Annotated in this window: 106 protein-coding genes and 1 pseudogene (2 of these 107 running past the window's edge); 20 read left to right on the top strand and 87 right to left on the bottom strand. The window is 38.3% G+C overall.

Annotated features, from left to right (window positions below; genetic code table 11):
- On the bottom strand, positions 1 to 162 hold the 5' portion of the coding sequence (locus QE450_RS21960) for a GNAT family N-acetyltransferase (protein ID WP_273614555.1). 120 nt of this gene lie to the left of the window's left edge; 162 of the gene's 282 nt are visible here — the first part of the coding sequence; the start codon lies at positions 160 to 162; its stop codon lies beyond the left edge, outside the window.
- A gap of 254 nt (positions 163 to 416) precedes the next feature.
- Here QE450_RS21960 and QE450_RS21955 point away from each other — a divergent pair, with 254 nt between their 5' ends.
- A complete protein-coding gene (locus tag QE450_RS21955) occupies positions 417 to 2,003 on the top strand; it encodes a methyl-accepting chemotaxis protein (RefSeq protein ID WP_307302130.1) in 1,587 nt (528 codons plus the stop codon).
- 105 nt (positions 2,004 to 2,108) lie between these two features.
- On the opposite strand, the gene QE450_RS21950 is transcribed toward QE450_RS21955, so the two are convergent.
- From QE450_RS21950 to QE450_RS21845, 22 genes are all read right to left on the bottom strand, one after another.
- Entirely contained in the window at positions 2,109 to 2,879 is a 771-nt protein-coding gene (locus QE450_RS21950) for an NAD-dependent epimerase/dehydratase family protein (protein ID WP_273614553.1), read from the bottom strand.
- 12 nt (positions 2,880 to 2,891) lie between these two features.
- A complete protein-coding gene (locus QE450_RS21945) occupies positions 2,892 to 6,356 on the bottom strand; it encodes a PAS domain S-box protein (protein WP_307302127.1) in 3,465 nt (1,154 codons plus the stop codon).
- A 205-nt stretch (positions 6,357 to 6,561) separates the two neighbouring features.
- Positions 6,562 to 6,987, bottom strand: coding sequence for an OsmC family protein (locus QE450_RS21940; protein WP_274171195.1), 426 nt, complete (start codon positions 6,985 to 6,987; stop codon positions 6,562 to 6,564).
- A 27-nt stretch (positions 6,988 to 7,014) separates the two neighbouring features.
- Entirely contained in the window at positions 7,015 to 7,761 is a 747-nt protein-coding gene (locus QE450_RS21935; RefSeq protein ID WP_273614551.1) for an amino acid ABC transporter ATP-binding protein, read from the bottom strand.
- A 21-nt stretch (positions 7,762 to 7,782) separates the two neighbouring features.
- Positions 7,783 to 8,427 carry an amino acid ABC transporter permease gene (locus QE450_RS21930; RefSeq protein ID WP_273614550.1) on the bottom strand — a complete coding sequence of 215 codons (645 nt, stop codon included), beginning with the start codon at positions 8,425 to 8,427 and terminating at the stop codon, positions 7,783 to 7,785.
- An 87-nt stretch (positions 8,428 to 8,514) separates the two neighbouring features.
- Positions 8,515 to 9,393 (bottom strand): substrate-binding periplasmic protein, encoded by an 879-nt coding sequence (locus QE450_RS21925; RefSeq protein WP_274171196.1) that lies wholly within the window; start codon positions 9,391 to 9,393, stop codon positions 8,515 to 8,517.
- A gap of 14 nt (positions 9,394 to 9,407) precedes the next feature.
- The gene (locus QE450_RS21920) at positions 9,408 to 10,001 is read right to left on the bottom strand and encodes a TetR/AcrR family transcriptional regulator (RefSeq protein ID WP_307302122.1); all 594 of its coding nucleotides are present in this window, start codon (positions 9,999 to 10,001) and stop codon (positions 9,408 to 9,410) included.
- 202 nt (positions 10,002 to 10,203) lie between these two features.
- On the bottom strand, positions 10,204 to 10,371 hold the full coding sequence (locus QE450_RS21915; RefSeq protein WP_273614547.1) for a hypothetical protein: 168 nt from the start codon (positions 10,369 to 10,371) through the stop codon (positions 10,204 to 10,206).
- A 138-nt stretch (positions 10,372 to 10,509) separates the two neighbouring features.
- Positions 10,510 to 12,516, bottom strand: a complete 2,007-nt coding sequence (locus QE450_RS21910; RefSeq protein WP_307302120.1) for a DUF2207 domain-containing protein — start codon at positions 12,514 to 12,516, stop codon at positions 10,510 to 10,512.
- 35 nt (positions 12,517 to 12,551) lie between these two features.
- The gene (locus tag QE450_RS21905; protein WP_273614545.1) at positions 12,552 to 13,013 is read right to left on the bottom strand and encodes an SRPBCC family protein; all 462 of its coding nucleotides are present in this window, start codon (positions 13,011 to 13,013) and stop codon (positions 12,552 to 12,554) included.
- A gap of 47 nt (positions 13,014 to 13,060) precedes the next feature.
- Positions 13,061 to 13,525 (bottom strand): SRPBCC family protein, encoded by a 465-nt coding sequence (locus QE450_RS21900; RefSeq protein ID WP_307302118.1) that lies wholly within the window; start codon positions 13,523 to 13,525, stop codon positions 13,061 to 13,063.
- Positions 13,526 to 13,559: 34 nt separating this feature from the next.
- Positions 13,560 to 14,417 (bottom strand): aldo/keto reductase, encoded by an 858-nt coding sequence (locus QE450_RS21895; RefSeq protein ID WP_307302117.1) that lies wholly within the window; start codon positions 14,415 to 14,417, stop codon positions 13,560 to 13,562.
- Between the two features lie 271 nt (positions 14,418 to 14,688).
- The gene (aguB, locus tag QE450_RS21890) at positions 14,689 to 15,564 is read right to left on the bottom strand and encodes an N-carbamoylputrescine amidase (RefSeq protein WP_273614542.1); all 876 of its coding nucleotides are present in this window, start codon (positions 15,562 to 15,564) and stop codon (positions 14,689 to 14,691) included.
- A 45-nt stretch (positions 15,565 to 15,609) separates the two neighbouring features.
- Positions 15,610 to 16,638: an agmatine deiminase family protein gene (locus tag QE450_RS21885; RefSeq protein WP_307302114.1), complete on the bottom strand. Its 1,029-nt coding sequence runs from the start codon at positions 16,636 to 16,638 to the stop codon at positions 15,610 to 15,612.
- A 218-nt stretch (positions 16,639 to 16,856) separates the two neighbouring features.
- Entirely contained in the window at positions 16,857 to 17,714 is an 858-nt protein-coding gene (locus tag QE450_RS21880; RefSeq protein WP_373462021.1) for a carbohydrate ABC transporter permease, read from the bottom strand.
- 13 nt (positions 17,715 to 17,727) lie between these two features.
- The gene (locus tag QE450_RS21875; protein ID WP_273614540.1) at positions 17,728 to 18,636 is read right to left on the bottom strand and encodes a carbohydrate ABC transporter permease; all 909 of its coding nucleotides are present in this window, start codon (positions 18,634 to 18,636) and stop codon (positions 17,728 to 17,730) included.
- Positions 18,637 to 18,748: 112 nt separating this feature from the next.
- On the bottom strand, positions 18,749 to 20,110 hold the full coding sequence (locus QE450_RS21870; protein WP_301262973.1) for an extracellular solute-binding protein: 1,362 nt from the start codon (positions 20,108 to 20,110) through the stop codon (positions 18,749 to 18,751).
- Between the two features lie 97 nt (positions 20,111 to 20,207).
- Positions 20,208 to 21,524, bottom strand: coding sequence for a glycoside hydrolase family 125 protein (locus tag QE450_RS21865; protein WP_307302110.1), 1,317 nt, complete (start codon positions 21,522 to 21,524; stop codon positions 20,208 to 20,210).
- Between the two features lie 178 nt (positions 21,525 to 21,702).
- Positions 21,703 to 22,884, bottom strand: coding sequence for a GntR family transcriptional regulator (locus QE450_RS21860; protein ID WP_274171206.1), 1,182 nt, complete (start codon positions 22,882 to 22,884; stop codon positions 21,703 to 21,705).
- A gap of 246 nt (positions 22,885 to 23,130) precedes the next feature.
- A complete protein-coding gene (locus QE450_RS21855) occupies positions 23,131 to 23,349 on the bottom strand; it encodes a cold-shock protein (RefSeq protein ID WP_204826365.1) in 219 nt (72 codons plus the stop codon).
- A 107-nt stretch (positions 23,350 to 23,456) separates the two neighbouring features.
- Positions 23,457 to 23,657, bottom strand: coding sequence for a cold-shock protein (locus QE450_RS21850; RefSeq protein WP_069329657.1), 201 nt, complete (start codon positions 23,655 to 23,657; stop codon positions 23,457 to 23,459).
- 367 nt (positions 23,658 to 24,024) lie between these two features.
- Positions 24,025 to 24,576 carry a DUF6985 domain-containing protein gene (locus QE450_RS21845; protein ID WP_274171207.1) on the bottom strand — a complete coding sequence of 184 codons (552 nt, stop codon included), beginning with the start codon at positions 24,574 to 24,576 and terminating at the stop codon, positions 24,025 to 24,027.
- Between the two features lie 141 nt (positions 24,577 to 24,717).
- Between QE450_RS21845 and QE450_RS21840 the strand changes: the two genes are divergently transcribed.
- Positions 24,718 to 25,794 (top strand): GGDEF domain-containing protein, encoded by a 1,077-nt coding sequence (locus QE450_RS21840; protein ID WP_273614536.1) that lies wholly within the window; start codon positions 24,718 to 24,720, stop codon positions 25,792 to 25,794.
- Positions 25,795 to 25,876: 82 nt separating this feature from the next.
- Here QE450_RS21840 and QE450_RS21835 read toward each other — a convergent pair whose 3' ends face one another.
- Both QE450_RS21835 and QE450_RS21830 read right to left on the bottom strand, forming a co-directional pair.
- Positions 25,877 to 26,854, bottom strand: coding sequence for an aldo/keto reductase (locus QE450_RS21835; protein WP_307302106.1), 978 nt, complete (start codon positions 26,852 to 26,854; stop codon positions 25,877 to 25,879).
- Between the two features lie 206 nt (positions 26,855 to 27,060).
- Positions 27,061 to 29,778 carry a copper amine oxidase N-terminal domain-containing protein gene (locus tag QE450_RS21830; protein WP_307302103.1) on the bottom strand — a complete coding sequence of 906 codons (2,718 nt, stop codon included), beginning with the start codon at positions 29,776 to 29,778 and terminating at the stop codon, positions 27,061 to 27,063.
- Positions 29,779 to 30,137: 359 nt separating this feature from the next.
- On the opposite strand from QE450_RS21830, the gene QE450_RS21825 reads away from it, so the two are divergent.
- The gene (locus tag QE450_RS21825; protein WP_307302101.1) at positions 30,138 to 30,695 is read left to right on the top strand and encodes a hypothetical protein; all 558 of its coding nucleotides are present in this window, start codon (positions 30,138 to 30,140) and stop codon (positions 30,693 to 30,695) included.
- A gap of 157 nt (positions 30,696 to 30,852) precedes the next feature.
- Here the strand turns inward: QE450_RS21825 and QE450_RS21820 are convergent, their stop codons facing one another.
- On the bottom strand, positions 30,853 to 31,272 hold the full coding sequence (locus QE450_RS21820; RefSeq protein WP_273614532.1) for a universal stress protein: 420 nt from the start codon (positions 31,270 to 31,272) through the stop codon (positions 30,853 to 30,855).
- A 41-nt stretch (positions 31,273 to 31,313) separates the two neighbouring features.
- Positions 31,314 to 32,294, bottom strand: a complete 981-nt coding sequence (locus tag QE450_RS21815; RefSeq protein WP_273614531.1) for a magnesium transporter CorA family protein — start codon at positions 32,292 to 32,294, stop codon at positions 31,314 to 31,316.
- Positions 32,295 to 32,500: 206 nt separating this feature from the next.
- On the opposite strand from QE450_RS21815, the gene QE450_RS21810 reads away from it, so the two are divergent.
- Positions 32,501 to 34,099: a peptide ABC transporter substrate-binding protein gene (locus tag QE450_RS21810; RefSeq protein ID WP_307302099.1), complete on the top strand. Its 1,599-nt coding sequence runs from the start codon at positions 32,501 to 32,503 to the stop codon at positions 34,097 to 34,099.
- Between the two features lie 62 nt (positions 34,100 to 34,161).
- On the opposite strand, the gene QE450_RS21805 is transcribed toward QE450_RS21810, so the two are convergent.
- Positions 34,162 to 34,884, bottom strand: a complete 723-nt coding sequence (locus tag QE450_RS21805) for a hypothetical protein (protein WP_307302096.1) — start codon at positions 34,882 to 34,884, stop codon at positions 34,162 to 34,164.
- Positions 34,885 to 35,038: 154 nt separating this feature from the next.
- Here QE450_RS21805 and QE450_RS21800 point away from each other — a divergent pair, with 154 nt between their 5' ends.
- Positions 35,039 to 36,832 (top strand): ABC transporter substrate-binding protein, encoded by a 1,794-nt coding sequence (locus QE450_RS21800; RefSeq protein WP_307302095.1) that lies wholly within the window; start codon positions 35,039 to 35,041, stop codon positions 36,830 to 36,832.
- 190 nt (positions 36,833 to 37,022) lie between these two features.
- Complete coding sequence (locus tag QE450_RS21795; protein WP_307302793.1) at positions 37,023 to 37,475, top strand: GNAT family N-acetyltransferase; 453 nt, start codon at positions 37,023 to 37,025, stop codon at positions 37,473 to 37,475.
- A 95-nt stretch (positions 37,476 to 37,570) separates the two neighbouring features.
- Here QE450_RS21795 and QE450_RS21790 read toward each other — a convergent pair whose 3' ends face one another.
- The 28 genes and pseudogenes from QE450_RS21790 to QE450_RS21655 form a co-directional block, all read right to left on the bottom strand.
- Positions 37,571 to 38,176, bottom strand: a complete 606-nt coding sequence (locus tag QE450_RS21790; RefSeq protein WP_307302093.1) for a hypothetical protein — start codon at positions 38,174 to 38,176, stop codon at positions 37,571 to 37,573.
- A gap of 78 nt (positions 38,177 to 38,254) precedes the next feature.
- Positions 38,255 to 38,761 carry a hypothetical protein gene (locus tag QE450_RS21785; RefSeq protein WP_307302091.1) on the bottom strand — a complete coding sequence of 169 codons (507 nt, stop codon included), beginning with the start codon at positions 38,759 to 38,761 and terminating at the stop codon, positions 38,255 to 38,257.
- Positions 38,762 to 38,836: 75 nt separating this feature from the next.
- Complete coding sequence (locus tag QE450_RS21780) at positions 38,837 to 39,094, bottom strand: Imm32 family immunity protein (RefSeq protein ID WP_307302089.1); 258 nt, start codon at positions 39,092 to 39,094, stop codon at positions 38,837 to 38,839.
- 70 nt (positions 39,095 to 39,164) lie between these two features.
- Complete coding sequence (locus QE450_RS21775; protein WP_307302087.1) at positions 39,165 to 39,560, bottom strand: barstar family protein; 396 nt, start codon at positions 39,558 to 39,560, stop codon at positions 39,165 to 39,167.
- Positions 39,561 to 39,572: 12 nt separating this feature from the next.
- Positions 39,573 to 39,905, bottom strand: a complete 333-nt coding sequence (locus QE450_RS21770; protein ID WP_307302083.1) for a hypothetical protein — start codon at positions 39,903 to 39,905, stop codon at positions 39,573 to 39,575.
- 17 nt (positions 39,906 to 39,922) lie between these two features.
- A complete protein-coding gene (locus QE450_RS21765) occupies positions 39,923 to 40,243 on the bottom strand; it encodes a hypothetical protein (protein WP_307302081.1) in 321 nt (106 codons plus the stop codon).
- Between the two features lie 59 nt (positions 40,244 to 40,302).
- On the bottom strand, positions 40,303 to 40,668 hold the full coding sequence (locus tag QE450_RS21760; protein ID WP_307302079.1) for a hypothetical protein: 366 nt from the start codon (positions 40,666 to 40,668) through the stop codon (positions 40,303 to 40,305).
- Between the two features lie 168 nt (positions 40,669 to 40,836).
- Entirely contained in the window at positions 40,837 to 41,082 is a 246-nt protein-coding gene (locus QE450_RS21755) for a DUF1871 domain-containing protein (RefSeq protein ID WP_307302076.1), read from the bottom strand.
- 251 nt (positions 41,083 to 41,333) lie between these two features.
- Entirely contained in the window at positions 41,334 to 41,690 is a 357-nt protein-coding gene (locus QE450_RS21750) for a hypothetical protein (protein WP_307302074.1), read from the bottom strand.
- Positions 41,691 to 41,760: 70 nt separating this feature from the next.
- Positions 41,761 to 42,174: pseudogene (locus QE450_RS21745) on the bottom strand (Imm7 family immunity protein).
- Positions 42,175 to 42,313: 139 nt separating this feature from the next.
- On the bottom strand, positions 42,314 to 42,610 hold the full coding sequence (locus QE450_RS21740) for a hypothetical protein (protein ID WP_307302072.1): 297 nt from the start codon (positions 42,608 to 42,610) through the stop codon (positions 42,314 to 42,316).
- Between the two features lie 50 nt (positions 42,611 to 42,660).
- A complete protein-coding gene (locus QE450_RS21735) occupies positions 42,661 to 42,963 on the bottom strand; it encodes a hypothetical protein (protein ID WP_307302070.1) in 303 nt (100 codons plus the stop codon).
- A 71-nt stretch (positions 42,964 to 43,034) separates the two neighbouring features.
- The gene (locus tag QE450_RS21730) at positions 43,035 to 43,358 is read right to left on the bottom strand and encodes a hypothetical protein (RefSeq protein WP_307302068.1); all 324 of its coding nucleotides are present in this window, start codon (positions 43,356 to 43,358) and stop codon (positions 43,035 to 43,037) included.
- Between the two features lie 189 nt (positions 43,359 to 43,547).
- Complete coding sequence (locus QE450_RS21725; RefSeq protein ID WP_307302066.1) at positions 43,548 to 43,724, bottom strand: hypothetical protein; 177 nt, start codon at positions 43,722 to 43,724, stop codon at positions 43,548 to 43,550.
- Positions 43,725 to 43,943: 219 nt separating this feature from the next.
- On the bottom strand, positions 43,944 to 44,261 hold the full coding sequence (locus tag QE450_RS21720; protein ID WP_307302064.1) for a hypothetical protein: 318 nt from the start codon (positions 44,259 to 44,261) through the stop codon (positions 43,944 to 43,946).
- A 58-nt stretch (positions 44,262 to 44,319) separates the two neighbouring features.
- Positions 44,320 to 44,622, bottom strand: a complete 303-nt coding sequence (locus QE450_RS21715) for a hypothetical protein (RefSeq protein WP_307302062.1) — start codon at positions 44,620 to 44,622, stop codon at positions 44,320 to 44,322.
- A 126-nt stretch (positions 44,623 to 44,748) separates the two neighbouring features.
- Entirely contained in the window at positions 44,749 to 45,357 is a 609-nt protein-coding gene (locus QE450_RS21710) for a hypothetical protein (RefSeq protein WP_273614513.1), read from the bottom strand.
- Between the two features lie 131 nt (positions 45,358 to 45,488).
- Positions 45,489 to 46,205 (bottom strand): hypothetical protein, encoded by a 717-nt coding sequence (locus tag QE450_RS21705; protein ID WP_307302058.1) that lies wholly within the window; start codon positions 46,203 to 46,205, stop codon positions 45,489 to 45,491.
- A gap of 113 nt (positions 46,206 to 46,318) precedes the next feature.
- Positions 46,319 to 46,762 (bottom strand): hypothetical protein, encoded by a 444-nt coding sequence (locus tag QE450_RS21700; protein WP_307302057.1) that lies wholly within the window; start codon positions 46,760 to 46,762, stop codon positions 46,319 to 46,321.
- A 139-nt stretch (positions 46,763 to 46,901) separates the two neighbouring features.
- Positions 46,902 to 47,618: a hypothetical protein gene (locus tag QE450_RS21695; protein WP_307302055.1), complete on the bottom strand. Its 717-nt coding sequence runs from the start codon at positions 47,616 to 47,618 to the stop codon at positions 46,902 to 46,904.
- A gap of 55 nt (positions 47,619 to 47,673) precedes the next feature.
- Positions 47,674 to 48,036, bottom strand: coding sequence for a hypothetical protein (locus QE450_RS21690; RefSeq protein WP_307302053.1), 363 nt, complete (start codon positions 48,034 to 48,036; stop codon positions 47,674 to 47,676).
- Positions 48,033 to 48,443, bottom strand: coding sequence for a hypothetical protein (locus QE450_RS21685; protein ID WP_307302051.1), 411 nt, complete (start codon positions 48,441 to 48,443; stop codon positions 48,033 to 48,035). Before QE450_RS21685 ends, QE450_RS21690 begins: the two co-directional genes overlap by 4 nt.
- Positions 48,444 to 48,891: 448 nt before the next feature.
- A complete protein-coding gene (locus QE450_RS21680) occupies positions 48,892 to 49,209 on the bottom strand; it encodes a hypothetical protein (RefSeq protein WP_307302049.1) in 318 nt (105 codons plus the stop codon).
- A 404-nt stretch (positions 49,210 to 49,613) separates the two neighbouring features.
- Entirely contained in the window at positions 49,614 to 49,934 is a 321-nt protein-coding gene (locus QE450_RS21675) for a hypothetical protein (protein ID WP_307302047.1), read from the bottom strand.
- 65 nt (positions 49,935 to 49,999) lie between these two features.
- On the bottom strand, positions 50,000 to 50,773 hold the full coding sequence (locus QE450_RS21670) for a hypothetical protein (RefSeq protein WP_307302044.1): 774 nt from the start codon (positions 50,771 to 50,773) through the stop codon (positions 50,000 to 50,002).
- 407 nt (positions 50,774 to 51,180) lie between these two features.
- Entirely contained in the window at positions 51,181 to 51,456 is a 276-nt protein-coding gene (locus QE450_RS21665; protein ID WP_307302043.1) for a hypothetical protein, read from the bottom strand.
- A 12-nt stretch (positions 51,457 to 51,468) separates the two neighbouring features.
- Positions 51,469 to 57,054, bottom strand: a complete 5,586-nt coding sequence (locus QE450_RS21660; RefSeq protein ID WP_307302040.1) for an RHS repeat domain-containing protein — start codon at positions 57,052 to 57,054, stop codon at positions 51,469 to 51,471.
- Between the two features lie 41 nt (positions 57,055 to 57,095).
- The gene (locus tag QE450_RS21655) at positions 57,096 to 57,878 is read right to left on the bottom strand and encodes a hypothetical protein (protein ID WP_307302038.1); all 783 of its coding nucleotides are present in this window, start codon (positions 57,876 to 57,878) and stop codon (positions 57,096 to 57,098) included.
- A 384-nt stretch (positions 57,879 to 58,262) separates the two neighbouring features.
- On the opposite strand from QE450_RS21655, the gene QE450_RS21650 reads away from it, so the two are divergent.
- Both QE450_RS21650 and QE450_RS21645 read left to right on the top strand, forming a co-directional pair.
- Positions 58,263 to 59,678 (top strand): family 43 glycosylhydrolase, encoded by a 1,416-nt coding sequence (locus QE450_RS21650; protein WP_307302036.1) that lies wholly within the window; start codon positions 58,263 to 58,265, stop codon positions 59,676 to 59,678.
- A gap of 227 nt (positions 59,679 to 59,905) precedes the next feature.
- Positions 59,906 to 61,642, top strand: coding sequence for a glycoside hydrolase family 13 protein (locus QE450_RS21645; protein WP_307302034.1), 1,737 nt, complete (start codon positions 59,906 to 59,908; stop codon positions 61,640 to 61,642).
- Between the two features lie 87 nt (positions 61,643 to 61,729).
- Here QE450_RS21645 and QE450_RS21640 read toward each other — a convergent pair whose 3' ends face one another.
- Both QE450_RS21640 and QE450_RS21635 read right to left on the bottom strand, forming a co-directional pair.
- Entirely contained in the window at positions 61,730 to 62,971 is a 1,242-nt protein-coding gene (locus QE450_RS21640; RefSeq protein ID WP_274171218.1) for a DUF445 domain-containing protein, read from the bottom strand.
- Positions 62,972 to 63,224: 253 nt separating this feature from the next.
- Positions 63,225 to 63,416, bottom strand: a complete 192-nt coding sequence (locus QE450_RS21635) for a PspC domain-containing protein (RefSeq protein WP_273614491.1) — start codon at positions 63,414 to 63,416, stop codon at positions 63,225 to 63,227.
- A 229-nt stretch (positions 63,417 to 63,645) separates the two neighbouring features.
- On the opposite strand from QE450_RS21635, the gene QE450_RS21630 reads away from it, so the two are divergent.
- The gene (locus QE450_RS21630; RefSeq protein WP_273614480.1) at positions 63,646 to 64,149 is read left to right on the top strand and encodes an antibiotic biosynthesis monooxygenase family protein; all 504 of its coding nucleotides are present in this window, start codon (positions 63,646 to 63,648) and stop codon (positions 64,147 to 64,149) included.
- Positions 64,150 to 64,207: 58 nt separating this feature from the next.
- On the opposite strand, the gene QE450_RS21625 is transcribed toward QE450_RS21630, so the two are convergent.
- Positions 64,208 to 66,115, bottom strand: a complete 1,908-nt coding sequence (locus QE450_RS21625; protein WP_307302030.1) for a TcaA NTF2-like domain-containing protein — start codon at positions 66,113 to 66,115, stop codon at positions 64,208 to 64,210.
- 59 nt (positions 66,116 to 66,174) lie between these two features.
- Positions 66,175 to 66,957, bottom strand: a complete 783-nt coding sequence (locus tag QE450_RS21620; RefSeq protein ID WP_307302028.1) for a hypothetical protein — start codon at positions 66,955 to 66,957, stop codon at positions 66,175 to 66,177.
- Positions 66,958 to 67,244: 287 nt separating this feature from the next.
- On the opposite strand from QE450_RS21620, the gene QE450_RS21615 reads away from it, so the two are divergent.
- On the top strand, positions 67,245 to 67,604 hold the full coding sequence (locus tag QE450_RS21615) for a TM2 domain-containing protein (RefSeq protein WP_273614477.1): 360 nt from the start codon (positions 67,245 to 67,247) through the stop codon (positions 67,602 to 67,604).
- A gap of 155 nt (positions 67,605 to 67,759) precedes the next feature.
- A complete protein-coding gene (locus QE450_RS21610; RefSeq protein ID WP_307302025.1) occupies positions 67,760 to 68,122 on the top strand; it encodes a DUF1304 domain-containing protein in 363 nt (120 codons plus the stop codon).
- 23 nt (positions 68,123 to 68,145) lie between these two features.
- Here QE450_RS21610 and QE450_RS21605 read toward each other — a convergent pair whose 3' ends face one another.
- Genes QE450_RS21605 through QE450_RS21595 form a run of 3 tightly spaced genes read right to left on the bottom strand, consistent with a single transcriptional unit; the run spans position 68,146 to position 72,510 of the window.
- Positions 68,146 to 69,966 carry an ABC transporter ATP-binding protein gene (locus QE450_RS21605; RefSeq protein WP_373462059.1) on the bottom strand — a complete coding sequence of 607 codons (1,821 nt, stop codon included), beginning with the start codon at positions 69,964 to 69,966 and terminating at the stop codon, positions 68,146 to 68,148.
- A gap of 28 nt (positions 69,967 to 69,994) precedes the next feature.
- Positions 69,995 to 71,776 (bottom strand): ABC transporter ATP-binding protein, encoded by a 1,782-nt coding sequence (locus tag QE450_RS21600; RefSeq protein ID WP_307302021.1) that lies wholly within the window; start codon positions 71,774 to 71,776, stop codon positions 69,995 to 69,997.
- 47 nt (positions 71,777 to 71,823) lie between these two features.
- Complete coding sequence (locus QE450_RS21595) at positions 71,824 to 72,510, bottom strand: FHA domain-containing protein (RefSeq protein ID WP_273614473.1); 687 nt, start codon at positions 72,508 to 72,510, stop codon at positions 71,824 to 71,826.
- 194 nt (positions 72,511 to 72,704) lie between these two features.
- On the opposite strand from QE450_RS21595, the gene pbp4 reads away from it, so the two are divergent.
- Both pbp4 and QE450_RS21585 read left to right on the top strand, forming a co-directional pair.
- Positions 72,705 to 74,756, top strand: coding sequence for a penicillin-binding protein PBP4(5) (gene pbp4, locus QE450_RS21590; protein WP_307302019.1), 2,052 nt, complete (start codon positions 72,705 to 72,707; stop codon positions 74,754 to 74,756).
- A 183-nt stretch (positions 74,757 to 74,939) separates the two neighbouring features.
- Positions 74,940 to 75,164 (top strand): hypothetical protein, encoded by a 225-nt coding sequence (locus QE450_RS21585; RefSeq protein ID WP_069329692.1) that lies wholly within the window; start codon positions 74,940 to 74,942, stop codon positions 75,162 to 75,164.
- A 145-nt stretch (positions 75,165 to 75,309) separates the two neighbouring features.
- Here QE450_RS21585 and QE450_RS21580 read toward each other — a convergent pair whose 3' ends face one another.
- From QE450_RS21580 to QE450_RS21570, 3 genes are all read right to left on the bottom strand, one after another.
- Positions 75,310 to 75,654, bottom strand: a complete 345-nt coding sequence (locus tag QE450_RS21580) for a hypothetical protein (protein WP_273614471.1) — start codon at positions 75,652 to 75,654, stop codon at positions 75,310 to 75,312.
- 198 nt (positions 75,655 to 75,852) lie between these two features.
- Positions 75,853 to 76,026 carry a hypothetical protein gene (locus QE450_RS21575; RefSeq protein ID WP_273614470.1) on the bottom strand — a complete coding sequence of 58 codons (174 nt, stop codon included), beginning with the start codon at positions 76,024 to 76,026 and terminating at the stop codon, positions 75,853 to 75,855.
- Between the two features lie 232 nt (positions 76,027 to 76,258).
- Positions 76,259 to 76,504, bottom strand: a complete 246-nt coding sequence (locus QE450_RS21570; protein WP_204826981.1) for a DUF6953 family protein — start codon at positions 76,502 to 76,504, stop codon at positions 76,259 to 76,261.
- A 138-nt stretch (positions 76,505 to 76,642) separates the two neighbouring features.
- On the opposite strand from QE450_RS21570, the gene QE450_RS21565 reads away from it, so the two are divergent.
- Complete coding sequence (locus QE450_RS21565) at positions 76,643 to 77,086, top strand: DUF6376 family protein (RefSeq protein ID WP_307302013.1); 444 nt, start codon at positions 76,643 to 76,645, stop codon at positions 77,084 to 77,086.
- Positions 77,087 to 77,322: 236 nt separating this feature from the next.
- On the opposite strand, the gene QE450_RS21560 is transcribed toward QE450_RS21565, so the two are convergent.
- The 6 genes from QE450_RS21560 to QE450_RS21535 form a co-directional block, all read right to left on the bottom strand.
- The gene (locus QE450_RS21560; protein WP_273614468.1) at positions 77,323 to 77,655 is read right to left on the bottom strand and encodes a magnetosome magnetite crystal formation protein family; all 333 of its coding nucleotides are present in this window, start codon (positions 77,653 to 77,655) and stop codon (positions 77,323 to 77,325) included.
- Positions 77,656 to 77,847: 192 nt separating this feature from the next.
- Positions 77,848 to 78,177, bottom strand: a complete 330-nt coding sequence (locus QE450_RS21555) for a type II toxin-antitoxin system PemK/MazF family toxin (protein ID WP_307302011.1) — start codon at positions 78,175 to 78,177, stop codon at positions 77,848 to 77,850.
- A gap of 57 nt (positions 78,178 to 78,234) precedes the next feature.
- Positions 78,235 to 78,477 (bottom strand): AbrB/MazE/SpoVT family DNA-binding domain-containing protein, encoded by a 243-nt coding sequence (locus QE450_RS21550; RefSeq protein ID WP_274171230.1) that lies wholly within the window; start codon positions 78,475 to 78,477, stop codon positions 78,235 to 78,237.
- A 140-nt stretch (positions 78,478 to 78,617) separates the two neighbouring features.
- The gene (locus QE450_RS21545; RefSeq protein ID WP_307302008.1) at positions 78,618 to 81,713 is read right to left on the bottom strand and encodes an efflux RND transporter permease subunit; all 3,096 of its coding nucleotides are present in this window, start codon (positions 81,711 to 81,713) and stop codon (positions 78,618 to 78,620) included.
- 1 nt (position 81,714) lies between these two features.
- Positions 81,715 to 83,190 carry an efflux RND transporter periplasmic adaptor subunit gene (locus QE450_RS21540; RefSeq protein ID WP_307302005.1) on the bottom strand — a complete coding sequence of 492 codons (1,476 nt, stop codon included), beginning with the start codon at positions 83,188 to 83,190 and terminating at the stop codon, positions 81,715 to 81,717.
- A 30-nt stretch (positions 83,191 to 83,220) separates the two neighbouring features.
- The gene (locus tag QE450_RS21535) at positions 83,221 to 83,889 is read right to left on the bottom strand and encodes a TetR/AcrR family transcriptional regulator (protein WP_307302003.1); all 669 of its coding nucleotides are present in this window, start codon (positions 83,887 to 83,889) and stop codon (positions 83,221 to 83,223) included.
- A 199-nt stretch (positions 83,890 to 84,088) separates the two neighbouring features.
- On the opposite strand from QE450_RS21535, the gene QE450_RS21530 reads away from it, so the two are divergent.
- Positions 84,089 to 85,717: a tetratricopeptide repeat protein gene (locus tag QE450_RS21530; RefSeq protein WP_307302001.1), complete on the top strand. Its 1,629-nt coding sequence runs from the start codon at positions 84,089 to 84,091 to the stop codon at positions 85,715 to 85,717.
- 188 nt (positions 85,718 to 85,905) lie between these two features.
- On the opposite strand, the gene abnB is transcribed toward QE450_RS21530, so the two are convergent.
- From abnB to melA, 3 genes are all read right to left on the bottom strand, one after another.
- Positions 85,906 to 88,311: an arabinan endo-1,5-alpha-L-arabinosidase AbnB gene (gene abnB, locus QE450_RS21525; RefSeq protein ID WP_307301999.1), complete on the bottom strand. Its 2,406-nt coding sequence runs from the start codon at positions 88,309 to 88,311 to the stop codon at positions 85,906 to 85,908.
- Between the two features lie 286 nt (positions 88,312 to 88,597).
- On the bottom strand, positions 88,598 to 89,638 hold the full coding sequence (locus tag QE450_RS21520; protein ID WP_307301997.1) for a C40 family peptidase: 1,041 nt from the start codon (positions 89,636 to 89,638) through the stop codon (positions 88,598 to 88,600).
- A 105-nt stretch (positions 89,639 to 89,743) separates the two neighbouring features.
- A complete protein-coding gene (gene melA, locus QE450_RS21515; protein WP_307301995.1) occupies positions 89,744 to 91,042 on the bottom strand; it encodes an alpha-glucosidase/alpha-galactosidase in 1,299 nt (432 codons plus the stop codon).
- Between the two features lie 200 nt (positions 91,043 to 91,242).
- Here melA and QE450_RS21510 point away from each other — a divergent pair, with 200 nt between their 5' ends.
- A complete protein-coding gene (locus tag QE450_RS21510) occupies positions 91,243 to 92,082 on the top strand; it encodes an AraC family transcriptional regulator (RefSeq protein ID WP_307301993.1) in 840 nt (279 codons plus the stop codon).
- Between the two features lie 15 nt (positions 92,083 to 92,097).
- Here the strand turns inward: QE450_RS21510 and QE450_RS21505 are convergent, their stop codons facing one another.
- Positions 92,098 to 92,880 (bottom strand): AraC family transcriptional regulator, encoded by a 783-nt coding sequence (locus QE450_RS21505; protein WP_274171238.1) that lies wholly within the window; start codon positions 92,878 to 92,880, stop codon positions 92,098 to 92,100.
- Between the two features lie 293 nt (positions 92,881 to 93,173).
- On the opposite strand from QE450_RS21505, the gene pyk reads away from it, so the two are divergent.
- Positions 93,174 to 94,589, top strand: coding sequence for a pyruvate kinase (gene pyk / locus QE450_RS21500; protein ID WP_273614457.1), 1,416 nt, complete (start codon positions 93,174 to 93,176; stop codon positions 94,587 to 94,589).
- 185 nt (positions 94,590 to 94,774) lie between these two features.
- Complete coding sequence (locus tag QE450_RS21495) at positions 94,775 to 95,293, top strand: hypothetical protein (RefSeq protein WP_307301989.1); 519 nt, start codon at positions 94,775 to 94,777, stop codon at positions 95,291 to 95,293.
- A gap of 100 nt (positions 95,294 to 95,393) precedes the next feature.
- Here the strand turns inward: QE450_RS21495 and QE450_RS21490 are convergent, their stop codons facing one another.
- Positions 95,394 to 96,905 carry a methyl-accepting chemotaxis protein gene (locus QE450_RS21490; protein WP_373462058.1) on the bottom strand — a complete coding sequence of 504 codons (1,512 nt, stop codon included), beginning with the start codon at positions 96,903 to 96,905 and terminating at the stop codon, positions 95,394 to 95,396.
- 296 nt (positions 96,906 to 97,201) lie between these two features.
- On the opposite strand from QE450_RS21490, the gene QE450_RS21485 reads away from it, so the two are divergent.
- Positions 97,202 to 97,534 carry an MGMT family protein gene (locus tag QE450_RS21485; RefSeq protein WP_307301985.1) on the top strand — a complete coding sequence of 111 codons (333 nt, stop codon included), beginning with the start codon at positions 97,202 to 97,204 and terminating at the stop codon, positions 97,532 to 97,534.
- Between the two features lie 2 nt (positions 97,535 to 97,536).
- Here the strand turns inward: QE450_RS21485 and QE450_RS21480 are convergent, their stop codons facing one another.
- A complete protein-coding gene (locus tag QE450_RS21480) occupies positions 97,537 to 98,325 on the bottom strand; it encodes an SDR family oxidoreductase (RefSeq protein ID WP_273614453.1) in 789 nt (262 codons plus the stop codon).
- A 486-nt stretch (positions 98,326 to 98,811) separates the two neighbouring features.
- Between QE450_RS21480 and QE450_RS21475 the strand changes: the two genes are divergently transcribed.
- Positions 98,812 to 99,876: an HD-GYP domain-containing protein gene (locus QE450_RS21475; protein WP_274171243.1), complete on the top strand. Its 1,065-nt coding sequence runs from the start codon at positions 98,812 to 98,814 to the stop codon at positions 99,874 to 99,876.
- Positions 99,877 to 99,926: 50 nt separating this feature from the next.
- On the opposite strand, the gene QE450_RS21470 is transcribed toward QE450_RS21475, so the two are convergent.
- The 9 genes from QE450_RS21470 to QE450_RS21430 all read right to left on the bottom strand — a co-directional run.
- Positions 99,927 to 103,403 carry a DEAD/DEAH box helicase gene (locus tag QE450_RS21470; RefSeq protein WP_307301981.1) on the bottom strand — a complete coding sequence of 1,159 codons (3,477 nt, stop codon included), beginning with the start codon at positions 103,401 to 103,403 and terminating at the stop codon, positions 99,927 to 99,929.
- 31 nt (positions 103,404 to 103,434) lie between these two features.
- On the bottom strand, positions 103,435 to 103,986 hold the full coding sequence (locus tag QE450_RS21465; RefSeq protein WP_307301979.1) for an MOSC domain-containing protein: 552 nt from the start codon (positions 103,984 to 103,986) through the stop codon (positions 103,435 to 103,437).
- A 122-nt stretch (positions 103,987 to 104,108) separates the two neighbouring features.
- Positions 104,109 to 104,726 (bottom strand): VC0807 family protein, encoded by a 618-nt coding sequence (locus tag QE450_RS21460; RefSeq protein WP_307301976.1) that lies wholly within the window; start codon positions 104,724 to 104,726, stop codon positions 104,109 to 104,111.
- A 362-nt stretch (positions 104,727 to 105,088) separates the two neighbouring features.
- Entirely contained in the window at positions 105,089 to 108,172 is a 3,084-nt protein-coding gene (lacZ, locus tag QE450_RS21455) for a beta-galactosidase, LacZ type (protein WP_307301974.1), read from the bottom strand.
- 801 nt (positions 108,173 to 108,973) lie between these two features.
- Complete coding sequence (locus QE450_RS21450; protein WP_273614447.1) at positions 108,974 to 109,798, bottom strand: carbohydrate ABC transporter permease; 825 nt, start codon at positions 109,796 to 109,798, stop codon at positions 108,974 to 108,976.
- The gene (locus QE450_RS21445) at positions 109,791 to 110,693 is read right to left on the bottom strand and encodes a carbohydrate ABC transporter permease (protein WP_273614446.1); all 903 of its coding nucleotides are present in this window, start codon (positions 110,691 to 110,693) and stop codon (positions 109,791 to 109,793) included. Before QE450_RS21445 ends, QE450_RS21450 begins: the two co-directional genes overlap by 8 nt.
- 171 nt (positions 110,694 to 110,864) lie before the next feature.
- A complete protein-coding gene (locus QE450_RS21440) occupies positions 110,865 to 112,148 on the bottom strand; it encodes an ABC transporter substrate-binding protein (protein ID WP_307301972.1) in 1,284 nt (427 codons plus the stop codon).
- A 762-nt stretch (positions 112,149 to 112,910) separates the two neighbouring features.
- On the bottom strand, positions 112,911 to 114,701 hold the full coding sequence (locus QE450_RS21435; RefSeq protein ID WP_307301970.1) for a cache domain-containing sensor histidine kinase: 1,791 nt from the start codon (positions 114,699 to 114,701) through the stop codon (positions 112,911 to 112,913).
- 108 nt (positions 114,702 to 114,809) lie between these two features.
- On the bottom strand, positions 114,810 to 115,343 hold the 3' end of the coding sequence (locus QE450_RS21430; protein ID WP_301262925.1) for a response regulator transcription factor. 1,044 nt of this gene lie beyond the right edge of the window; 534 of the gene's 1,578 nt are visible here — the last part of the coding sequence; its start codon lies off the right edge, out of view — the gene reads right to left on this strand; it ends in the stop codon at positions 114,810 to 114,812.

Raw genomic sequence — 115,343 nt, 5'->3', positions numbered from 1 at the left:
CACCAGATCTTGTCCTACTTTTTGCCCGCGTAATTCTTCGGATACAAAAGTATGATCGATACTTATCGATTGCTCATCATAATCACTAAATCCTATTTCAGCTTTCGTCTCACCATCTATTTGCAATGCTAAACCTTGTTCTGTCTCGATTACTTTTTCCATTCGTATAATCTCCTTTTTTTGCATGAACCTGCAAATATATTTTAAATGAATACTTCTTATAGTTTTATCCCCTTTATTCCTGATCCAGAAACAAGTCTGCTATCAACGCCATAATGTGGAAATATGAAGAAAATGTATTAAAAATATTTATTTTTTTTAATTTTTGGTACAAAAGTTTTAATTTCCTATTAAGAATTATCATATAGTGTCGAAATATATATCATGTTTACATTATGCATTTGGGAGGTTTGGGTATGCAGTGGTTTCGGAATTTGAGGACAGCAACAAAAATTATCTCTGCTTTTTTAATTATTACCTTAATCTTTGTTAGTTTCGGATTATACAGTTTGCAAAATTTAAAAGATCTGAACAACAAAGCTAAGAATATGTATAGCCATAATCTCGTAGCAGTAAAAGATTTATCGCAAATCGAAGTCTATTATCAGCGATTGCGTGTAGCTGTGCGGGATGTGAGTACAGCACAGACAACCGAGAAAAAATTAGCCTTACTGACCAAAATGAAAGATTTCCAGACGAATATGGAAAGCTTGGCTCAAACATATGGCAATTCAATCACTACTGAAAAAGAAAAAGCGAATCTGGATAAATTTAATCAAACATACAAAGATTACTTAGTTTTATACGAAGAAGCTACACGATTAGCACAGGCTAATAATCTAACTGTTTTTAACAACTATAAAGACAACACATTAAAACCTGTAGGCGATCAGGTGGCTGATGCCATCGCCGTAATGATCGATAACAATTCGAATCTTGCTCAACAAGCCAGTCAAGAGATTGAAGACAGCTATGTTGCTTGTGTCAAAATCACTATTATTTCTTTGATTCTGGTTACGTTATTTAGTATTTTGCTAGGTTCTATAATCTCGCGCAGTATTTCTTCTCCACTACGTAAGCTTACTGATTTAATCTCCAAGTATGCTAAAGGCGATCTTAGTGAAAGTTTGGAAAATAAAAATAAAGATGAAGTTGGACAGTTATCTACATCGGTTCACACGATGGCTACCAATCTACGCCAATTGATCGAACGGATTACTTTATCTTCAGAAAATGTAGCGGCTTCTTCACAAGAAATATCAGCAAGTACAGAGCAGATTGCGAACACCAGCAATACGCAAGCTGAATCTGCTTCAATGATTACCGAATTGTTCAAAGAGCTCTCTGCGGCTATTGATTCTGTCGCTGTAAGTGCAAGCGGTGCGGCTGAATTATCTAACCTTACAGTAGATATGGCTGAACAAGGCAAACAAATTGTCAGCGAGTCTAAAGTGTCGATGAATGAAGTCAGTAATTCTATGAATAAATTAGAAGATGATTCTCAGCGTATCGGTGAAATCATTAGTGTTATCGACGATATTGCGAATCAGACGAATCTACTTGCGCTAAATGCTGCTATTGAAGCTGCTCGTGCAGGTGATCAAGGGAAAGGATTCGCTGTTGTTGCAGACGAAGTGCGTAAATTAGCTGAACGTAGTATCGATGCTACCAAGCAAATTGCTACGATTATCAAAGTGATGCAAAAAAATACGCAGTCCAGTATCAAAGCAGTCACTCACAGTGTAACTCAATCTGCTCATACTGAAGAAGCATTCCAAAAAATTGTGAATGTAGTAAATGACTCTGCTATCAAAGTCAATGAAATTGCAGCGGCTTGCGAAGAAGAAGCTGCTCAAGCTAATGAAGTTATGTTTGCTGTAGAATCGATTGCCGCAGCTAGTCAGGAATCTGCTGCCGCTTCTGAAGAAACAGCCGCTACTTCTCACTCGTTAGCCCAATTAGCCGAAGAGCTTAATACCGCTGCTTCTGTGTTCAAAGTATAATCAATCATTAATAGCTACAATGCTATACAAAAGCCAGTTATCTTCAAGTCTGAATACATATCAGATATGAAGACAACTGGCTTTTGTTGTTGTTCTTTATGATGTTTATCCTTCTTGACCACCTTGAAATAATGTCTCATCTTGCGGAAGTTGTTCTTTCTTTTGATTCTCAGCAGCCAATACCTCGGTAGCATCATCTTGAGGACGATAACCAATCTCTTCTGCTAAATAATCAATATTATAATAATTATCTGTATTCGCTGATGTACCGTACAGATTCATATATTTGCGCTCTGCTGGTGCTTCTATACAACATTTCACCAACTGAAGTAGATCACGTTCAGAGATCCAGATATGAGTAGCACGTTCTGAATGAGGTCGATCATCACCAGGAAAATTCCCAATACGAATATTGAAAGAAGAAAGATGATTTTGATCGCTATACAAACGCCCTAACAATTCAATATAACATTTACTCAACCCATAAATACTATCAGGGCGATATGGATCATTTACATCTATCGTTTCTCCTACTTGATAGAAGCCTGTAGAATGATTCGAACTTGCGAAAATAATCCGTTTAACGCCATTTTGTTTGGCGGCTTCAAACAAATGATAAGCACCGGTTACATTGACAGGTAAAGCTACGCCCAAAAAGTCATCTTCATCTTTTTGCCAGGCTATATGCAATATCGTATCGATTCCTACCGTTTTTTGTTTAATTTGCTCTGCATCAGTAATATCTAATGGTTGTATCCCTTGTGCTGTATCGCCTTCAATATCTGTTGCCAGTACATCATATTCTTGTTGTAACCCTTGATAAAGACTCTTCCCAATCACACCACTTGCGCCTGTTATTAATAGTTTGCGCTTCATGTGACTCCTCCTTTATTCGGATTGCTGAATATATTTAGCATATTGTTGTAATGCACGATCAATATCAGGAAAGCGTAATGGTTTACTAATAAAGTCTTGCATACCTGCGTCCAAACACATTTGACGATCTTCCATTCGTGCAAAAGCAGTCACCGCAATAATCACTGGTTGCTCTTGCTCGGTTAGACGCTCCCGGATATTACATGTAGCTTCAATACCATCCATCTCAGGCATTTGTATATCCATAAATATAATATCGTAAGGATGAGCGATAGCCGCCGATAATGCTTCACGTCCATTATTCGCTACATCTGCTTGATAACCTATCTTTTTCAAAATCTCTACCATTAATTTCTGATTAACCGGATGATCTTCTGCCAGTAGAATCCGTAAAGGGCCATACTTAAATTCAGGCATCATATAACGGTTCTGTTGTTCACTATTTGTCCCTATGGCTTCAATAGCTTTCGGTTCTTCAAATGGTTTGAAAGGAACTACAAAACGGAATGTTGCTCCTTGCCCTTCTTCACTATCTACATCGATCGAACCACCCATCAGCTCGATCAGCTTTTTACAAATAGCTAGACCTAGACCTGTTCCTCCATACTTACGGTTGATGGCAGGATGAAGCTGAGAAAACGATTGGAACAGTTTATCCTGTTTGTCAGAAGATATACCGATTCCGGTATCTTTGATCTCAAACTCCAAAATACATTCTCCTGTCGAGCGCATATCTAATAGCGAAATCGACAATCGTACACTTCCTTGATCGGTAAATTTAATCGCATTACTAACCAAGTTAACCAACACTTGTCGCAAGCGAGACGCATCACCGACGACCGAAGCAGGAACACGGTTGTCCACATGATAAGTTAACTGAATATCTTTTTCAGCAGCGCGAGAAGTGAATAGATCCAGTACACTATCGACTAACATCACTAGATCAATCGGTTCATGATCCAGTACCATTTTACCGGCTTCTATTTTACTAAAGTCTAAAATCTCATTCAGAATATGCAGTAACGCATCACTGCTGTCTTTAATAATTTCGGTATAGCTCAATTGTTCTTCATCTAGTGGTGTATCTGCCAATAATCCTGTCATGCCGATAATGCCATTCATCGGTGTCCGAATCTCATGACTCATAATAGCCAAAAATTCAGACTTCGCACGATCGGCACGTTCCGCTAATTCTTTGGCACGAATAATCTGTTTTTCATTCGTAATATCATTAAATACAATAACAGCACCTTTGCGCTTACCTCGATCCCAGATCGGTGTAATACGGTACGATACGAGAAAGCTGGAACCATCTTTACGCCAGAAAATCGCTTCCTGTTCTTCATGAAAACAACCTTCTAATAGAGCAACATAGATCGGATTTTCTTTCGCTACATACGGCCCTCCATCTGGATGAGCTAGCTGGAACATATCCAGCAGATGTTTACCAATCAACTCACGTGCATGGAAGCCTAACATCCGCGTTGCCGCCGGATTAATAAAAGTAGCAACGCCTTCATTGTCCAGACCGAAGATACCTTCAGAGACTGAATTCAGAATCAGTGTATACTCATTGCTCAATTTCTCGATCTGTTCAATATACCTTCTCATTTCAGTAATATCTGTTGCTATACCATAGACACCTACAATTTGTTTATCTACTACAATCGGCACATTCACCAGACTGATGGCGCGCCGATCTCCATTTTTCAAAATAATCTGAGATTCATACGTCTGCGGTTTCCCTTTTAAAGCCAGTTCAAAATGTTCCGCTGTATCATAAATATTTTCAGGAGCGACCAGCGGTTCAAAAGGCATACCGATCAGTTCGGCTTCTGTACGTTCTAGTAATTTTTCCATATTAGAATTAACAGTGGTATAACGTCCATTCACATCAAATGAAAATACCCCTGCTGGATTATATTCAAATAACGATTTGTACCGTTGTTCGCTTTCTTCGATTAACAAAGCCGCCTGTCTGCGCTCATTAATATCACGCGCGATCGACACCATCTCTTGAATATTGCCATGTTCATCGTATACATACCGACCGGACAACTCCATCCATACGTAGCTACCTGATTTGTGGCGCTGACGATACGTAATCGGTTGAGGCTGTTCTCCTTGCAGATTCAGGGTCATATACTGTTTGATATCACTTACATCATCAGGATGAATATACTCTATTGCTGGTGTTCCTTCTAACTCATCTGGCTGATAACCCAGAATAGAATAACAAGCAGGTGAACAATACAGATACGTAGTATCTTCTACAGAATTACGTGATATAAAATCTAGCGATTGCTCTGAGATCAAGCGATAATTACGTTCACTATCTTTGAGACGTTCTTCCATACGTGTGCGCTCTGTAATATCCTGAGTCATCCCAATAATATGAATCGGTTGACCTCGATCATCAAGTGCTGCACTCCAGTGAGACTGCAAATATTTCATCGTACCATCGGCTAAAATAATCCGGTAAATATGTTCGCCGCCTTCACCAGTAAGCATCGTGTAACGAATCGCTTTACGGAAATCCGGTAGATCTTCAGGATGGATCATTTTCAAAATATCTTCGCTATAAGGCTCTTCCGCTCTAAATGCATATCCAAACAAACGTCTTGTTTCTTCTGCAAAACTAAAGGAGCCATTCGAAATATCCCAGTCCCATGCTCCAATATGCGCGATGCGCTGAGCTTCAACCAGTCGATCTTCATTCTTTTTGCGTTCATTCACATCACGTCCAACACCTAGAACTTTCTCGATCTCTCCTTGATCATTGCGTACTACTTGAAATAAAATCTCGAACCACAAATAATGACCTTTTTTATGTTTAAGACGACGGGTCATCGTACCCCATTCTAGATACGTATTCCCACTATTTTTCATTTGTAATGCATCATCAGGATGATAATATTGCATTCGATCTTGCCCGATCATTTCTTCAGGATGATAGCCTAGCACAGCATAAAATGAATCTGATACATAACGCAATATCCCATCCGGCGTACTATATGAAATTAAATCGCGCGCATTCTCGGTAATTAAAGTATATAAATCTTCATTCTCCGCAATAATCATTTCATGTTCTTTTTGCGAAGTAATATCCTGAAATTGAGCAATATAATATAACGGTTGATGCTGCATATCATAAATAATCGAAATATCGATAGAAGTCCAGATTAAATGACCTTTTTTGTGCAAATACCGATGTTCTGTATGATATTGTTCGGATTGGTTTTCTTTCATTTGTGCATATATACTTTGATATCCGATTTGGAATTGATCTTCCAAACAAGTAATATTTTCTTCTCGCATCCGGCACATTTCTTCTTCAGAGTAACCAAGCATTTTACAAAAAGCAGGGTTCACCTGTAACCAAGCTCCATCTTTAGGTGAAATCACAGCAATCCCAAAAGGAGACATACGATATATATGTTCATAAATCAATTGATTTTGTTCTGAATGGTTAATCACTGTATTCCCCTCCATGTTGCCGTACGCACTTTCGCAATTGAGACTCGGAAAGCTTTCATATGTATAAACTACCCTTTAATGCGTTTAACGAATAGTCGTTGACTATCTTTATTATGTATAATTTTTCACTTATTCCGATTCAAGATCACGCTTATGATATAAAAAAAGAGATATCTTGTATAAGCAACAAGATATCTCTTTACTATTAAGCAGGTTGTACTACTTCTTCACCATTCAAAATCAGACGATAATGAATATCTGCACTTAGTGAATCAGAGACAGCGCAATACTTTTCTTTGCCCATTTGAATCGCTTTCCACACACGATAATCTGGAATATCTCCATCTACTTTGAAAATAAGATCGATCGCAGTAAATCCTTTAGGCATAGCTTCTTTGCGCGTACCTTCCGTTTCGATCTCAATTTTATTAATATTATGCAAAAACGCATCCAAAATCATTGTAATATCAATACCGATACATCCTGCTAGACCCGCAAGCAATAATTCCATCGGTGTTGCGCCTTTACCATCGCCACCATACGCGGCTGTAGCATCCATACCGATTGGATAGCCGGAAGGACCTACTGCTTCAAATGCTCTTTTACCATTCCATACTGTAGTTACGTTCATGATCTCTACCTGCTTTCGTATATTATATTAATAATCCATCACTTTACTAAGGAAACGTTGCGCTCTTTCTGTTACAGGTCGTTCAAAAAAAGATTCAGGATCAGACTGCTCGATAATGCGTCCCTCATCCATAAAAATCACTTTATTCGCCACCTGACGGGCAAATTTCATCTCATGGGTAACAACAATCATCGTCATTCCTTCTTGTGCTAGAGATTTCATAACATCCAACACTTCTCCTACCAATTCTGGATCAAGTGCCGATGTTGGTTCATCAAATAAAATAATGTCTGGTTCCATTGCTAATGCACGAGCAATACCGACACGTTGTTGTTGCCCTCCTGAAAGCCTTGAAGGATATTGATCTTTCTTTTCCAATAAACCTACTCGATCCAATACCCGTTCGCCGACATGCCGAGCATGAGTCGCTTCTAGCTTTTTGACCATTCGGAGAGATTCGGTTACATTTCCGAGTGCTGTTTTGTGAGGATACAAATTAAATTGTTGAAATACCATACCTGTCTGTCTACGAATTTGGAGCATTTTGTGCTGACGTTCTTTCAGCTTCATCGTGCTAGTTACTTGAATACTGTTCACTTCTATCGAACCTGCGCTTAGATCTTCTAATCCGTTTAGACAGCGCAGTAATGTACTTTTTCCTGAACCGCTGGGGCCTAGCAGTACAACAATTTCGCCTGCTTGCACATCCAGATCTATCTCATGTAATACTTGATGTGTACCAAATGTTTTGGACAATCCACGAGTTTGGATCATAATACTTCCCTCACATTCGTTTTAGTATGCTTTAGCCAATCGTCGTTCAATACGTTCCAAAATCGTCGAGAATATCGTACTCATGATCCAGTACATGATCGCAATTCCAATATAAAAAGGCATATATACATAATATTGAGCAATCAACAAATCAGCAGATCGCAATAGATCGGTGACCGTAATAACCGATACCAATGACGTTTCTTTAAGCATACCGATAAATGTATTTCCCATCGGTGGAATCGCTGTACGTGCCGCTTGTGGTAAAATAATACGCCACATCGTCTGTGCTGATGTCATCCCTGTTGCATAAGCCGCTTCGGTCTGCCCTTTTGGAATCGAAAGAATCGCTCCGCGAAAAGTCTCTGATAAATACGCACCAATATTGATACTCAAAGCAATACAAGCGGCAGGAATCGCATCCAGTGTAATTCCATAATCAGTCAGCCCGTAATACACGATCACTAGCTGTACAAGCACCGGCGTCCCTCTAATAATAGATACATAAAACCGGGCAATCCAGCGAATCGGACGGTTGCCTTGCATACGTGCAATCGCTACGATCACCCCGATAATCAATCCGAAAAACATGGATATGATCGTAATCAACAATGTATAACCTGCACCCTTTAAAAGAAAAGGGAGGTTATCCCATACTAATTGCATATCTATAATCTCCTCTCTTGATCATGGTAAAACAGAAGACTGCGCACCGTAGTGAACGCAGTCCTGATCAAGCTTTGATAATTGTTATTATTCAGCAGCAGGCTTTTCACCGAACCATTTTACAAAAATAGTCTCGTACGTACCGTCTGCTTTCATATCTGTTAACGCTTTGTTCAGTGCTTTTAAAAGGTCAGGATTATCTTTACGAATCGCAATACCAGCTTGGTCGGACTTGATTGCATCACCGACAGCTTTGATTTTGAATCCATTTTCTTCAACGATAGGTTTGAGAGCATAGATATTGTTGATCGTGGCATCAATACGACCTACATTCAAATCTTGTAAAGAAGTAATTACATCGTTATACGTTTTGATATTAAAGTTACCGACTTGTGGCAATACTTCTGTACGTAGGTAGGTCTCATCATTGGTTCCCAGACCTACACCGATATTTTTATCTTTAAAATCAGCTAGCTTTGTAATATCTGTATTGTTGGCATTCACGATAATTTTGACCTGATTGGTAATATACGGATCAGAGAAATCCAATTGTTGTTTACGTTCGTCTGTAATTGTAACCTGACTGATAATCGCATCGAACTTGCCTGCTTGTAAACTTGGAATCAATCCTGAAAAAGCTTGTGTTGTAAATTCAGCTTTGACGCCTAGACGCTTGGCTACTTCTTTGGCGATATCTGCATCGAATCCGTCTACTTCTTTATTTGCATTCAAAAAATTATAAGGTGCATATGTGCCCATTAATCCGACTTTCAGTACACCAGCAGATTTGATCGCTTCCAGTGTATTACCTGAAGTAGCGGTAGCTGTAGTCTCTGCACTGGTATTGCTCGCTGGATCAGTAGCTGTAGAACGTGGAGCCGCATTACCGCAAGCACTCAATACCACTACCACCATAAGTAACATTGCCAAAACGATCGGTGTAGACGTACGACGTAATGATTTCATTATTGCATTCTCCTTTAATCGGTTCTGCCCAGCAGACCATAAAATTCAAAACGTGCTGTTTCTTTTGCCAATTGTTCAGCAGTATGATTCACCAGCCCTGAAGAAGATGTACTTGTACCTGAACTGAACAACCAGCGTACAATTACCCCTTCGATCAGACTCATTAGAAAAGCTGCTCGTACAGATGCTTCCGTATGTACAGGTAACATCTCTAACTCTATCGCCCGCTGAATATTTTGCACAAATCCTTGCTCCATCTGTGAACGGGTAAGCATAATCTGTTCCCGTACTGCTTCGCTAAATCCTGTGCCATCAAGCAACATTCGCATCAAATGAGTGTGTTGCTCGGCAAATTGAAATAATCGATATAACAACTTCTCCGAAGCTTGCACCATATCATCCGCAGTACCTGAATGGGTACGGTAACCTACGCCAATCACTTCCAGTAACTGCTGTCTACCTTGCTCTATAATTTGAAGTGCTATACTTTCTTTACTTTTGAAATACCAGTAAAACGTTCCTTGCGCTACCCCTGCTTCTGCAACAATATCAGACACTTTAGTTGCATGATAACCAGCATCAACAAATTGCTTGAGGGCAATCTGCATTAACTTTTCACGCTTCTCTATCGCATCCTGTTCACGAGAACTTAACGTTGTATGATCGATACGATCAACCCCTTGATTGACTCGTCAGTCGGTTTATTTTTAAATCCTATCTGATAACTTGGTATTTGTCAATAAAAAAACGCCCACCTCGTATAAAGCATACGTTGTAGACGTTTGATCTGTCTTTTTATGATCTAATCTATTAATAGTTATTGTTCGTTGTGTTGGATGAATTACCATTTTTCTTATCACGCATCGACGTTGCTACACGACGAACTTGAGAAATCACTTTATCACGTGCACTTTTGTTACGCATAAGGTACGCTGCACCCATTCCAATAGCACTCCATAACGCTTTTCTTCCAGTCATTTTCGTTTCCTCCTTCATCCTATTCAATATATACGTTCATTTCATTTGATTCCTGTGTGTATTGCTTATCTACAACTTACCCGATCTTTAATGAAGTAAACATAATGTTAAATATATATGAAAGCAAATCGTTATTTCTCAAAAAGTACCTGCTCCTCCTCCGCCACCTGAAGAATGATTAGAAGAAGAATCGGAATGGTTTTGATCTGAATCGTTACGATAATTAGGAGTATAGATTGTTGAAGAATCCGATGGAGAATATGTGGATCGCTTCATCGTCTGATAGGTGTATTGAATGGTATAAGTATTTATTTCTGCCCAAGACAATAATGGAACAGTCTGACTCATATGTTGATAACTAGTGAGCTGAGGATGTGTAGCTAAAAAAGATGTACCCTCTTTCAAAATAATACTGTATTGGAGTAATAGATCTAACTGTTCTGGATTATTCTCATGTGTATAACCACCTGTACGTAATTGCTCGCGAAATGACTTAATTCCATAACGATAAGGCAATCCTTGAGCTGTCCATACTTTATTAGGTAATACATAACGCCCTATTAATAATAAAATACTACACCATAGTAACAGACTGTATACCTCGGATATAGTCACACCAAGTGTCAGTATCAATACATATACGATCATATATAACGTAAATACGAATTTGGAACGATAATATACGATCGTAATTCCTGTCATGATGATTAGACTAGTTAATCCTATAGTAGTTGTGAACGACGGCAAAATATCTATCACGTATAAATAAGCCAGCATACCTGCATGTAGTAACGTTAGCATAATACATGTAGGAGACAACAGCATAGGCGCATGATAGTAGCTATTCCAATCTAGCCGTTTTTTGACTTGTTTGCTCCATTTTCGATAATGTTTATAAAATTTTTTATATGGAACACGATAATATTCCATCCGCTCTGGATCATGCTTTTCTTGCGAAGTCGGTCCTGCTAAAGTATCTAATGTAAAACTGCGTTGAGAGTCAGTGAAAAGCCATTCTAACAAATAACGTTCATCTTTTTGCAGAGGGATAGAAATCACATCTTTAATTGAGAAGCGTAATGTATAATCCGGTGCTGTACTATCATGAAGATAATTAAGTCGAATCGGAACAGTCTCTATAGTAATCACATTCCGACGATACAAAGAGAATAACGAAGCTATAATATCTTCAGGTATAATCTGACCTGGATGCCACAAATAAGCTAATAATAAAGGATCTGTATATTCTAACTCTCCGACAGCGAAGCGAGCATTTTTAGCACGACGATGATGATAGATTCGCCAGATTAACCCACCGATAATAAGAAGAATGAACCCAATCATAACAAGATTTAAAATGGATCCTAACTGTTCTAAGTTTGCAGTTCTTGATGCATATTTTATAGCCAATGTGTCTTCTTCACTAATTAATGAATCTTTGGCTAAAATCGGTTGTGCCTGCATATTAGACATCATTTGCGCTGGAAATAATATACGTATTTCTGATAATTGATGTGCAGGGAGTTCTTTATTTTTATAATAAACTGTTCGATTTTGATCAAAGAAAAGCGTTCCGCCATACTTGTCTTTGAGATAAGCATGTATATCTTGTATTGAGCCTTTTTGCGGTAATGTAATACTAATTTGGACATTGTGAAGTGTGCTACTATTCTGTTGATCAAAAAAAGACCAGTAAAGATCACTAATATCTGTATATTTATGTACAACCTGTTGAATTTCATAATGATAATAAAAAGATTGAGTCTCATGTACAGAAGACTTGAAAATTTGGTAGGTATCTAGCTTACTGTTACTATACTGCTGAACCGGTAACAATTCTAAACGTTCAGGATGTTCAATAATAGACTGTATACTGTCTCCTTTAGGAATAGCATAGGCTTGAAAATTAGAAATACCCCTATGACCTTGTTGACCTATAGAACGAGTAGTTCCATGAACAGCATCTAAAAAGGTATACGTATAAAACTCGTGCACATCCAAGTTCCCATTCGGCAAAATAAAAGCTCGAACATTTACATCATCGATTCGGTACGAATCTTCTTCATCACTTGCTTGGTGATTACATCCTGCAATCACCATAACTAGTATGATTAATAGTAGTCGTAGCACTGCTTTTTGGTACATATATTCACTTCCTGCATCTGATTAGTATCTATTGATTATACCAGACGCGCGCCCAATTGATTAGATATACCTCGCACTGCTTCCCCCATAACACGATTATGATTCCAGATAAAAAGAGGACGCAACAACGGTTCCCAGCGCTGCATCCATGGTTTGTTGGTGTGTACTTGCCAATCGTAATCCAGGCGAGTATACGCTCCACTTTCTTGCAATCGGAATATCCCTTGACCGCTAAGATCACCATAAGCTTCCAGACAAATCAGCGTCTGTTCTTGCTTTTCAGTAACTACAAAATCAAGAGAAATCGTATACCAGAGCTTGGTTCTCATATTCATTCTATATTTATCGCCTATTCCATTTTTGCTGGCACCTTCTTGCAACCGTTGAAATGACACGCCTTGCCAGCAATGCAATTTTTCAAAATCTTTAATCAAATCCCACACCTCATGCGTGCTTGCTTCCAGTAACCAGCTTTCGGTGAACTCATATTTCCCCATAATGATGCCCCCTGTGTAAAAATTGTTGCCTGATCATCAGCGATGTATTAACGATATATTTTGGTAATATGAGAAGCTTCAGATACGCGGGCTTGCAAATGTCGACCTACTCCTGCTACCCCTTCATCCATCACTTTATTATGACTCCATACATAGACAGGGCGCATAACTGGATTGCTCATTCGCAACATAGAGTGATCTAAACGGACTTCCCAGACACAACGAATCAGTGTCGCCTGTCCATCATCTAATTCTTCTAAAAAACAAGTTCCTTCGCCAGCTAGCGGGCCTTCTACCATTAATTTAAACTGATTGGGTTTGCTTTTATCAGCTACTTTTAGCAGAATTTTGAGTTTGAATAACATTTTGGTGCGAAATGTACATTCGTACTCATCGCCAACTCCGTTGGTATCTCCAGTTTGCTTCACTTTCGCAAAGCTTACCCCTTGCCAGAAATCGATATTTTCGAAATGATCTACAAGTTCCCACAATTGCTCTCTAGTCGTCTCCATCTTCCAGCTACTGATGAACCGATAGTGGTACATATCAAATAATATCCAACGATACCTTGTGATCTGGAGCAGGGAAAGCTTGATCCAATTGAGCGATTTCTGCTTCACTTAATACCAGTTCTGCGGCTTGAGCGTTACTTTCTACATGACTACGGCTGGATGCTTTGGGAATCGCCAGTACATTGCCATCACGAATACACCATGCCAGCAACACTTGGAAAGGATGCACGCCACGTTGCTCGGCAATCTGTTGTACGGTCGCATCTGTAGTGAGTTCGCTTCGTAACGATCCTGCTTGTGCTAGTGGAGAGTACGCCATAATCGGCATCCCTTGTTCTTTTTGCCATGGTAACAAATCCACTTCTATACCGCGTGATCCCAAATGATACAATACTTGATTGGTTGCGCAATGTTCGCTATTAGGTAATTTCATCATTTCTTGCATATCTTTTGTGTCCAAATTCGATACACCCCAGCGGCGAATCTTACCTTCTTGTACCAATTTTTCCATCCCTTTGATCGTTTCTTCCAAAGGAATACGTCCACGCCAATGAAGTAAATACAAGTCTAACACGTCGGTTCCCAATCGATTCAGACTATTTTCGCAGCTACGGATCAAGGAATCTCCACCTGCATTATGAGGATAGACTTTGGAGACCAGAAACACTTGATCTCTCATCCCTTGAATCGCTTCACCTACAAGCAATTCTGAACGTCCTTCTCCATACATTTCTGCGGTATCGATCACCGTCATGCCTAATTCTACTCCATATTTCAACGCATCGATCTCCTCTTGTCTACGAGAAGAATCGTCGCCCATATTCCATGTTCCTTGTCCAATTGCAGGTAAAACTGTTCCGTCTTTGAGTGTAATGTGGCGTTTAGTAGTCATCTGTCATCCTCCTTAGCAGTCTGTTAATGCTTTAATGTAGTATTAACCGTTATTGAACCATTAAGAACAATTCATACATATCACATGACTTAGCACATAGACTGAACAGAATAACGATATGTATGCTATCTCTCCAAAAACGTATGCAACCTCGGCAAAGATAGAACCTAAAAAAACACCTTATTATCTCGAAAGATAACAAAGTGTTTTTTGAGTTAAAAGCTTGAGTTGCTTTTCGATTATGCTGTATATCACTAGATCTATAGGTGAATCAAACTTTTTTCTCACCATCATACGTACCGATGATACCGTACAATTCAGGACGACGATCACGGAAAATGCCCCATTCTAGACGTTGCGTTTCCAATTGATCCAGATCAAATTCAGCGACTAATACCCCTTCACTGTTCCGATCAGCTTCTTGAATTTTGTTACCTTGAGCGCCTGCAATAAACGAAGAACCATAGAAGTTGATCGAAGAATCTTCGTCTTCTTCTTTGCCAATTCGGTTTGAAGCGATCACAGGAATCAAGTTCGCTCCAGCATGACCGAGCATACATGCTTGCCAGTGATCTTTGGAATCGATCGATGTATCTTGTGGCTCAGAACCGATAGCTGTCGGGTAAAATAACAATTCTGCACCCATCAATGCCATACAGCGTGCCGCTTCAGGGTACCATTGATCCCAGCAGATTCCGACGCCGATTTTGGCATATTTGGTATCCCATACTTTGAACCCTGTATCTCCTGGATTAAAGTAAAACTTCTCTTCATACCCCGGGCCGTCTGGAATATGACTTTTACGGTATTTACCAAGAATCTCACCGTCTGCATCGATCACAGCTAGTGAATTATAACGCGCATAATTTTTCTTTTCATAAAAGCTAATTGGCAACACCACATCTAATTCTTTCGCCACTAGACGGAAATGATTGATCGCTTTGTTTTGCTCCAATTCAGTTGCATATTGATAATATTCTGCTTTTTCTTTCTGACAGAAATATGGAGTCTCGAATAATTCTTGTAGCAAAATAATTTGCGCTCCTTGCGCCGCCGCTTCACGAACCAATTTGTCTGCTTTGCGGATGTTATCGTCGATATCCCACGTACAGCTCATTTGAGTAGCCGCTACTTTTACATTTCTCATGATGTTGTTATCATCCTTTCTATAGTAAGGTCATGTAGGTCTATATTAAGCTTGAGCAGGAATTTGTTGCGTTGTGCAGTGGACGTTACCACCTTCGCGAATCACAGCCATACCATTGATGGCACGAATCTTGCGATCAGGGAAAGTGTCTTGCAATACATTCATCGCATGTTGATCCGCTTCTTCTGCTGTACCGCCGAATACTGGTAAAATAATACCACCATTGACGAAGTAGAAATTCAAATAGCTTAGTGTCAAACGTTGCTCACCATGCATCACCATAGGTGGTTGCTGAATCTCGATAATTTCCAATTTGCGTCCTTTGGCATCTACAGCATTGTTTAAGATACCTAGGTTTTCTTGCGTGATCTCATAATTATCATCGGCAGGATCATGACACACTTGAATAATCACTTTACCAGGAGCTGCAAAACAAGCGACATTATCAACATGACCATCTGTTTCATCGCCAGCAAGACCACGATTGAGCCAGATTATTTGTTCTACATTGGTAAAGTCTTTGACATGCTGTTCAATCTCTGCGCGAGATAGATCAGGGTTACGGTTCGTATTAAGCAGACATTCTTCAGTTGTCAGCATAGTGCCTTCACCATCTACATGAATCGAACCGCCTTCAAGTACAAGTGGTGCATCGAATTGACGAATATTCAAGTGTTTGAGAATCGCTGGAGCTACTGCATCATCCAGATCCCACGGCTCGTATTTACCACCCCAAGCATTGAAGTGCCAGTTGATCCCTGCACGTTCACCTTTATCATTAACAACGATCGTCGGGCCATTGTCACGTAACCAAGCATCATTATGTGCAAGTGGCAAAAAGTCTACCGCTTGACCGACAAAACGTTTGCTGACATTGTCTACATCATCTGGATTCACAACCAGTGTAACTGGCTCAAATTCAGCAATCGCACTCACTAATTCTTCATATCCATCACATACAGTAGCATAATCATCAGGATAGACCATCGAATCCATAATCGGCCAAGATAATAATGTACGTTCATGTTGTTCCCATTCCGCAGGCATCTTATATTGCAAATCTATTGGTTTCATTATATTTATTCACCTTGTCCATTCATAAGTATTGGGATGATTTCACAACCTATATCATACAATACTCCTTCTATTGTACCAAGTGATTTCAGTAAATTTTATGTAAACTGACAACAATTTTCGATATAGAGCAACAAATCAAAAAAAAAGAGCAATGATCTACAAGCTATCATCACTCTTTTTAACACATGCTTTGAATACATTAGAGCATATGGAGATCAACCTTTATTCGCACCACCAAAGCTAAATCCTTGCGACATATAACGCTGTCCGATAATATATAATGCCACTGCTGGAATCGTATAAATAATTGAAAACGAAGCAAGTGTACCATATTGCACCAGACCATTTTGCCCAAAATATTGATAAATCGTTACTGCGGCAGGTAATTTATCCGGACTTTGTAACAAAATAAACGGTACCAAAAAGTTACCCCAACTGCCTGCAAAAGCAAAGATGCCTACAGTAAAAATACCCGGTAACATTAACGGTACAATAACCAATCGCAATGTCGTCCAGATCGAAGCACCATCTACCCATGCCGCTTCTTCCAATTCAAGCGGAACCGAATCCATAAAGTTCTTCATCATCCAGATCGAATAAGGAAGTGCCGATGCAGTCAAAAACAGTACGGTAAAAAAGAGCGAATCCTGCATACGGAAATAGATAAAAAATTGGTAAACAGGCACCATAACGGCTGTAATTGGCAAGCCTGTAGCAAATAAAATAATATACATAAAGGAACGTTTATACTTGAGTTGATAACGAGACAATGGATAAGAAGCAAGCCCTGCTACAACCACTACAAGCAGTGCCTGACCGACAGCCAATATCAATCCATTACCAAACGATTTCTGGTTATCGGTATTGGTAACAGTAGAGACGTAATTATCCAATGTAAATGCACTTGGAAGCTTGAGAGCTAATGTCGCATTTTGATCAAGCGATGCAAATAATAACCATAATAAAGGTAATAAAAATAACATACCGATTAGAGAGAGAATAATATAAGGCAACGTACGTGCAACGACAAAGCGATTCATGCGACGCCGTTTACCGAGATTTAGACTGCTCATGGTCTCTCCTCCTTTATAACTTCACTTTCAACATGCGCATATACAACAGACTGGCAACAATACCGATCACTAACAACATTAGTGAGATCGCTGTACCATAACCTAATTGATAATTTACAAAAGCTTGATGATACATATAGATAGGCAATGTCTCGGTCGCCATCCCAGGTCCACCACCGGTTAACGCATAGATTAATGTAAATGAACCGAGCGTCTGCAATGTCACCAATACCATATTTGTAGTGACTGAGCCCATAATCATCGGTAACGTAATTCGAATCATCCGTTGCCATGCTGAAGCACCATCAATCATCGCTGATTCTTCAACTTCTTTTGGCACATCTCCTAGTGCCGCCTGAAATACCATCATCGAAAAGGCTGTACCATGCCAGATATTAGCGATAATGACAGACACCATTGGAAAAGTATACAACCAGGCTATCGGCTTCATTCCAAGCGATTCAATAACAGTATTTACGGTTCCTGTATCGTTTAAAAAGGCAAACCATACAAACGCACATACCACTTCTGGAGCTACCCAACCTGCAATCACGATCGAACCAATGACACTGCGGAACCATTGTTTGCGACCGTTCATCATTACAGCGATAATAAAGCCCATCACTTGTTGCCCGATCACTGCTGAAAAGATTAAGAAAATTAATGTATTCCATACGGACGTACGAAAGTTAGCATCCTGAAACATGTATTTAAAGTTCTCAAACCCGATAAATTCTGTTTTGGCTGCTGTTGCACCGGTAAGTGCCATATTGGTAAAAGCAAAATAAAATGTCAAAATCGTTGGAACAAAAAAGAACAGTAACAATAGCAACCAGCTAGGGGATAAAAATAAAGCTGCCCGCCATTGCTCACCACTTCCATGGCGTTTGGGTTTGGACACACGCGGATGTGACACTTCCATCTGGAACCCTCCTTTACCGGACAATCCTGACGAGCAGATAAGGCTGATCGACGCTAGATCCCGCCTCTACTCAACCTTATCTACCAATCATAGATTGAACGATGCTCTTCCTTTACTTGGTCTCTGTTTTGTCTGCACCCACACTACGCTGTACACTTTGCGCATATTGGGTCATTGCGTCTTGAGGGCTCGCCCCTTTAGTGACTACTTTTTCAACCATTTCTTGAATAGCCGTAGAGACAACAGGATAATCGGCTGTACTTGGACGAACATGAGTGTAAGTGATAAAATCAGCCGCTTTGGCATACAATGTACCCGGTTGTTCGCTATATTCTTTGTCTTTCGCTACGTCAAGGCGAGGTGTTAATGCCCCATCTAACATCGCAAATTCTTTATTGTGTTTTTCATTGACAGCCAGTTGAATAAATTCCCAACCTAATTCTTTTTCTACAGATTTAGCACCTACAGCAAGTGTCCAGCCACCAGACATAGAAGTGAATCCAGGTGCTTGTCCATTTTCTGTTGGCATTTTGACAAAATCATAAACGTCTAACGCTTCTGGCCATGGTTTGCTACCTGAAGATGCCCATGTCCCTGTCAACCAGTTACCATTAAGTGCAATCGCAACTTTTTGATTCGGCATCAAGTCTGTTTCTAATACTTGACCTGCTTGTGCAGTCAACACTTGAGATAATGGTGGCCCGAAGCCATTAGAATAAATATTGTTGATAAAGTTAAGCGAGCTCAAGATTCCCGGACTTTGTGTAATCCATTTGCCATTTTCATATAGCGGATTTTCTGTGCCGTATAATAACATTTCAAACGTCTGCATCGTTGTCGCTTCTTGACCTGCTTTACCGGAGTTCATCCAGAATGGAATAATATCTGGTAATTTCTCATGAATCGTCTGGGAAGCGGTTAAAATATCTTGCCAGTTTTTAGGTTGCCATGGAACCGGTAAGCCCGCTTTTTTAAATAGCTCTTTGTTGTAATACAATCCACGTACATCTGTAGAGAAAGGGATGCCATACGTTTTGTCATCTTTTCCTTTTGCCGCGGCTTTGATAGCTTCGTTAAAATTACTCCAATCTGACCAGCTATCTACTTTAAGTGGTTCCAAATATCCTGCTTCACTATCTGCATTGATCATAAAAGAATCTTCAGCCAGTACTTCTGGAGCTGTACTTGGATCAGACATCAATAATGGAATTTTGGTCGCGTATTGTGCTCCTTGGATCGGTTGTAATTCAACAGTTACACCTGGATGCGCTTTCTCAAATTCTGTTTTGACACTGGTTAACCATTTTCCCCAGTTATCTGTTTCATTCCATTTTCCATAAGCCACTTTGACGATTTTGTTAGAAGAGTCTCCACCAGACGCACTCGTTCCTGCGCTGTTATTCGAACATGCTGCTGTTAATACAGTCAAACTAACCAATAACCCTGCTATCCATTTACGTTTGCCTTTTGCCATCGTTATCGCTCCCTTATCGTTAATTCTGGGTACAACATCATGTGACATCTAAGGTGTTATTTACCGGGTATGACGTAATAGCTATTACTGCACAAGCTTATGACGATTGAATTTTACCGCTGGGAACTGTATAACCGCAGTATGTCAAAATCAGTTCACTGAATAACGAATTAGCCCATGAAAACCATTCACGCGTATATTCTTCCGGTCGATCCATATGAAAGCCTTCATGAAGAAAATCAGTATCTGCATCGGTATTTTCCAAAGTGTGTAACAAAGATAGAATTTCTGATTGATGTTGGGATGTCAAAGCTTGCATAGCTAACGAAATATGCCATATATATTGAGGAGGAGTGTGAGGACTACCAATCCCTTGAGCTGCTGTACCGCTATAATAATAAGGATTGTGCTGACTGAGTATAAACTTTCTAGTATTTTGATACATTGGATCGTCTAGCGTGCAATAACCTAGATAAGGAAGCGAAAGTAGACTGGGTACGTTAGCATCATCCATCAGATTGTAATTGCCTAATCCATCGGTCTCGTAAGCATATACCCGTCCAAATTCAGGATGATCTACAATACCATATCCCTCAATACCTGCTTGAATTTGTGCTTTTAATAGAGAAGCTTGAGAGATCCATTCTTCATCTTGATACACTTCGCTTGCGATCTGCTCCATATAACCTAATACCACTACGGCAAACATATTCGAAGGAATCAAATATCCGTACTCACAAGCATCATCACTCGGTCGAAATCCTGACCATGTCATCCCTGTAAAGCCAACCGGAGTTCCTTTGCCTTCATAAGGGAGCGTATCGGATACCGGACAATCGGTTCGTTCAAACGTATACGGTGAATGTTCATTATGCTTCTGCTCAGTACGCCATAATGTCATAATAATATGACAGGCTTTGCGGAAATGTTCATCCAAATGATCGGTTCTTCCTGTAGTTCGCCATAATAGATAAGCTAACTGAATCGGATAACATAGCGAATCGATCTCATATTTGCGTTCCCAGATCCATTTGCTCATATCAGTCTTATCGTCCTGGTGTCCATTGCCATTCTCTGCTTCATTAAAAGCATTCGCGTAAGGATCAAGCTGAATATAATGTACTTGTCGTCTGACTACATTGGCTACTAGATCACTTAACTCTCCATCTTCATTAGCAAGGATAAGATAAGGTCTAACTTGCGCGGCTGAATCCCGTAACCACATTGCAGGAATATCTCCAGTGATTACAAATACAGTTCCATCTTCTAAAGGCTTAAGCGTAGTCGTTAGTGTATTACTGATACAGTTCTTGAACATACGTGCAAGCTTGGGACGTTCTGTAAGATGAGCTTGTACATCTGCTATCAATTGTTGAACAGAGAGTGGTAACACATCATTTCCGATATCATTCATTGCAATCCCCCTCTTATTAAGCGCTTACATTTATAGCTATATAATAAATCACACCTTATTAACATGTCAATACATTATATTATGTTATTAAAGAAAAATATTAAGTATGCAAAATGTATATCTATGCAAAAAAGATGTATCTTCTTAATAAGCAAGATACATCTTTGGATAAGATTACTTATGAATGAACAGACGCTTCTGCAACAGAATGTCCATGAATCAAGTTCGCTTGTAACGAAATTTTGCTAGGCAATGATGCACCTTCGATCAGCGCAAGTACATTTTCTATCGCTAATCTGCCTAATGATTGTTGATCTTGTTGCATATGTGTAAATGGATATAACGCTGCACTTGCCTGCGGACTATCAAAACAAATAATTGAAATGTCCTGTGGGATATGCAGTCCCATATGTTCGATCGCTTCTTTGGCGAATAATGCTAGTTCATACTGCATCGCAAATAATGCTGTGATCTGCGGATGTGCTTCGATCATCTGCTGGATCATATCTACATTATGTTGAACAAGCACTTGCTCATCTTCTTCTTGATTACTATTCCAGTACATATCGGTTAACCACGACGAGCGATCCAGTACCACACCACGTTCCGCATGGGCTTGTACGAATCCTTCGATTCGTTCTTCAATCGCTACATTATCGGTTACTTTGGACGTTAATAACGCGATATGACGATGTCCTTGATCCAACAAGTAATGTGTACCCAGGCTTGCTGCGGCTACATTATCCGTGCTAATCGACGTCGAATCAATCCCTTTGACATAGCGATCGACCAGTACATGTGGAAAGCGATCTATTACCAATTTTAAGATCTCTGAATTAAATATTTGCCCGCGTGTCGGATAAATAATCAATCCATCAACTCCATAATCTCTCAACATTCGTATCGCGTTTTCTTCGATATCGGTCTGTGAAAAAGAAAGCCGTAACATCAAATATACACCCATTTTTTGCGCAGTTCTTTCCATTTCGACCAGCATTTCTTTACCATAACTATCGCTAAAATCTTCCATAATCAGCCCAAGTACAATCTGATTACGATCGGTACGTGGTCTGCTTGGAGCATCATATTTGTCTCCATCTTCTGTTTCTATCACTTCAAGTTGATCTCCATTATAGATAACAAAAGAACCTCTACCGGGTTGCCGTACAATATATCCATCTTGCACTAACATATCTAACGCTTTCTTCGAAGTAATCCGGCTTACTTCGAATTGTTCCATCAATTCTTTCTCCGATGGAATCTTATCTCCTATTGTATATTCGCCTGAATGAAAACGATTACGTAACGTTAAATACATTTGCTCGTATCTCGGTTTAAGCGATATTGAACTATCTGCCATACAATCACCTTCAATTTAGATTTACTATTATCATTTAGTATACTATGTTATATCATTTATGCAAAGAGGTATACACCAAATATTTGGATTATAGTTATCATTTTCTATTGTTTATGTAAATGACTGTTATATTCAGTTAATCTCAAATGATATTAAATTAAAAAAAGCATCAGTCTATCTGTGGATCACAATCATCCATCAGTAAACTAATGCTTTTTAATATTGTTGATAAACTCTTCATCCGAATTAACGCTTTTTGTTGGGTCTACTATAGCTCGTATTATCCAACACCGGTAATTCTTTTTGAGCGCGGGTCATGGGCGACTTGCATTGTGAACAAACCGGTACATCTGCAAGTGCAAAGTTATCTCGCATCCATCCTTTGCAATCTGGATTTGTACATTCCCATATATCAGTCATTGCCATTGGAATCTCTTGCGATGGATTTTTCCGTGAATAGTACATGTGTAGTCCCCTCCCAGTAGTAATATCTATTTGTTTCTTGCACAAGTTACAAATATTTGAATAAAAAAACACCCTTAACTAACGTTAAGGGCGTCTTATAAACTGAATTACAGTTTTACAACGTTCTCAGCTTGTGGACCACGGTTTCCTTCAACAACGTTGAATTCTACGCGTTGACCTTCGTCCAAAGTTTTGAAACCGTCGCCAGTGATAGCAGAAAAGTGAACGAATACGTCGCTTCCGCCTTCAACTTCGATAAAACCAAATCCTTTTTCTGCGTTAAACCATTTTACTGTACCTGTTTGCATTGTAGTACCTCCAAAGAAATTAAATTTACATGACCTTCTTTATTCAGAAGATTAACATCCGATAAAATAGAATAATCACATATTGTACAAGGCTCTTCGCCTTCTAACATAACAACCCTCTACAATATGTGAGTACCAGTCACGTTTTCGTTACTCTTATTATAACCGATTACACGAATAAATACAATGTCTTTATCAGGTAATTTTTGTAATTTCGCTAAACCGCATCTTTCATCTTAGGTGGTGACATTTTTCGTCAGCAATCGCTAAGGTCATAAGGCTCACTTTATACTTATACCAGAGCATACAGAACTGAATCGCTTTCAAACAATAAATGTAAGCGTATACTTTATTAGTTAATTACCGTTTAATCGATATCGTATGCTGTATAAAAAGTACTCACATGAACCGGTTGATGATCAACTACTTTGACACCTAATCCATGTTCTGTATCCCATGTACAGTGAAAATTAAGATAGTACGTCGCTTCCGCTGAAGTTTCTTTGATCAGAAATCCTTGTAACGTTATATACGCTTTTAATTGCTCCGGTTGTGTAATATACGGAATTGATTGATCTCGTTCTTGAATCGTAGCAGGATCTTGCGGATCAATTTGCCATGCTTGACGATAACGCTCTTCAATCTTTTGATAATGTTCAAAAACGATCTGTAACACATGCTGCTGAATATATTCGCTATGCTCGATATAATGCTCCCAGATCTGTTGTTGTTCTATAGAAGGAGCCGTCAGATGTTCAATCTCTTCTTCATTATCAATCGCCTGAATAAACTCTACTTGCATCACAACCTGTTGCCCCATCAGTTGAAATGTATAGTCTCCTTCAAATGTTACTTCTTCAGTCACATCATAAGCATCATCTTCTAATGTTAATTGTGTGTACCAGCTTGGATCGATCATCGTATTCTACCTCCTGCTATACGTATATTTTTTGTTTTGGTAAAGCTTGTCTTTTCTTATGATCCTATAATGATTTATACTTGTCTTTACATGAATGTGTAAGATTACGCATTTTAAATCTTGAGGCTGTATGGTGATGTTATGAATAAGCAGTCCAAATGGATACATCAATTTTTCAGAGTATACTGGATTGTCATTAGTGTCCACTTTTTTGCTCAGTGGGGTTCTTTTGTATTTTTGGATTATGACGATAGTGCTTCTCATTTCTATATTTATATTCTAATTCTACCTACTCTTTGGATGAGCATCGTTACTTTGATCACAAAATGGATGTATGTCCGTTGGAATCATTTATCTTTTTACGTGTTATTTAGTGCAAGTACACTGATCACATGGACGATTATTTATCTAAATTATGATATTCGTATTATTACCGCACTATGTTTGTTGCCGATTCTTTCAGCTGTAGTATTTTTCAAACGTCGTTTATTATGGCTTCCTTCAGTCTTACAACTTATCGCATTTACTTCATTGTATCTGACAGATTCACACTTCCGCAATTATCTATCTTCCTTTGATGTGATTGCCGTGATTGCTTTTATTATTGTAAGTACCTGTATTGCTCATATTATCGTTGCTTGCGGTATAGAAATTTTAACCGATTTACAGGTCACGATGTTAGCGAAGCAAGATCTGATTGTCAAAAATGCTATCATGAGTAAACTGTCCAAAACAGATGGTCTGACGAATCTATATAATCAAATTTCTTTTCATGATTATTATGATACTGCTTTTGATTATGCTAGTAAGGGTGCCGAGCTTCATCTGGCTTTATTGGATATTGATGATTTCAAAGCTATTAATGATACGTATGGTCATCAAGCAGGAGATACTATTCTCGGGAAAGTGTCTCAAGTGATTCAACAACATATGTCTTCTAGCGATATTGCCGCCCGTTATGGTGGGGAAGAGTTCGCGTTGCTTTTATTTGATCAGACATTTGAAGAAGCTTATGCTCTGGTAGAAAGTATACGTAATGGCGTTGCTGAATTACAACATCCTGAAATGAATGGCAAGTCTGTTACAGTCAGTATCGGTCTGCAAAGCTATGGCTCTGAACAGACCAAAGAGCAGTTATTTGAACAGGTCGATCATTATCTTTATCAAGCCAAACGCACAGGTAAAAACAAAACAGTGACTGCTTGTAATGTAGGATAATTCTATTACGATAACGTATAGTACAATAACAAAAACTCCAATCCTATACATATTAAGGATTGGAGTTTTGCTTATATCCTATTTAGAATCCTGTTACAGGATGCGGAATATAGGGCTCTTCTAGACGTTTGATTTCATTTTCAGTTAGAACAAGATCTACAGCCGCAACTGCATCTTGCAAATGATGTAGCTTGGTTGCTCCTACGATTGGTGCTGTGACTGGTTCTTTTTGCAATACCCACGCCAGTGCAACCTGTGCACGTGGAATATTACGCTCAGAGGCAATCTCTGCTACCCGTTCTACCACTTTACGATCTGCTTCAGCGCTAGCTGCATATAGACTTTGACCAAAGCTATCACTTTCAGAACGTGACGTTTCTTCTTCCCAGTCACGAGTTAATCGACCGCGTGCTAATGGGCTCCATGGAATCACGCCAATCCCTTCTTCTTTACAAAGAGGAAGCATCTCACGTTCTTCTTCCCGATAAAGTAAATTAACATAGTTCTGCATAGATACAAAGCGTGTCCATCCATTTTGCTTACTGATATCTAAAGCTTTCATAAATTGCCAAGATGCCATCGAAGAAGCACCGATATATCTAGCTTTACCTGCTTTCACTACATCATGAAGAGCTTCTAATGTTTCTTCTATCGGTGTATGCCGGTCCCAGCGATGAATCTGGTATAAATCTACATAATCAGTTCCTAGACGCTGTAGGCTATGATCGATCTCTGCCATAATCGCTTTGCGTGAAAGCCCACCACCATTTGCACCTTGATGCATTTTGCCATGTACTTTGGTAGCGATAACGATCTCATCACGATTCGCATACTCTTTGAGCGCTTTTCCTACAATCTCTTCACTGGTTCCATCTGAATAGACATTGGCTGTATCAAAAAAGTTAATACCTGCTTCCAAAGCTTGCTTGATAAAAGGACGACTGCTCTGCTCATCTAATGTCCATGGATGTGCTCCACGATCAGGTATTCCATAACTCATACATCCCAAACAAATTCGCGATACATCGAGACCGGTACGACCTAATTTTACATATTGCATTAATGTCCCTCTTTTCCGCCCGGAGGCAAGTAGATATGATTCGTAAAAAAATCAATACTTCCTTCCTTATCATAACCAAAAATAGACATAATGAGTCAATAATCTAAATGTTCTTGCTCGAATCACCAGTAAACAAAAAGCAAGCTCTACCAGTAAAGACCGATAAGAGCTTGCTTGAGAAAAGAACTTATAGATACCGCTTAGCATTACTGAGCGATAATTTGAGCTTCTCTCGAAGCTACAGAGAGAGCATTAACGGTTGCTACACGTCCATCAGCAATAGATAATACAAATGCTTTATAGGCAACGCCTGAGCGGATAGCAGCGCCATTAATATCAACATCTGTTGTTGTAAATGTCCACTCGCTATATACGCCTTTGGTGACTGTCTCATAATTGCGTTCACTCACACGATTCGCATCTGCCAATGAGAAATTGCTTGAGCTTGCAGACGGTACCAACATCACAGCATAGCTTGCAATACCTGTTTCACCGGATGGTTTGGAGAAAGTTACTTTGATTCCCCCATTGGTTGCCGTCGCATTCAGGTTAGTAACCGGCGCTACCGTTGGTGTCTTGATCGTAAAGTCATTTGATGCTCCAGATAATGTATTTACTGAGCGAACCGAACCATCGGCTACACTTAACACATACACACGATAAGCTACATCTTTGACAATCGCATTACCGTTATAATCTTTGGTGCTCGTTGTTAAAGCTTGCGTTACTTTGGTTGCTGTTTTGGCAATGCGTGTATAATTTGCGCCAGCTACATTATTTGCTGTATTTACATTAAATGAACCTGCTTGATCGGCACGTACCACATAGACACGATATTCAGAAATACCGGTATCATTAGCCGGTACAAAACTAAACGTAATATCAGATGCTGTACTTGTTGAATTGCTATTCGTTGTTGCTACGGTATTAACAGCTGATGTCGCACCATTGGCAGCTAATGTAATAACAGACGAAGCGCCTGATAATGAATTGTTGCCCGAAGCATTTCCTGTACCTGTCGTTAAAACAAATACTTGATAATTAGTACCATTTTTGATCAGATCACCATTTACATCTTTGGAACCTGCACTGAACGTTACCGTACGATTGGAACCATTTTTGCTAATTTGTAAATAGTTCGAGCTGGATACACTATTGGCTGTAGAAAGATTGAACTTGCTCGCATTGATTGATTTGACAACCATAACACGATAGTTATTTACTAATCCTTCATCACTTGCTTTGTTAAATGTCACTTGGAGATCGCGTCCATCGCCGTAGTCGCTAATATCACTAACAGCTATTCCACTCACATTTCCTGTCGATTGCGTACCTGTCTGAAGTGTAAGTGTAGAAGAAGCAGAAGATAAGCTATTTGCATACGAACCTGAACCAAGCGCCATCACATAGATACGATAAGGCACATCATTAGCAATCGCTTCTCCGCCACTGTCTTTCAGTGATGTCGATAGCGTAACTGTGCGATCGCTACCTGTTTTGGATACATCGATATAACGGCTTGATGCTAATCCGTTAGCTGTTGCAATATCAAAGTCACCTGATGCTTTGCTACGCACTACGAATACACGATACCCGCTAATTTTGGATTCTTCAGAAGACTTGGTAAACGTCACTTGAATATCCCGTCCATCTGCGTAGTTACTCACATCTTCTACTTTAGTGATCGAAGGAGCTTCAACTGTACGTCCTAATGTTAATGAATTAGAACCAGCAGATATACCAATATTGTCGCCACTGCTTGTGATTGACACTACAAATACGGTATATGCTGTTCCTGTTGTAATCAATTCACCCGATGTATCACGCGTAGTATTCGTTAAGCGTGTTGTTGGATTGGAACCTGTTTTGTTAATCGTTGTATAGTTAGAACTGCTAACTTTTGCTGCTTCTGTTGAACTAAAGCTACCTGCACTTGTCGTTTTTACAACAAATACGCGGTAATTGCTTAATTTACTTTCATCGCTTGCTTTGGTAAATGTCACTGAGAAATCTCGTCCATCGCCATTGTCGGAGACATCACTTGCTTTGACATCGATTGCTATAGCAGAAGCTGTAGCGACTACACCTAGAGACACAATCGGTGAACTTACGGATAAAGCATTGTTATATCCAGTAGCCCCTACTGCCAGTACGTAGACACGGTAATTTACATTTTTCTGAATCAATTGTCCGTCTGTATCACGAGCTTGAGGCATTAATGTGATTGTATAATTGCTACTGCCTTGCGGAATAGCTGTATAATTCGCTGCTGGCACATTTTGTGCGGTATTGATATTAAATGTATTACTATTGGCTTTGACTACTAGAATACGGTACTGACTGATTCCTTTTGTGCTTGCAGAAGCTGGAAAGCTTATTTCTAGATCGTTACCATTTCCTTGTTGTCCGACTACTTTGGTATTCACATAAGGTACCGGTGAGATCGAAGTCGATGGAGTCGTTGGTGTGGTAGGCGTTGTTGGTGTAGAGTTAGTGGTTGTAATGCTAACTGTCTTGGTCGATGAGTTCCAACCTACTTTTTCACCTAAAGCTTCGCTGACAAAGCGTAAAGGGACAACTGTTCTTCCTTTAATCGACTTTGCAGGTACGTCTAATACAACAGATTTGCCATTGATTGTTGCTGTTCTAGAACCAAGTGGTAACACAATCGTTGTACCATCTTTGGTAGCTGTTACTGTTTTGGTGCTTTGTTTCCAGAGTACTTTTGCGTCTAGCGCTTCAAAAACACCTCTTAATGGAACCATCGTACGGTTAGCTGACATTACAGGTGCCTGGTCTGTTGTTAGCTGAACTCCATCGATCGTAATTTTAATCGGTGTTGCTGCGCTGACGGATGGTGTATGTAGACCTCCGCTTACCGTCAATGCTGTTACTAATACTGCTGAACAAATCTTCTTTTTCATTTGTATTCATCCTCGTTCCCCCGAAATAGTGCCAAACGCTATCTGCCAAGCTTGTCCTTTATTCCCTGTCTATTAGACGAACACCATAGCTGAAAAGTTTCCATACTTGTTTATTTATTTGGAATCTTTTGCTGATGATCTATTGATTCTCAGGCGCCCATCTATCGACTATATGTAAGTTAACATCGTTACCTCAAAGTAACAACCAAAGATTCGTCATAAATTAGCAACAGTTTTTTAATGATTGCTTCAGTAGCTGTGATTATTTACAAGTTGGATACAATTGGTATTTAAGTTAGATACATTTGATGTGTAATATAAAAAGCAAGACAACAACACACCAGAGGAGATGTACAATAATGAATATTCATAAATGGATCGCAACTTCGGTTATCGCAGGGGTACTTCTGACAGGAGCAACTACCACGCACGCTGCTACAACTCATTCAGATAACGTTGAAGCCAAAACAACTACTGCTAGCTCTACGACGACTAACAAGCAATATCCTGTAACTAATGTGGATTACTCTACCGCTCAATTGAAAAAAATCACTCAAGCTTTTGCCAGTTTTGATGGATTTGAGACTCCTTATGTACCTACTCGTATGATCAAAGGCGATGCTTTCCGAAAAGTCAGTGGTGTGGGTGATGGAGTAACTTTTTTGTTTAAATATATGACTGTTTCGGTATCCCCACGTGATTATTCTTATGATTACAAAGGTACTACAGTAATTCTTCCTAATTCTAATCAAGTCAAAGCCAAATGGTACAAACCGGATAAAGTAGATATGTTAACATTCAAACTAGATGATCGTTATGTAACGATTTCTTCACCTTATCATTTACTGGGTAAAGCGAAGCTGGAACAGGTTGCTGTAGATGTTGCTAAATATGTTCCTGTATCTGTTCCTAAGTGATAATAGGTAGTGTCATACGATAGAAATGACAATTCAGAGATATATGTAGGATGATAAGATGCAAAGCACTTCATATAACTTGAGAAACAACACAAAAACACGTATACAAAATGGGAGTATTTTGGATAGACTCCGCATGTATACGTGTTTTTGTATTTTATTTCACGATCAGGACAGGACATTTGACACCACGGGCTACTTTGTGGCTGACGCTCCCGAGTACCATTTCTTTTAAAGAGCCCAGACCTCTACTTCCCATTACGACCAGATCAAAAGAATGATCGTTAGCGTGCCTGATTAGGCTTTGTCCGGGTTCTCCATGCAATATTTTTATCGCATATGCGGCTTGTTGCTGTTGCAGAAGTTCTTCGATTGGAAATAATTTTTGTCGTCTGGACAGTTCTAATTCATCAATATCTCCATAGCGCAGTACTTCATCACGACTTTTGCCGAAATCTGCTACAAATACCACTTCAATCTCACCTGACTGTTGTAATGATACTAACTTGATCGCTTCTGTTGTTGCTCGTAACGAGTGTTCGGAGCCATCTACCGCCAACAATATTTTTGGATACATAAGCAACCTTCCCTTCTATATAAGAGATGTTATCTTGTGATCTATTTGCTGTGAGGAATATTCTTTTTACGCTTACTTTTGGATTGATGTTCTAAATTCATATCCAAAATATCTCCAGTCAGTCCTTTACGTTTGAGCCACCAGTACGTTAAGCCAGTCAGTCCGAAGATCAAAATCAATGAAGCTAAATAACCCCATTTCCATTCTAATTCCGGCATATTTTTAAAGTTCATCCCCCAGATCGCACCTAATGCGGTCATCGGTGTTAGTAATACCGTAAAGACTGTTAATGTTTTCATAATATTATTAGAACGGTAATTTGCTACGTTATCATCGATTTTGAGTAATGTATCTATTTCATGTTCATAGGCTGTTTGAAGCATTTGAATACGGGATAATCTTACTTTTAACGTATGGAATGTCTGTGCGTCTTTGACAAGATCAGGGAATACTTCTTCGATCGCAAAACGGATTTCTTTCAGTGCTACTGTCTGCACGTTCCAGCGTGTCATCTGATTACGCAAATCTACAATTTCCCGCAATAATTTCCCGCCGTTATTTTCTTTCATTTTAAATTCGATCTCTTTCAATTGCATCTCAATCTCATCCATTCGCCCGAAAAATGCACGAATAATCGCATTCACGACAAACATAAATCCATCGACTGGATAATCACAGCCCAAAATATATTGATCCCATTCTTCATTACTCATATCATGTAACAACCATGTATTATCGCCGATAGTGATCATTCGATTCGCATCAATATAGTAATGCAATATATTGATATCTTCCCAGTGATCTGGATTCATATTAATCGCCAATGTTCCACTGATATAATTTTGGTCTTTTTCTTTATAATAAATAGAAGCTATTCGATTGTGCGTACACATCAGGCTTTCCTGCGCCCATTTCTGCAAATGTTCATCAAAATCAGGATGCTCCATAAGAAGCTTCACATCTTTCATTCGATACCATGTCCATTCACTCTGTGCAGATTGTATGACTTCTACCTTATTCATAACTATTAGCCTCTCCTTACTCTTACTTCTTTACATTATTATATTACCCGACTTCAATAGTTCATGAATTACAATTTTTTTGAATATTTATAGATAAACATGTGTAAACGTATCGTTGGACATTATAGAATTGATATGCTATCTAACACAATAGTATGCTATAACTAGAAGGAACGTACTTATTGTTAAGGAGGATATATTTATTTATGAGAAGTACCTACATAACCCGTTTTTTGATTTTATTTACCAGTGTATTGTTATTTGTTACAAGTACATCCAGCATCACTCAAGCGGCTACTACTACAGCCAAAACGTTTCGTTTTAATCTGTATTTGGAACCGGTTACTCTTGATCCTGCATTGTCTAGCGATAGCACAACCAGTACGATTGTGGAAGCTATTTTCGAAGGGCTTGTACGTACCCAACCGAATGGAGCGATAGAACCAGGGGTTGCGGAATCGTGGACCATTTCACCGGATGGCAAAACATACACATTTACATTACGTGCCAATGCTCGCTGGAGTAACGGTGAGCCACTTGTCGCTTCTGAATTTGTCGACGCATGGCAACGAGTACTGTCACCTGCTACCCGTTCTCCATTAGCTTCTATGTTATTTCCGATTGCTCATGCTCAAGACTATTATAAAGGTACACTTACCGATGCTAGCCAATTAGGATTTCAAGCGTTAGACGATCATACATTGCAAATCGTTCTGCAACAACCGTTGCCTTACTTTCTCGAAACATTATCGTCTCCTGCCTTTTTCCCTGTACATGCTACAAGTATGACAGCCTCTACCCATTGGGGGAGCCAAGCATCATCTATTGTAAGTAACGGCCCTTTTGTCGTTAACAATTGGACCAAAGGACGCTCCATCACATTAGCTCGTAATCCTCAATATGCTCAAGCGGAAAAAGTTCATTTTGATCAAGTATTTATCCGTTTTATCAATGATCCTGATAAAGAAAATAATATGTACCGATCAGGAGCCATTGATTGGTCAGGCATCACAGAAAGCAATATTCCAACCTATAAAATGACTAACACCATGAGAAAAGAAACAGTCTATCCAAACACAGCATCGCTCTATTATTATACTTTTAATGTGACGAAAAAGCCGTTTAACAATATCAATATCCGTAAAGCGTTTGCGATGTCGATCGAACGTTCTTCGTTAATTAGTCCCAAATCTGCTTATGGATTTGTACCACCTGTAATCAAAGGAGCTACTTCTACATTCCGTAAAGAATATCCAGTAACGAACTTTGAGACTAGCGCTAAAATCGCCCGTCAATTATTGAAAAAAGGAATGAAAGAAGAACATATCACTTCTCTGCCATCGATCACGTTAATTACTAATGGTGAAGGCAATCAATATGTCGCTAATCAGATTACAGATATGTGGAAAAGAAATCTGGGTGTAACGATCAAAGTGAAAGTTGAGAATTTCTATACATTATTACAAGACAAGCAAAAGAAAAACTATCAGATTGCACGCAGTGGGTGGTCAGCCGATTATAACGATCCTGCTGCTTTTCTAGAATTATTTACTTCCTGGAACAGTGAAAATACATCAGGTTGGAAAAATGCTATCTATGATGCTCATATTACAAAAGCATACAACTTAACTGATGCCAAAGCTCGTATGAAAGAATATCGTGCCGCTGAAAAAATGCTTACCGATCAGATGGTTGCTATCCCTCTTTATTATTTTAATACGTATTTTCTGCAAAAGTCGAATGTACATGATGTATATGTAGATTACTCCGGTGCTATTCACTTTGTATACGGATATAAAAAGTAATGTCTTATTCAAAAAGCACAACTGCCATATGTAGCGCAGTTGTGCTTTTTGATCTATATCTATCAACCTTTCGGCTCAAAAGTAGACTGTTCACTTGTAGCTCGCCATGCAGCAGCGATCAATTTTACCGAATGTTCATCAGGTGTATGGCTTTGTTCTTCCTCTATACTATCTTCCCACTCCACGATTCGTCCTGTATCTCGAAAATCCAAATCTAACTGTATTTCTTCAGGAGTTAATCTACCTTCTTCCCAGAGAGGATCTTCTTTTGTACTTATGTATGCGTATGCACGAATTAAATGCCCATTGATTGCTTTGGCCCATGCGTAATAATGAACGGTCTGGTAATGAGCAAAATAATGAACTTCGCCAAATCTACTGCTTAGCAATTGTAATAGTTGTTCCAGTTGTTGCGATCCCTGATAATCTTCAGGAGAAGGCAGATCATAACTGCTTACCAGTATCCACTCTTCGACTGTCGTAAACACCCATTTTTCACTGACGGATTGCCGGGATGGAGCAAAGCGATCCATCTGTGCTAGAATACGGTCGATTTCCACTTGAACCGCGATCGAATCGTTACTTTTCACACGTAACCATGTGGCTTTATGATAAAAGTCGATCCCTTCCTGTTGCTTGGCTTCTTTGACAAAAAAGGTAGCAGGTGGCGGTGTATCCAATCCGATAATCACTTTTATCGGTGTATTCCATCGCTTGCTCTTCATACGCTGAACGAACCAGTAGCCTAGATAAACTATTCCTGTTACTAGCAATGCAATCCACATGTATGTATCTCCATTTCCAGTCAATATACACTATCTATTATATCTATTTTGTTTATGAGCGATCACTTTTCTTTACTTTTGCTTTTCTGCTACTATGTTTTACAGTAGAACTTATTCATGGTGTGCTTTGGATAGTGTAAAGGAGAGAGCGATTTTGCGAATAGCCGAAGATTATGTACAGCTCAGATTCGCTTTTCAACAGTATGCAGATCAACAATCTTTTCATATTACGATGGATCAATTAGCACAAGCTTTATTTTGCACACCTCGTAATGCCAAATTAATTATTACCAAAATGGAACAAGCGTGTTGGATCGAATTTCGCTCGGGTCGAGGTCGTGGAAATACGTCTAAGCTAACTTTTTTGCATCCGGTGACGACTGCATTATTAGATGAAGCCAAAGAGCGAGTTCTCCAAGGAGATGTGCATAGTGCTTTTGCTTGGCTTCAAGCCCATGAGACACTCGCTATTGTACGCCCGTTATTTCTAGAATGGCTTATGACTTATTTCGGATATAGTACCCAACAGGTTGGACAAGATCGGGTGATCGAGACATTGCGGTTGCCGATTTATCGACCGATTGTATCGCTAGAGCCAGCTAACGCTTTGTATGCTTTCGATACGCATCTAGTGCATCAAATCTACAGTCGATTAGTGCAATACAATCACTTGCAACAGACATTTACCAAAGACATCGCTCATCACTGGGAAGTTAACGAAGATGCTACTTGTTGGACATTTTATCTTCATAAAGGAATTACTTTTCACCATGGACAAGAGTTAACTGCGCAAGATGTATATGCTAGCTTTACCCGATTACAAGATCCGTCTGTTGTTCATCACTGGTTAGTTCAAGATATCGACTATATGCAAGTGATACATCCTTATCAAATACAGATAATACTACGCCGACCGAATGCGCTATTTCTTTTCTATCTTAGTCATAGTGCTGCTTCGATCTCTCCTGCATCCGAGCTTTCAACCCATCCACAACATACATTGCCGATCGGTTCAGGGCCTTATCAGGTAGTATCTCATCATACTGGAAAATGTACGCTGACATTATTTCCATCTTATTTTGGATATAGAGGTCATATCGATCAGATTGAGATTATTATTGTACCTGAGAACGAAGCAGAAGCTTGCTTTGGGACTAGCCCTGGTGTATTGACTGTAGTGACAGGAGAATTTCCTATTCCTGCCGATCTGGAAATGCCTTTAACACAAACGGTCACAGGGGTATCGACACTTACCTTTAATCTGCGAAAAGATACTATTTTGCAAGATCCCAGATTCCGTGAAGTGTTAGTACAGGGCATCGACCGTCTACGAATGGTACGCGAACTGGGATCAACATATCTGTGCCCTGCATCTGGATTACATATTCAAGCAGAATCGTTAGCAGAGCAAGCACCATATCATATCATGACAGAAGATATAGTAGCGCAGTTACAGCAAACTTCTTATGCTGGAGAAGCACTGCATTTGTATACGTTTGCCCGTCATGCTACAGATGCGTACTGGCTTCAACAACAATATCAGACATTTGGGATCGTTATACAGGTGCATATTGTAACATGGGCGGAGACGATACAACCGGACACGATGGAACAAGCAGACCTTATATTATTCGAAGCGATGGTTAGCGACAATCCAATTGCACTACTAGAACATGTCCAATCCGATCGTAACTTTATCAGACACTCCCTTCCTGCCCAGACGATCGATCAATTAGATCAACTCACTCAACATATGCTTGCTTCTTCTGCACAAGACGCTATTGTACAATGGTCTGTTGCTGTTAATCAGTTACTACAGGAATCCTGTACCAGTGCCTTTCTAGTGGTACGCACAGCCAGTACAATCTATCATCCATCATTGCGCGGAGTACACGTAAATCCTAAAGGATGGGTAGACTTTGCTACGCTGTGGTTTCAAGACACCTAATCGTCTAAAAAAAGAAAACCGATTCGATACGAAAAGTAGAAATATTTCGCTTCCACTTTACTATTTTTACAATAAAGGTGAGACGATACAATAAAACCTATAGTATTACTGACTTATATATGGAGGTGCTCCCTTGCTACAGACAGTTGTTATCGAACAAGTACAACATATCGAACCGTATCTGGATGAAATGTCGGATATGCTGGTACAGATTGTAGATGCAGGCGCATCTATCGGTTTTCTTCCCCCTATGGATCACGCAGAAGCTAAGGCTTACTGGGGACAGGTGCTACAACCAGGAACATTATTGTATGTTGCCAAAATCAACAACATTATTGCCGGTACAATTCAATTACATCTATGTACTAAGCCCAATGGAGATCACCGGGCTGAAGTGGCTAAGCTTATGGTGCACCTGAATTACCGCCGTCATGGTATTGCTCGCCACCTGATGGAACATATCGAACACAAAGCAACAGAAGAAAACCGTATTCTACTTGTACTGGATACCCGAGATGGAGATCCTTCCAATCTTCTTTATCAGTCACTAGGCTATATCCAAGCCGGACAAATTCCGAACTACGCTAAGTCTGACGATGGTGGATTAGATGCTACCAATTTGTATTATAAGCACTTGGTGTAAAGTAAAAGCAAAAAGAGATAGGTTCATATAAATGAATCTATCTCTTTTTGGTGTGGAGACTTTGATATCTTTTTGATTATGTTGTTTGTTTAGTATTATTTTATTTTTTGTAATTCAAAGTAGTATCCATTGCTAGTAATAATCAATCGTTTGGGGGCTAATGGATCGAGATAGATATAACCTAGACTCCATTGGTTTTCGTAATTTTTGTCTGTATATATTTCGATCATGTTAATCGAATTATGGGTAAATCCAAGTTCTTTAAATTGTGCCATATCGTTATCGGTCTCAAATTCTGCTTTACTGATCGAGGTTTGAGAATATGTAGGATTAGATAAGCGTGGTGTGGTTCCTTTATCTTCTTGGATCAACATAGGCTTTAAAGCCTTACTATCCGATTTAATCCATTGCGCACCAAATGTGAATTGGGTACCTACTAATTTCTTTGCTGCTGATTCAGAAATAGTCGTAATCCAAGCAGATTTCACAATTTTTTTAACTTTCCAATCACCAAACAAATATTTTTGCACAAAAGAAGGCGACTGATTTCCAACAGGTACGATTTGCTTATTTTCCTCGTTGGATTGTATAGCAGATTTATGTAATGTAGGCATTTGCTCCAATATTAACGGATTAGAATCCCCCCAGCCGCTTAGTAAAAGTGCAGGCAGTATAAAATACATCAAGCTACTTTTTCTCAATTCAATTCCTCCTAGTATTTTAGTTAAGATATTCAAATCATTGGTTAACAATATGATCTCTATTCGTTGTACTCTATTTTAAGTTACAAAATGAGGCTTCAGCCAGATAGCTTTCAAGGTATAGTTTTCTAAAATAGCTATAGTAGAAGAAGCAAATTCGATCGCTATTTCTGCAAGATGGTACTCAGGATGACCTATACAAATCCAACCAGACTGCTTATCGTAAAAAGTAGACCAGGTATCCACTTCAATAATTCTTTCAGCTTCTCCTGATTCTATCTTTATTGAAGCGTCTAATAATAGATCGCCTTTAAAAGACACGGGTTTTTGTAAAGTTTTATGTTGCCATGAGTCATAAGAATTCAATCCCCATATCTGACGTGCTGCTCTAGTATGAGAATCGAATGTAATATTTAAATATCCAATAAGTATAGTAAAATCGCTACTCCTCATTGGCTCAAAGTCAAACGAATGATCTTCTTTTCGGTAGATCAGTGTCCCTTCAATAATTTTATTTGTTCGTTTATATGTAAACGTAATATTCACCTCAATTAATCGAAATGTATTATTTTTAAAAAACTGCAATATAGTGAGATCGCACTTGTTTTGATATTTCTACACTGTAACAAAGCTTATTCTATAGTGTAAAATCAGTTGAAGTTATATTTTCTCTAAGATTATTTCTGCTGAGTCTGTTTCTAACGAATTCAATTCATCTAAGTGAATATGGCTTCCTGTTGGCACTTCTACTTGGGCTAAGATTAGTAAGTGTTTGGCAAGTGAAATCAGACCTGCTGAATTAGCTCTGATCGTAACGATATCGTTTTCTACGCTAGAAAAGATCTCAAAATCTTCCTCCCAATCTAATTGCAATCCATTGATAGATGAATAATCTGGAATCGTAACCTTTATTTCCACCTTATAATTCTCCTTTCACTGAGGTATGTCTTCAAAAATAATTTACAATTTTATATCTAAAGTCAATATATCAATTCACAAAATAGATCTTAAATGGTTTCGCTTTTCCACCTACCACTGTTGTTGTGATTTCATATCGCCAGAAAGGTAATATAGTATCTTGAAAATTATTGATGATTTGTTCTTTTATAAGTAGCTCTTGTTTTAACAAATCATCAAAATGATAAATAATTAATACATAACCTTCTTTATTAAGCCAATCTAAATCTCTCATCCAATCGTTGTATCCATCCAGACCGAGAGATGGAATAGGAAATTGAAATATATCGTACATTTGAGTCAAATAATCAGTTAAGCTCTGAATTTCTTTGCCATCGATCTCAGCAATATAAAGAGATTCATTCTTTGCAAATGTATTCTTTATCTTTTGCATATCAGTTAACTCTACATGATAAATATCTTCCATATTGTCCTCCCTTCAATTTTTCCAGAAATCTTTTCTCCATTCATCAATTTCGTCTAAAATATATAAAAACTCAGCTACACTTATATTAAATCTGAATAACTTTTCTTCTTCAACAAACCCTTCTGATCCAATATCAATGATTTCAACTTCTTGTGCATTTAATTTTCTCAAAAGATATTGATTTCCTTCATATTCTCCCGCCCGAAAATTCGCAACACTCAAAAAAGAATACATTACTTCAATAAAATCATCATCGATTTCAAGATTTAAAAAATCTGTCATTGCATCATAGGCAAGTTCACCTTTTTGCTTAATGAATTCTTCTTTAGTGATTTTCTTTTTCATATGTTTCTCCTTTTATTTTAGTTATCTGTACATAGCACGATCGAGTTTATTGGTTTTAAGTGTTCAAAAAAGTGACCTTGATATAAATGAGTTACTGTTTGTGTTATTTCTTCTATGGTTACTTCTTTTACAATAATTAAATTTGGATAGACCTCGTAATATCCATAATTCTCGTATTCTGATTGAACATCCTGCTGTAGTCTAATGATATCGTGAACAGCTAATTTATATCTAAGTTGTCCTATTTCTACATACACATCTGACCAAAAACCTTTATTTAACGCTTCAAAATTTGCTAACTCCGAATCATCTTCAACATAAATTTTTATTGATGACATATTGTGTTCACCTTTTTAGAATATTTTCAAAATCAGATCGATAACAATGTATAGATTTACTAATCATATGTAATCCAAATATACGTTTCTTCTTTTTTTGCTTGTAAAGCTAAGTTATACATATCACTTAAAATGTCTAAACATGTTTGATCTAAACGTGTTTTGTCTATACTTTGTAATTCATTAATAACGCCTGAAATATCCAGGAGCTTCCAAGGAGAATGATCGTACCAACCGGTATGCGTATCATAATAGTAAAATAATCCTTTTTCTCCATTAGCAATAGGCTGAATATAAGACATCATAGTATCAAAATAGCCTTCCCATATTCTAATTGAAAATCTAGTGTTATCTGAACTGGAGTACATCAAACGTATTTCAGGTTCTCCTTCAAATCCGAGATAGTAGTCTGTCACTTGTTCCATCCCATATCTTCTCCCTTGAGGCGCTGCTGATCTCGTCTCTTCAAATCGTTTATCTATTTTTTCTCCAATAATCTATATGATCCATAATGTATAAAAATTCATTATTTCTTTCAATAAGTTCTTCTTTTGAGATCAATTTTTTCATAGTATACTCCTTCACTTAAAAATTTATTTATGTTCTTCAAGAATTTTTTTCGCTATTTCTATGCAAGTAGCTATATTCTCTTCAAAAACACTTCCAAATCTTCTGCTAAATAAATGAAGTATCTCATTACCTAAGCTATCTCTAGTAATAGGATTAGTATTACACAGATAGCTCTCAATTAGTTCTACTTCTTTCTCATACTCATCGGCTGGAGTATAGGGAAGTAGTCCAATCGGATCCCATTCGTTGATTATTTTTTTTATGCTCAACTTCATATCTCCTTTATTTACTATATAATCTTTGTACTATAGCTATTAATTGCTTACTTTGAAACAAATAATAGACAATTTCAGAGACTAACTTCAGGTCAAAATAAATCGCAATTAATCTATTTTTTTATATATTTTCGAGTGAGCTACTTGGTTAATAGTAATCAAAATTTCGTTTTTGCATTTCTTAGAATCCTATTATAAGACCTATCTGCTCTAGAGTTATGGTTATAGATAAAATTCCAAAAAAATTATCTGCTATTTCTAGGTAATAAATCTTCAAAGTCGCAAGCTGCAACTGTTCCTATGTTTGATTCCCATAGTTTCTTTAACAAATCTGCTACTGCTTTTATATAGTCTCTTTCTACTACTTCAGAAAATGGTTCTATTTCTAAATAATATTTATAAAACAAAAAACCATCCGATAGATTTTCACTTCTTACACTATCAAATTCAACGTTCTTTCTTATTTCAATTATTAAAGTTGAGTTAGTGATCTCCAACTTATTCACTTCTCCTGATATCTCACTATTAATCAGATGTAATAATTCATCTTGGTGTATTTCTGTATCAATAAAAACTTTACAAAATAGATTAGGTTTTACCAAAAGTAAATCACCTCAATTTTCTTATCACTATAAATAACGTATACCTATTCATCGTTTTATTTAGTAATATTCACTCAATCTCGAATTTGGACTTATTTGCTACTGTTGGAATCAAAGGTGATAAATATGTATCAGATTTTTCAGAAATGTCTCCTCTTGTCAGAACGTACACTCGAAACTCGTTAAAATATTCTAAATCTTCATCATCATAAACATATAATATCCCATATCAACCAGAAGCTAATATACCTATATGTCTAAAAATATTTATAGGATTATATTCACTTATGATTTTGTGATTAGAAAATCCAGTCATTAAAAAATGATGCTGTTCATTTATAGCTTTAACCTCAATAATATCAATATTATCTTTCAGCTTAGAAATATAATTTTGTACTTGGAGTAACATTTTAGAATCTTCTATATGATTGCTCTTATCATCTACACTTATAGAAAGTACTGCCCAACCATGATATTGATACATATGTATTACCTCTCTTATTTTAGTGGTGATTGGCTATATAGATGTTCAATAAAAAAGTAACTGTATTCTTATGTAGTTAACAGAACATAGCTAAGTTCAATCTGATTTTTTAATATTTTCTTTTTATAAGAACTGCATTTCAGAAAGGGGTAAATATAAGATAGCTATCGGGAATACTAATGCATTTATCAGCCAATTCAATAATTTCATTAATATGATGCAGATCTTTTTCATCATAAAGATCTTCTTTTAACATCTCTAGTTCTATAATCAATTGCTTCATGTCTTCTCTAGCAAAAGCATCATAATCAACAGTCGACAATTCACTTAGGATTTTATAATCCGATTTATTTTGTAATAAATAAACTTCATTATTCAGTTGTGAGACTTTTGCAATTCTGTCTGCTGTTTTAGATTCTAATATAATTGTAATCATGTATCCCTCTCCATAGCTCAACATTGCTGAGTTAGATAATGTAAACGATCTCACTTTTGAAAAGGCGTAAAAATAAGTCGACTATCCGGAAGATTCTTACATTTATTAGCCAAATCAATAATTTCATTAATATGATACACATCATCTTTAGTTAAAAGTTCCTTTTTTAATTGTTCTAACTCTAAAATAATAGCGTCCATTTGTATACTGGAAAATACATCATAATCATCGATGCAAAATTCCCCGAGTATTTTATAGTCATTTGGATTTTGTATAAGATAACTTTCGTTATTGGGATGAGAAAGTTCATATAAAACCTCATCATCTTTTGATTCCCATATAATTGTAAACATGTATTATCTCCATATTTTAGAATTATTAAGATCTATCACTTTAATTAATTTCTCGGATATCTGCAAGTTCTCTACTCTATTTTGTACTTTCTCCACTCATCAATGTTATCCATAATAGTCACCATTTCATTTACGGTTAGACAAAATGGTGGTGGGGAAGAATTATTATCCTTTTCTTCTATTGCAAGGTCAATAATCATTACTTCATCAGAATATAATTTTTTTAAAACATACTTATTGCCTTCATATTCCCCTTGTCTAAAGTTTCCTACTTTTAAAAAAGTATATATTGTTTTAAAATTCTCTTCTTTGATTTCTATATGTAAAAAATCAATCAATACTTCCCATGAACGTTGAGTATTCTTTAGCATAAAATCCTTTTTTTTGAAATTCATGTTATTCTTGTTCTCCTTTTCTTATTTTGTCGTACAATAAAACTACTTTATGTTAAAACCCTGTTTTCCACTTATCTATTTCATCCATAATATATAACATCTCTTCTACATTTAATTGAAAATAAGTTGTAGATAAATCTTTACTGAATTCTTCTGCAACTGTATCAACAATAACAATTTCGTCTGGATTCAATTTTTGAGGATATACTGTGTCCCCTCGTATTCTCCATTACGAAAGTTTTTAACACTTAGAAATTCGTAGATCCAGTTAAACGAATCTTCAGTAACTTCTAAATGCAAAAAATCAATCAATGAACTATAAGCACTTTTACTATTTTTCTCAATAAACTTTTGTTTAGTAATCATTTTGTCAGTTGTCCCTCTTTAATTTTAATAGTCAATTATGTAGGTATTTATTATAAAAATAGCGATCTTCATCATTTTTTATAGAAGATAGCTACGCTTAAGATAATTAGGTTATAGGATTATAATATCTATTTGCTTTAAGCTGGAGTTCAAGGTCTTTCTTTAGCCTATTATAACTAGTTTATTTCTTAATCAAAAGAACAAGCTTTTCCTAAAAAATTATTCTCCTAGTAACGATGCGTTGAATGGATTAAAGGCAATTACACTTCCCTTTATAAATCTGCACTTTTCAGCTAATCCAATAATTTCATCAATATGTTTTAAATCTTCTATGTCTCCTACGTTTTCTTTGATTTTATTAAGTTCAAATATTAGCTGGTCTGTATCCTTTTCATTGAATACATCATAATCATCAATACATAATTCTTTAAGTATTGGATAATCCTCTGAATGCTGAATTAGATACTCTTGATTATGGGGTCTTGAGATAGATTCTAATATTTTATTATCTTCTACAGCTAAAATTATTGTAAACATTGGTTTTCATTCCTTATGTCATTTTTCTTAAGAAATACATTATTTCATAAAAATAAATTTATATATTTTCATAAACTAACTCTATAAATTTTGTTAACACTTCTTCTATTTTTTCTTTATTTCTAACCTTTTCTTTTTTTTGAGGAAATTCCCAATCATCATCTTTTATTAAACTAATCACAAAACTTTGGTTGCTATCATACCAACCTATATCAATAATATACTTATTATCAGCATATGATAGAGATAACATATCTTCACTAAGAAAATAATCATTTTCTTGCGGAGAACAATTATAATCTATTTTCCTAAAATAATTAAAATTAACTTTTCCATCTCTAAAATCAAAAGTTTCTAACATGTTAAAACTCCTCTATTTTAAACGTTAGCACTATTCATTTGTAGATCCTATTTATGTTATTAATTTCTTGGCACAAATATTTATTAATTTATCTCCACATACTTAATCAATTTATGCACTACGTCATTATATTTTTATAAAATTTCTCCAAACTTCATATAAGGACAGTAAATTTTTACTTGAATCCCCTTCTGCATAGCAACTACATGAATTACGGATAATTCTAGGAGGATATAAGGGTGCATTCTTAAAACCAATAATAACAGGTTTATTAAGATCAACATGCGATTTAGGTTTGCTTAATATATTCCAATATAGATTTGAATAATTTTTAAGAAAGACTTCAGCAAAATATAAAGATACATCCATTGCCAATACCAATGTTGAGGAATCAAGCTTCCAGTCATTTACATCTTCAAATATCCAATTAGGTAGAGTTCTTTTTAGTTCATTCATTTCAGCCTGAGATTTAGGTGTAGTTTTTATATTCTTCTTTAACCATGACCAAAGTGGCTTTAATGATTCTGGTGTCATATCAAATTGTTCTAAATTTTTCTCACCGGATGATTCTATGGCTCCTAACAATATCTCAATTCTCTCTGGAATTTGTGTTGTAAACCAATCAAAGTACTCTTGCGCTTGTTGTTTAGTTAATTTTGAATATTCATCCATCTCAAATGGAGGGATCATCATCTTATATTGATATTCTATCTGTAGCACCTCCAGCTTATTCATGAATAACGTACTAAAATATTAAATTGTTGTTCTTTCTTAATTCAATGAATATTGTTGAATTAGATATTTCAAACCTATTAACCTCTCCAGCTATCTCATTTTAATTAAGTTAAATAATAAAATTCAGTGAATCAACTTAAAAGACCATAATATTTGTTAGCTTCAGCTTGGAGTTGAACATCTTCCTCTAATGTATCGTCTAGTGGGTCATCTTTTAACTGAATAAACCAACCTTTCTCTATCGGTTCAGTGTAATATACAGGAACAGACATAGCTTTTATGGCTGGTATATTTCTTAATATATCTTCTCCCCAATAATTTAGCCAATGCAAGGTTGAGGGTTTATCATTTTTAGCATAATTATCAAATCTATCTATGTTCACACTATTAGATATACATCCCCAATAAGGTTGAAATAGATGAATACATTGGTTAAATAACACTTTGATCTTATCTTTATCTTGATTTATTTTTTCGAGAGAATAGAATTTAGGAAATTGAATCACTAAATTATCAACAAATTCGGAATTCTGATTTCCTATTTTCATTCTTATACTTGAAGAATGGTGAGACTCCAAAGATGAAAAAAAATCAATAGAGTATCCTAATTCAGGAAACTCTACATCTCCTTCTTTGTTTACTCCCTTTTTTAAAGTATTTCTAAAATTCTCGTAACTCCATTCAAAAGGAACAGCATCTTTTTTTCTATTTACTGTTAGATATTTGGGCTCTACCTCTGAACCAAATTCTTTTAACACTTCCATTATTCTATAAGCGGTTTTAGCTAAATTCTCAAAATCTTTTTCTTTTGGTTTAGACCAAAGTATTATAGTGTGCAACTGTAACATGTTTTCCTCCCTATCTTCTGATAAAGATAATACTATATTTTCATTATGTAAAAATTTGTCTGTTAAATGATGGATGAGTCCAACTGAGTTATGCCTCAGTTGGACTCATCATGTTACTCACACGATTCAAAAGCTTTAATAATAGCTTCTCCAATACTGATATAATCAGCATCTGGCGAAAGTTCAATGAAAGGGTTAGCTGGATACATATATGACCCATCTTTTCCTCTTATCAATGAGTAAAAATCATATCCATTCATGGAGTCATAACCAGAAGAAACACAAAAATATTGCTTAGAAAAACTTGAAAAACTTTTAATCCCGGTGACTTCATTAACCACTAAAACTCCGATATCTTCTTTTTGAAACTCCTGATTCGAAATGATATCGTAACCCTTTTTCAAACTTTCTCCTAATATTTCTGCATTGTAATGCTCACCTAGAATAATAGGCTTATTGATCATAGTTCGTATGCCATTTTCTAGAAATCCTGAAGGAACTATAAAAATTTTGTTATTTTTCTTGTTTTTATAGATGGAGACACTATTTCTTATCATTGTATTCCTCCCTAAATAATTGTGAAGAATTAGAAACACATTAAAGTAATACTACTAATACATTTGAAAAAGATTCAACTTTCCCCAAATTTTTAATCACATGTAGTAATGGTTGATATAGCTTCTTCAATAAAATAATTTAAAATGATTTAATATTTTCTACTGTATTTTTTATAGTCAGATAACTTTTATTGATCGAATGCATGTTAGGGTCAGATATATAGTTATCAATAATTCGAAATGTTCCTTTATTAAAGTTTTTTATGCCACCAATATGATTCAAATAAATTTCATTATTAGGACGAAAATCCCATTCAGCCCCTAATTGATGAATAATATATTCTCCGAAGAAACGGTTTGCCAAAGAAATATTTTCAAGCGTAGGATTTTGTTTTAAGATTTGTTCTATCTTATTTAAACAATTAGGATCTGAATAATAAAGCTTATATTCTTCTATAAATATTTTCAGTTCATTAGTAAAATCTTGACTTAAAATATTTTGATCAGATTTTATATATTTAGCTTCATTTTCCTCAAACCAAGGTAAACCATATTGTTCAGTAATCTCCAAAAATTTCTCTATTATTTTTTGAGCGGATTCTTGATCTTCACAATAATGCCACTGCTGCGTGATAGGTCCACCTAAAAATTGAAAACTATCTATAGATTTTCCATCTTTATAATAGGTCAATCTAAATGCTTTTTTCTGCCATTTACCTTTATCAATTTGAATTCCTTCTGTAGTTCCACTTTTTTTCCTGATGAAAAGCCAAAGATTTTCTGACTTTTCATAATTAAATCCTAGTTTTTTGAGCCTATCTCCCATTATTTGTTCAATCATTTTACTTATACTCATGATATAAATCCTCCTCTAATCTAGGGAACCATAGTGAATTCTGAGAAGAAAACTGTTATACCAATCTTTTATTTTTATATATTAAATTAGTGAAAATTTCGATTAGTGCTATAACTCGACATTCAATCATATGTAATTTATCAAATTTAATACTATTATAATGCCCTATAAGATCGTTTAATTGAGGATTAACTATAAATCGAGACACAATTTTATAAGGATTTTTTTTCATACCTTCTTTTCCTCCAATATGGCTTAAAATGGGAACTCCAAATTCATCAATATCCCATTTTCCTTTTAAATTACAAATAATTAATTCACCAAAGAAATAACTAATTTTCGCTATATCTTTCTCGTTCGAATTCTTTAATAAAAAACTTTCTGCGTGTATAAGAGAAGTAGGATCATTTCTCTTCAACAAAGTCTGACTAAAAAAGTCTCTAGTTCTTCTTGATGTTTTCCATGCAAAATCTCAACTAGAAACGGGCAAAAAGTAATTTTAGGCACATTTTCTTTAAACCATTGTAATCCTAATTTTTCTGTAATATTTAAAATACTCAATAAGACTTTTTCTAAAGACTTCTCATCATGAAATTCAAACCAATCATTGGCTTTTTCACCTATTAGTCTTTTTGCACTTACGGTTTTTTCTCCATTTGAAAAATAAACTCTTATTACATTGTCTTGCCATTGGCTCTGATCTAAAGAAATGTATTCAGCAAATCCGTTGCTTTTACGAATAAACTTCCATTCTTTATTATACTCAAATCCCAATTTCATAAGAGGCTTACACATTATCTTTTTCAAAGTTATAGTCTTATCCAAATTTTCTCCTCCACATTTAAAAATAAGCAACTAAGGTTACATTCGAAACTGACATATACAAGAAACCGGATTATTACAATGCAACTCAATTTATTATAACTGTTCAATAGTTTCTTCAACTTCGTCTAAATCTTGTAATAAACCTTTTAATAATTTATCATTTTTTCACTGTCTATATTTTTAAAGTCTGTCTCCCCTAAAAATGCCATGTAAACACTAGAAATTTTCTTTACACTTGCTCTATCTTTTGATTTTTAAGAAGTCTCATAAAAGCGATTGATTTCTAGTCTTACTTCTTCAGTAAATTCTCTTTTTTTCTATACAAAGTCTCAAAAGATCTACTACATAATAAAGCATCTTCACCAAAATTTTTCCCTTCTATTTGAGAAGAATTTACATTTTGATTACCCATAGGACACCTCAATTTACTAGAACAAATAAAAATCATCTATCTTTTATCCATTATGTTTTTTCTTATCTCTTTTAAATGATTGCTATTATACAATAAGAATTTTTCTGCATCTTTTTCATTTAAATTAGAGAATTGACGACCTGCAAACAGAAAATCCACATATACTTCAACTATGCCTTCCTTTACAGAAGATTTTATTTTAGAATATTTATTCAAGTATGCTTCTATTTTATTAATATCTGATCTTGATAATTTATTTTTTTCTAAAATACAAGATTCAAATAAATCTACAATCTCTAAAGAGTCTGAATAAAATTGCTCTTTATTCTCTTTTAGGTGTACCTCATTTTTCATATAGTGTCTCCGGTAAATCCTAATTTATGAAACTTGGTTCATCAACGTTTTCTTCCTTTTTGATCATTTTTATAATGATTAGACTCTCAAAAAATCTTCTTTATTTTCTATTTCGTAATTGAAATTTCCGTATTTCGAAGAGGTAGAAATCATCTTTTCTTGGATGCGGTCATTTTAGAAATAAGTTTTACTATAGTATATGTAGTGCTGCGGTTGTTGATTCATATTCAGAAATTCTCAAAATTAATTTTGTTATAGTATGGTAATTAATATTAATGTGATTTCATTCTATATTATTCTTTTTGATTATGTAGCCACCATACAGTTAATATACTATATGGTGGCTACATATCATCTAAGAGCATGATTAAATATTTTAATTTTCTTTTCTTGATTCTTTATAATTATTTTTCTAATAAATCTAATTCTCTTTTAGTTTCTTTTAAATACTTATCCGAATAATCCCAAAATTTTTCTTGCTCATCCTCTGTCATAGTTTTATATAAGCGGCTCATGTAAATAAAATCAAGAAATAAGCGATTTATATGTTCTATTACTGGAGAATCAACTTTTTCATGTTTGTTCAGATAACTATTTATTTTATTAATTTCTGACCTTAACAATGTTCTCTGATCTCTAATACAATTTTCAAAAATGACTACTACTTCTAAAGAATCTTTATAAAAGCCTGTTCGATTCTCAGAGATTTTCGACTCATCGTTCATGTTAAAAACTCCATTCGATAGCAGTATAATTATAATAGGGATTAAAAAGAAATAATTTATAGTTCTCATTTTTTCTTTCCTTTACTAGGTGAGTATTCATTATTTGGTCCAGGTACTTCTGATTCTAATATGTCCGAAGCAAAAGTAAAATTATCAGAAATATAATCTCTTGCTCCACCAGTAGTAGTCCAGTATATTTTACCATCAATATTATAATAAAACTCATATATAATCTTGCCTTGATCTATACTTCTAACTTGCATGTTCAAATCTCCGTAAATATGCGTTTGGATAGCATTTTCCATTAAAAATCCTCTTTTTAACGGAGTGCCTTCAGCTTTTGCAGTTTCTTCATATTTAGCTAGTTGTTTTTCCGCATTCTCATACATCCCCTCTCCTCCAAATCCATCCAAGAAGCTCCATTCTCCTGGCTTCACTTCCCACATTTGTTTACCCGAAACAATGTCTACTCGGAAGTTTCCAAGTTCTAATTCAAGAGTAGTATTTTGTCCTGTCGTTTGATGAATAACTTTACCCGCTTGAACTTGAGCAATTTGGTGAAAGGCTAAGTAAATACCTCCTCTACCAGTTCCATCTATAATAGATTGTGCAATTAGATCATTTGTAACCTTTACACCTGCGGGCGTAGTTCCTCTGATCGCATCACTTAAAACTCCATTTAATCCCTTATACGATACATGACCTGTTGGATCTGTATATAGTAAAGGATCAATGTTACCCCATTCATCGTACCCATAACTATTTACAATCGCACCACTGGTATCATGTCCGTTGAACCGATAATAGTAGTCTTTACTTGCACTCTGGTCTTTTTTCAACAGAATACGGTCACCATAGATATATGTCGATTGAGCATCACTACTGACTTTCTCAGAAGTGACATTGTTCTAAGCATCGTATCCATACTGAGTCGATACTGTGCCTGTTGTTTTTTGGAAACGTAAGCCATTCGGGAGATAGTCTATACTGGTTTTGGTTTCATCGATCGTAGCCGATATTAAGCGATCATCAGGATACTAACTATAACTGGATTCTTTAGTTGCTGTCGCTTCTTGCATATTACTCAGCTTTTTCCGGTTCCCACGTAGATTATACAATAGTTGCTTTCGATACTTATTTTAAAAAAATTTAAATTGGGAATCCTAATTGCAAAAAAATAAAAAGCTAGTCGTTGTTTTTAAAGAACAACGGCTAGCCGATTTAATAAAATTGTTAAATTTCTAATCTATTGATAATATTTTATTAAGTCAAGACGCAATATATTGATTAAGGAATCTTCTCCTAAGGAAAGAGGGTATAAATCACCATCTTCAAATAAGCCTTTTTCAGCATCTTCTAAGCTTTCTGCACATTCAATAACATAAGATTGAAAATCTTCCAAAAAAGTGATTTTATAGTATTTATTAAACCATAAATACATATTTGATTCTTTTAATATAATTTCTTGAAATCCTAAATCCTTAATTAAGGATTTAACTTTTTGATCAATTTTGTAATCCATCAATTTTTCTCCCTATTCAATTTCATTTCCGTTCATATCGTATCTATTTGTTCCTGTACTTCCTGATGATAATTTCCAATATTCTTCCCCACCATGACGCTTACCTGCTGGATGGTATTGTAATATTCTATCTCCTCCCCAATTCACTTTAAACCCACCCCCGTCTTCAAATGATATCCCCTTTAAACTCCCTCCACTTAACGGTACTGGATTATAATTGTTATCTTTCAAATATTTATAAACCTCATTTGGGGTGACACCTTTTAAATTACTTGGGTTATTTAAAACATCATCTAATCCTGTAATATTTTTCAACCCAGTATTATTTCCTTTTGCTCCTCCACCAGCAGCTCCTGCTGCACCAAATCCTCCTGCCTCTGCTCCTGCTATCAACCAATCGGATGATCCATTAATAAAGTAATCATCTAATTTATAAAGTGCCCATTTTGCTGATTTTAGATTGTTCCCAATAGCTTTTTTATACAAATATTCAAACTGATTACGAGTCATATTACTAGAATCAGATTCGATGAACATATTACCTGATCCCGGTGCTAGGAGTTGCTTTAACAATGCTCCTTGATCTGTTTTACTTCCAGAACGAACGCTTATGATAGACTTCGCGGAATTGGAAGAAACTATTTTGTATAAATCTCCTTCTGGATATGCAGATGCTCCTACGCCGACTTCTGCTTCCATATGACCATTAGGATCAGTATACCCTAAAGGATTATTACTCACATATCCATAAATATTGAGCGTCAACGGATTTGTAATTTGCCCCTCATAACTATCCTCATTCAAAAACCGTCCCTGACTCGGGTCATAATATCTTGCTTTCAGATAATACAATCCCGTCTCGCTGTCATACGCTTCGCCTGCATACTTAAAGCTGTTCGCTACCGTCTCTTGTTGCTTAGCAATGTTACCCCACTCATCATACCCATAACTATTTACAATCGCACCACTGGTATCGACCATCTGCACCACATCCCCATGTCCGTTGAACAGGTAATAATAGTCTTTACTTGCACTCTGGTCTTTTTTCACCAGTACTCGATCGCCACGGATATAGGTCGAAGAGTTGCCGTTGCTTGCTTTTTCAGATACCACTTGTCCACTACCGTTGTAGCCGTATTGGGTAGTCGCTGTGCCTGTCGTTTTCTGAGAACGGAGTCCGTCCGGTAAATAGTCGATGGTGGTCTTCGTACCGTCAATCGTTGCTGCAATCAGTTTGTTATCTAGATCATAGCTATAATTGGATTCTTTGGTCGCTGTCGCTTCCTGTGTGTCACTCAGCGTTTTCCGGTTACCCCGTAGATCGTACGTGTAGCTTGCAGTGCTTCCGTCGATTCGTTTCACCGTCGCTAAGCGGTTGAGCTTGTCATAGGTGTAGGTGGATGTTTTCGCTTCCCCACCGTTTAGACTTTCACTCACCGTAAGGATATTGCCATTGTTGTCGTATGTGTAGCTATAAGCAGACAACGTGTTACTGCCTTTGGTATTGCTCATCTGACTCAAACGGTTGAGTGCATCGTAGGTAAAGCTTTCTTTGAGCACACTGCCATCCGCTAACGTTGGAAACGTGATTGCTTGTACCATCCCGAGTGGCGTGTATTCGTAATTTACATTATTCGCTTTAGCGGTGTTGCGTGTCTGTGCGCCGTTGGTCTGAATCTGGCTCAGACGAAGCTTATCGTAGCCATAGTTGGTGAAAAAGCTACTGCCGGACAAGCTGTTCTTTTGATTGATGATGCGGTCAAGCGTATCGTAAGCGACGTCCAGACGGGAACTGTATTGGTTCGTTCCTGTGGAAGTCAGGCTGGTGATCCGATCTTGTTTGTCGATCGTACTGGTCTGGGTGGCAGTTTTGGTGCCGTTTAGATACAGTTCGTGTCGGTCGGTTAGGATGTTACCGCCACTACCGAAAATGGTTTTCGTTTGTAAGGTATTGCCGTTGGTTGCGGTTAGTGTCGCTACCGTACGTTGACCTCGTTCGTCGTACTGGTAGTTGGTGATCGTTCCATTGCGATCTCTCATTTCTTCGACTAAGCCACGAGAGCTATAGCTATTGGCTGTGTTTTTGCCTGACGTATCGGTTTTGTCGGTCAGTTGTCCAGCTTCGTTGTACGCTTTGGTGTATAATGTTTCGCTTTTGCCAGCAGAGTCGTTCACAGTGATCTTCGTTAGCCCGCCTGTACCATCGTACGCATAACGAGTCGTCTGGTCGATCCCATCTTGCACCGCAGTCAGTCGATTTAGAGCATCATAGGTATAGTTGCTGGTGACTCCATTGCTGTTTTTCGTCTGGTTCGGATCGGTATAACTTAGGATGTTGCCTTGTAGATCATAGGTGTAGCTTTCTTGAATCGGTTGGCTTTGAGAAGCACCGTCTTTGAATGCAGTCGTTGTCGCTAGATTGCCGTAGACATCATAAGATTGTTCCACTGCATTGAGACGAATACTACGGTTATCTGCATTCGCACGGTAAGCAGATACATCGGCGGCGGCAATCGCAAAATGATTGTTTTTTCGCTGGGTCATATGGTTGGCTGTAATATACAGGTTGCCATATGGATCGGTCGCTTCGACTTGTTGTCCCCATGCATTATAACTAGCGGTTTGCGTATTCCCTAGTGGATCGATCGCATAGATGGCTCGTCCTTGATCGTCAGGATGATACTGAGAACGCGTCCAGCCGTTACTTTCGTTGTACGTCTCATCTACTCGCAAAAATCCAAATCCATCATAGTACGACGATTGACGACTCAGTACGGTAACGGCTCCTGTAGCCGTGTTGGTGTATTGACGAATCGCATCGACACGCATTGTTAAGATGCCTGCATTGGTGCTATCGGCTTCGGTGCTATACGCGCGATTGGTATAGCCATATTGATCTTCCACCGCATAGGTGGTTCCATCCAAGTTGGTGATGGATGGCGATACAATTTTGACCGGATGACCTAGTGCATCGTATGTTGTGGTCGTGGCTTTGCCGTTGCTGTCGATTTGTTGGGTAGGCAAGCCTGTGCCCATATCGTATTTGGTCTGTTGACGAATGACTTGTGTATTTTTGCTACCGTCCTTGGCTATATTGGTTATGCTTTGTGTCTGTTCTGTCGGATAAGCATAGTTTGTTGCTTCTCCGTATGCTGTTGTGGTGGTAGATGTTACTCCTGAACGGACAGGTTTGGATACGGTCACCTTTTGAATCTGATGAGCATTCAAAGGGGAAGCTTCGTAACTATACGTTGTCGTTTCACCAGCAGTATTGGTTGTGCTTTGCGGGCGACCGTCTGCGGTGTAAATGTACTTTTCACTCACAGGTTTGTTAGCATCTTGGTACCATGATTTGCTAGCAAGTTGCTTATAAGTGTCTTCATAAGTGTAGTTGATAGTGTGTTGAGCTTTGGTTGTAGCGTTGTTGAAGTCGCTATCTGTTAAAGCATCGGTCTGACTTTGAACATTACCCCAGTTATTATAGATTGTTTCGCTATACCGAATATCTGTACCACTTGAATCTTGTTTTACAACTTTCGTTCTTGTTGGTTTTAATTTAAAAATAGAATCAAAATCTTCATTGGTTGTCGTTTGGCTTTCACCATTAGGCGATTTAGTTTCAATAGAAATAATTTTACTTTTGTTGTTGAATGTTGTAGTCGTGATTAATCCATCTGATGCTGTTGTACTGTGAATTTTTTTAGTACTCGAATATCTATAATCCTCTGTCAACTCATCAACATAGCTATAATCCCCTACATAGCTGTATTCAATAGAGTTATAATCAAATGTAGGTTTTGTTCCTCCACTATCTTCTTTATACATCTGATCTTTCCTAGAGTTTATACGATAATCTAAAGTTTCACCTTTCTTTCCTAACTTTATAATATTGGATTCATAACCATAAATACTAAGTAATTTAGGATACTTAATTTGTTGGAGGAGAACGTAAGGCTCTTGCGCTCCTGCAGTGTCCAAAGGATATCGACTACTTCTAAATGTAAATTGGCTGCGCAAAGTATTATAGTCAAACGAAATCTGTTCTTGTGATACATCTGTAATACTAGACAATACTGGTGCATAGCCATCATTAGTATCATTGTATTGTAAATTAATTCGATTTTTAGTATAGATTACTTTTTGAAGCTCAATATTTTCTGGAGTTTTAGCTACAACTGTTATATTCTCTCCATTAAATTCTGTATTCTCTAAATTTGAGTCATAACGAAATTCAATATTTCTTCCAACCGTATCAGTGATATTTGAGATTACTTTTTGATTTTTGCCATTGTACACTTTTCTCTCAGCATAATGAAAAATGATAGAATTTCCAAAGCGGTCTACTATTCCAATTAGTCGACCATCTGCAGAAAAATACTCTCGTTTTTGGCTATCGTTTTCAACATAATAAGAGGATTGATCTTGACCATTAGAGAATGAACCTGTATCTCTTCTAAATCTCATATCTTTACCTTGATAATTTTTTAACCAAGTTGTAGATCCTGGTTCAGACCATGTGTTATCCTGATCTACCTGATAAGATGCTCCTTGCCCATCATGGTAGTAAAGAAAATTACCTTCTGTTTGAACAGAGGGAAACTGAAAAGACCATCCTACCCCTAAATCATATTGTTCTAGAGAATAATTATTTTTTGCTACATAACCTCTACCTTTTTTATTACTTTTCTTTTCATATGGTGATGCAAGATTCGAACTGTAGATTACTCCGATATTCAAATCTAGACCATCTCGTCCTGGAAAGCTCATTTGATTTTTTTTCCATGTTAGGCTTCCTGAAGCAGGGTCTACTACTTCATTATCATTATACTCAGCAAATTGTTGTTTATTGGCCTGATTAATAGATTGCTGAGCAATAAGATCATTAAGAACGCTTGTATAGTCTTCATCTAGATCGTCTGAAGCTGTACTTGTACTGGCAATTGATACTTGATTTGTATTTACTTTTAGTTCTTGTTTTTTTGTACTTAATTTTGATGACTCTGTGTCGTCTTCTTGTGTATAGACGTCTTTTGTAACCGAAGGTTTAAATATAGATTGATTTGTATATTTCTTTTCTATTTCTTCCCAAGATGAATTAGACTGGTATTCTGTCCATAGTTCCATTGGGTCGATAGAAGTCTGTTGATACAAGTAAGTGATCCAGTAAATATCGATTAATTCTGCACCACTAGTCACTAGATCTTCCATTTGTTTTATCGTTAAGATTTGTTGAGAAGAAGATCCGGAATCCAAGTTTTCTTGTTCAGAAGACATTGAGAACCTTTGTACATTATTCTCAGAATTGCTTTCTAATGAAGCTTCTGCTTCATCAATTTTTTCTCCTAAAATAGATAATTTTTGGTCTTCTTTACTATAAACATCCTTGTATACTTCATTCTGTACATTATTAATTTTTACATTTATTGGTTTGATATTTATTTTTACAGAAGGCGCTACCTTACTTGGTGGCTTAATACTATTTAAGGAGTTCGTAGTATTTGCCGATTTTGCATACACTGGTGAGTACATAGTAGTCAGGGTAAGAATACTTAACAACACAATAATTATATATTTACTTAAAACTTTTTTTTGTTTCAACATGATATCCCCTTATACCTTATGATATTTTTTGTGAATTATTATTTAAGCACTTGTGAGAAAAATACAGGAGTGCTAATCATCTCGCTAATTACTCCCTGATTATTTTGTACTACAACACGAACATCATGCTTAAATGCACCTGGAACGTCTTGCTTTTTCCCATTGTTTTTTTTAGTAGTATGTTGAGTACCTTGTGTAGTTAAGCGAATAGAATCTCGATAAAAGCCAGCTACATGGTTGTTGTATTCTGGAAAGGCGTTATACACATCTTCACGTGAACCACCCATATTAAGCCTTCCTACATATACTCCATCTATATACATTTCAACTTTGGCAATACCTACAGGGTCTAAATACCATCCATGCACGTGCACAAGATTGCTATCTGAATTATAAGAAACTTCATCTAGTTGCTTACCTATTGTCAAACCAGATTTCGTTGGTACAGGAACCGGCGGTGGTGTAACCGATGGGTCAAAAACGGGTACAGGCGTTGGTGGAGTTGGAGGCGGTTCTGGTTGTGGGACAGGTGTCGGTGTTGGCTCTGGTGTTACAACTGGGGCTTGTGGATTGACTTTACTGCTGTAATCCCCTTTTTCTACTTGCTTGCGTAATAGATTTCCGTTGGCATCGTACGTAAATGTGGTCTTCTCGGTCGTGGTATACGTGGTGGAGAGTCTTCCATTGATATCGTACTCATAGATTTTACTGGCGGCTGCCCATGTTGTGGACGCGAATGATAACGTGAGACTGCTGATTAATAGTGCGGATAGAGCTATTTTCCGAATCTTATGTATCGGAGTAGTATTGTGCTTATTCATGTGTTTCTACGTTTCCCCTTTGATCGTCTCGCTTCTGCGATAAAGCTTGAGACTGATATGATATTTTGTTGTCCAGACAGCAAGTTAGCATTGTACAGTACCTAACGTATATTGCTGTATATTGAAATGGTGCAATTTAGACTACCCTCCTTCTCTTTTCTATTATAGAATATGTTACCAAAATAGATTATAACCACCATTCGCAATCTTTAGCTACTGTATTTTTATGTCAACATTTCGCTATTATTTTATTGTAAACGCTTACAAAAATATCTAAAATAAACTTGAAGTCTCACTTCTTTTGTTATTGAGGCTATCTTAGAATGACCGAAGGAGGTTTTTATTATTTTACAAATCTCTTGGCAATTCTCACGCAAAACTGCTATGTTGTGGCTGAGTCTGGCACTTGTTATCACTGGAATCGGTATTGGCGGAACGTCTACTCAGGCTGCAAGTGTTACAATTACTAATGGTGGCAACTGGACAGACACCGCAGGGAACCCGATTCAAGCGAACAGTGGCAATATTCTCAAAGTCGGTTCTACATATTACTGGTACGGTGAACATGCAACCAATGGTACTTTTGATAAAGTAAATGTATATACCTCTACTGATCTCAAAAATTGGAAGTTTGGTAATAGTATCCTCACCAAAAATTCCGCAACTGAACTCAATACTAGCAAAATTGAACGCCCCAAAGTCATCTACAACGCAACAACCAAAAAGTATATCCTATGGGCACACTATGAAAATGGTAGTGATTACTCACTAGCTCGTGTAGCTGTCGCCACTAGCGATACACCAGATGGTAATTTTACGTATAAAGGAAGCTTTCGTCCACTTGATTATGAATCCCGTGATATGACGGTATTTGTAGATACAGATAACAAAGCTTATCTAATTACAGCATCCCGTCAAAATAATGGCGGTGCCAACAACTCAATGGCCATCTTCCGCCTGACTGATGATTATACAGGAGTGGCTTCTTTTGTAGGCTGGGTGTTCGAAGGTGCTTACCGGGAAGCGCCTGCGGTTGTGAAAAAAGGAAGCAAATATTATCTATTTACTTCTCAGGCTTCGGGCTGGTATCCGAATCAAGGCAGTTATGCAACGTCTTCTTCGATAACAGGAACATGGTCGGCGCTGTCTCCTTTTGGCGATCCTTCTGCGTATGCCACACAGATTCATTCGATTGCAACGATTACAGGTAGCGCAGGTACAAGCTATATTTATATGGGTGATCGCTGGAATCCACTAAACTTAAGTGACCATAAGTTTATCTGGTTGCCTTTGACATTAAATGATAGCAACAGTACAGCGACACTCAACTGGTATAGTAGTTGGAATATGGATGCCGCTACAGGTACAGTGACTCTGCCTGCTCTGACAAATCATGCTCTAGGCAAGCCTGCTACAGCGATCTCAACCGCTTCTTCTTCTGCAACTACCAATGCCAATGATGGTAATGCTCAGACGTCTTGGGCAGCATCTTCGGCCACATGGCCTGCTTGGTGGCAAGTCGATCTAGGGTCTGCCAAAAAGATCAGCGAAGTCGATATCTCCTGGTTTATGTACAAAGGTTCTGAAGCTTATTACAAATACAAAATCGAGTACAGTACCGATGGTGTAAATTACACTACGATTGACCGCACCACCAATACAACCTATGGATTTACAACAGATGCAGTTTCATTCACTGCTCGTTATGTACGAATTAATATGGTCAATGCTGTACTCCATAACAATCCAAATAATTGGTATACGCCTACTTTACATGAAGTACGCTTGATGGGTAATTAACAATAACAGATGTATAACAAAAAACCTCTTTTACGCCAATCGTGCGGAGAGAGGTTTTGCATTTCTACGATGTAGTGATATAGAAGTAATAATACAAGTATACATATAAAGAATACTTTCTACTCAAACCGTTATTTCTTTTAGACCTCCTGCGATTGTTGTCATGTTTGAAAGGGTAATACTCAGTAAGTAACTGCCTATGTTACAACAGAACAGGAGACCGACAAATGAAGACGATTATGAAGCCAGAATTCTGGAAAGAAAGTGTTGTTTACGAAATTTATCCTCGTAGCTTTATGGATAGCAATAATGATGGAATTGGCGATATTCCCGGAATTCGGTCGAAGCTGGATTACTTACAACAACTTGGAGTAGATATATTATGGCTCACTCCTGTTTATGTTTCTCCTAATGCTGATTATGGATACGATATTCAAGAACACCGAGAGATACAGCCGGAATACGGCACGATGGACGATTGGAAAGCATTACTGCAAGAGGTACACGCTCGTGGCATGAAGTTAATTATGGATCTGGTTGTCAATCATACTTCAGATCAACATCCATGGTTTCAAGAAGCTCTTTCTTCCAAAGATAACCCTTATCGCGATTATTACATTTGGCGTGCTCCCAAAGAAGATGGGTCTGAACCGAATAACTGGCTTTCTTATGTCGGCGATTCGATGTGGAAATTAGACGAAAACTCCAATGAATATTATTTACATTCGTATAGTGAAAAACAACCTGATCTAAACTGGGAAAATCCTAAAGTACGTCAAGAAATGCAAGACATGATGCGCTTTTGGCTAGACTTGGGGATCGATGGTTACCGGATTGATGCTGTAAATATGATCTCCAAAGATACAAGCTTTCCAGACGCCCCACCATCTAACAAATTACAAGGAAATGCCGAAGAATTTTATAAAAATGGACCACGTATACATGAGTACTTGCATGAACTATATACTGAAGTCTTTTCGAATTATAAAATGTTTACCGCAGGCGAAGCTTCTAGTGTATCGATCGAAGATGTCAAATTATATACCAACCCTGAACGTGAAGAAATGAATATGGTATTAATGATCGAAGCGTCCAAAGTCTGTGATGCGGATGACGATATGTGGCAAAGCAAAGAATGGTCACTGCATGATCTCAAAGAAATTATCGCCAAATGGGAAGAAGATATTTACGGACAAGGTTGGATGGGAATCTATCTCAGTAACCATGATCATCCTCGCTTAGTCTCTTATTTAGGACATGAAGGGGAATACCGCGCAGATTCTGCAAAAATGCTAGCGATGTTCTTGCTCACTTTACGCGGGACACCTTATATTTATCAAGGTGATGAGATCGGTATGACCAATGCCGAACATATGAAAACGATCGAAGATGTGAAAGAACAACAAGCTCAAGGATATTACAAACAAATGGTAGACGATAAAGGCGAAGATCCTGAGGTTATTATGGAGCGTATTCGTACCAAAGCTCGGGATAATGCACGTACCCCGATGCAATGGGATGATAGTGAACATGCTGGCTTCTCGACTGCTGAACCGTGGATACCTGCTCATTCGAACAAAAGTGAAATCAATGTTGCTCAGCAACTTGAAGATCCAGACTCGGTCTTTCATTTTTACCGTCAATTGATTGACATCCGTAAACAAAGTTCTGCATTAATTTATGGTAAATACGCTTGTGAACTTTCAGATGATCCGTATATTTTCGCGTATACTCGTGAGTGGAACGATGAGCACTGGCTGATTATTCTTAACTTCTCCAAATCATCGACAGAGCTTCAACTACCCGATCAACTGGTAGAACGTATTGAGCAATCCGAACTCATCATCGCTACACATGGAGAACATTCTGAAGAAATCGCACAGCTACTAAAATCTGCGCAAAAAGCAACACTACATCCTTATGAATCATTAGCTTTCCGCGGTCTGTCGATTTTAGATCAATAAGATTTGGGATCAGTCAAAAAAATAATCAAGAAAAAAGGTATCTTCTACTGTATACAACAGCGAAGATACCTTTTTTTGGGGTATAGATCAAATCAATTGAATCAGTGATAATACTATACCGACTAAGAAACCGCAGACAGCACCATTGACACGAATCCACTGTAAATCTTGCCCTACTTTTTCTTCTAACATATAGACAAGTGCCGCATCGTCCATTCGGTCTAAGTTTTCTTTGACCAAAATTCCGATACGATAATGGTTTTTCTCTACTGTACGAATAATCCCTTGTAGCAAACGATCTTCCCACACAGCAACTTTTTGCGGGTCTTTGCCAAGATCACGAATAATCGAACGATAGATCGCAAATACATGACGACCACCGCCATCTCGTTCTTGCTCTAACATAGATACCAATAGACGACGCAATTCTTCCAGACGCTCGATCATAAATGTATTTGCAAATTCGCCCTGTATTAGCTCTGCTGTCCAGTCTTTGATCTTCATCCAGTTATCTTCTTCATCAACAACCTGGAACATCTGGATACGTAGTTCACGGATAATTGCTTCGCGGTATTCGCTATCTTTTTCCTGCAATTTACCTACACCGGAAATAATCATATTTTGCAAAATACTACCCAGACTTTCTTCATTCATCATGCCTGCAAAAGCTTGAAAAGCAAATCCTTTTAGTCCACCCATATTCACATTTGCTAATTGTTCGTGAGCAATTTTACCCATCGTATCACGACTTTGTGGACGTGCTGCCCATGTTCTTACTTCTTTTAAAATATGGTCTAATGCTTTCTCATCATAACGCTCGTTAAGTGCATTCGTTAACACTGTTGTCGCAGCCGATTGCAAATCTGCTTTTTGCGTATAATTTGCTAATCCTTTACCGATAAAAGCAGCAACCGGTTCAAGAGGCAAGCGTTCGATCGGTGGAATCATCATATTTAATAACTCACGCCGTATTTTCTTTTTGCCCAATTGACGGGTCAACATAGAAAGTGCAAACGGAAAAATACGGAATTGACGCAATTTATTTTCGATACTTTCTTTGTTTAACAGTTCATTCTCCATTGCCGAGATCAGAGAACGGATAATCTTATCCCGATTACGGGTTAAAAGTGATGTATGCGGAATCGGAATACCGAGTGGATGACGAAATAGAGCAGTCACCGCAAACCAGTCTGCGATCCCTCCGACAAGACCGGCTTCAAAACCGCCTTGAATAATTAACAATAGCGTTGTTTTTGGAAAAAACAGAGTGGCTATAAATCCAAGCGCCATAATCGCTAAAGATCCACCCGCCAAATATTTTGATTTCATAACTTTCCTCCTCTTGATGGTGACAGCGCATGAATCTGCCGGGATTTCCATTCCATAGTATAGCATATGAGCAGATACTATATTAAATTATCAGGCAGATTAATGCATAGATGGCATAGCTACTTTATCAATAGAGAACATAGAGAAAGTTAGAAAAGGCTTATCAATATTCTAATAATTACACAAATCAAAAATCGCACTCTTCTACTTGTAGAAGAAAATGCGACTTTTGATCACTTTTAATTATGATTCATTAATACGTTGATTCTTTGGGTACAAATAATAAAGCAAGTACATATACCAGTAAACTAGCACCACTCGTAGCGAACACACTAATCACAAATAGAATCCGTAACAGACTTGCATCGATATTCCAACTTTCTGACATTCCACCGATTAAACCACTAACATATTTATCACGATTCGAACGATACAATTTTCTCATCATTGATCTCCTCTTTCTTATTCTCTTTCTTATATCATAGAAAATAAGCGTCCTCTTTCCAACCGCCTAAGGACGGTTTTGTGATTTGGACTTTAGTCGGGGATCATACTAGTCAGATTGCAATTAGGATACTGTCTGCAAACATGTTAAATTATAATTATCCTTTTAGATACAAGAAATTCAGCAAATATCAGACACATATTTCGTTTAATATGAAAGGTGGATCACGATGTATATTTATATTAGCTCGCACCAATTTGAAGAACATTTTCCTGAAGCGGCTGAATTGCCACAGACGATTACGTTGCAACATGAAGATGAGACTCGGTATGTATTAGAGATCGATGAACCATTGGATTTTCACACTGAAAATGCATCACGATATGAGGTGCTGGATCATAGCGGGGATATTGGCGGTAGTTATGCTGTATTGAACAATATTCCAGTAACCGCAGATGGTCGATCTGCATTTGAAGAGCGCTTTAGCAATCGCGCGCGTAAAGTGGAAGACGAACCTGGCTTTGTCGGGATTCGAGTGATGCGTCCGCTGGATGATGATACGTATGTCATTATGACGCTCTGGGCATCGGAAGAGCATTTCAAAGCATGGCAAGAATCTCAAGCTTACAGCCATGCTCATCGTAAACGGGATACGTCTGAAGGCATTACTGCACAGCAACCTTCTATTTTCCCTCGCCCTTCATTTGTTAAAAATTATGCAGTCGTTGTCTAATACATGCTGCAAAAAAAGAACCTCTCCATTTGTATTAGGAGAGGTTCTTTTTGGATAATTATATTTCTTTCGTGCTAACCAGTTGATACGTTTTGAGCTCATTATCGATTAATTTCAGCGTATATACCGAGTTGAACGATTTCTTCTGTGTTGTACAATCTTTAGCTATAATATTGTATGTTTCTGTAGTGTGTACAGTATACGTATTATCCGTATTGGCTTTGAATGATTGGACAGTTGAACTGACCAATTCTTCGGTGATTCCTTTACTTTGAAGATGATCGATATAACTGGATGATTCTTTGTACACAGGGCCGTCTGCATCCAATAATGAAGAAACCATACTAAAATCGCCTGTATTGATAGCATCTACCGAAGTGCTTAAATAGTCGGTCATAAAATCATGAATCGATGTATCTGTTACTTCTGCACTTTCTAACGATTCTTCATCTGTAGATGCCGTACTTGTAGAAGCTGTATTGGCAGATACTTGATCTGTAGAGTCTATTTCTGCTGATGTAGTCGTTGCACTACTTGCTTTTTCAATCGTATTTTTAGCATTTATTGCATTGCTCCAACTTGTAGATGCAGAATCGATCCACCATTGTTTTTGATTCGGCTGTTGGGTAATCTGGTAAGTCCAACTTACATTTTTATCATTAGACGTGCCATCTTCATTTTTGGCTGTATATACCTGTGTAGCTGTGATTTCAATCGATTCTTTGTTGATTTGAATAGAATCGAGATCGATTACTACTTTTTGCAATGTATATTTCGGTTGCGTAAAGTAACTATTCATTTCCCATGTGGCACGATTGTAATAATCTGAATTGGGATTAACACCTTTGACTGCTTTGGCGTTGCTTGTATTGATCGCTTCTGCCAGGCTAGTCGAAGCATTATAGATAAGATCCAGTGACTTGTCGGCGATCGGCTTTTGCAAAATCGTATTCAAATCATAACGATCTTGTTCACCCGATTGAAGAGTGGTCTCTCCTGTAATCTCTGATCCTTGTGCTTGTGTAGTGACTACAAATTTGGATTGCGCGGGTACAGGTAAAATATCTAGATAATCTCCAGGTGTACCTGTAATCGGTTTATCATTTAATGTGATGGTCGATTCTACCGGCGGAAGCTGAACTTCCAATGAAGCAAGCTGGGTGTAATCTAGGATCGCTTTATTATTTTCAGTCGTATTAAAAGCTTCTACTGTATCAGTAACAGGCGCTTCAGCGAACTCTCCACGAATTACACCTTTGTACGTATATACAGAAGGCCACAAGTCCTGAATACGATTGTCTTGCGCGGCTACATTACCAATCGTCATCGAAGTAGTTAGATTTTCATTGAGATAAGGTAAAGACGCTTCAATCTGTATGGGCTCTATATGTGCTGTCCATTTGGTTCCACGCCATGATTCTACAGGTACAAATGTCAACCACTGACCTCCGCCTAGACTTTCCCGAATCTGTTTTTTCACTGCATCTGCTAACGAAGCATTTTCTTTCTGAATATATTCTGCACGATCTAATGCTTGGGCAATACCATCGTTATATGCTTTTTTAGCATCATCGGTTTGGAGCGTTTCAGCAAATAAAGATATTTTGTCTGACTGGTGTAACGGTGAATCTTTATCATCTAAATAACTGGCTAATGTATTCGCATCTCCGGCTTGAACAGCTTCTTTCATTTGCTGAGCAAGTTCTTCCGCAGATGAAGGACCATAAGTAGCACGTAATACTAGAAAAGCAATCAGCAACAACACAATGACTCCTGCTCCAACACCGCCCCATAATTTGGTTCGACGCGATAATTGAATCGGTTGACGTGCTGGCTTGGCAACTACAGGTACATGTTCTGTTGCTCTAATTTCATTTGCAGATGCTTCTGGTTGCAAACGATGTCCACATTCTTTGCAAAATACCCAATCTGGCTGTGTCTTTGTTCCACAATTTCCACAATACATAACAGGTAGTATCCTTTCTTGGATCACTATTTATTAAGTTAGCGTAGCTCTATATGATTTTAAAATAAATTACGGCTAATCCGTTGTGCTTCTTCTACTAATTCGCTACCAAAGGAATTAAAGACAACAAGAATAGCACACACTTGAATTAATACAGTAAGTCCAATAAATAAAGCCAGACGATCACGCTGGATACGGAACATTTCGATACCTGCAACCAATGTTAAAACCAATGCAGCTAGCGAAGTAGTAAATAATAATACAAATGACAATTTGATAGATATAAACATCATAAGAGCTGCTACGATAAATCCAATACCTGAAATAAGTTGTAATCCGCCTAGCTGTACCATGCTATCTTTCCAATGTAATTTATGTAATCCCATTTTGTTGCCTAATAAAAATGTTATACCTACCAGTACGATTAACGAGATCAGACCTAGCAATAACATATGATTTACGATAGGCAAATACTCACTAGCTTCGCGATATGATTCTTTGTCATCACTTATCAAACTTCCAAATCCTAAAATCATTAGCTTGATCAATTGATGCTTAAATGACCATGCCCACAAAACAAAACCTAACAATGATACAACCAATCCTAAAACTCCGTACAATAGATCGCTTTCTGCTCTTAGTTGCAAAGCAGACATCGGATTTTTGAGTAGATTCAAAATCTTATGCTTGTCTACATGTGCTAGATGATCTCTTGCTGATGTTAATATCGGTGATGGTGTAGACGTTGGTGAAGCAGCATCTACTATCGGTTGTTCTGTAGAAACACAAGTATGTATTTCATTGGGTTGAAGCTGTATACCGCATTTTGTGCAAAAAGACATTGTTATTCCCCCTAAGAATAGTTAAAATGAACTAGGTAATATTATCTATTTTTAAATTCGTTGTCTATATTACCATGTATAATGAAGAGTTACCAACTATTTTTACAATTGGCAGAAAAAGAGATTTGAAATAATTAATCTCATCTTTTTTTCAAAATCAATGTCATATAATGAATATTTCCCTCATTTAACAACGTAGAATACAGTAGATTAAATGGGATAATCTTGTTAAAATGGCATTATTGATGGAGAGGTACGACTATTTTGATAGTAAAGGAGTGATAGAAATGGGATTAAGTTATAACAATTGGCAACGTAAAAGTCAGTTAGATACGCGCGAACTTATGTTACTGGAGTCTGAAGTTAGAGCCTATGGTAAAGATATGACAGTAGCTTATATTCTATGGTTCTTCTTAGGCATATTTGGAGCACACCGCTTTTATATGGGCAAAACAGGTTCTGCTATTGCGCAATTAATTTTGACGCTGACGTTTTTCGGCTCATTTATAACAGCCATATGGTGGTTTGTAGATGCTTTTCTTTTGCATACCATGGTAAAAGAGCGTAACGATTATGTTGAAAGTAGTATTATCGACCAAATTTTAATTCAAAAACCGATCTCACCACCGAATTATTCTAATTATTAATAGTGTACTCGCGGATAGATCGTTCATACTTAGCTTCATATGTAATGCAAAAAAGATGCCTTAACTAAACGGCATCTTTTTTTCGTGGAATGATGTATCATTGCAATTCATTCTGCTACACTAACAGTATCTTTGGACAAGAAAGGAGAACAATCATGTATCTACTATCTATCATCTTTGTTGTATTAGTTGCAGTTGAACATCTTTATATTATGGTGATGGAAATGTTTCTTTGGACAAAGCCACGCACACTAAAAACGTTCAATCTTACCCCTGAATTAGCCGAATCTTCCAAATCACTTGCTGCCAATCAAGGGCTATATAATGGCTTTCTTGCCGCAGGATTAATCTGGGGATTGGTTCATCCGACAGCTATTTTTGGCTATCAGATTCAATTATTCTTTATTATCTGTGTACTGATCGCTGCTCTATACGGCGGTGCTACAGCCAGTCGCCGAATCTGGTTGATGCAAGGCGCTCCTGCTCTTCTCGCATTGCTTTTTTTACTGCTTCGGTAAGTGCTGGAATGATGAGCTTAAGATCAAGCTTGCAAGGCATCGGATGAATGCAATTGACTGTAAAATAAGTCGCTATAAAATCCGCCGGTGTCTAGCAATTGATCGTGAGAACCTTTTTCCAAAATCTGACCATCTCGCAATACTAGAATCTGATCGGCTGCTCGAATCGTATTCAATCGATGCGCAATCACAAAGCTTGTTCTGCCTTCCATTAAGCGCTGTAATCCTTCTTGAATTTTGATCTCGGTGACCGTATCGATACTGCTGGTCGCTTCATCTAATACCAGAATCGAAGGGTCGGCTAACAACGCACGTGCGATATTGATGAGTTGTCGTTGGCCTTGGCTAATTCCGCCACCATCTCGATTGAGACGATGGTTATATCCTTCAGGCAATCGTTCGATAAACGAATGTGCATTGGCTAAGATGGCGGCATCTTGCACTTCTTTATCTGTCGCATCCAGTCGACCATAACGGATATTATCCATCACTGTACCTTCAAATAAAAATGAATCTTGCAATACAAATGCTGTATGTGACCGCAAGCTTTCTCGCTTAATACTTTGGATATCCCGTCCATCAATCGTAATCTTGCCTTGATCGGCATCATAAAAGCGAGAAATCAATTGAATTAATGTCGTTTTGCCTGCTCCGGTAGGTCCTACAAGAGCTATCATTTCACCCGGTTGTGCTGTAAATGAAATATGCTGTAATGTATCGCCACCCTCACTGGTATCATAAGCAAATGATACATCATCAAAAACGACAGCACCTTCGATATGATCTACCTGAACAGCTTGTTGTTCATCTTCTGCTTCTACCGATTCATCCAAAATTTCAAATACACGCTCTGCTCCGGCTATCGCAGACAGCAATGTATTCCACTGATTAGCAAGATCATTTAACGGGCGGGTAAATTGACGTGCATACTCGACGAAAATAACGATCACACCTACTGTAATCATGCCTTTGATCGCCAATATACCGCCTACTCCTGCAATCAGACCAAAGCTCAAATTATTCAATCCATTCATAAGCTTAGGAATAAACCCGGAGATCGTCTGTGCCCAAAATCCAGATAAACGGATGCGATCATTACGCTCTCCAAATTCGCCGATCACTCGTTGTTCTTGAGCAAACGCTTTGATAATCTTTTCACCAGACAATGTCTCTTCGATATATCCGTTCAGATCACCCAAATTTTTCTGACGTTCACGATATAAGGGTCCTGTACGCCTTGTAATCCAGCGCATGCCGAATGCCATCAATGGCACTACGAGAAACGTAATCAGTGTTAACAGTGGACTTAACCACAACATCACAACCAATGTACCGATCAAAGTCAATACACTGGAAAATATCTGAATCGCCGAACTGTTCAGCGTAGAACTGACATTTTCGATATCATTGGTCACCCGACTCATCAATTCCCCTTGCTGTCTTTTGCCGAAAAAAGGAATAGGCAATTGGTGCAAATGGGAAAATAAATCGACTCGCATCCGGTACACTGTTTCTTGCGCAATCTCAATCATCCATATATTTTGTAGCCAAGACGTAACCGAGTTGAGAATATATACGACAGCTAAGCCAACAAGGAACCAGACCCACATCTGCCCTGCATCCCTAGCAAGAAAATCATCTATCGCTATCCCGATCAGATAAGGGCCGAGCAACGTGAGCGCTGACGTGAGTAACACCATAAGGAGTACTAGCATTAACTTCAGTTTGCGTTCAGCAAGGTAGTACCAGATTCTTCCCAGCGTCCCTTTCCAGTCTTTTGCACGACGCTTTTTACCAGCTACAGGTTCGACTTTTGTCGATTTGTTTGCTACTGCTTCCGTCATGACAGCAGGCTTGGGATAACGTAAAGGATCAGTTAGTGCTTTCCACATGCTCTCGTTCCTCCTTTCCAAATTGGGATGCATAAATCTGTTGATATAGCTCGGAGGTCTCTAACAAATGATCGTGATCGCCCTGTGCAATCAACTTGCCATCACTTAATAACAGCACTTGATCCGCTCGAATCGTTGAACTGATCTTTTGTGTAATCAATAATGTCGTACATGATAATTCACGTAGAGCATCAAGCAATAATGATTCTGTGCGTACATCCAATGCACTGGTGCTGTCATCTAACAGTAAAATCGATGGACGACGTACCAATGCTCTTGCGATAGAGATCCGTTGCTTCTGTCCACCTGACAAATTGACTCCCCGCTGACCAAGCAATGTATCATATCCATGTGGCAACTTGATAATAGTGTCATGAATCTGTGCAATACGAGCCGCTTCTTGAATCTCTTCAAGTGTGGCATGCTCATAACCCCATGATATATTTTCACGAATACTGCCGGTAAATAACACAATTTCTTGAGGTACATACCCAATCAATCCACGCAATTGATTATCATCTAACTCTTGAATACGTCTACCTAATACATCAATTTCTCCATGATCACTATCGTATAATCGCAAAATCAATTGAACGAGCGACGACTTACCTGAACCGGTAGAACCCATAATCGCTGTAGTCACGCCAGCACGAGCTATAAAATCAATATTTTGGAGCACTTCGGCTTCTGTACCAGGATAATGAAAACTCACCTGACGGAAAGCTACACCAATATTAGAAGGAACAGACTTTTGTAATGCGCTTACAGATGAAGCAGAACCTGCAACATATTGATCTTGATTGCCTTGTGGACGTTCATCTTCAACGGTAAACATCACTTCTTGAATCCGTTCTGCTGATGCTTTGGCACGAGAGAAAGAAGCTACAATCATTGAAAATGCAGATAAAGCACCCATCGTACGCATCGCATAGTTGATAATCGCTACCACTTCACCGACCGAAGCTTGACCCACGATAATATCCAAGTGTCCATACCAGAGAACCGCAATAATACTGGCATTGGTAATCAATAAAATAAAAGGCATCGTTGTTTCCGTTAAACGTAATGCCGACACGGTGCCTTTCATCAAATTGTTACTGCGCTCTTCAAACCGCTGACGTTCATGGTTTTTGCGAACAAATACTCGAATCAAGCGCATACCTGTAAGATTCTCTTGCATCACACTGTTAACGGTATCCAGACGACGCTGTACTTGTTGGAACAATCCTGATGCCCTGCGCATAATCACAATAACAAAAAATAAAAGAATCGGAATTCCCACCACTAATAACAATCCTAATTTCACATTAACAAGCAAAGCCATTACACTGCTACCGACAACCAACAACGGCATTCGTAGCATAAATCGCAATCCCATAAACACCATATCTTGCAACTGGGTAATATCATTGGTCAAACGCGTGATCAAAGAGGAAGAAGAAAAGCGATTAAATAACGCATACGAGAACGATTGTACTTTGTTATAGACCGCTTCCCGTAGATCATAACCTAATCCTTGACTGGCATGAGCGGCATAAAATGACCCGAATATACCTGCAAAAAAAGCAATAATTGTACCTCCTGTAAGAATACCGCCCCACAACAATACCGTCGAAATATCTTTTTGCGTTACACCATCATCAATAATTTTGGAGATCAAAAAAGGCTGTAACAATTCAAGCGCCAATTCGACTAACATCATACCCAGCGCCAAAAATGCTGCAACCCGATATTTTTTCAAAAACGAAAAAAGTACTGTCATATGTAGTCCCCTTTGTGATTGACTTCATGATGTAAACCGCTGCTGTTCTAAGAAAGGATCGTTGGAGTAACACTTCTCTTCATATATACCCCTTTTTTGTAGACTGACTTGATCGTAAAATGTTTATTTAATTTTTTATTGGTACGATAGATCAAAGAATTGACTTCGTCGATCCCTACCAAATCGGCATTTTCACTATAACGCTCTGACCATACTTCTTCGATAATCTGTTCACGTGTAACAAAATGATCCAGACATCCGTACAATAACCGGAATAACTGGTATTCTTTTTTCGATAATGTAATACTTTCTCCGTCTACTTCAATTCGCTGGAAAAAATCATGTAGTTGAATACGATGATCGATCAGATCGCTAAGTACATATTCACGTGTTTCTTCTAATTGGTTGCCTTGTTCTATTTGTAAACCTACCAAACCATTCACTAACGTTAATTGATCTTGCGCAGACATTGCGTAGCGCTGATACGGAACCAAGCGTTGCCCGTTCAATTCTGTTCCATTTTTACTACCCAAATCTTCGATATATAGCTGATCTCCTACAAGGTGAATTGTGCAGTGTTGCTTGGACACCAATTGATTATAAATAGGTAGATCAATCTGTCCTGTTCCTACATGTCTACCGATCTGAATACTTTGTCCTCTTTGGATATAGACAAATGAACCATCGCCTTCTTGACCGGCAGTATTGATTACAATTTTGATAACGTCCGGCATTGGATCTCTCTCCTTCTATACGTAAACAATGATAATTTCATCAGATTTGTTCTATTGTTTGCTAACGTACATCCTTTTATAGTGTAAACAAGCGCTAGTTATCGCCTTATCTTATTATACTAAAGTGATTTCAACAAATCCTACCGATAATCAGATTTATTCTGATTGATATGGACTAAAGTGAGGTTTTTCGATTGAAAACGAAACATATTATTATTTATGGTCTGCTTTCGTTTCTTATTGCTAGTGGGCTTGGTCTGTATGTATATATGCAAAGTCGCTTTCAGGAACAGCCGGACACTACAGTACAGAAGTATATTAACACATTGCAAACCAAAAATTATGACGAAATGTACAACTTAATGACACCAGAATCGCTTCAACAATCCGGTATGACCAAAGAACAATTTGTGCAGAAATATCAAGCGATCTTTGACGGGATGAATGTCTCTTCGATCGAAGTGAATGCCGGATTACCTGCCCCTGTAGCAGATAACAAACAGCAATACACACTGAATTATTCAGCTCAAATGAATACCTTTCTCGGTAATATCGATAAAAAATATCAGATGAAGCTTGTACAGCAAGATAGCGATCATGGCAAAACATGGCGTATTGATTGGCAACCTGCGCTGATTTTACCTGAAATGGCGCAAGGCGATAAAGTAAAAGTACAGATTCTACACCCAGAGCGTGGAGAAATAGTCGATAAAGACGGATATCCGTTAGCAACCGAAGGCACGATCTATGAATGGGGAATCGTACCCGGCAAATTAGGTGCTGATGATGCTTCCAAAGCAGCTTCTCTGACAGCAATCAGTGAGTATTACAATGTGCCTGAAGAACAGATTCAAAAAGCACTCAAGCAGTCATGGGTCAAAGACGATTATTTTGTTCCAATTGCTACAACTACTGATCCGACCATCCCGACCGAACTGAACGGTGTCTCAATGCAGACCAAAGAAGTTCGTAATTATCCTCTAGGTACAGCAGCAGCTCATCTTATCGGTTATGTGCGTCAAGCGACAGCAGAAGATTTGGAAAAAGATACCGAAGGATATTACAGTGCTCAAGATTGGATTGGTAAAGCAGGGCTTGAACAATCCATGGAAAAGCAACTACGTGGAACCAAAGGTGGACGTATCGAAATAGTTGATAAAATAGGAAAAAGTAAATCCATTATTGCTGAACATAAAGCGGTCGATGGTGAAAAGATCACGTTAACGATCAGCTCATCGGTACAACGTGAACTGTATACTACTATGTCGGGTAATCAAGATGCAGGTTCAGCGGTAATGATGAATCCGACCAATGGCAAATTGCTCGCTCTGGTAAGCACTCCTGCTTATGATCCGAACAAAATGGTGACTGGATTATCGCAAGCAGAATGGGATGCTTATTCCAACGATCCTAATCTTCCCTTTACGAATCGATTTACTAATCGGTATGCTCCTGGCTCTGTATTCAAAGCGATTACAGCTGCCGCAGGCTTAACTGAAAAAGTAACAACACCAGACAAAGTCCATACGATTCAAGGTCTACAATGGCGTAAAGATAACAGTTGGGGCGGATATTATGTAGCTCGTGTCAAAGATGTGCTTCATGTGAATATGAATGATGCTTTGATATATTCAGATAATATTTATTTTGCTCAAGAAGCTCTTGAAATGGGTAAAGCCAAATTTATCGAAGGTATTCAGAAGTTTGGCTTTGGAAGTAATTTTGGATTAGATGCTCTTTATCTCAAGCCCAGTCAGTATGCGAATAAAGACCATAGCACCTTGGATTCAGAAGTGCTTCTAGCAGATACTGCTTATGGACAAGGGGAAATGTTGATGTCACCGATTCATTTGGTAGCTTCTTTTACTCCTTTTATTACAGAAGGCAAGTTGATCAGCCCTATTTTATTTGAAGATCAAGCACAGAATAAAAAAACACCTGCTAACACGAATATCATTACAGCAGATGTCGCTAATACTGTTAAAAGTGCATTATTACAAGTCGTTGAAAATTCAGATGGTACTGCACATGCGCTTGCTGATCTTCCTTATCAGGTAGCAGCCAAAACAGGTACCGCAGAATTGAAGTTAGCCAAAGGTGAAAGTGGACAGGAGAATGGATTCGTGATCACTTTTGATCCTAATGCTTCCTTTGTACTTGCCGCGGTTGTCGAAAAAGTAAACGGTCGTGGTGGCAGTCACTATGTCGTTAACAAGCTTCATCCTTTTTTACAACAATATAAATAAGGATCAATTTCCTAAGTGTTACACACATTTTCTCTGTCTGGAGTTCTCTTCTTCAGGCAGATTTTTTGTATAGACTTTTCTTCGTTCTGGTATAAAGAAACATATCTTCCAATTATATTGTAACTGCTTGAGCGATATAGTATAGTCAAGGGGCAAGATACTACAATTCGAGGAGATGAGCAAATGGATAAAATGTGTATGCAAATGATGATGGGTATGTCGATGGAAGATATGATGAGCAAAATGACTAACATGAACATGATGATGACACAATGTAAAAACATGGACATGAACATGAAAGATATGGGCATGGATATGGATATGATGATGAGTAAATTGCAAGAGTGCGACGAAATGATGACTTCTATGATGACAATGATGCGCGACATGAAACAAGCTAGCATGTAATTCACAGAATCCATGTGAAAAACAGCTAGCTTGTTGTGTTTGATCAGATAGGTTACATCTTATTACTTATTTCATCTATTATTACTTGTGTCAGATCATGTGCGAAATGATCTGGCACTTTTTTTGTATTTATTTGCATCAATAATTAACACTCTATATTAGAAGTTTCGGATTTAATTTGACGAGATACATCAATGCGTTGCATTTTAAGTTCCCACATTTGTTCCAAAAGGCGCTGCTTATCTGCATCGTCTTTACTGGCACGAATCGAATAATAGATTTCGGTAAGTCTGGAATTGATCTTATCAAATTGTCTCCACAGGTCTTCGGTTGTAGCCCATTCCTGCTTCGTTTCTTCTGAAGCGTTCAACTTACGCATCGATTCCAAAATCTCCTCTTGCCACTGTACATCATCCAATTGGATCGCGTAATTCAATAGATCCAAATAATCATCATTGCGTTCGGATATCATTGCTTGAATACGATTCACAGTTACCATCACCTTCATTCTTTTTATATACCAAGTATTATACTCGGAATATACGGGTTTGCAATAGTAAAAATGATTTTTTTTAATTTTTCTATATTTTATAGATAGTGGAGCGTACTTATTTCACATGATGCAAAAAAAGCATCTACCAGAGGCAGACACTTCTTATAGATACTCTATGCTATTGTTGTAACGTGACTACTCACGCTTATGATTGATCTCATGTTGATTTTGATGCCATTCTTTAACCATCGTATGATAAAAACTGCTTTCTTGACGGCTTAGTCCATCTTTGTTGTTTTTCATCGTCATCGTTTCAATATTGCGTCGTAAAATTTCATTTTGGCGTTCTAACACTGCTGTTGAATTCAATGTATTTCCCTCCAATGGATAGTGATGGTCTATATGCCATCTGTTATCTAATGATAATCTCAATCAAACTAGAGTAAAGTATATCGAATATCTGTACAGAAGCAAAATTGCCTTAGCACGCCACAACAGGTCTGATCCTCGCTCAGCTGGAATGAACTCTTACTCATCTCACCTGTCCATACAATTACGGCACTATCCTGCTTTTAAGAGCTAGATACGTGTTTGCGGATTATTACGTCCATGCCCAGAAAAAACCGTCTCGATCCCATGCGACTCGGCCTGCATGGTGTTTACGGAACGCTTTTTTGATCTCTTTGGATAACGAGACATTTCCACTTTCACTTGTAAATAAGTACTCTTCTCCATACTCTGCACGTACATAAGCGATCGCATCTTCTTGTTTGAGTGTACCCTGATTTTTGATCTGCTCTACCATCCATTCAGCGATACGCTGCTCGGTCGTTATTGAATCTGTCATTGGTTTTATCCCCTTTATGTGGTTGAACTCATTATAACTTTGATATTTATGAAACTATTGTGTTCCTCTCAGAGTAGTATACGTTAATAACGATACTTTGCAAAAAGATTTTGATATCTGTCAAAGGAGTGACCTATGATGAAAAAAGGATTATTATTGCTTATTTTAAGTATAAGTCTGTTGTCTGGCTGTTCTGCACTGGATCAAGTAAATCAATCGGTAAATTATGTGAGTGAAGCTACTTCGTATATTGATCAAGCTTCTCAATTTTCCAGTCAATTGCCTGAGTTAACGCAACAAGCGGTTGTCGATAAAGAAGCACGCACCCAACTTGTACAAGAACTACAACAAATGCAGACGCAAATCAATCAATTTAGCAATGTAGAAGCACCCGGGTTTGCCCAAGATTTGCATCAAAAGTTGATCGCTTATAACGAAACATTAGATACAGAGATTAATGGACTGATCGATCAGGCTCAAGCCGGACAGATTACACTGGAAAAAGTAAATAATTCGCAAATTTTTCAGACGATCGATCAGATCAATGGACTGATGAATCAGTTCCAACAGTTAGGTCAATAAACTAAATATCATTTCTGTTTATCTATTTACAAATAAGATATACATCCGTCTATATTGAATATTCATTAAGATGTAAGATATTTCGCTATCGCAAACATCACTTTTCCATCCAACTACAAGAAGTCACGCCTATAATAGCCAGCGCTATTTTACGCAAAAAAAACCTTCACTGCATACTAGAGCAGTAAAGGTTTTTTGTGATTTAACTGTACCTCATCAGGCTGGATAGCTATCTCTTATTTGATCAATTGAATATTGCCCATCAATGGCAAAGGTTTGCGTTCGCCTTTGGAAGCATTAATAATACCGATGATCATAAATGCGAAAATAGCTAGACTCACTAATGGAAGTAACAATCCCAAAAATGGAATAATGGAGAATACTAGATTTGCCGCAACAGCTACTAAAAATAGCGTCAATCCTTGATTCGCATGATACATCGCAAATGGTGAATTACGAGCAGCAAGCAATGGAATAAAGAAAATGATATAAGCAAGAATAGCCATCACTTTGTTGTCTTGCACGTCTTTAGAATCGTTTGGCGGATACGGCGGTTGGAAGTCAGACATTGGTTAACCCCTTTTCTTATCATGTAAGTGACAATTCTCGATTAGCGGCAGTCTGGAAGTTTAATAGTGCATATTGTATGTAATCTTTGCCTCATTTGAAAATCATCCAAATTATAACATTACTGTGTTCACTTGAGTAGGTAAAAAATGACTTATCTTTTCTTTTTTATTTTGATTATCTTATTGTAACTATCAAAAACAACTTTGGATAATCTCAATGACTTCTTCTAGAATAGAAGATGGTAGTACATCTACTTTGTAAGGAGAACGTGCTTTATAATCTAATGACTTCATTTGTTCACACATAATCTTGCCTTTAATTTTATTATCTTCATTTAAATGAATATACAGAGGATGTCTTCGAATAGTGTTAGTTACAGGTACAACCATCATCATACCTGTACGATGAAATTCATTATTACTTACCACTACTGCTGGTCGATGACCTGCTTGTTCATGACCTTTGGTAGGATTAAAGTCTAAATAAATAATATCACCTTGTGAAGGTATATAGCTCATCATGATGCTCGCTTTCTATATATTATTTCGATTTCAATAAACCAATCGTTTTAAAATGTGCTACCACACTTCTTTGCCTTGAGGACTTCCTGTATCCCATTCACTACTTTTTAATTCTTCTGTAGTATATGAAGCAAATCGTTCTTTTAAGGTGATCGGTTGTTTTACAGCTTTGATCTGAATAATACCATCAACAACATAGAACTCGACTTCATCATTTTCTTTGATATGTGCTTCCTCTAGAATAGACTTAGGCAATCGTACACCTTGACTGTTTCCCCACTTTTTGACTGTACCCCTCATTATTATTTCATCTCCTTTCACAAAGATTATATTCCTGCTTTAAGTATATCCTTTGTGTATACATCTTTTTATCTTTTTGCAAATAATGATACAACAAAAGACGCTCCTCAGAGCGCCTTATGATCTAATCTATGCTATTTTTACACTTTAGTTTCTTTTGCTAACTTGCGTTGCTTTCTTTTCTCTTGTGAGCGCACAAGTACCATATATAGCGAAGGTACGACTAACAGAGTTAATACGGTGGAGAATAACAGTCCGAAAATAATCGCGATCGCAAGCGGTCGGAACAATAGCTCACCGACAGTCGCCATTGGGATCAAAGCCACAATTGCTGCTAGAGATGTTAACAAAATCGGACGGAATCTTGCCGAAGCAGCTAAAATAATGGCTTCTTTCAATTCTTTGCCTTCTTTACGCGCATCTTCGATAAATTCGATAAGCACAATCCCGTTCCGTACAACGATCCCTGCTAATGAAATTACACCCATCATCGACATAAATCCGATTGGTGTTCGAGTAATAAATAACCCTAGTACTCCACCTGCCGCAGCTAGATACACAGTCGTCATAATGATTACCGGAATCCAAAGCGAATAAAATTGCATCGTAATTAGAATAATAATCAACATGATAACGACGATAAATAATTTACCGAGATCGACGAAAATATCACTTTGTTTGGATGTTTCTCCACCTGTTTCCCATTTGTATCCATCCGGGAACGATACACTTGCCATTTTAGTTTGCACATCGCCCATCACTTCTGTAGCGGTACGACCGGATACATCTGCTTCGATCGTATTCACTCGTTCTAGATTATAATGATTGATTTGCTTGATCGAGAAGGATGGCTTCATCTCTCCGATCTGTGAAAGGGGAACCTGTACACCGGCTTCATTGGTTACATTGGCTTGCCGGAATAGTGTCTCTGCATTGAGTTGGTTGGAATCTTTCATATAGATTTTCATATCTATTAATTCTTTACCTGTATCAAAGTCGCCTATTTTGACTCCTGTACCCATCATCAACAATGTTTGAGTAAGGTTTTTGTAGGTGACTTGATATTGATCCATCGCCGCTTGATTAACTACAAAATCGAGCGAATAACTTTCGATTCCCATCGTATCGGTGACATTGGTAGCTCCATTCGTAGACGCGACTACACTTTTCACCTGATCGGTAAGTTTGCGAATTTCAGCCAAGTCATTGCCTGATATACGAATAGAAACAGGCTTACCTACTGGAATCCCAAGCTCTGTCATACTCACTGAAGTCGTCACCGCCGGGAAATCTTTTTTCAATGCTGCTGCCCATTGGGTAGAAGCGGTAGCGACATTTAACTTTTCTTTGTCTCCGGTTAAGACAACAGCTCCTTGATTCGTTCCATAACTATCTACACTTGTAATATTTGAAAATAAAGGCGCTGCGGTTCCGCCAGCAGAAGAAGATACTTTGGTAACACCGGGTTGTTTTTTCACCCATGCTGCCATTTGCTCTATAGTATCGTTCGTTTCTTCGATCGATGTTCCTGAAGGCATCTTCACACTGATCGTCAGCTCTGCATTGTCTGATTTAGGGAACAATTCTACAGGCGTGAATAACACCAACACATATGCCAATGTACTAAATAAAAGCCCTAAGATTGCGACAAATACAGGACGTTTTAAAATGCCTGGCATCACACGATGCGCATAGACATTGGTTGCTCCTTGAATCTGTTTGCCCAGTAACCCTGAAGGCTTATCACTACGTGTTGCTTTGCCTTTTTTCAATTGACGGGTCTCGTACCATTCACGAAAGATAGGAATAATCGTTAACGACATGACCATAGATGCTAACATCGCTAAAGAAATAATAACAGGAATAGGACGGATAAATTCTCCTATATCGCCTGTTAACAACAGCAATGGAGCAAATGCTGCAATCGTTGCTAACGTAGCGGTCAGAATCGAGATAGCGACTTCTTTCGTTCCTTTGATTGCGGCTTCACTTGGACTTTCTCCATGACTTAATCGCCGTTCAATATTATCATTGACGACTACCGCATCATCCACCAGTATACCGAGTACAATAATCAATCCGACAACCGTCATCTGATTGAGCGTAATCCCCATCGAAGGCAATAGAATCATAGCGATTGCTATCGAGACTGGAATCGCCAGTGCGACAAATAATGAAGTCAGCATATTTAAGCCCAGCATACAGATCACGACAACTACAGCAATCGCAATCAAAGTCTCTTCGGTTAACGCATGGAAAATGCGATCTGTTTCATCTTTTTGCGCAAATAACGAAGTGATTTTGACATTAGCAGGTAATGTTTTTTGTAGTTCAGTCATTTTGGCATTTACACGTTCATACATCGTAGGTACGTCGGAACCGACTTCACTGCTAATCTTAATCGCTATCGAAGGCACGCCATTATAATAAGAAAGATATTCAGCTTTGGCATGACTCATTTGTACATTCGCTACATCTTCTAGATATACAGGAACTTTGGTATCTGAACGATATACTACGATTTTTTTGAGTTTATTCACATCATAACTAAGCGGCACATTCAATTCATAACTTCGTTTGCCATTATCAATCGTTCCTGTAGGCACTCGATCATTAGACGATTGGATCGCTTGTAAAATACTTTCCCAGGCAATGCCATACTGTTGTAATTTATTCATATCGGCATCAATTCGTACTTGTTGCTCAGGAATGCCATCAATCACTACATCGGTAACGCCTTCTACCGAACGCAATTGATCTTCCCATGTATGCATTAAGTCGTTTAATGCCCAGATATCTTGCGTAGATTTGCCATATAGAGCAAACGATTGAACAAATGATTTGGTTAAATTGTCGTTGACGATTGGCTTATCTGCATCGTCAGGTAGATCAGCTTCTACATCTTGAATTTTTTTGCGCAAATCATTCCAGACTGTCTGAGCATCAGCATCCGGTTGCGTCTCAATAATAATCGAAGAGATACCTGCACTTGATGTAGACGTAACGGTTTTAAGATTAGGTACTTCTTTAATTTTTTGTTCTAAGACTTTGGTAACTGTCTGCTCCACCAGATCAGGATTAGCCCCTGCATAGACTGTTGTCACCATCGCTTGCTTGACCACCACATCAGGCATTAACTGCTTTGGTAATTGAAGTCCACTGGCTACACCTACAATAATGAGTACAATAAAGAACAACAACGTAATTTTGCGCTTTTTGACGATATAATTAATCATGTTATTGTCCCTTCTGTACTTGCAACGCATCGCCATCCATCAGACGATCTGCACCACTACTGACAATCTGATCACCTACTTGTAGACCAGACTTGATCTCATACTGATTATTGTATAATTCACCGATCTGAACAGTCTTTTTGACTGCTTTTCCTTTTTGATTTACAAATACATAAGGTTTATTCGATGTGCTCACTACAGCAGAAGCAGGTACAGCGATGCCGGTTCGTCTTGTAGCTTGCTCTGAAGCTTTGACCACTTGACCGGGTTTCCAATCTTGTTGCGGATTATTGATTACCACTTCTGCATTGATAGAACCTGTATTTTTATTGGTTGCTGGATATAATTTTTTGACAATACCACTACGTACTTGATCGTATAGATTGATACTGACTTTTTGACCCACTTTCCAGTTTTTCAATTCTTGATCTGCAATCGGTAGTAACACTTTAAGCTGGTTCACTTTGCCGATCGTAAATACAGAAGTACCTGCGGAGATCGTCTGTCCACTTGAAATCTCTTTTTCCAAAATCACACCACTAACCGATGATCTCAGTGTAGTTCTCGATAGATTAAGAGAAGCTTCTTTTTGCGCTACGATCGCTTGTTGATAGCTCGCTTGTGCTTGTTCTACTCCAGCTTGGGCTTGTGCAATACCTGCTTGAGCTTGCTCTACCTCTGCATTTGCTTGCTCTATACCTGTTTGAGCAGACTGTACACCTGCTTGCGCTTCTTTCACTGCTGAGGCTGCACTTGCACGATCAGACTGGCTTGCTCCTTCTACCAATAATGATAATTGTTGCTTTGCATCATTTAGACTTTCTTGAGCAACTTGCATTGCTGTCTGTGCTTGTTCATATTCTTGCTTGGTTAACAGTCCATTTTGATATAAAGTAGACGCTCGATCTGCTTCCACTTTATTTTGATTATATGTTGTCTGTGCCTTGTTAACCGCATTAATTGCTTGATTCTTCTGTTGAGAACGCGCTCCATCTGTTACGCCACGCTCTGCTGCGCGAGCACTGTCGACTTTGGCATTTGCTGCTGCTACACTTGCCGCTGCTGATTGCTTGGAAGCTTGCGCTTTGCTAAGTCCACCTTGAGCACTTTTTAGTTGTGCTTGTGCACTGGATACACTTGCTTGTGCTTGATCGACTGCTTGCTGAGCATTGCTTACTTTTAACTGAAGATCAGCAGGATCGAGAGTAGCCAGTACATCTCCTTGCTTCACAGCATCGCCTACACTGCCATTAACTGCTTCTACTGTACCAGCAATTTTGAAAGAAACCGGATATTCATCAGATGCCGCTAATGTTCCAGATAGATCATACGTTGTATCTAAAGGTACTTTTTTAACAGTTGTTAATTCAACGGTTGCTTGCGCTTCACTTTGCGCTTGGCTATCTACTGTAGAACAAGCGCTCAAAATAGTCATCATTAAGACTATGCACAAAGCAGATAAACTGCGTATCTTCATTCTCATCTGCTCCTTATCATCTCAAAATCATTATAAAATAAATCGCTTAATCTGTTCCAAAATCTCTTCTGCTGATAAAGGGTCTCCGAACTTCTCCCACTCAAATACAAGTGCTTCATACATACGGCATAATAAAAATGCTGTTAATAATTTGTCGGGTACTTTGATCAAATTCGCTTGTTCTGCTTTTTCCAAACGGCTGGCTATAATATGAATCGTTTCACAATTGATTTCTTCCAGCGCATTTTTGGAAGCTTCTGTCGCGTATTCAATCGCTTCTTGTTCTAACTTACCTAACAACTCATGATCTTTGCGGAACTGCATACACCCCTGTATTGTATGATGAAGCTTTTCATGAATCGTTCCTTCGATCGCCATGTTGTCGTCTATCGTCTGAGCCAGATCATCATTCACATTTTGAATAATCGCTTTTAAAATATCTTCTTTGGTCTCAAAAAAGAGATAGATAGCGCCTTTGCTAATACCTGCTGTTTTGGCAATATGCTCTACTGTTGTTCCTTTATATCCAAACAAAGAAAAAACCTGTTTGGCTGCTTTTAAAATTTTTAAACGTCTCTCATCTACATATATTTCTTCCATCATGATATCCTCCAGTGATCCAAAAATGAATAGCGGCACCATTTGTTGCAAACAAAAATCTTCTTCCAAATGGTGGTTCTGGTTTAGTATATCATTCATTAGCTTTACCTCCATGACCAAAAAACCAATTTAGTTTTCTGGTCAAATCATATTATGAATTGATAGCAATGTCAAATAGAAAGATCTGTTTTTTCGACAATTTTTGTTGTTCGAGCTTCTTTTTTCGTATATGATATGGAAAACTTTATTATATAATTATTGTATTTCCTAAATTTGAAAATACTAAGGGATGTTGCAGATGAATCATAACCTTCTGGTCTGGAGTACACCTGATCTATGGAATCCGATATGGATCGTTATTGGTATAGGTATTGTTTTTGCGGTGATCACTCTTGTGATCTATGCTATGCGAGGGATACGAAAGCTTATTCGTTTTGTAAGAATACAATTGCAAGCGGTTCACAATCTTCATCTGTATCAGGATGTCGGGCAACAGTTAGATCGTATTCGTAAATTAGAGCATAGCGATGATCAGCTAGCACGTCTAAATACACTTATTGCTCAGACGACCGATCGTCATCTGCTGGCAAGAATACATATTGTACGTGCAGAAGTATATGAACAGATCCACCAACCTGCAATGGCGATCAAAGATTATCAACAAGCGATTCGGAATCATCCTGAAAATGATATTGCTTATTTCGCACGTGCTTTACTGTATGAAAAAGATCAAAAATGGGATTTAGCTTTGCGTAGTTACCATCAGGCGATTGATCGTTATCCTGCACATCTAGATGCATATTACCATTGTTGTCAGATTTATTTTGTACAGAAAGATATCTATCGTTCACTGGAATATGCTAATACGATAGTGGAACTTCAGCCTGATGCACATGCTTATTACAATCGTGGTGTCGCTTATGCAAGAGTTGATGACTATACTCAAGCTGTTGCTGATTACGAGAAAACGATTGAACTGGATGCTAATTATGCTAATGCTTATGTGAATCTAGGCATTTATTATGGAAAAATAGACAATAAAGATCTAGCACTACAGTATTATCAATTAGCAGTGGAATGTGGCGATTATAATATTGATATGCATTACAACCGGGCACTCTTATATATCGATCTACAAGAATATGCGTTAGCGCTGGAAGATTTGAATATCTATATCGCTTTGGAGCAACATTATGGTGATGCGTATTATAATCGGGGTTGGATTTACAACGAAGTGTACGAACGTTCTGATCTAGCATTGGAAGATTATACACGCTCGATCGAATTACAACCGAACCAAGCACGAGCTTATAACAATAGAGGATTGATTTATCTGGGTCGACAACAATATGATCTGGCGATTCAAGATTACAATATAGCGATTTCGTTCTATCCTGATACATCCAAATACTATGTCAGTCGTGGATGGGCTTATCAATGCCAGCAAGAAGATGAACTTGCGCTACATGACTATGCCAGAGCATTAGAACTGGATGAACGCAATTCACAGGCCTATATTAATCGGATTGCGCTGTACAAAGCTAAAGGGTATCGTTCATGGGTGATTCACGATTATCATCGCTTAATGGAAATAGAACCGGAAGCCGTCTGGATTTATTTTGACTGTAGTTGGTATTGCCTAGAAAACAATGATTATGAATTAACTATCCAGTATCTCGATCAAGCTGTTACTATTGATCCTACCCATGCTTTATCGTACAACAATCGTGGGTATGCTTATCAACGGCTCAAAGATTATGATGCAGCTCTAGCTGATTACAGTAAAGCTATAGAATGCGATCCCGACACAAACGCATTATACTATCGCAATCGTAGTTATATTTACGATTTTCAAGGAGAAACAGACAAAGCCAAACAAGATTGGCATAAAGCTGATCAGATTGAACAACATCTACATCTTGTCTAGTCTAATCATGTCACGCCTATACTCGATGATACTATTTTGTTATAGCATGTACTCAAACAAACAGCGCCGAGCCTACAAAGCACTCGACGCTGTTTGTTTTGGGATAAAGATTGTATATCGATTTGACTTACAGCTGATTGTACTCTATCTCTTTGTATCCTTAGATGTTGCAAGAACAGTTGTACTTTTTATTTTGCTAATGCTTGAACTTCCGGTTCACTTAATGCTTTATTATAAATTCGCACTTCATCCATCATCCCTTTAAAGTACGCATCTGCTGCAAATCGGCTTTTGCCTAAATAAGCTTCGCGTGTCATCAAATCACTTGGATTAAATGTCATCTTGTCATTGGTCGCAGATAACTTTCCATTTACATATAACTTTCCTGTATTTCCTTCAATCGTAACAGCTACATGCACCCATTGATTGAGCGGAAGCGGTGTTGAAGTGATTAGATTCTGGTCGGTATTTTGCTGATGAATAGTAAACTGCATCCCTGTGCCTTGAGAAGGTGTCAAAAATATAAAGCTATTCATGCCATCGCCAAAATCCAAAATACGTTGCCATGCAGCTCCGCCTTGCCAGTTCACCCAACCTGCAAACGTAAAGTCTTGTCCATCCGTCACTGTACCCGGCAATTGTACATATCCGTTCGTTCCATTCAGTGCTACGGCTCCACCTTGTACACCTGCGGTGCTCCAACTGGCTCCATGATGAAGTGCTCCGTCATAATGATTATAAGTGTTGTCTTGTACAGTTGTACCTGATGTCTGGTTAAAATCATACTGACCTAACAAAGGTCCACGCCCTTGTTCTAGCACAGTCACTTTAAAATTTTTGTTCTTTTTCGCATCGCCTTTGGTGATTGTTGCAATCATCGTCACTTTGGCATTGCCTTTGCCTGCTTCAGGACGTGTGATCACACCTTTGTCTGAAATGATATCTGGCTTGGACGATTTCCATGTGATCTGCGTGTTATGCGTACCTTTATCAGGTAGATCAAGATTATAGAACACAGCGCTAATATCCCCGAGATCCAGATCTTTGTCCACAGCGGATACGAATTGCTTGTCTTTTCTGGGTGCCATCTGGCTACCCCACACACCTATACCACTTTCCGATAATGCTGTAAGTGTCAGCGTTGTATCACCTGATTGCGGGTTTGTCTCGTGGAGGAAGACACCATTATACTCTACACCATCTATATTGATTTGTACGTTATGATCACCTTGTAATGTCCATGTACCTTGTACTGCACCTGTGATCTTACCGTTATCTTGTAACTCAACAGATATCGATGAATGTACATTGGCGCTGATTTCTTTATCCTGTGTAATCCATTGATATTCACCTGTAATATCGCTAGCTTTGACTGGTGAAGCAACATTTTGTTCGCCTGCATAACGGTAAGGAGCGACAACAGGCCACCCTTTATCATTCATAAACATCTCGTGCACACGCACTTCATGCTCTTCCCCACGATCTACAAATCGAGAATGGAAAATAAGAAAATACTTGCCTGTTTGCTCATCATAATAAGCGGAGTTATGCCCTGGAGAGACTGCATTAGCTCCAACCCCCTGACCTGGATCACCAATTTCACGTTCAAACTGATAATTTCCCATAATCTTCACACCATAAGGTGCTATCGAAGCATCGTCAAATAATGGCTTGGAAGGATCAGCTTGTACATTGGTCATATCATTACCTTGCGCATCGTAAAAAGGGCCATCTGGGTTGTGAGAACGAGCAATCCGCACATTGTAGCCACCTAATGAATCCAGTCCACCAAACGATAAAAATAAATAGTAATAATCTGTCTCAGGGCTATACAGCATATACGGCCCTTCAATACGACTGTGATTGCCACCGATTAACTTTTTGCCATATCCTTGATCTGGAAGTGGCTTACCGCTTACCGGATCTAATTGCAGAATAAAGATACCACCAGAGTATGAACCATAGACCATCCATAACTTGCCTTCTTTATCGAAAAAAGTATCAGGATCGACAGCATTCGGATCTTTGGTTGCATCATAGATCGTCCCGCCTGCTCCAGCTTCGCCCCACATCCCTGATTTGAGGAAAATACCTTGATCTTTGTAAGGGCCTTCGATATTATCCGAGACTGCTACACCGAGTGCAGAACGAGGAGAATCGCCTTTGCATGCGTTGTAATACATATAGAATTTACCATCTGCTAACTGGATCACATCTGCAGCCCATAGCGTATCTGACTGCGCCCAATCAAACGTTTCTTTTAGTTCTTCTTTTACATTAGGAATCAACGGATTGCCATTGGCTACACCGGAAGAAATCATTTGCCAGTTCATAAGATCACTAGACTTGGCAGATGCTAAATGGGAACCAAAAATATAAAATTCATCGCCTACACGAATCACAGACGGATCATGCACAGAAGCTTCCTGATACGTAGGCGCTTTCTGCTTATTTGCGCTGTCACTTGCTGTACGTACCGACTCAGATGCTGATAGATGACTACCATTATCGCTTGCCCATGTCGGCCCTACAGGTAAAAGCAGTGCAGCAGTTAATGCCAGTAGACTTGTTTTGGTCCACGTATTTTTTGTCATTACTTGATCTCCTTTGTATGAAAAGATGTTTAATAGTTAATATATTTGTTATCTTTTATAATGTGATCTAGAGTCATCTTTTGTAGATTTCCTATATTAAAACGCTTACAAAAATAATATATAGTGTATTTTTGATTATTTCAAGCTAAATATTTATTTATATATAATTAATTAATATTTATATGAATTATATTATTTTATATTTTTATACTGATTGAAAACAAAAAAACTCTATACCTCATACAAGGCATAGAGTTCTAACTAATCTTTTATTTGAAGCAATATGTTAATCAAGATATCTACGCGCACCTGCAAATTCTTTAGCATAAGCACTAGTATTGATCGAGATGATTTCTACTGTTTTCCCTGCTTTGGGTGAGTGCATCATTTGTCCATTGCCGATATACATAGAGACATGATGAACACTGCCTTTACCATTATTTGTAGCGAAAAACATAAGGTCACCTGGTTGTAACTGGTTCCAGCTTACTGCTGTACCTTCTTTGATCTGTGCAGATGCATCACGCGGTAAAGCAATACCATAATAACCATACACGGTGGAGGTAAAGCCAGAGCAATCGAATCCATACGCAGATATGCCTGCCCACAGATAAGGCAATCCTAGAAATTGTTTGCCTGTCGCTACCAAATCAGCACCGGTAGGCTTCGGTATATCCTGTAATGAATCGTATACTACTACATCTGATTGTTTCATCCATGCTTTATTCTCATTAGGTGTCCAGACTTGAATCCAATTGCCAGCTTGCGCAATCACTGGAAAACGTGTGTTAAAGCTAACTTCTACACTTTTGGTGGTTTGATCTGCTTTGTAGACATAAGCTGTTTTTGCACTCACAATCGCTATCGGACATTTGCTATAATCCATAGTACTTAATGTGCTTACCTGTGCTTTAGGCAACCAGCCGGGATAGCCATATTTGCTTTTCGGTGTGGATTGTCCGACTACAGCAACTTGCGCCCATTCGCCTTTTACTTGCAACATACGTACTTCTTGACCATATAAAGCTTGAGTTTCTGTTTTGCCTGTTAACCATCTGCGCTGCGTGACAGAAGACATTGCGGATGTCCACTTTTTCATATCGACCGGATTGGATAATGAAGGTGCGTCTATCGCACGCTCCAGACCTGGTTGTTTCCACAGCGTAGCTACAGAGACATTAATATAATGTTTGCGGACTTTGGTAGTAGCCGAGCATAGGTCTGTAGATGATGTAGATGTTGTACTGGCTCCGTACACTGTCGGAATCAGACCTATATATAGTAGTAACACGCTGAGCAACGACAACGACCAAGATTTTTTACTCATCATTTGTAATATCTCCTGTGTTCTTAAAAGTGATGTTAGCATCCATCATACCATGCCTGTTCACACTAGGAGTACCACTTTACCTATATTTCTGTTTACCTTTTTTTAGCTATACTGAGGTAACCAATCTCCATGCGCTTCAATCAATTCATCACACAGCGCTACAATATCGTCTATCGACAACTCGGCAGATGTATGGGGATCAAGCATAGCTGCATGATAAATATGTTCCCTTTTGCCTGTAATCGCTGCTTCAATTGTCAACAACTGCGTGTTAATACTCGTACGATTTAGTGCAGCTAATTGTGGTGGAAGATGACCTGCGTACGTAGGCGTAACTCCTGAAGCATCCACCAGGCAAGGCACTTCAACACATGCTTCAGTCGGCAAATTCGGAATCAGACCGGTATTCATTACATTAGCTCCAATTTTATAAGGTGTATTGGTCTCGATCGCTTCTAAAATATAAGAAGCATATTCCAGACTACGTGTATGCTGAATATGTTCACTTGCAAATAGCTGTTCTTTCATATCATTCCACCCTTTGATCTGCTCTACACAACGGCGTGGATATTCATCTAATGGAATATTGAACTTTTCGATCAGTTCAGGATATTGACGTTTGATAAAATACGGATGATATTCTGCATTGTGTTCAGAAGACTCGGTCACATAATACCCAAATCTCAACATCAACTCAAAACGCACCATATCATCATGTTTGGTTTTTTGCTTTTCAGCGGCAAGTCGTTTGATCTCAGGATACAAGTCTACTCCATCTCGCGTGACTTCTAATAGCCATGCCATATGATTAATACCTGCAATTTTCGCTTGAATACCTGTTTGATCTATACCCAGCGCATCAAATAAGTTCGGAATACATTGCTGTACACTATGGCATAATCCCACAGTCTGAATGCCCCCGTAAGTGTTCATCACATTTGTTAATACCGCCATTGGATTTGTATAATTCAAAAATAGAGCATCTGGACAGACTTCACGCATATCTTGTGCAAATTCAAGCATCACCGGAATTGTACGCAGATTACGGAAAATCCCTCCAATACCTAATGTATCTGCTATCGTTTGGCGCAAACCGTACTTTGTAGGGATGTCAAAATCCGTTATTGTACATGGATCGTATCCACCCACTTGAATCGCATTAATCACATATTTCGCTCCACGTAATGCTTCTTTGCGATCGGTATACGTTACTATATTGCATGTACTTTCTACTGTATTTTTGATACTGGTTAATAGATTTTCGGACTCTTGTAGTCGGTTCACATCAATATCGTATAAAGCCAGTTCGAATCCTTGTAGTGCAGGTGTAAGCATTACATCACCTAATACGTTTTTGACAAATACTGTACTTCCTGCACCGATAAACGTAATTTTAGACATCGTTATAACTCCTCCATAGGTATCCCTTATTAGACTGCTTTGATACTGTTAACTATAGAGGTAAGCGCTTTATAAAAACATAGAGTAAACGATCATAAACATGGCATAATCCCATTTTATATTTATATCTCTAAAGGAAGTATGTACGATATACTAATGATATATAGATAGAGATTTTGTTGTGGAAAGGAATCGATATTATGTTGCTTCACCATTTACCGTATACGCATTACACGCATTCCGTATCTTATCCGCCGATGGATTTGAATTTATTATTTTTTGGAACAGAACAATGTACAGCAAGCCATGCGTGGGGGCCAGGAGTTAGAGATTCATATATTCTTCATTATATTCATAGCGGATCAGGTGTTTTGCGTATTCAGGACAAAGAATATTCTCTTACAGCAGGACAGGGATTTTTGATTTTTCCCGATATTATTATGAATTATGAAGCCGATGCTGATGATCCGTGGGTCTATACGTGGATAGGGTTCAAAGGAATCAACGCCAAATCATTAATGCAACGCGCACATCTTACACTCGATCATCCTGTATATGATAGTCAGGGTAGAGCATGGTTCCAGCATTTCTATGATCAACTGTTAGCGGCTTACAATGAACCAGGCGAAGATGTCTATGCGCAAGGTATGTTGTATCAGTTAATCTATGAATTGATCGCTTGTGCTCCAGTATCGACTACCCCTATACGGGTCACGCCTTCGAGAGAACGTTATCTGCAACAAGCGATCGAATATATCGAAAATAGTTATAGTCAAAAGATCAGTGTACTGGATATCGCTGCGGCTGTCGGTCTGGATCGTACGTATTTATCAGGGCTGTTCAAAGCGGAACTTGGCGTATCTTTGCAACAATTTATGATCGAATATCGTATGAAACGAGCGTTAGAATTACTTCATCATAGTCAGTTATCGATCAGCGATATTTCTCGTTCGGTCGGGTATACTGATCCTTTTCTTTTTTCTAAAATGTTCAAAAAAGTGATCGGTCAATCGCCCAAGCAGACTCGTGAACGATTGTAGGCGGTCGTATTTGATTTACAAGATTGGTGGGCGATCATGCATCAATTCAGAAGGAACAGTACCCATCATCCGCTTGAATACACGATAAAAGTAAGACAGATCGCGATAACCCAAAAATTCTGCAATTTCAGCAATCGTTAATTGAGATTCGGTTAGCATATATACAGCACGCTTCATCCGCTGATGATGTACATAGTCACTGATCGTCTGGTTGGTGACACTTTTGAATAGATTAGCGGCATAATTCGGCGTTCGCTCAATCACTTCGCCTAATTGTTCTTTGGTAATCCGGTGGTTATAATTACGTTGAATATAATGCTTCATCATATCGACCAATTGATGCTTATCGCCACTGATTAGCTTTTGATCATATTCCCGGCTAATCTCAATCAACAACTGCATTAACAACGTTTCAGTCATCAACTCATAATATGGAGTATGTTCTGTCCATTGCGAAATAATCATTTTCAATTTCTCATGAATGAGATCATAACAGCCCAGTTTGAGCCTTAATGGCTCTGGCTGACGCAAAATCGATAAATCCAGATCTGGTTGCTCTACTCGAAAATAAATCACTAATTTGGTATGCATCATCGTTGGAATACTTTTGCCATAATAAGCAAGATGAGCTGGAATCAGTAGCATTTCGCCTTTTTCCATAATCTGCTTCTGCTCATTCACCCAATATACACATTTGCCATAAGTCACCAGACTGAGACAATAGATCTGTCCGGCTAAATGATCTTTTTCGTACCAATTCACTGTGTGATGCTCCTGTACATCAACAATCTTTAACATTTCTGACTTTCCTCCTTTATTGCATGTCTGCTCCGCTCATATGACTATTTCCGACATCTTTTTTTACACTTTTAATGTACTATAGTCTAATCATTGTACTATAGTTCATAGCGTACTGTGTGTATTACAGTTACAATAATTTATGAAAAGTGTTTTTTCGCATATAGAAATACACCAATATGCATTATGATTTTCGTACAGTTAAGTATATTAATCGCAATCGTTAATCTATTTTATTGTGCGAAAATCATTCCAATGTAAACTAAATAAAATCGCTTCTAGGAGGATAACCAATGCTTAGAACTAAAATTATCTGTACGATGGGACCTGCTTGTGATTCTGTAGAAATGTTAAAAGAAATGATCAAAGCGGGCATGACAGTAGCTCGTCTAAATATGGCTCATGGTGAGTTAGAAGATCATGTAATGCGTATCCAGAATGTACGTCAAGCTGCGGCTGAATTAAATACATTTGTACCGATTATGATGGATATCAAAGGACCTGAAGTCCGTATTGGTAAATTAAGAGAAGCTTCCTGTGAATTACGTGCAGGTGGACAATTAATTTTGACTACAGAAGAAATTCTAGGTGATGCTGAACGTATCGGCGTAAACTATGCTGAATTAAATGAAGTCGTTAAAGCAGGCGACCGCATTCTGATCGACGATGGTCTGGTAGACCTGAATGTACGTGAAATCAGAGGCAATGATATCTTCTGCGATATTATTAGCGGTGGCACACTCAAACCTCGTAAAGGTGTAAACTTACCAGGAATTCATACAACATTGCCAGGAGTAACAGAACGCGATGTTATGCATATCCATTTCGGATTAGAACAAAAAATCGAAATGATCGCTGCTTCATTCGTTCGTAAAGGCGACGATATTCGCGAAATTCGTGGCATTCTAGCTGAAAACAATGCAGAACATGTACAAATCTATTCTAAAATCGAAAACCAAGAAGGTATGACTAACTTGAACGATATTATCGTCGCTTCTGACGGTATTATGGTTGCTCGTGGTGATCTTGGGGTAGAAGTTCCGATTCAAGACGTACCGATGATGCAAAAAGAAATGATCGATAAATGTAACCTTGCAGGTAAACCTGTTATCGTTGCTACACATATGCTTGAATCCATGCAAGTAAATCCTCGTCCGACTCGTTCAGAAGTAAGTGACGTAGCGAATGCGGTATTGCAAGGCGCAGACGTAGTGATGTTATCTGGTGAATCCGCAGCAGGTAAATATCCTGTACAATCCGTTCAAACGATGGCGGCTGTTGCACAACGCGCTGAGACGATGATCGATTACTACGAGCAATTTTCTAAAAAAAGAGCAGAACACTCTACTAATATTACCGAAGTCATCAGCCAGAGTGCTGTAAGTGCTTCGCTTGAACTAGCGGCTAAAGCGATCATTATCTCGACCGAGAGTGGATTTACCGCTCGTATGATCTCCAAATACCGCCCACAAGCGCCGATCTTTGCAGTTACTCAACACGAATCAGTGATGGCGAAAGTATGTCTATTGTCTGGTGTTATCCCTGTTAAAGGCGATGCAGTAAGCACAACTGATGAAATGTTTGAATCGGCTACACGTAATGCCATCAACACAGGCTATATCAACAAAGGCGATGTTATCGTATTGTCTGCTGGCGTACCAATTGGACAATCTGGTAATACGAATTTGCTGAAAGTTCAACAAGTGTAATTTAATCGTTAAAATGATTTGAATGAATAGCAAAAAGACCTGTATCCCGATACTTTGTGAAAAGTGGGCGGTGTACAGGTCTTTTTTTGTTTGAGCATCTATAAGTTTGAGTCATAATATAAATAATTAGATGCAGTATGTACTTTTTCAGATGAAATTCGTCTAGATCTATTAGAAAGGATGTGTTGATTATACATAAAATGAAATGTATGCTCGCTATATTAACTTTTACCGTTAGTTTGCTATCTGCTTGTGGAAACGAAACATTAGTATCACAACCGTCTTCAATGCCAAAAGCGACCAGTGAAACTGCACCAGCTACTTCTGATAATAGTCATGAGGCAACAAAGCAGTCAAAAGCATCAAGTAGCGATGAAATTAATTGGGATAAAGTGAACGATCCACTAATAGATGATCTAATGAGCAATAAGCTAAAAAAAGCAATTGATGCGATAGTATCTAAAGATATAGAACAATTTCATCAATCTATAGATACAGGTATGGGTAACGCTCATGACTATCTGCTCGACAATACAATGACATTCACACATATTGATACGGCATTGAAAGAAGGAAAACGTGTCCTTGTACCTGTAAAAGGTCAACTAACCGTTGCAGAAGATATAGCAGAAAAAGAAGTAGTATATACATTTTATTTTGAAAAAGATCCACAACATCAATGGAAGATTGTTATGATCGACTAATATAAGCATATATAGAAATAAAAAAAGAGCACTCTTATTGAGGCTCTTTTTCGTAGTTCATTTTATATATAGACTGTATTCCAAAACTTTGAGTCTACTCTTAAATTTGTTTCGCAAAATCAACAAGCGACTCTGCCATATGATTAATCTCGTCCATCGAAGCATTCACCTGTTGGGTTAACGCCGCTTGAGTCTGCGTCATCGTTGTCATATTGCCGATATGCTCTAGAATCTGTTCGATCAGCTCTTTCATATCGCTTAGACTGGTTTCGATATTCTCCGTTGCAGAAGCACTGTTTACAGCTAACTTACGGACTTCATCGGCAACTACTGCAAATCCCATACCCAATTCGCCTGCGCGTGCGGCTTCGATTGCTGCGTTCAATCCTAGTAGATTCGTTTGGTTAGCAATTTCACGAATAAAGGTAGAAATATTTTTGGTTTCATCTGCACTGTTTTTCGCTTCATTCGCCGCTTCTGTTGATTTCTCTTGAGCCGAAGCGACTTCTTGTGCTTGTTCAGATACCGATGCCATAGCAGTTGTCATTTCGCTGATCGATTGAGACAATTGTTGCATACGGCTGTTCATGCCTTCTACAACAACATCTTTATTTTTTTCAAATGTAATATCACGAATCGTTCCAGCTACACGTACCGGTAATCCTTTGCTATCTCGAATTGTAGCTCCACCTGCATGATACCAGCGGTATTCTCCATTTTTCAATTGTAGACGGTAATCGATAGCGAACGGAGTCTGTCCAGTATGATCGTTCAAGTGAGCAGCAAAAGCATTCAACGAATATTCTTTATCTTCTGGATGTAGACGATCGCTCCAACTGCTTAATACGTTAGGGAAGTCTTTCTCATCTTGGAAGCCCAGTGTTGAACGAAATTGTGGTGACCACCAGAACTCATTATTAGGGTTAACCGGATCGCCTGCAATGACTTCCATATCCCATGGTGCTTCGATCAATGCTTTGTTGATCAGATCATAACGCGTAACAAGTGCTTGCAACTCTTGTTCTTTTAACTTTTTGTCATGAATATCAAATAGTGCTCCAGCTACACGTAAAGGCACACCTTGACGATCACGAATCGTTGTACCTGTAGCTTTGAACCAACGATATTGTCCATTTTTTAATTTGAGGCGATATTCGATATCATAAGGAGTACGACCGGAGTGATCTAGTAAATGCGTGGCAAAAGCATCTAATACAAATTGTTGCTCATCGGGATGAAGTAGAGAAGCCCAACTATCTAATACATTCGGAAAATCACTTTCGTCACGATAACCGATCATATGACGGAACTCATCAGTCCATGTAAATTTATTATTCGGATTCACCGGATCACCAGCAACTACATTCATATCCCATAATCCAACTTGAATCGCTTCAGTGACTAGATCCAAACGTAGTGAAATATCTTGCTTTTGATCGTACAATAATGCAAAGGCATTATTCATATGTTTAACTAATTCTTGTACTTCTGGGGAAGCATCTTTAACATTTAATTGAGGTAACTCTTTTTGTTGTTGAATTTGGGTGATAACGTTTTGACTGGCTTCAATAACTGATTGTAACGAAAGGCTTGCTTTTCTAGGGGAAAATATAGACATTTTGTTGTCTCCTTCAATAATGCAAATTGTGTATTCAAAAATAACGTCCTTAATAAACGATGTCTCTCATATGCTGTTACCTTTATTTCGTACATTTGACCTTCTTTTTGTATAAGACTTTATACCCAACATATCTTAAAATCAATCTTTTTATTATAAAAAAAGCTTATTTATTACATTTTTCGACATTAAATTAACAAAAAATCGACTTTTTATACTATGTAGTCCTATAAAACTGATTTTTGCTTTTTATGTCTATGGTGCTAACAGAAAAAGATAGGAGAGGTATAATGCAACCATTTACTAAACATGTTATTCGAATTATTCAAGCTATTCCGTACGGAAAAGTAATGACTTATGGACAGATCGCCGCAGAAGCAGGAAGTCCGCGTGCTGCGAGACAGGTTGTGCGTGTGTTACATTCGATGAGTAAGAAGTATGATCTTCCGTGGCATAGAGTGGTCAATAGTAAAGGAGAGATCGCTATAACAGATGATGAATCCCGTTTTCTTCAACAAATGCTACTTGAAGAAGAAGGTGTAGAATTCGGTATCCAGGCTATTGTCGATCTCTCTATCTATCGGTATAAATACGTGGAATCTGAACATGTGGATGAAATGTAATCTTATAATGCCCGGATCGTTCCTCCATCGACGATCAGAGACTGTCCGGTTACATACGTATTGGCAAACGAACCGTAAAATACAACCATACGTGCAAATTCTTCCGGTGTTCCCATCCGTCCAAGTGGAATCTGTGCAGTAGCTTGTGCTTGCAATTGTTCTACAGATATCTGCTGATCTGCTGCACGCTTACTGTCTAATTCTAAGATTCGATCAGTCGCAATCCGTCCGGGTGCTACGGTATTGATCAATATTCCTTTGTGCCCGTATTCCGAAGATAATGTCTTGGTTAGTGCCTGAATACCCGCACGAAAAACATTGGATAAAATCAATCCATCGATAGGCTGTTTGACAGAAGAGGAAGCAATATTGACTATCCGTCCACCACCATCAGATTGTAGAGCTGGTAAAGCCGCACGAATCAGACGAATCGTACTGAGTAGATTTTGTTCAAATGCTTGTTGCCAGTGCTCGTCTTCCATATCTGTAAATGTTCCTCCTGGAGGCCCGCCAGCGTTGGTGACCAATACGTCTAACCGACTTGTGCGTTCTATTACTTGTGCTATAGCCGATTGAATCTGTGTAGCATCATTCACATCCATTTGTACAATGTCTACTGTTACCCCGGTTGCCGAAGCAATCTCTTGTTGAGCTTCTTGAAGCTGTTCGATATTCCGACTAGCAATCGTTACGCGGGCACCTTCTCTTGCAAATTCAAGCGCACTCGCTCTTCCCAATCCTTTACTAGCAGCAGCTACAAATACAGATTTATCCTGCAATCCTAATTCCATATCAAACCCTCCTAAAATTGTGTTATTGATTTCCATAATCTCTCTGGTTCATTTTGAAAAATCCCTATATAATTCATCTAGCTTAGTGAAAGGTCTTTATTTCAAATGTAAGACGTTTTTTTTAAGATTTCCCACAAATTTGCTCTCAGAATTTATTAAATAAGTATGAAGTGTCGATATAATGAATATACCCATTTTGCACGGAATCCGATGTGATTTTCTTTTACCAGTAATTGAAGATTACGTATCACTTATTGAAATCCTACCTATACAATATAGACACGAACCGAAATAACAGAAGCGAACTTTATCTATCCGGCTGGTTCGAAGGTTTTTTTACCATGTTTATAATGATTGTCGAACTATTCAATAAGGTGTTCTTATACGCCAATACTTAACAGTCTAAGTGGAATTGTTACCTTAAACTATAATAGATGGAAGTGACTACTATTGAGGTTGATACCTGTTACCTCCCTAAAGCCGGGAATGCGATTAGCCAAAAAAATACACAATGATGAAGGAGTTGTACTCCTCGCTATAGACTCCGAATTAACAAGCGGTATTATTCGTAAATTACATAATCATGGTCTCGATTATGTGTACATTCAAGATGCAGATACTGAAGATATCGTAGTCAAAGATATTATTACTTCTGAGACTCGTCATAAAGCGTTACAAGAAATAAAGACCGGGTTCCGCAGTCTAATCGATCCTCAAGCCCAAAAGAAGAATTACCCTTTAATTGGACGTTCCTTCTCAGGAGTAGTGGATTCGATTCTAAATGATATCAGCTCAGATCCTGAAGTGATGATTATGTTATTGAATATCAATGCCAAAGATCAATATCTATATCATCATTCTTTAAATGTATGCATTTATACTCTTTTACTTGGAAAAGTACATGGATATTCTACAGAAGAACTGCATGTGCTTGGAATTGGTTCTTTGTTACACGATATTGGCAAAATCAAAATCCCTAATTCGATATTGTCCAAGCCAGAACGATTAACCGATATGGAATACGAAGAAATTAAGCTACACACCGAATACGGGTACAAAATGTTAAAAGACGAGCCTGGCATTCCGCTACTGGCTGCCCACTGCGCTTATCAGCATCATGAACGATTGAACGGAAGTGGCTACCCGCGTGGTATTACCGAACCGGATATCCATGAATATGCCAAATGGATCGCGATTGCTGATTCATACGATGCATTGACCACAAGTCGTGTGTACCGCTCTGCCCTTTTGCCTCATCAAGCACTCGAAGTCTTATATGCAGGATATGGCACGATGTATGATAAATATATGATGGAAGTTTTCAAAAGTCGGGTCGCTATCTATCCGATCGGTCTAACTGTCATTTTGAGCAATGGTCTCAAAGGTGTTGTGGTGCATATTCACAAATCGATTACTCAACGTCCTATTATTCGGATTCTATATAATGAAGCTGGTGAACGATTAGATTCACCTTATGATCTAGATCTACTTGCTCACCATTCTATCGTTATTGCAGGTGTAGAAGGTCTAAACACACATATGCACACGTAATCTACGCTTATAACTAAAGTTATACAGGCTTAACTATACAAAGAGATTCGTCAGATCATTAAGATCTGGCGAATCTCTTCTTCGGTTAACGCTGTTAACGCAGGTTGTTCGGTGCCTGCTTGAATCACTTCGTCGATCAAATGCTTTTTGGTCTGTTGTAATTCGAACATTTTATCTTCTACAGTACCTTGCGCAATCAAGCGAATCACTTGCACCGTATTTTGCTGTCCAATGCGGTGAGCACGATCAGCCGCTTGTTCTTCTACCGCTGGATTCCACCATAGATCATATAAAATAACCGTATCCGCTCCGGTCAGATTAAGCCCTGTTCCGCCTGCTTTGAGCGAAATTAAAAAGATATCACGCTCTCCTTGATTGTATCGATTACATAACTCTACTCGTTCCGCTACAGGGGTATTTCCATCTAGATTAAAATAAGGAACTTGCGCTTGTTGAAGCTCCTGCCCGATAATCCCCAACATCTCGGTAAATTGAGAAAAGATCAACAATCGCTTGCCTGCATCCAGACTTTCTTCCACAATTTCTAACAGCTGTTCTAACTTGGCTGATCCACCTTCATACTGCTGTACAAATAAAGCAGGATGACAGCACAACTGACGTAGACGGGTAAGTCCTGCTAGAATTTTGATTTTATTTTGCGGTACAGCCTTGTCATTCAAATGCTTCAAAGCATCTTGTTGTAGTCTGGCTAGATAAGCAGCATACAGTTTTTTCTGCTCTGGTAATAATTCAGAGACAAGGATATGTTCCTGTTTGTTAGGCAGTTCTTTGAGTACATCTTTTTTCAATCGTCTTAGTACAAATGGACGAATCCGCTTAGCAACCGTTTCGTTAGACAGATCAGCAAATGACTTTTTATCGCCTAACAGTTGCGGAAATACCACATGCATAATTGCCCATAATTCATAGATCGAATTTTCTATCGGTGTACCTGTTAATGCAAAACGATATTGCGCTTTGATCTGTTTGACCGCTTTCGCAACTTGAGTAAGATCATTTTTGAATGTCTGTGCTTCATCTAAGATCAACGTGTGAAAAGAAGATCGATGCACTTGCTCTAGATCGCGACGCAATAATGGATAGGAAGTGATAATGACATCCACCGCAGGTCGATCACTCCCCTCGGGTTCTGACGACTGCTGTGGCAACGATTGATACCAGCGCCGATTACGCTCCGTTTTGCTTCCATCAATCAGACAAATATGAATCTCAGGAGCAAAGCGCCGAATCTCATGTTGCCAGTTATACATCAGTGAAGCTGGCGTTACGATCAATGCAGGTTGACCACTACGCCGGATATCAGACAACATAGAAGCTAGAAAAGTAATACTTTGTAGCGTTTTGCCAAGCCCCATATCATCCGCCAGAATACCACCGAAACCATAATGAGCCAGTGTTCTCATCCACTGATAACCATACTGCTGATAATCCCGTAAAATAGGTGCTAAATGTGCAGGTACAGGCTCTTCGCGCAGATCAGGGTTACGCATATTGTCTAACAACAAACGCAGCGACTTGCCGAACTGGACACTTTCGTTCGTTGACTCTTGATCTAGCCCTGCGAGTCCTTGAATGAGCGGCATCCGCATCACCAACTGTCCAGTCTGCTCTTCATTGGTTGTATGATCCAGCAGATCATGATCCAATGGCATAAATTTCGCCATACCCGTTTGCTGAATAAAAGCGATAATTTTGCGGAATTCTTGTTGTTCTAAAGGTAATAACGCTCCATTAGGTAAACGATGGTAACGCCGTTGTTCACGTAGCGAATTGAGCACTTCTATAATCTGAGACTCTGCTATACCATCCAACTCCAAAGTCAATTCCAACCAATCATGACGCGGGTCTGTATTCACTTTTAATTTGGGTGCAGATAAAGGATTATATACTCTGGCCTTAACTGCTGAAGTCGCATACACTTCGACCCATTGTTCCAGACGAGGCAAAATATGATACAAAAATTCATATTCAGCATCTTCGTCTGTCAAAAAATAACCGCCTTCGGTCTGTACAAAAGAACCTTCGTCCAACAACATCATAATCTCTTCTTCTTGCTTACTATCTCTTAATAAAATCTGCCCTTCTGGTAATGAAGGCACTTGTAGATCTAACGGATTGATAGTGACCTGCCCGTATTGAAATTCTAATCCTGCTAATAGCCGATCTCGCACACGATCCAGATACAATCGTGCTTGAAGCGGAGTACGTACAATATATTCAGAAACAGCGCGAGTCATATGAACCTGACCTAATGTCATCAATCCTGGAATCACTTGCTCGATAAAAGGCTCTAATTGCTCTTCCGGAATAGTCATCGTCTGATGAGTGCGATATTGCTCTGACGCTTGCAACATCGATTGAAGCTCACTCAGACGCTGACACTCGTTCTCAGGTACATGAATCAATTGACCATAAGAAATAACCGTTTCATACCATTCCAGTATAATAAGGTGCTCTAGCCCTTCTACATGCAATTCATATCGGGGTGGGGCGCTAAGAGATGTTGTATCTTTGCTACTTTTATTGGATTCTAGTTCATAACGATCCAGTTGAAATTGAATCGGCAACAATTCCTGACTTGGCATCACTGTACCCCACTGCTGACCGTTATATTCCAAAGTAGTGAAAGATGCGTGAGACAGTTGCTCAAGCATTTCTTGCCAGTGTGAAGCTGGAATTAATACTAACCGCTGATGCTGTTGATGGTATCCAGCAATCGCACCTTGCGCTTCCCAGCTTCCGTATTGTTGTTCTTCTTGAATAATATCGAGCATATGCTGAATAAGACGATCATCTGTACGAGCAAAGCTATGTAGTTCAGGATCATATGTGAACGATTTGGAAAAATAATAACTTTCTCGCCGCTTCACATGCTCTAGAAATTCGATCAACTGCTGTACAATATAGACACGCTTGGGTCCAACTTTCATTTCGATGCCTATTCGGTATTGCCGATTACCGTAAGCAATAGGCTTGCAGATCCATTCTACTTGAAGTGTTGTTCGAGTCTCGAAATACGTTCGACTGCCACTAGGACGTTGCTTTTTATCGGCAAATAAAGAAAGCATATGCCGGGTTAATTGTAGTGCATCGTTGTGCTGTTGTTGTATCTGATAATTATCTTCTTGCGAAGTATCTACCTCTTGCTCTTCTTCAGCCAAAGACCGCTCAGGCTTCGCAGAGGACTCTACCAGAATAGGTACAATCCCTTGCTGTTGTGCATAATAGATATGAATTAATACCGCCGCAATATGCTGACAATAATGATCATAAGAGGACAGCGAAGGGCAACTACACTGAGCATACACTTCCCCTTCTTCATCCACATTTACAGAGACCTGTTCGGTCAGTTTAGCTCTAATATTCACAATCGCTTGATACATCGAAGATTGCTGATCATATTGAATGAAGGATACTTTACCATTACGGTAATACGATTTCCCTTTCGCAAAAGCAGTCTTTCCACACCATAATTCGATCGTTGGCAAATGAAGTTCGGTACTCACGTTAGAATCCTCCTTTCTACAAATGTATTACTTAGGATAAATGAGCTGTGATAATCTGTACGGTATCGCCTTGATAAATCGTACCTTCCCGTTCTACGGAACAAACGATACCTCTTGATTTGCGGGCAGCCGGTACAAATTTGGAACGTAATTTGGGAATATCATATACTTCTTCAATCACTTTCCCTGGAAAGATACAAGGCAGATTCTCTCCTTCACAGATTAGGCCGGTTCCATCGGGGAAAATTAATCTCGCTCCTGCTGGCAAATGTGTAAGTTGATCGAATCCACGTATCATAAGATTAGCCCCTAGCCATTCAGGTCTTACTTCAGGCAATTTCATACGTAATGCAATCTGCTCACAATCTTCATAAGACACAATACTGATCTGTCTGCGATTAGCAATCATAGTTCCTTTTTTATATATTTTCTGTCTGGAATCAGCAGGGCGTAACAATCCATAATGACGATCTCCAGGAATACCTGCTAGCTCTACCGCAATCGAAGGTAATTCTCGAGTAATAAAGCTTTTGGGTGTATCTGCTATTAATACTTGTTGTACGGTGATGATCTGATCGGTCATTGAATTTCTCCTTTAGTATAGATAATTTAACGTTATTCTTGTTGTATATACAATGTGAATATCATAGAGGAAATACACATAAAAAAGAAGCCCTATCTTACAGGCTTCTATCCAGGAATGATCTAGGAAATAGATTGTTGCTGCTTTATAGTGACTGCTGCTCTACGGCGATAAAGGATAGTCGCACCAATAGCTGCACCGATAAAGCTATAAGATACGATACTCGATAATGCAAGCACCTGAATAACACTAAGTTCGTAGACCATCACTATTTTAGTACCAGCTTCTAGCACAAGTAGCACGCCCCAGATCAGTGTCATATTGCGCATGACTTTGCGGAAATAAGCATATTGCCATTTTTGCTCAAAATCTGAAATGGTACTAAAACGACTAGCTATATAATAAATAAGGGGCTTGCCCACCCATAATGAACCCAAAAATAAGATACCAACCACACCTGTAATCATTGATTCTCGCAAAAGAAGAAGCTTTTCACTACCTCCTAGCAATACCATCACCAATGAGAGCACAAAAGTTAGTAACATCAAACCTCCGAATACATCAATTTTCCGATGTCTGGCAAAATGAAATACATTATCAACCAAAGGAATTAACGTCGCAATCGATAATGCAGTTAGTCCTCCTACATACGGTGACAGCCATACATAGACTCCCCACGGAATAAGACCGTTAATAACCAGTGTAAATATGATATAACTACTCGTTGACATATTAAGCATGATGAACACTCCTTTGATTATATAATGTTGAAATATGCTACTATCCTCGTTCGTTCTCTACTTCATCTTGTAATTAAATCTTAACAGGATGACCAACAAATAAAATCTACCGCAAGGTTAGTGTTGAAGTATATCTCTAGATAGACAAAGGAGTATGGAGTAAGAAGCTGATTAAGAAGACATTCATTTCATTATCGCTACTATACGGGTTGTAACTTTGTGACTCAAATTATTTTTTCCAACGAATATTATTGAATACTTCATAAATGATAATGCTCTTTATCGTTAATTTTCATAAAAAAAGACTTCCCTAATCCAGAACATAATTGTTCGGAAAGGAAAGTCTTTGGGTTGTATCTAATTTAGACTAGCGGGTGAATCGCAAATTCGAACGCTATCGGTTGATCCGCAGGAATCTGATACTCATCTAATACAGGAGCACCCCAGCTATCATCCCCACCTACACCCATTTGCTTGCCAGCTACAGTAACTACCGTATAGTACACATTTGGCAATTCATATTGATGATAAGCACTTTCTAATTCAAAAGCAGTATACGGCGAAATATTACATTCTACCGGTGCTGTCGACGGTGCTGTAATCCGAATCCCTTGTTTACGTTGATCGGTAATATCCACACGACGTACACCTGTGCGGTTACCGGATTCTTGCGGTACAACATAACCGGATACATTATCAGATGCTTGATTCTGGAAATGTGTTAAACGAGCGCCAAATGCGCGGTCGCTATAGTTCTCATCAGGTCCCATCGCATACCAGTCCAATTGATCATAATCTGCCGGTACTTTGAACGATAAAGCGAAGATCGGTAGATTCGCAAGTCCTGTCGCACCGTTGTAAGTAGACTGTACTTTTACACTTCCGTCTCCATACACAGTATAGGTTGTTGTTACTTTCAGATCAGCATGAATACTGAATCCATAATGGAATGTAACCGTTACATGGTCTGCTTGCTCATTCACATCAATACCTATACATTGACGAGCAAGACTAGCTGCAAACCAGTTGCCTGCATGGAATCCTCTAGCTGTTCCTTTATCATTATCTGTTGTTGCACGCCAGAACAATGGTGCCGGTGGCGTAGAGATCATTTCACGTTGTCCATAACGTAGAGAAGTTAAGCTACCTGCTCCTTTAGAGAACATCACGCTAAATCCTGTACCATGTACACCGATATTCACATCACCATGTGCTACACGTAATGTACCTGTTGGAAGTGCAGACTCTTCTTTTTGTTCCACGTGGAAAATATGTTGTCCAAATGCGACTTCATAACCAGCTTCTGCCCATAGTTCTGCTTCTTTCAGTACAAGCGACGCATGAATTACATACTCACCTGCTTGAGTATGCATATCTGGCAATACCCATTCAATACGTGCTTGTGATTGTGCATTGACTTCAACAGGCATCGTATTCGTATATACTTCTACACCTTCATGGTGAAGGCTATAGACGAGATTGTACGCATCAGTGCCGACAAATACATTTTCATTTACAATCGTAATCGCACTTACATCAGGAAGAAGTTTGATATTTTGGTATAAGAATTTCACTTCTTGCATTTTAGGAGAAACTTTACGATCGGCATATACGATACCATCTGTACAGAAATTGTAATCGGTAGCACGATCATCATAATCGCCACCAAATGCTAAATATTCTTTACCATAGCGATCTTCTTTCATGACTGCTTGATCGATATAATCCCAGATGAATCCACCTTGATACATCTCATACTTCTGTTCCAAATCCGTATATTTAGACATACCTCCAACCGAGTTACCCATTGCATGCATATATTCACAACTGATATATGGTTTTTGCGGATTATTATTTAGATACTCTTCCACATCAGCTACTTTGGCATACATCCGGCTTTCCATATCACTTGTTGCATCATAATCACGATTGTGGAAGACACCTTCATAATGAACCAAGCGTGTAGGATCAGTCGTACGGAAGTAGTTGGATACATTCAGAATCACTTCACCTGCATATGCTTCATTACCACAAGACCAGATCAGAATCGATGGATGGTTTTTGTCACGTTCTACCATAGAGATCGCACGATCCATAACGATATCTTGCCATTCTGGCAAATTACCTGGAACGTTCCAAGATGGCTCAACAGCGCCCATCTTCTGCCATGAACCATGACTTTCTAAGTTCATCTCATCAATCACATACAGACCATACTCATCACATAGCTCATACCAGAGCGTCTGGTTCGGATAATGCGATGTCCGTACAGCATTCATATTGTTTTGCTTAATTGTGCGAACATCCCACAGCATATCTTCTGCTGTAATCGCGCGTCCTGTACGAGCATTAAACTCATGACGGTTGACACCTTTAAACACAATTCGTTTGCCATTTAAGCACATCACTTTGTTGATCATTTCAAAACGGCGGAATCCTGATTTCTGTGGAATCACTTCTACCAAACGACCTGCTTCGTCATAAATAGAAATCAACAACGTATACAGATACGGATGCTCTGCGCTCCATGTATGTACATGATCAATAGTGGTAGTAAGCTCTGCTTTTCCATCGACAAATGTAGCTTCAAGCGAACTTACATTAGCCCCTGTCGCATCTTGTACTTCGATCATTGCTTTTGCCGAGATCGCTTGCTCTAATGTTAATTGTACCGACAACTGACCTTGCGTATAAGCATCATCCAATCCAGCATTCACATGAAGATCGCGAACATGCACAGACGGTACAGTATACAAATACACATCACGGAAAATACCGGAGAAACGCCAGAAATCTTGATCTTCTAACCATGAACCTGTACTGCGTTGGTACACTTCAACTGCTAATTTATTTTCGCCTGCTTGAAGATAAGGTGTCAGATCAAAATCAGCCGGTGTGAAGCTATCTTCGCTATACCCTACAAATTGTCCATTAAGCCAAACGTAAAAAGCAGACTCTACCCCTTGAAACGAAATATAAATAGGCGATTGATCTCCAGATGGACGCTCTAGTAAATGCTGAGGCACTGTAAAGTACTTCACATAACTGCCTACCGGATTCGATTGAGTAGACAGACTGTTTTCTACTGTAGCTGTCTCTGATGTGAACAATGGACGCAAATCTTCATGTCCATCCCACGGATACATTGTATTTACGTATTGCATTTGTCCATAACCTTGTAATTGAATATGACCCGGAACGGTAATATCTCCCCAACCGTCACAAGCAAAGTCTGTTTCTTGAAATCCTTGTGGGCGAGTGCTTGGATTGGTAGCATAGTTGAACTTCCAATTACCATTAAGTGAAGAACGAAGCTTCATATCGCCACGTGTCTGTGCTTCTTCTAACGTTTCATAATATTTATGATCTGAGTACGCTTTCAAGCGATTCACAGCAAATACACTGACATCGGTTAACCAGTCCAAACTAGGCTTTTGTTGATTCATGTCCATACCCCCGACTTTTCTTTGTTTTAGAGTGACTAGCGCTCCGGGGAATCGTTATTCTTGCCGTCGCTGGTAAAACTCGGATATCTTGATTAGACCACTAAGTGGTCGATATCCGAATTTTAAAGGCTCCTTTCAGAATAACGATTCCCCTCCGCTAGATGTAACTGCTACTCCATTTGACTGCGTCTCCATAGTAGAACCAAAACCTCAACCTTAGATCCTCACTTTAGAGTAAATGACCACTTTGGAGTTTTTAGCTCATATGCGCTTTGGCTATATGGTTTTTTCATTGCATAAAATAATGATGTTAGTCTCGCTCTAGCATTGCTATTCGCTTTAGCATCGATATAATGATGGCTCTGATCTTAAACTAATTCATTTCACGTTACTCTCAAAATCAAATAAGCGTAAAGCATCAAACAAGTCAAAACCATAAAATCTTTTCAACCCTTACATCCTTAAATCTTTTACTATTTTATTCTTTTATTCTTTTAATCCTGAATACTAAATTCCAATTTAAAATTCCCAAATCCTTAACTCGCTAGATCCCTAACTCCCTAAATCTCCCCTGCTACCTACTCGAAGTAAAATGAAATCTCTTTCTTGTGGACGTGGCAAAGTGGCTGTGATGCGGCGGAGCGGAGTCTAAGGAAATTGTCCTGAACGTCGCCTTTAAAGATAAATGCGACTGCTTGGCAGTCATTCAAAGCATTTATCTTTACCAGCGGCGGCAAGGACAATTCCTTAGACGAAGCGGTCCCCATCAACAGCCACAGTCCATCTCCACAACTTTGAGATTTATTTTACCGATCCAACCATTCCTGCTACGAAGTGTTTTTGCATTACGAAGAAGACAATTGCAGTAGGTAATGTAGAGAATACGATAGCGATCATGATCACACCATAATCCGGTGCATAACTTGATCCCAAGTTAGAAATTAACAACGGAATCGTTTGATTTTCTGGCGATTGTAAAACAACCAAAGGCCATAGGTAGTTATTCCAGCTCGACATAAACGTAATAATCGCCGCAGCAGCATAACTCGTTTTCATCGTTGGCATGTACACACGGAAGAATAATCCCAACTCGGTAAGACCATCCATACGACCTGCTTCAAGCAAGTCTTTCGGGAACATTTTGGTACTTTGACGGAAAAAGAAGATCAAAAACGCTGTTGTTACGGTCGGAATAACTACTGATGCTAATGTGTCGATACCGATCGTTGGTACAACATTACTGATTTTACCGAACATCCGATATAACGGAACCATCATCGCTGCAAAAGGAATCATCATCGATAATAGTAAAATGTTAAATACGATATCTTTCGCTTTACTGCGGTATACTTCAAATCCATATCCTGCAAGAGAAGCGATTAACAATGCTAGAATCGTAGTACTGATCGAGATTTTAGCAGAGTTTCCGAGAGCACCCATAATATCTACAGAACTCGTTAATTTTTGGAAGTTTTCGATTAAATGTGAACCCGGTAACAATTTACCTTTGGTGACGTCTACCGAAAGGTTCGTTGAGCTGACGATCATCCAGAAAAATGGAAAAATAGAGATGAATGCGGCGATACTCAAGAAAATATAAGTGAAAAACGTTTTCGATTTATTCATTGCGATCACCTGCCACTCTGAATTGAATAAATGCTAAGATGATGATCATAATTACGATAGAATACGATACAGTTGCTGCATAACCAAAGTCTGCTGAATATTTGAACGACAGATTGTAGATATACTGCGAAATCGATGTGGTCGCATTACCTGGTCCACCTTTGGTAATATTGACGACTTCATCAAATAATTGCAGCGTACCAATTGTCGATGTGATCGATGTGAACAAAATAATAGGTTTTAGCATAGGAATCGTAATGCTGAAAAATTGACGAATTGCGGAAGCACCATCAATACGTGCTGCTTCATAAATAGAGTTGTCGATATTTTGTAATCCAGATAGATAGAAAATCATGTTATAACCTGTCCAGCGCCATGTGATCGCGATAATAATTGTTACTTTTGCCCAAAACGGATCAGCAATCCATTCAATCGGAGCACCAATCAAATGCAATTTCAGTAACAACGCATTGACCAAACCATCCGAAGAAAATAGATATTTAAATACAACGGAATAAGCAACAAGCGATGTAATACAAGGTAAGAAAATAGCTGTACGGAAAAATCCTTTAAATCTTAAACGAGGGTTGTTCAGTAATACAGAGATAAACAAAGCAAGCACAACCATTAAAGGCACTTGGAAAATCAAATAAATAAATGTATTTTTTACTGCAGTCAAGAACATATCATCTGTAAATAAACGAGCATAGTTATCAATACCGTTAAATTTCAGATTAGAGCCTGTTCCCGTTTGGAACGAAAGAATAAGTGCTTGAATCATTGGATAAAAGTAAAACGCACATATCATTAGAACCGCGATTGCAATAAATAACCATCCGGTTAAGCCAGCTTTGAAACGAGGGCCGAACTTGGATTGAGGTTGAGCTGCTTTCATTTCTTTCATCTCCTTTATATCGCTTGTGGGTTATTTTTTTTATTTATAGCTTAGATACAGCAATAAAACCTTGAACGGCGAAGCCCAAGGTTTCATTGCTGTGTCTATCGCCTTACGCCCAGCAAGCTTTCTCTATCCACTGCCTGAGCAGATCGGGTACAGTATGCTATTTTATTTCAATTGAGCTTCTGCTTGAGCTTGAACATCGTTCAATACGGAGTCGATGTCTTTACCAGCAAGGTAATTTTGTACTTCTACTGTCATGATATCTTCGATAGCATACGTGTGTAGACCGTAGTTTACGTTAGGAACTTCTGTTGTCCATTTTGCAAAGTCAGCATAGATTTTTTGTCCGCCAAAGAATTCGTCTGCTTTGTCATAAGCTGAACCTGAAGAAGCAGATTTCAACGTACCGATAATACCAATTTTGTTTAACATATCTTGATACAATTCTTTATCAGAACCGAATGTTTCTTTCATAAAGTCTGCTGCTGTATCTTGACCATCAACGTTCATCACATACCATGAGCTACCACCGATGTTAGATGCGTGAACAGAGTTTGGTGTATCTTTCAATTTAGGGAATGGAACAACAGCCCATTTACCAGATTGTGAAGCTTCTGCTTTGATAGAAGGTGTAATCCAGTTACCTGTAGGAACAGATGCTACAGCACCACTGTTGAATGCAGCCAAGAATTGACTCCAGTCAGAGTTTGTTTTTACGATATTTGCATCAAACATTGCTTTGTAGTTTTCCATCGCTTCTTTCAAAGCTGCGTTTCCTGCAATGTTAGGAGTTTTACCGTCTTCTTTCAGATACCAAGAACCAGCAGATTGGATCATTGCACGAATCAATCCCAAATCATTCGGATCTTGAGTTAACATATCTTTACCAGTTTTAGCTTTAACTGCTTTACCGATTTCGATAAATTTATCCCAATCGATATCTTGCATATCTTCAGGTGTGTAACCTGCTTCTTTAAGGTAATCTGTTCTTACGTACATACCTGTTACACCGGAATCAAATGGAACTCCATATTGTTTACCGTTGTAGCTTGTAGGGCCTGCTTTGTAGTCTGCGAAGTCTGCACCTTTGATGGAATCAGACATATCGCGGAAAGCATCTGGATACGCTTGCAAGAAGTTTTGTGAACGATAATCTTCGATCAATACAATGTTTGGAAGACCTTTTGTTGTACCGGAGTTCAAACCTGTGTTTAATTTTTGTACGATATCCGCTTGAGCGTTTTCAACAATGTTGATTTTTACGTCAGGGTGTTTTGCCATATATCTTTCTTTAGCTAAATTCAATGCTGCGATATTAAAGTTAGGGTCCCATGCCCATACTGTAATTTCTTTTTTAGCTGGATCAGAACTTGCACCGCTACCCGAATTACTGGAACATGCAGATAACATGAAAACGGTTGCTAGTAAAAGAAACATCATTTTTTTCATTTTGTGTTCAACCCCTGTTCTTTTTTTGAAAGCGTTTACCATTTGGTATATTTATCTTAACACCTCTTAATTTGAATACGGTATGACTATCTTTGTAAGGATTTGTGATTTTGTTATATTTCAAATTTTTGATAGCGTTATCATTAGTAATATATTTGGATAATGGTAGAAATTAAACATTGGATTTGTTGGGGTTAGAAGTGGAACTGGACATAGGTAGACCGCTTTGGGGATCTATTCTTTCTTGGCGTCGCTGGTAAGACCGGATATCTTGAATTGACCGCAGGCGGTTGATATCCGAGTCTTAAAGGCGACTTTCAGAAAGAATAGATTCCCCTTCGCTCTGTGCTGGGAGGATTTTGGGTGGGTACTTAACTATGGGAGTGCACAAATCTGGTGTTTGGGTGGGGTGGGCAGGAAAGATGGGAGTAGGAGTTAGGTGGGTACGTCATTATGTGTTGTACTATAAAGTTCAATTTGTTCGGGTTTGTTTAGATTTGAATGTGATGGATGAAATTGGGTGATTTGAATAGGAATATTTTTGGATAGAAAGATTATGGGGTGGTTTCAACCACAAAAAAAGATAGGCACTTGATTAGAAGTGTCTACCTTTTTCGTGTGGGATTATTTTGGGTTGGTATTTTCTATTGTTATTTAGTAAGGGATATGAATAAGAATAGACTAGCAAACAAAATGGTAAGAGATTGCCCATAGATCTTTAAGCAGATACGATGTTGTGAGTGTTTTCGGCTCTTTTACTTTTTACTGCTGTTCCAGAATTAAAGGCATGGTAATTTTCACTTTTGTACCTTCGCCTTTGGTACTGGAGATCGTGACTCCGTATTCTTCGCCATACAGTAGTGTGATGCGGTTGTGGACGTTTTGGATGCCGATGCCTGTAAATAGTTGGCGTTTGCTTTTCGGATTCGGGAGCGGATTGTGTTCGCTCTCTGCGGAAAGACCTTCCATACCGTCTCCATTGTCGACCACTTCGCAGGTAAGTACGCCATCTGATTGAGAGACCATAATATAGATAATTCCATTTTGTTTCTCATTAAACGCATGGAAAAACGCATTTTCGATAAACGGTTGAATAATCAATTTGGGCACATGGTATTCGAGACAATCGGGCGATACGAAATAGTTCACCTGTACACGTTGTCCATACCGCACATGGTTGATAAATACATAATTTTTCATATTGCCGAGTTCTTGTTCAATAGTAATCGTTTCACTCACATTACTGATCGTATTTTGCAATAACGAGATCAATGCATTAATCGTCTCAGCGGCTGTTTCTTTGTTGCCTTTTTGCACCAGAATTTTGATCGAAGCCAGCGTATTGTATAGAAAATGTGGATTGATCTGTCGCTGTAGTGCAGCCAATTCGGCATTCCGCTGATCTTTCTGTGTCTGAAGTAAACGTTCAATATAATCGTTCAGCTCATCGAGCATATAGTTATACGCACGACCCAGTTCCTGAACTTCATAGCTTCCACTCACTTGAATATAATTGTCAAAATTCTTTTCGGTAATCGTAGACATCTGCTTCACCAGACGGGTTAACGATTGCGTCAATCGGCGCGAGATTAAAAATACGATCAATAGTGCTCCGCTGACAATCGCAATACAGATCAGCGCCACAGAGCGCACATTAATGATCTGTCCAACTGCAAATTCACGATCAACCAGATTTACCAGATAAAAATCATATTCAGGTACATAATTCGATAAAATAATATGATCTTTGCCCATCACATCTGCATCCATATAATCCAGATGTTTTTTGTTAATTTGAGTCGCATAATTGAGCAATTCCGGGGCAAATGTACCGATCAAATCATCTCGATTACTTGATACGATCCGCCCGCTTGCATTAACGATAAGAACATCATTGCCTGTACTGGTAAAATTACTATAAAATCGCTTGAACTCTCGCTCTTGAATCGCTATATAAATCGTTCCGTACAAAAAATTACTGGTGCGCTCCATCAATGCTTTGGACGCAATAATATAATGTTCTGGGGGTTGATGGATATCTGTCGATTCTTCATCATATTGATACATCAATCGTTTGGGTTCAGCAATCGTATTTTGGGTAATCGGGCTTTTGGTTAATGCATTCATCGGAATCGGCCAATATCCATAATCAGAAGAATAGCCTCTTCCATTCACTCCGATAACGGTTACCCCTACTTCATATGCATCTACATTCGATTTTATCTGCTTCATCTGTTGACCCATACTGAAATACGAGCTGGCTGTGGCGACTGAATCCCCTTCCCCACTGGTGAGAAAGCTTTTGACTGTCGCTGTCTGAGACGCATGGCTGACTGCATTTACAATCGAATCGTTAAACGACTCAAAGCTTGTTTTGATCTGGTTCAATACTTTGGAGTTGGTAATACTGAATGTCTCGGCAAATAAACGCTCTGACATTCGAATCGTTACCAGTGAAGTCAACAAACAAACAGCAATAATACTCACGACCATCACGATAAATAATTTAAAAAACAGACCTTGCTGTTTGAAATTGTCGATACTTTTTTTCATACTCATTCCCTTTTCTGTAACCCATTCATACATATAAAATAGTAAGATATTTTGCTTCGCAAAAATCATTTTCTTATTGAACTTGGTCGCGCTTATCGTGCCAAGCGCTTAACGCAAGTGTTTACGACGGTATTGGCTTGGGGATAATCCGGTTAGTTTTTTGAATACTTTGGTAAAATAACTAGGATCGGAATAGCCTACTTTACTGCTGATATCGGCAATCGTGAACTCGTCTTCTTTTAACATCGCGGCTGCTTTTTCAACACGAATTTTGTTCAGATATTCGCTAAATCCTTCTTTATTATGGGTAGTGAAATAGCTAGACAGATACGACGGGTTAAAATGAAAATATTGCCCTAAGCCTGTCAGACTGAGCGACTCTGCAAAATGATCATCGATATACTCCAATAATTTTTTCATATTAGAGTTACTATTCGGCTGTGTACGTGCAGCAATCTGCTCATCCACCACCAGCAAAAAGCGATTTAGCAAATCAATTGCTTCATTAATGTGTACCGCTTCATTGATCTGTTTGAAATAATTATATTTCTCAGCATCCAGTTGTTCGATATCGTAATCCAGATTGCCGAGCAATGTAATAATATTGAATACGACATTACCTAGAAAAGACTTCAATTCAAA

The sequence above is a fragment of the Paenibacillus sp. SORGH_AS_0306 genome (assembly GCF_030819345.1).
GTDB lineage: Bacteria > Bacillota > Bacilli > Paenibacillales > Paenibacillaceae > Saccharibacillus > Saccharibacillus kyungheensis.
The sequence above is the reverse complement of the archived record's forward strand: the minus strand, read 5'-3'. Positions and strand labels throughout refer to the sequence as shown.

Bases quoted from the DNA above. Each gene is read 5' to 3' on its own strand.
- QE450_RS21445 (WP_273614446.1), bottom strand. From the start codon at position 110,693: ATGAAAGCAGCTCAACCTCAATCCAAGTTCGGCCCTCGTTTCAAAGCT.
- QE450_RS21615 (WP_273614477.1), top strand. From the start codon at position 67,245: ATGGGATTAAGTTATAACAATTGGCAACGTAAAAGTCAGTTAGATACG.
- QE450_RS21705 (WP_307302058.1), bottom strand. From the start codon at position 46,205: ATGTTACAGTTGCACACTATAATACTTTGGTCTAAACCAAAAGAAAAA.
- QE450_RS21910 (WP_307302120.1), bottom strand. From the start codon at position 12,516: ATGTACCAAAAAGCAGTGCTACGACTACTATTAATCATACTAGTTATG.
- QE450_RS21860 (WP_274171206.1), bottom strand. From the start codon at position 22,884: ATGGCAGATAGTTCAATATCGCTTAAACCGAGATACGAGCAAATGTAT.
- QE450_RS21650 (WP_307302036.1), top strand. From the start codon at position 58,263: ATGTTGTGGCTGAGTCTGGCACTTGTTATCACTGGAATCGGTATTGGC.
- QE450_RS21570 (WP_204826981.1), bottom strand. From the start codon at position 76,504: ATGACAGATTCAATAACGACCGAGCAGCGTATCGCTGAATGGATGGTA.
- QE450_RS21550 (WP_274171230.1), bottom strand. From the start codon at position 78,477: ATGAGGGGTACAGTCAAAAAGTGGGGAAACAGTCAAGGTGTACGATTG.
- QE450_RS21735 (WP_307302070.1), bottom strand. From the start codon at position 42,963: ATGTTTACAATTATATGGGAATCAAAAGATGATGAGGTTTTATATGAA.
- QE450_RS21770 (WP_307302083.1), bottom strand. From the start codon at position 39,905: ATGAAAAAGAAAATCACTAAAGAAGAATTCATTAAGCAAAAAGGTGAA.
- QE450_RS21855 (WP_204826365.1), bottom strand. From the start codon at position 23,349: ATGTACTATTCACGGAAAAATCCATCGCAAGAGATTCCAATGGCAATG.
- QE450_RS21895 (WP_307302117.1), bottom strand. From the start codon at position 14,417: ATGACTACTAAACGCCACATTACACTCAAAGACGGAACAGTTTTACCT.
- QE450_RS21555 (WP_307302011.1), bottom strand. From the start codon at position 78,177: ATGATGAGCTATATACCTTCACAAGGTGATATTATTTATTTAGACTTT.
- abnB (WP_307301999.1), bottom strand. From the start codon at position 88,311: ATGACAAAAAATACGTGGACCAAAACAAGTCTACTGGCATTAACTGCT.
- QE450_RS21715 (WP_307302062.1), bottom strand. From the start codon at position 44,622: ATGTTAGAAACTTTTGATTTTAGAGATGGAAAAGTTAATTTTAATTAT.
- QE450_RS21885 (WP_307302114.1), bottom strand. From the start codon at position 16,638: ATGAAACCAATAGATTTGCAATATAAGATGCCTGCGGAATGGGAACAA.
- QE450_RS21635 (WP_273614491.1), bottom strand. From the start codon at position 63,416: ATGAGAAAATTGTATCGTTCGAATCGTGATAAATATGTTAGTGGTTTA.
- QE450_RS21740 (WP_307302072.1), bottom strand. From the start codon at position 42,610: ATGATTACAATTATATTAGAATCTAAAACAGCAGACAGAATTGCAAAA.
- QE450_RS21795 (WP_307302793.1), top strand. From the start codon at position 37,023: ATGTCGGATATGCTGGTACAGATTGTAGATGCAGGCGCATCTATCGGT.
- QE450_RS21845 (WP_274171207.1), bottom strand. From the start codon at position 24,576: ATGATCGATCCAAGCTGGTACACACAATTAACATTAGAAGATGATGCT.
- QE450_RS21760 (WP_307302079.1), bottom strand. From the start codon at position 40,668: ATGGAACAAGTGACAGACTACTATCTCGGATTTGAAGGAGAACCTGAA.
- QE450_RS21805 (WP_307302096.1), bottom strand. From the start codon at position 34,884: ATGTGGATTGCATTGCTAGTAACAGGAATAGTTTATCTAGGCTACTGG.
- QE450_RS21530 (WP_307302001.1), top strand. From the start codon at position 84,089: ATGAATCATAACCTTCTGGTCTGGAGTACACCTGATCTATGGAATCCG.
- QE450_RS21720 (WP_307302064.1), bottom strand. From the start codon at position 44,261: ATGTTTACAATAATTTTAGCTGTAGAAGATAATAAAATATTAGAATCT.
- QE450_RS21840 (WP_273614536.1), top strand. From the start codon at position 24,718: ATGAATAAGCAGTCCAAATGGATACATCAATTTTTCAGAGTATACTGG.
- aguB (WP_273614542.1), bottom strand. From the start codon at position 15,564: ATGAGAAATGTAAAAGTAGCGGCTACTCAAATGAGCTGTACGTGGGAT.
- QE450_RS21835 (WP_307302106.1), bottom strand. From the start codon at position 26,854: ATGCAATATGTAAAATTAGGTCGTACCGGTCTCGATGTATCGCGAATT.
- QE450_RS21730 (WP_307302068.1), bottom strand. From the start codon at position 43,358: ATGAATTTCAAAAAAAAGGATTTTATGCTAAAGAATACTCAACGTTCA.
- QE450_RS21440 (WP_307301972.1), bottom strand. From the start codon at position 112,148: ATGAAAAAAATGATGTTTCTTTTACTAGCAACCGTTTTCATGTTATCT.
- pyk (WP_273614457.1), top strand. From the start codon at position 93,174: ATGCTTAGAACTAAAATTATCTGTACGATGGGACCTGCTTGTGATTCT.
- QE450_RS21545 (WP_307302008.1), bottom strand. From the start codon at position 81,713: ATGATTAATTATATCGTCAAAAAGCGCAAAATTACGTTGTTGTTCTTT.
- QE450_RS21475 (WP_274171243.1), top strand. From the start codon at position 98,812: ATGCGATTAGCCAAAAAAATACACAATGATGAAGGAGTTGTACTCCTC.
- QE450_RS21435 (WP_307301970.1), bottom strand. From the start codon at position 114,701: ATGAAAAAAAGTATCGACAATTTCAAACAGCAAGGTCTGTTTTTTAAA.
- QE450_RS21655 (WP_307302038.1), bottom strand. From the start codon at position 57,878: ATGAATAAGCACAATACTACTCCGATACATAAGATTCGGAAAATAGCT.
- QE450_RS21535 (WP_307302003.1), bottom strand. From the start codon at position 83,889: ATGAATGATATACTAAACCAGAACCACCATTTGGAAGAAGATTTTTGT.
- QE450_RS21710 (WP_273614513.1), bottom strand. From the start codon at position 45,357: ATGAATAAGCTGGAGGTGCTACAGATAGAATATCAATATAAGATGATG.
- QE450_RS21950 (WP_273614553.1), bottom strand. From the start codon at position 2,879: ATGAAGCGCAAACTATTAATAACAGGCGCAAGTGGTGTGATTGGGAAG.
- QE450_RS21920 (WP_307302122.1), bottom strand. From the start codon at position 10,001: ATGCAGATTGCCCTCAAGCAATTTGTTGATGCTGGTTATCATGCAACT.
- QE450_RS21485 (WP_307301985.1), top strand. From the start codon at position 97,202: ATGCAACCATTTACTAAACATGTTATTCGAATTATTCAAGCTATTCCG.
- QE450_RS21630 (WP_273614480.1), top strand. From the start codon at position 63,646: ATGTATATTTATATTAGCTCGCACCAATTTGAAGAACATTTTCCTGAA.
- QE450_RS21640 (WP_274171218.1), bottom strand. From the start codon at position 62,971: ATGAAATCAAAATATTTGGCGGGTGGATCTTTAGCGATTATGGCGCTT.
- QE450_RS21830 (WP_307302103.1), bottom strand. From the start codon at position 29,778: ATGAAAAAGAAGATTTGTTCAGCAGTATTAGTAACAGCATTGACGGTA.
- QE450_RS21675 (WP_307302047.1), bottom strand. From the start codon at position 49,934: ATGAACGATGAGTCGAAAATCTCTGAGAATCGAACAGGCTTTTATAAA.
- QE450_RS21520 (WP_307301997.1), bottom strand. From the start codon at position 89,638: ATGAGTAAAAAATCTTGGTCGTTGTCGTTGCTCAGCGTGTTACTACTA.
- QE450_RS21460 (WP_307301976.1), bottom strand. From the start codon at position 104,726: ATGCTTAATATGTCAACGAGTAGTTATATCATATTTACACTGGTTATT.
- QE450_RS21565 (WP_307302013.1), top strand. From the start codon at position 76,643: ATGAAAAAAGGATTATTATTGCTTATTTTAAGTATAAGTCTGTTGTCT.
- QE450_RS21850 (WP_069329657.1), bottom strand. From the start codon at position 23,657: ATGCAAACAGGTACAGTAAAATGGTTTAACGCAGAAAAAGGATTTGGT.
- QE450_RS21505 (WP_274171238.1), bottom strand. From the start codon at position 92,880: ATGTTAAAGATTGTTGATGTACAGGAGCATCACACAGTGAATTGGTAC.
- QE450_RS21595 (WP_273614473.1), bottom strand. From the start codon at position 72,510: ATGCCGGACGTTATCAAAATTGTAATCAATACTGCCGGTCAAGAAGGC.
- QE450_RS21480 (WP_273614453.1), bottom strand. From the start codon at position 98,325: ATGGAATTAGGATTGCAGGATAAATCTGTATTTGTAGCTGCTGCTAGT.
- QE450_RS21905 (WP_273614545.1), bottom strand. From the start codon at position 13,013: ATGGGGAAATATGAGTTCACCGAAAGCTGGTTACTGGAAGCAAGCACG.
- QE450_RS21585 (WP_069329692.1), top strand. From the start codon at position 74,940: ATGGATAAAATGTGTATGCAAATGATGATGGGTATGTCGATGGAAGAT.
- QE450_RS21915 (WP_273614547.1), bottom strand. From the start codon at position 10,371: ATGACTGGAAGAAAAGCGTTATGGAGTGCTATTGGAATGGGTGCAGCG.
- QE450_RS21625 (WP_307302030.1), bottom strand. From the start codon at position 66,115: ATGTATTGTGGAAATTGTGGAACAAAGACACAGCCAGATTGGGTATTT.
- QE450_RS21810 (WP_307302099.1), top strand. From the start codon at position 32,501: ATGAGAAGTACCTACATAACCCGTTTTTTGATTTTATTTACCAGTGTA.
- QE450_RS21940 (WP_274171195.1), bottom strand. From the start codon at position 6,987: ATGAACGTAACTACAGTATGGAATGGTAAAAGAGCATTTGAAGCAGTA.
- QE450_RS21825 (WP_307302101.1), top strand. From the start codon at position 30,138: ATGAATATTCATAAATGGATCGCAACTTCGGTTATCGCAGGGGTACTT.
- QE450_RS21620 (WP_307302028.1), bottom strand. From the start codon at position 66,957: ATGTCTTTTTGCACAAAATGCGGTATACAGCTTCAACCCAATGAAATA.
- QE450_RS21680 (WP_307302049.1), bottom strand. From the start codon at position 49,209: ATGAAAAATGAGGTACACCTAAAAGAGAATAAAGAGCAATTTTATTCA.
- QE450_RS21815 (WP_273614531.1), bottom strand. From the start codon at position 32,294: ATGAATAAGGTAGAAGTCATACAATCTGCACAGAGTGAATGGACATGG.
- QE450_RS21695 (WP_307302055.1), bottom strand. From the start codon at position 47,618: ATGAGTATAAGTAAAATGATTGAACAAATAATGGGAGATAGGCTCAAA.
- lacZ (WP_307301974.1), bottom strand. From the start codon at position 108,172: ATGAATCAACAAAAGCCTAGTTTGGACTGGTTAACCGATGTCAGTGTA.
- QE450_RS21600 (WP_307302021.1), bottom strand. From the start codon at position 71,776: ATGACAGTACTTTTTTCGTTTTTGAAAAAATATCGGGTTGCAGCATTT.
- QE450_RS21955 (WP_307302130.1), top strand. From the start codon at position 417: ATGCAGTGGTTTCGGAATTTGAGGACAGCAACAAAAATTATCTCTGCT.
- melA (WP_307301995.1), bottom strand. From the start codon at position 91,042: ATGTCTAAAATTACGTTTATCGGTGCAGGAAGTACAGTATTTGTCAAA.
- QE450_RS21645 (WP_307302034.1), top strand. From the start codon at position 59,906: ATGAAGACGATTATGAAGCCAGAATTCTGGAAAGAAAGTGTTGTTTAC.
- QE450_RS21560 (WP_273614468.1), bottom strand. From the start codon at position 77,655: ATGTCTGACTTCCAACCGCCGTATCCGCCAAACGATTCTAAAGACGTG.
- QE450_RS21610 (WP_307302025.1), top strand. From the start codon at position 67,760: ATGTATCTACTATCTATCATCTTTGTTGTATTAGTTGCAGTTGAACAT.
- QE450_RS21880 (WP_373462021.1), bottom strand. From the start codon at position 17,714: ATGAGCAGTCTAAATCTCGGTAAACGGCGTCGCATGAATCGCTTTGTC.
- QE450_RS21870 (WP_301262973.1), bottom strand. From the start codon at position 20,110: ATGGCAAAAGGCAAACGTAAATGGATAGCAGGGTTATTGGTTAGTTTG.
- QE450_RS21540 (WP_307302005.1), bottom strand. From the start codon at position 83,190: ATGAAGATACGCAGTTTATCTGCTTTGTGCATAGTCTTAATGATGACT.
- QE450_RS21925 (WP_274171196.1), bottom strand. From the start codon at position 9,393: ATGAAATCATTACGTCGTACGTCTACACCGATCGTTTTGGCAATGTTA.
- QE450_RS21725 (WP_307302066.1), bottom strand. From the start codon at position 43,724: ATGATTACTAAACAAAAGTTTATTGAGAAAAATAGTAAAAGTGCTTAT.
- QE450_RS21930 (WP_273614550.1), bottom strand. From the start codon at position 8,427: ATGCAATTAGTATGGGATAACCTCCCTTTTCTTTTAAAGGGTGCAGGT.
- QE450_RS21820 (WP_273614532.1), bottom strand. From the start codon at position 31,272: ATGTATCCAAAAATATTGTTGGCGGTAGATGGCTCCGAACACTCGTTA.
- QE450_RS21605 (WP_373462059.1), bottom strand. From the start codon at position 69,966: ATGACGGAAGCAGTAGCAAACAAATCGACAAAAGTCGAACCTGTAGCT.
- QE450_RS21465 (WP_307301979.1), bottom strand. From the start codon at position 103,986: ATGACCGATCAGATCATCACCGTACAACAAGTATTAATAGCAGATACA.
- QE450_RS21775 (WP_307302087.1), bottom strand. From the start codon at position 39,560: ATGGAAGATATTTATCATGTAGAGTTAACTGATATGCAAAAGATAAAG.
- QE450_RS21935 (WP_273614551.1), bottom strand. From the start codon at position 7,761: ATGATCCAAACTCGTGGATTGTCCAAAACATTTGGTACACATCAAGTA.
- QE450_RS21765 (WP_307302081.1), bottom strand. From the start codon at position 40,243: ATGTCATCAATAAAAATTTATGTTGAAGATGATTCGGAGTTAGCAAAT.
- QE450_RS21665 (WP_307302043.1), bottom strand. From the start codon at position 51,456: ATGGATTACAAAATTGATCAAAAAGTTAAATCCTTAATTAAGGATTTA.
- QE450_RS21450 (WP_273614447.1), bottom strand. From the start codon at position 109,798: ATGAATAAATCGAAAACGTTTTTCACTTATATTTTCTTGAGTATCGCC.
- QE450_RS21700 (WP_307302057.1), bottom strand. From the start codon at position 46,762: ATGATAAGAAATAGTGTCTCCATCTATAAAAACAAGAAAAATAACAAA.
- QE450_RS21875 (WP_273614540.1), bottom strand. From the start codon at position 18,636: ATGGAAGTGTCACATCCGCGTGTGTCCAAACCCAAACGCCATGGAAGT.
- QE450_RS21900 (WP_307302118.1), bottom strand. From the start codon at position 13,525: ATGGAGACGACTAGAGAGCAATTGTGGGAACTTGTAGATCATTTCGAA.
- QE450_RS21510 (WP_307301993.1), top strand. From the start codon at position 91,243: ATGTTGCTTCACCATTTACCGTATACGCATTACACGCATTCCGTATCT.
- QE450_RS21865 (WP_307302110.1), bottom strand. From the start codon at position 21,524: ATGAATGATATCGGAAATGATGTGTTACCACTCTCTGTTCAACAATTG.